This window comes from Bradyrhizobium sp. 26S5, assembly GCF_036923295.1.
Taxonomy (GTDB): domain Bacteria; phylum Pseudomonadota; class Alphaproteobacteria; order Rhizobiales; family Xanthobacteraceae; genus Bradyrhizobium; species Bradyrhizobium septentrionale.
On sequence record NZ_CP145948.1, the window covers coordinates 1,601,761 to 1,717,103 of the forward strand.

At 60.5% G+C, this 115,343-nt stretch carries 76 protein-coding genes and 36 pseudogenes (2 of these 112 only partly in view); 74 read left to right on the forward strand and 38 right to left on the reverse strand.

Annotation, left to right across the window (positions count from 1 at the left end; all coding sequences use genetic code 11):
* The 13 genes and pseudogenes from nodC to V5279_RS07605 all read left to right on the forward strand — a co-directional run.
* Positions 1-972, forward strand: the 3' portion of a protein-coding gene (gene nodC / locus V5279_RS07545) for a chitooligosaccharide synthase NodC (RefSeq protein WP_338696196.1). It extends 384 nt beyond the left edge of the window; the window shows 972 of its 1,356 coding nt (coding positions 385-1,356); the start codon falls outside the window, past its left edge; it ends in the stop codon at positions 970-972.
* Positions 973-1,002: 30 nt separating this feature from the next.
* Positions 1,003-1,152: an SAM-dependent methyltransferase gene (locus V5279_RS07550; protein WP_338696198.1), complete on the forward strand. Its 150-nt coding sequence runs from the start codon at positions 1,003-1,005 to the stop codon at positions 1,150-1,152.
* A 22-nt stretch (positions 1,153-1,174) separates the two neighbouring features.
* Positions 1,175-1,240 (forward strand): annotated as a pseudogene (locus tag V5279_RS07555) (hypothetical protein); the annotation flags it as partial.
* Between the two features lie 39 nt (positions 1,241-1,279).
* Positions 1,280-1,531, forward strand: coding sequence for an SAM-dependent methyltransferase (locus V5279_RS07560; RefSeq protein ID WP_338701036.1), 252 nt, complete (start codon positions 1,280-1,282; stop codon positions 1,529-1,531).
* Positions 1,507-3,218: pseudogene (gene nodU, locus V5279_RS07565) on the forward strand (nodulation protein NodU). The gene V5279_RS07560 and the pseudogene nodU overlap by 25 nt, the downstream one beginning before the upstream one ends.
* 1 nt (position 3,219) lies before the next feature.
* Entirely contained in the window at positions 3,220-4,140 is a 921-nt protein-coding gene (gene nodI, locus V5279_RS07570) for a nodulation factor ABC transporter ATP-binding protein NodI (RefSeq protein ID WP_338696200.1), read from the forward strand.
* Between the two features lie 3 nt (positions 4,141-4,143).
* Complete coding sequence (locus V5279_RS07575; protein ID WP_338696202.1) at positions 4,144-4,932, forward strand: ABC transporter permease; 789 nt, start codon at positions 4,144-4,146, stop codon at positions 4,930-4,932.
* 314 nt (positions 4,933-5,246) lie between these two features.
* Positions 5,247-7,325 carry a carbamoyltransferase gene (locus V5279_RS07580; RefSeq protein WP_338701038.1) on the forward strand — a complete coding sequence of 693 codons (2,079 nt, stop codon included), beginning with the start codon at positions 5,247-5,249 and terminating at the stop codon, positions 7,323-7,325.
* Positions 7,326-7,431: 106 nt separating this feature from the next.
* Complete coding sequence (locus V5279_RS07585) at positions 7,432-8,544, forward strand: nodulation protein NodZ (RefSeq protein ID WP_338696204.1); 1,113 nt, start codon at positions 7,432-7,434, stop codon at positions 8,542-8,544.
* Positions 8,545-9,086: 542 nt separating this feature from the next.
* Positions 9,087-9,550, forward strand: a pseudogene (locus tag V5279_RS07590) (IS630 family transposase); the annotation flags it as partial.
* A gap of 527 nt (positions 9,551-10,077) precedes the next feature.
* Positions 10,078-10,990, forward strand: a pseudogene (ltrA, locus tag V5279_RS07595) (group II intron reverse transcriptase/maturase); the annotation flags it as partial.
* Between the two features lie 125 nt (positions 10,991-11,115).
* Positions 11,116-12,429, forward strand: a pseudogene (locus V5279_RS07600) (IS1380 family transposase).
* 605 nt (positions 12,430-13,034) lie between these two features.
* Entirely contained in the window at positions 13,035-13,886 is an 852-nt protein-coding gene (locus V5279_RS07605) for a nodulate formation efficiency C protein (RefSeq protein ID WP_338696206.1), read from the forward strand.
* Between the two features lie 56 nt (positions 13,887-13,942).
* Here the strand turns inward: V5279_RS07605 and V5279_RS46835 are convergent.
* A pseudogene (locus tag V5279_RS46835) lies at positions 13,943-14,542 on the reverse strand (IS66 family transposase); the annotation flags it as partial.
* 20 nt (positions 14,543-14,562) lie between these two features.
* On the opposite strand from V5279_RS46835, the gene V5279_RS07615 reads away from it, so the two are divergent.
* The 4 genes and pseudogenes from V5279_RS07615 to V5279_RS07630 all read left to right on the forward strand — a co-directional run bounded on the left by V5279_RS07615 (position 14,563) and on the right by V5279_RS07630 (position 17,544).
* Positions 14,563-14,889 carry a transposase gene (locus V5279_RS07615; protein ID WP_338696208.1) on the forward strand — a complete coding sequence of 109 codons (327 nt, stop codon included), beginning with the start codon at positions 14,563-14,565 and terminating at the stop codon, positions 14,887-14,889.
* Between the two features lie 87 nt (positions 14,890-14,976).
* A complete protein-coding gene (gene tnpB, locus V5279_RS07620; protein ID WP_176533547.1) occupies positions 14,977-15,276 on the forward strand; it encodes an IS66 family insertion sequence element accessory protein TnpB in 300 nt (99 codons plus the stop codon).
* Positions 15,277-15,380: 104 nt separating this feature from the next.
* A pseudogene (gene tnpC, locus V5279_RS07625) lies at positions 15,381-16,945 on the forward strand (IS66 family transposase).
* Positions 16,942-17,544: a plasmid pRiA4b ORF-3 family protein gene (locus V5279_RS07630; protein WP_338696212.1), complete on the forward strand. Its 603-nt coding sequence runs from the start codon at positions 16,942-16,944 to the stop codon at positions 17,542-17,544. Before tnpC (V5279_RS07625) ends, V5279_RS07630 begins: the two are co-directional and overlap by 4 nt.
* A 958-nt stretch (positions 17,545-18,502) precedes the next feature.
* On the opposite strand, the pseudogene V5279_RS07635 reads toward V5279_RS07630, so the two are convergent.
* Both V5279_RS07635 and V5279_RS07640 read right to left on the reverse strand, forming a co-directional pair.
* Positions 18,503-19,669, reverse strand: a pseudogene (locus V5279_RS07635) (IS3 family transposase).
* A gap of 363 nt (positions 19,670-20,032) precedes the next feature.
* On the reverse strand, positions 20,033-20,221 hold the full coding sequence (locus V5279_RS07640) for a hypothetical protein (protein ID WP_338696214.1): 189 nt from the start codon (positions 20,219-20,221) through the stop codon (positions 20,033-20,035).
* 197 nt (positions 20,222-20,418) lie between these two features.
* Between V5279_RS07640 and V5279_RS07645 the strand changes: the two genes are divergently transcribed.
* The gene (locus V5279_RS07645; RefSeq protein ID WP_338696216.1) at positions 20,419-20,664 is read left to right on the forward strand and encodes a hypothetical protein; all 246 of its coding nucleotides are present in this window, start codon (positions 20,419-20,421) and stop codon (positions 20,662-20,664) included.
* Between the two features lie 385 nt (positions 20,665-21,049).
* Here the strand turns inward: V5279_RS07645 and V5279_RS07650 are convergent, their stop codons facing one another.
* Both V5279_RS07650 and V5279_RS07655 read right to left on the reverse strand, forming a co-directional pair.
* Positions 21,050-21,451 carry a hypothetical protein gene (locus tag V5279_RS07650; protein WP_338696218.1) on the reverse strand — a complete coding sequence of 134 codons (402 nt, stop codon included), beginning with the start codon at positions 21,449-21,451 and terminating at the stop codon, positions 21,050-21,052.
* Positions 21,452-21,536: 85 nt separating this feature from the next.
* Positions 21,537-22,004, reverse strand: a complete 468-nt coding sequence (locus tag V5279_RS07655) for a hypothetical protein (protein ID WP_338696220.1) — start codon at positions 22,002-22,004, stop codon at positions 21,537-21,539.
* A gap of 309 nt (positions 22,005-22,313) precedes the next feature.
* On the opposite strand from V5279_RS07655, the gene V5279_RS07660 reads away from it, so the two are divergent.
* Positions 22,314-23,132 (forward strand): YopT-type cysteine protease domain-containing protein, encoded by an 819-nt coding sequence (locus V5279_RS07660; protein WP_338696222.1) that lies wholly within the window; start codon positions 22,314-22,316, stop codon positions 23,130-23,132.
* Here the strand turns inward: V5279_RS07660 and V5279_RS07665 are convergent.
* Together V5279_RS07665 and V5279_RS07670 are read right to left on the reverse strand one after the other, a co-directional pair.
* Positions 23,110-23,856, reverse strand: a complete 747-nt coding sequence (locus V5279_RS07665) for a thioesterase family protein (protein ID WP_338696224.1) — start codon at positions 23,854-23,856, stop codon at positions 23,110-23,112. The genes V5279_RS07660 and V5279_RS07665 overlap by 23 nt on opposite strands.
* Before the next feature lie 480 nt (positions 23,857-24,336).
* Positions 24,337-24,576, reverse strand: a complete 240-nt coding sequence (locus V5279_RS07670; RefSeq protein ID WP_338696226.1) for a phospholipase effector Tle1 domain-containing protein — start codon at positions 24,574-24,576, stop codon at positions 24,337-24,339.
* A 376-nt stretch (positions 24,577-24,952) separates the two neighbouring features.
* Here V5279_RS07670 and V5279_RS07675 point away from each other — a divergent pair, with 376 nt between their 5' ends.
* The 16 genes and pseudogenes from V5279_RS07675 to V5279_RS07750 form a co-directional block, all read left to right on the forward strand.
* Complete coding sequence (locus V5279_RS07675; protein WP_338696228.1) at positions 24,953-25,306, forward strand: cytochrome P450; 354 nt, start codon at positions 24,953-24,955, stop codon at positions 25,304-25,306.
* Between the two features lie 16 nt (positions 25,307-25,322).
* A complete protein-coding gene (locus V5279_RS07680; protein WP_338696230.1) occupies positions 25,323-26,525 on the forward strand; it encodes a cytochrome P450 in 1,203 nt (400 codons plus the stop codon).
* 92 nt (positions 26,526-26,617) lie between these two features.
* Complete coding sequence (locus tag V5279_RS07685; protein ID WP_338696232.1) at positions 26,618-27,910, forward strand: cytochrome P450; 1,293 nt, start codon at positions 26,618-26,620, stop codon at positions 27,908-27,910.
* Position 27,911: 1 nt separating this feature from the next.
* Entirely contained in the window at positions 27,912-28,220 is a 309-nt protein-coding gene (locus tag V5279_RS07690; protein ID WP_173640810.1) for a ferredoxin, read from the forward strand.
* Between the two features lie 63 nt (positions 28,221-28,283).
* The gene (locus V5279_RS07695) at positions 28,284-29,627 is read left to right on the forward strand and encodes a cytochrome P450 (protein ID WP_176533541.1); all 1,344 of its coding nucleotides are present in this window, start codon (positions 28,284-28,286) and stop codon (positions 29,625-29,627) included.
* 137 nt (positions 29,628-29,764) lie between these two features.
* Complete coding sequence (locus V5279_RS07700; protein WP_166104103.1) at positions 29,765-30,754, forward strand: polyprenyl synthetase family protein; 990 nt, start codon at positions 29,765-29,767, stop codon at positions 30,752-30,754.
* 65 nt (positions 30,755-30,819) lie between these two features.
* Positions 30,820-31,035, forward strand: a complete 216-nt coding sequence (locus tag V5279_RS07705; protein WP_176533540.1) for a hypothetical protein — start codon at positions 30,820-30,822, stop codon at positions 31,033-31,035.
* Positions 31,032-32,561, forward strand: a complete 1,530-nt coding sequence (locus tag V5279_RS07710; RefSeq protein WP_338696236.1) for a hypothetical protein — start codon at positions 31,032-31,034, stop codon at positions 32,559-32,561. The genes V5279_RS07705 and V5279_RS07710 overlap by 4 nt, the downstream gene beginning before the upstream one ends.
* A 14-nt stretch (positions 32,562-32,575) precedes the next feature.
* Positions 32,576-33,478, forward strand: a complete 903-nt coding sequence (locus tag V5279_RS07715; protein WP_166104093.1) for a terpene synthase family protein — start codon at positions 32,576-32,578, stop codon at positions 33,476-33,478.
* 86 nt (positions 33,479-33,564) lie between these two features.
* Positions 33,565-34,584 (forward strand): annotated as a pseudogene (gene fni, locus V5279_RS07720) (type 2 isopentenyl-diphosphate Delta-isomerase).
* A 126-nt stretch (positions 34,585-34,710) separates the two neighbouring features.
* Positions 34,711-35,144: pseudogene (locus V5279_RS07725) on the forward strand (IS630 family transposase); the annotation flags it as partial.
* Between the two features lie 144 nt (positions 35,145-35,288).
* Positions 35,289-35,405, forward strand: coding sequence for a hypothetical protein (locus V5279_RS07730; protein WP_338701048.1), 117 nt, complete (start codon positions 35,289-35,291; stop codon positions 35,403-35,405).
* 48 nt (positions 35,406-35,453) lie between these two features.
* On the forward strand, positions 35,454-35,858 hold the full coding sequence (gene tnpA, locus V5279_RS07735; RefSeq protein ID WP_224496924.1) for an IS66-like element accessory protein TnpA: 405 nt from the start codon (positions 35,454-35,456) through the stop codon (positions 35,856-35,858).
* Complete coding sequence (gene tnpB / locus V5279_RS07740; protein WP_338696240.1) at positions 35,855-36,211, forward strand: IS66 family insertion sequence element accessory protein TnpB; 357 nt, start codon at positions 35,855-35,857, stop codon at positions 36,209-36,211. The genes tnpA and tnpB (V5279_RS07740) overlap by 4 nt, the downstream gene beginning before the upstream one ends.
* Before the next feature lie 122 nt (positions 36,212-36,333).
* Positions 36,334-37,773, forward strand: coding sequence for an IS66 family transposase (gene tnpC / locus V5279_RS07745; RefSeq protein ID WP_338701050.1), 1,440 nt, complete (start codon positions 36,334-36,336; stop codon positions 37,771-37,773).
* A 249-nt stretch (positions 37,774-38,022) separates the two neighbouring features.
* Positions 38,023-38,318, forward strand: a pseudogene (locus V5279_RS07750) (IS630 family transposase); the annotation flags it as partial.
* Positions 38,319-38,424: 106 nt separating this feature from the next.
* Here the strand turns inward: V5279_RS07750 and V5279_RS07755 are convergent.
* Positions 38,425-39,723: a hypothetical protein gene (locus tag V5279_RS07755; protein WP_338696242.1), complete on the reverse strand. Its 1,299-nt coding sequence runs from the start codon at positions 39,721-39,723 to the stop codon at positions 38,425-38,427.
* A 604-nt stretch (positions 39,724-40,327) separates the two neighbouring features.
* On the opposite strand from V5279_RS07755, the pseudogene V5279_RS07760 reads away from it, so the two are divergent.
* The 7 genes and pseudogenes from V5279_RS07760 to V5279_RS07790 all read left to right on the forward strand — a co-directional run.
* Positions 40,328-40,648, forward strand: a pseudogene (locus V5279_RS07760) (transposase); the annotation flags it as partial.
* 383 nt (positions 40,649-41,031) lie between these two features.
* Positions 41,032-41,868, forward strand: coding sequence for an SDR family oxidoreductase (locus V5279_RS07765; protein WP_338696244.1), 837 nt, complete (start codon positions 41,032-41,034; stop codon positions 41,866-41,868).
* 252 nt (positions 41,869-42,120) lie between these two features.
* Positions 42,121-43,875: a nif-specific transcriptional activator NifA gene (nifA, locus tag V5279_RS07770; protein WP_338696246.1), complete on the forward strand. Its 1,755-nt coding sequence runs from the start codon at positions 42,121-42,123 to the stop codon at positions 43,873-43,875.
* A 580-nt stretch (positions 43,876-44,455) separates the two neighbouring features.
* Entirely contained in the window at positions 44,456-45,298 is an 843-nt protein-coding gene (locus tag V5279_RS07775) for an electron transfer flavoprotein subunit beta/FixA family protein (RefSeq protein WP_176533534.1), read from the forward strand.
* 329 nt (positions 45,299-45,627) lie between these two features.
* Positions 45,628-46,368 carry a hypothetical protein gene (locus V5279_RS07780; protein WP_338696250.1) on the forward strand — a complete coding sequence of 247 codons (741 nt, stop codon included), beginning with the start codon at positions 45,628-45,630 and terminating at the stop codon, positions 46,366-46,368.
* 62 nt (positions 46,369-46,430) lie between these two features.
* Positions 46,431-46,646 carry a GFA family protein gene (locus V5279_RS07785; protein ID WP_234600203.1) on the forward strand — a complete coding sequence of 72 codons (216 nt, stop codon included), beginning with the start codon at positions 46,431-46,433 and terminating at the stop codon, positions 46,644-46,646.
* A 96-nt stretch (positions 46,647-46,742) separates the two neighbouring features.
* The gene (locus V5279_RS07790) at positions 46,743-47,414 is read left to right on the forward strand and encodes a 2OG-Fe(II) oxygenase (RefSeq protein WP_166072787.1); all 672 of its coding nucleotides are present in this window, start codon (positions 46,743-46,745) and stop codon (positions 47,412-47,414) included.
* 445 nt (positions 47,415-47,859) lie between these two features.
* Here the strand turns inward: V5279_RS07790 and V5279_RS07795 are convergent, their stop codons facing one another.
* Positions 47,860-48,138: a hypothetical protein gene (locus V5279_RS07795; protein WP_176533533.1), complete on the reverse strand. Its 279-nt coding sequence runs from the start codon at positions 48,136-48,138 to the stop codon at positions 47,860-47,862.
* Between the two features lie 116 nt (positions 48,139-48,254).
* On the opposite strand from V5279_RS07795, the gene V5279_RS07800 reads away from it, so the two are divergent.
* The 3 genes and pseudogenes from V5279_RS07800 to V5279_RS07810 form a co-directional block, all read left to right on the forward strand.
* A complete protein-coding gene (locus V5279_RS07800; protein ID WP_338696256.1) occupies positions 48,255-48,458 on the forward strand; it encodes a hypothetical protein in 204 nt (67 codons plus the stop codon).
* A 44-nt stretch (positions 48,459-48,502) separates the two neighbouring features.
* Positions 48,503-48,679, forward strand: coding sequence for an IS66 family insertion sequence element accessory protein TnpB (gene tnpB / locus V5279_RS07805; RefSeq protein ID WP_210284304.1), 177 nt, complete (start codon positions 48,503-48,505; stop codon positions 48,677-48,679).
* Positions 48,680-48,898: 219 nt separating this feature from the next.
* A pseudogene (locus V5279_RS07810) lies at positions 48,899-49,312 on the forward strand (IS5/IS1182 family transposase); the annotation flags it as partial.
* 121 nt (positions 49,313-49,433) lie between these two features.
* Here V5279_RS07810 and istB read toward each other — a convergent pair.
* Together istB and istA are read right to left on the reverse strand one after the other, a co-directional pair.
* Positions 49,434-50,276, reverse strand: coding sequence for an IS21-like element helper ATPase IstB (gene istB / locus V5279_RS07815; RefSeq protein ID WP_176535476.1), 843 nt, complete (start codon positions 50,274-50,276; stop codon positions 49,434-49,436).
* Complete coding sequence (gene istA, locus V5279_RS07820; RefSeq protein ID WP_422389058.1) at positions 50,273-51,805, reverse strand: IS21 family transposase; 1,533 nt, start codon at positions 51,803-51,805, stop codon at positions 50,273-50,275. The genes istB and istA overlap by 4 nt, the downstream gene beginning before the upstream one ends.
* Positions 51,806-51,988: 183 nt before the next feature.
* On the opposite strand from istA, the pseudogene V5279_RS07825 reads away from it, so the two are divergent.
* A pseudogene (locus tag V5279_RS07825) lies at positions 51,989-52,177 on the forward strand (IS5/IS1182 family transposase); the annotation flags it as partial.
* Between the two features lie 6 nt (positions 52,178-52,183).
* On the opposite strand, the pseudogene V5279_RS07830 reads toward V5279_RS07825, so the two are convergent.
* From V5279_RS07830 to V5279_RS07845, 4 genes and pseudogenes are all read right to left on the reverse strand, one after another.
* Positions 52,184-52,527 (reverse strand): annotated as a pseudogene (locus V5279_RS07830) (transposase); the annotation flags it as partial.
* 263 nt (positions 52,528-52,790) lie between these two features.
* Positions 52,791-53,937 (reverse strand): annotated as a pseudogene (locus V5279_RS07835) (IS1380 family transposase); the annotation flags it as partial.
* A 161-nt stretch (positions 53,938-54,098) separates the two neighbouring features.
* Positions 54,099-55,739: a chaperonin GroEL gene (groL, locus tag V5279_RS07840; protein ID WP_207835117.1), complete on the reverse strand. Its 1,641-nt coding sequence runs from the start codon at positions 55,737-55,739 to the stop codon at positions 54,099-54,101.
* Positions 55,740-55,817: 78 nt separating this feature from the next.
* Positions 55,818-56,132, reverse strand: coding sequence for a co-chaperone GroES (locus tag V5279_RS07845; RefSeq protein WP_166072319.1), 315 nt, complete (start codon positions 56,130-56,132; stop codon positions 55,818-55,820).
* A gap of 413 nt (positions 56,133-56,545) precedes the next feature.
* Between V5279_RS07845 and V5279_RS07850 the strand changes: the two genes are divergently transcribed.
* The 4 genes from V5279_RS07850 to V5279_RS07865 all read left to right on the forward strand — a co-directional run bounded on the left by V5279_RS07850 (position 56,546) and on the right by V5279_RS07865 (position 58,326).
* Positions 56,546-57,091 carry a hypothetical protein gene (locus V5279_RS07850; protein WP_338696267.1) on the forward strand — a complete coding sequence of 182 codons (546 nt, stop codon included), beginning with the start codon at positions 56,546-56,548 and terminating at the stop codon, positions 57,089-57,091.
* A gap of 228 nt (positions 57,092-57,319) precedes the next feature.
* The gene (locus V5279_RS07855) at positions 57,320-57,544 is read left to right on the forward strand and encodes a hypothetical protein (protein WP_338696269.1); all 225 of its coding nucleotides are present in this window, start codon (positions 57,320-57,322) and stop codon (positions 57,542-57,544) included.
* A 56-nt stretch (positions 57,545-57,600) separates the two neighbouring features.
* Entirely contained in the window at positions 57,601-57,948 is a 348-nt protein-coding gene (locus V5279_RS07860; protein ID WP_338701052.1) for a pyridoxal-dependent decarboxylase, read from the forward strand.
* Between the two features lie 63 nt (positions 57,949-58,011).
* On the forward strand, positions 58,012-58,326 hold the full coding sequence (locus V5279_RS07865) for a hypothetical protein (protein WP_224924237.1): 315 nt from the start codon (positions 58,012-58,014) through the stop codon (positions 58,324-58,326).
* Positions 58,327-58,632: 306 nt separating this feature from the next.
* On the opposite strand, the gene V5279_RS47010 is transcribed toward V5279_RS07865, so the two are convergent.
* Positions 58,633-58,917 carry a helix-turn-helix transcriptional regulator gene (locus V5279_RS47010; protein ID WP_414645696.1) on the reverse strand — a complete coding sequence of 95 codons (285 nt, stop codon included), beginning with the start codon at positions 58,915-58,917 and terminating at the stop codon, positions 58,633-58,635.
* A gap of 229 nt (positions 58,918-59,146) precedes the next feature.
* A complete protein-coding gene (locus V5279_RS07870; protein WP_166072267.1) occupies positions 59,147-59,470 on the reverse strand; it encodes a hypothetical protein in 324 nt (107 codons plus the stop codon).
* A 1,017-nt stretch (positions 59,471-60,487) separates the two neighbouring features.
* Between V5279_RS07870 and V5279_RS07875 the strand changes: the two genes are divergently transcribed.
* Entirely contained in the window at positions 60,488-60,691 is a 204-nt protein-coding gene (locus V5279_RS07875) for a hypothetical protein (RefSeq protein WP_338701054.1), read from the forward strand.
* On the opposite strand, the gene V5279_RS07880 is transcribed toward V5279_RS07875, so the two are convergent.
* Complete coding sequence (locus tag V5279_RS07880; RefSeq protein ID WP_338696272.1) at positions 60,634-61,950, reverse strand: IS256 family transposase; 1,317 nt, start codon at positions 61,948-61,950, stop codon at positions 60,634-60,636. The two genes, V5279_RS07875 and V5279_RS07880, sit on opposite strands and share 58 nt — an antisense overlap.
* Here V5279_RS07880 and V5279_RS07885 point away from each other — a divergent pair.
* Together V5279_RS07885 and V5279_RS07890 are read left to right on the forward strand one after the other, a co-directional pair.
* Positions 61,897-62,322 (forward strand): Lrp/AsnC family transcriptional regulator, encoded by a 426-nt coding sequence (locus tag V5279_RS07885; protein ID WP_338696274.1) that lies wholly within the window; start codon positions 61,897-61,899, stop codon positions 62,320-62,322. The genes V5279_RS07880 and V5279_RS07885 overlap by 54 nt on opposite strands.
* A gap of 500 nt (positions 62,323-62,822) precedes the next feature.
* Positions 62,823-63,470 (forward strand): FkbM family methyltransferase, encoded by a 648-nt coding sequence (locus V5279_RS07890; RefSeq protein WP_176535211.1) that lies wholly within the window; start codon positions 62,823-62,825, stop codon positions 63,468-63,470.
* A 210-nt stretch (positions 63,471-63,680) separates the two neighbouring features.
* On the opposite strand, the gene V5279_RS07895 is transcribed toward V5279_RS07890, so the two are convergent.
* The gene (locus tag V5279_RS07895) at positions 63,681-63,863 is read right to left on the reverse strand and encodes a hypothetical protein (protein WP_338696276.1); all 183 of its coding nucleotides are present in this window, start codon (positions 63,861-63,863) and stop codon (positions 63,681-63,683) included.
* Between the two features lie 519 nt (positions 63,864-64,382).
* Positions 64,383-65,143, reverse strand: a protein-coding gene (locus V5279_RS07900; protein WP_224944040.1) for an IS5 family transposase whose coding sequence is annotated in 2 segments (ribosomal slippage) — positions 64,383-64,814 and positions 64,817-65,143 — 759 coding nt in all. Because the reading frame shifts where the segments join, the coding sequence is not laid out codon by codon here.
* Between the two features lie 154 nt (positions 65,144-65,297).
* Here V5279_RS07900 and V5279_RS07905 point away from each other — a divergent pair.
* Both V5279_RS07905 and V5279_RS07910 read left to right on the forward strand, forming a co-directional pair.
* Positions 65,298-66,064: pseudogene (locus tag V5279_RS07905) on the forward strand (IS5 family transposase).
* A 107-nt stretch (positions 66,065-66,171) separates the two neighbouring features.
* Entirely contained in the window at positions 66,172-66,519 is a 348-nt protein-coding gene (locus tag V5279_RS07910; RefSeq protein WP_176533523.1) for a helix-turn-helix domain-containing protein, read from the forward strand.
* 141 nt (positions 66,520-66,660) lie between these two features.
* On the opposite strand, the gene V5279_RS07915 is transcribed toward V5279_RS07910, so the two are convergent.
* The 3 genes from V5279_RS07915 to V5279_RS07925 form a co-directional block, all read right to left on the reverse strand.
* The gene (locus V5279_RS07915) at positions 66,661-67,215 is read right to left on the reverse strand and encodes a hypothetical protein (RefSeq protein ID WP_176533522.1); all 555 of its coding nucleotides are present in this window, start codon (positions 67,213-67,215) and stop codon (positions 66,661-66,663) included.
* A 905-nt stretch (positions 67,216-68,120) separates the two neighbouring features.
* Entirely contained in the window at positions 68,121-68,834 is a 714-nt protein-coding gene (locus tag V5279_RS07920) for a carbonic anhydrase (protein ID WP_224924238.1), read from the reverse strand.
* A gap of 34 nt (positions 68,835-68,868) precedes the next feature.
* Positions 68,869-69,582 carry a thermonuclease family protein gene (locus V5279_RS07925; RefSeq protein ID WP_231168571.1) on the reverse strand — a complete coding sequence of 238 codons (714 nt, stop codon included), beginning with the start codon at positions 69,580-69,582 and terminating at the stop codon, positions 68,869-68,871.
* Between the two features lie 981 nt (positions 69,583-70,563).
* Here V5279_RS07925 and V5279_RS07930 point away from each other — a divergent pair.
* A pseudogene (locus tag V5279_RS07930) lies at positions 70,564-71,692 on the forward strand (IS3 family transposase).
* A gap of 639 nt (positions 71,693-72,331) precedes the next feature.
* Here the strand turns inward: V5279_RS07930 and V5279_RS47015 are convergent.
* The 3 genes and pseudogenes from V5279_RS47015 to V5279_RS07940 all read right to left on the reverse strand — a co-directional run.
* Positions 72,332-72,616: a PAN domain-containing protein gene (locus V5279_RS47015; RefSeq protein WP_173640822.1), complete on the reverse strand. Its 285-nt coding sequence runs from the start codon at positions 72,614-72,616 to the stop codon at positions 72,332-72,334.
* A 557-nt stretch (positions 72,617-73,173) separates the two neighbouring features.
* Positions 73,174-74,449, reverse strand: a pseudogene (locus V5279_RS07935) (IS256 family transposase).
* Between the two features lie 737 nt (positions 74,450-75,186).
* A pseudogene (locus V5279_RS07940) lies at positions 75,187-76,062 on the reverse strand (IS3 family transposase); the annotation flags it as partial.
* A gap of 321 nt (positions 76,063-76,383) precedes the next feature.
* Between V5279_RS07940 and V5279_RS47020 the strand changes: the two are divergent.
* A pseudogene (locus V5279_RS47020) lies at positions 76,384-76,665 on the forward strand (IS110 family transposase); the annotation flags it as partial.
* Positions 76,625-77,470, forward strand: a pseudogene (locus tag V5279_RS07945) (transposase); the annotation flags it as partial. The pseudogenes V5279_RS47020 and V5279_RS07945, both read left to right, overlap by 41 nt.
* 204 nt (positions 77,471-77,674) lie before the next feature.
* Here V5279_RS07945 and V5279_RS07950 read toward each other — a convergent pair.
* Together V5279_RS07950 and V5279_RS47025 are read right to left on the reverse strand one after the other, a co-directional pair.
* A pseudogene (locus V5279_RS07950) lies at positions 77,675-77,935 on the reverse strand (transposase); the annotation flags it as partial.
* Positions 77,936-77,988: 53 nt separating this feature from the next.
* Positions 77,989-78,372 (reverse strand): Arm DNA-binding domain-containing protein, encoded by a 384-nt coding sequence (locus V5279_RS47025; RefSeq protein WP_176533520.1) that lies wholly within the window; start codon positions 78,370-78,372, stop codon positions 77,989-77,991.
* A 151-nt stretch (positions 78,373-78,523) separates the two neighbouring features.
* On the opposite strand from V5279_RS47025, the pseudogene V5279_RS07955 reads away from it, so the two are divergent.
* Both V5279_RS07955 and V5279_RS07960 read left to right on the forward strand, forming a co-directional pair.
* Positions 78,524-78,768: pseudogene (locus V5279_RS07955) on the forward strand (IS256 family transposase); the annotation flags it as partial.
* A 239-nt stretch (positions 78,769-79,007) separates the two neighbouring features.
* Positions 79,008-80,831 (forward strand): hypothetical protein, encoded by a 1,824-nt coding sequence (locus tag V5279_RS07960; RefSeq protein ID WP_338696287.1) that lies wholly within the window; start codon positions 79,008-79,010, stop codon positions 80,829-80,831.
* A gap of 467 nt (positions 80,832-81,298) precedes the next feature.
* Here the strand turns inward: V5279_RS07960 and V5279_RS07965 are convergent.
* Together V5279_RS07965 and tnpC (V5279_RS07970) are read right to left on the reverse strand one after the other, a co-directional pair.
* Positions 81,299-82,364 (reverse strand): annotated as a pseudogene (locus V5279_RS07965) (IS1380 family transposase); the annotation flags it as partial.
* A gap of 1,202 nt (positions 82,365-83,566) precedes the next feature.
* Positions 83,567-84,412: pseudogene (gene tnpC / locus V5279_RS07970) on the reverse strand (IS66 family transposase); the annotation flags it as partial.
* 578 nt (positions 84,413-84,990) lie between these two features.
* Between tnpC (V5279_RS07970) and V5279_RS07975 the strand changes: the two are divergent.
* Positions 84,991-85,923, forward strand: coding sequence for a class I SAM-dependent methyltransferase (locus V5279_RS07975; protein ID WP_166106165.1), 933 nt, complete (start codon positions 84,991-84,993; stop codon positions 85,921-85,923).
* A gap of 326 nt (positions 85,924-86,249) precedes the next feature.
* On the opposite strand, the gene V5279_RS47030 is transcribed toward V5279_RS07975, so the two are convergent.
* Positions 86,250-86,387, reverse strand: coding sequence for a DUF2628 domain-containing protein (locus V5279_RS47030; protein ID WP_414645697.1), 138 nt, complete (start codon positions 86,385-86,387; stop codon positions 86,250-86,252).
* Positions 86,388-87,036: 649 nt separating this feature from the next.
* Here V5279_RS47030 and V5279_RS07985 point away from each other — a divergent pair.
* From V5279_RS07985 to V5279_RS08015, 7 genes and pseudogenes are all read left to right on the forward strand, one after another.
* Positions 87,037-87,255 (forward strand): annotated as a pseudogene (locus V5279_RS07985) (transposase); the annotation flags it as partial.
* Between the two features lie 525 nt (positions 87,256-87,780).
* The gene (locus V5279_RS07990; protein ID WP_338696289.1) at positions 87,781-88,011 is read left to right on the forward strand and encodes a hypothetical protein; all 231 of its coding nucleotides are present in this window, start codon (positions 87,781-87,783) and stop codon (positions 88,009-88,011) included.
* 279 nt (positions 88,012-88,290) lie between these two features.
* Positions 88,291-89,602, forward strand: a pseudogene (locus V5279_RS07995) (IS1380 family transposase).
* Positions 89,603-89,853: 251 nt separating this feature from the next.
* Positions 89,854-94,419, forward strand: a complete 4,566-nt coding sequence (locus tag V5279_RS08000; protein WP_338696292.1) for a Ulp1 family isopeptidase — start codon at positions 89,854-89,856, stop codon at positions 94,417-94,419.
* Between the two features lie 129 nt (positions 94,420-94,548).
* Positions 94,549-94,905 carry an IS4/Tn5 family transposase DNA-binding protein gene (locus tag V5279_RS08005; protein ID WP_338696294.1) on the forward strand — a complete coding sequence of 119 codons (357 nt, stop codon included), beginning with the start codon at positions 94,549-94,551 and terminating at the stop codon, positions 94,903-94,905.
* 318 nt (positions 94,906-95,223) lie between these two features.
* Positions 95,224-97,427: pseudogene (locus V5279_RS08010) on the forward strand (hypothetical protein).
* 262 nt (positions 97,428-97,689) lie between these two features.
* Complete coding sequence (locus V5279_RS08015) at positions 97,690-101,913, forward strand: Ulp1 family isopeptidase (RefSeq protein WP_338696296.1); 4,224 nt, start codon at positions 97,690-97,692, stop codon at positions 101,911-101,913.
* A 114-nt stretch (positions 101,914-102,027) separates the two neighbouring features.
* Here the strand turns inward: V5279_RS08015 and V5279_RS08020 are convergent.
* Both V5279_RS08020 and V5279_RS08025 read right to left on the reverse strand, forming a co-directional pair.
* Positions 102,028-102,273 (reverse strand): annotated as a pseudogene (locus tag V5279_RS08020) (transposase domain-containing protein); the annotation flags it as partial.
* 96 nt (positions 102,274-102,369) lie between these two features.
* Positions 102,370-103,609: pseudogene (locus tag V5279_RS08025) on the reverse strand (IS256 family transposase).
* A gap of 1,646 nt (positions 103,610-105,255) precedes the next feature.
* Between V5279_RS08025 and V5279_RS08030 the strand changes: the two are divergent.
* Positions 105,256-106,151, forward strand: a pseudogene (locus tag V5279_RS08030) (transposase).
* Positions 106,152-108,305: 2,154 nt separating this feature from the next.
* On the opposite strand, the pseudogene V5279_RS08035 reads toward V5279_RS08030, so the two are convergent.
* Positions 108,306-108,619: pseudogene (locus V5279_RS08035) on the reverse strand (integrase core domain-containing protein); the annotation flags it as partial.
* Positions 108,620-108,687: 68 nt separating this feature from the next.
* Between V5279_RS08035 and V5279_RS47035 the strand changes: the two are divergent.
* Positions 108,688-109,763 (forward strand): annotated as a pseudogene (locus tag V5279_RS47035) (IS110 family transposase).
* A gap of 419 nt (positions 109,764-110,182) precedes the next feature.
* Here V5279_RS47035 and V5279_RS08045 read toward each other — a convergent pair.
* Both V5279_RS08045 and V5279_RS08050 read right to left on the reverse strand, forming a co-directional pair.
* A complete protein-coding gene (locus V5279_RS08045; RefSeq protein ID WP_338696298.1) occupies positions 110,183-111,142 on the reverse strand; it encodes a hypothetical protein in 960 nt (319 codons plus the stop codon).
* Complete coding sequence (locus V5279_RS08050) at positions 111,111-111,827, reverse strand: ParA family protein (protein ID WP_338696300.1); 717 nt, start codon at positions 111,825-111,827, stop codon at positions 111,111-111,113. The genes V5279_RS08045 and V5279_RS08050 overlap by 32 nt, the downstream gene beginning before the upstream one ends.
* 49 nt (positions 111,828-111,876) lie before the next feature.
* On the opposite strand from V5279_RS08050, the gene V5279_RS08055 reads away from it, so the two are divergent.
* The 3 genes and pseudogenes from V5279_RS08055 to V5279_RS08065 form a co-directional block, all read left to right on the forward strand.
* Positions 111,877-112,152: a hypothetical protein gene (locus V5279_RS08055; protein WP_338696302.1), complete on the forward strand. Its 276-nt coding sequence runs from the start codon at positions 111,877-111,879 to the stop codon at positions 112,150-112,152.
* Complete coding sequence (locus tag V5279_RS08060) at positions 112,118-112,651, forward strand: outer membrane protein (RefSeq protein ID WP_338696304.1); 534 nt, start codon at positions 112,118-112,120, stop codon at positions 112,649-112,651. Before V5279_RS08055 ends, V5279_RS08060 begins: the two co-directional genes overlap by 35 nt.
* Positions 112,652-112,749: 98 nt before the next feature.
* Positions 112,750-113,281 (forward strand): annotated as a pseudogene (locus tag V5279_RS08065) (helix-turn-helix domain-containing protein); the annotation flags it as partial.
* On the opposite strand, the pseudogene V5279_RS08070 reads toward V5279_RS08065, so the two are convergent.
* Together V5279_RS08070 and V5279_RS08075 are read right to left on the reverse strand one after the other, a co-directional pair.
* Positions 113,273-113,556: pseudogene (locus V5279_RS08070) on the reverse strand (transposase); the annotation flags it as partial. The pseudogenes V5279_RS08065 and V5279_RS08070 overlap by 9 nt on opposite strands.
* A gap of 84 nt (positions 113,557-113,640) precedes the next feature.
* Entirely contained in the window at positions 113,641-113,820 is a 180-nt protein-coding gene (locus V5279_RS08075; RefSeq protein WP_338696306.1) for a hypothetical protein, read from the reverse strand.
* Between the two features lie 907 nt (positions 113,821-114,727).
* On the opposite strand from V5279_RS08075, the gene solA reads away from it, so the two are divergent.
* A protein-coding gene (gene solA / locus V5279_RS08080; RefSeq protein ID WP_166104023.1) for an N-methyl-L-tryptophan oxidase crosses the window boundary here: on the forward strand, positions 114,728-115,343 show its 5' portion. The gene runs 533 nt beyond the window's last position; only the first 616 of its 1,149 coding nucleotides appear in the window; the start codon lies at positions 114,728-114,730; the stop codon falls past the right edge of the window.

The window sequence follows — 115,343 nt, forward strand, 5'->3', positions numbered from 1 at the left end:
ATACGTAGCTCGTCCGGGAACCTGGTGCTCAACGTCGACTCGGATACGATACTAGCCGCTGACGTGGTCAAGAAGCTTGCATTGAAGATGCAGGAGCCGGAAGTCGGCGCCGCCATGGGACAGTTGATAGCGAGCAACCGCAGCCAAACCTGGCTAACCAAGCTAATCGATATGGAATACTGGCTAGCGTGCAACGAAGAGCGCGCGGCACAGGCTCGCTTCGGTGCAGTCATGTGCTGTTGCGGCCCCTGCGCGATGTATCGTCGCTCCGCCCTCGCTTTGCTGCTTGATCAATACGAAACGCAACTCTTTCGCGGAAAGCCGAGCGATTTTGGCGAGGATCGCCACCTAACTATCCTCATGCTCAAAGCGGGATTTCGAACCGAGTATGTCCCGGATGCCATCGCGGCAACAGTCGTACCCGACAGCCTTGGGCCGTATCTGCGTCAGCAACTGCGTTGGGCACGGAGTACCTTTCGGGACACGTTTCTTGCATTGCGCCTGCTGCCCGAACTCGATGGCTATCTCACGCTAGACGTTGTCGGACAAAATCTCGGCCCTTTACTTCTCGTATTGTCATCACTGGCTGCGCTTGCACAGCTCGCAATCGGCGGTTCGGTGCCCTGGTGGACGGGATTGACAATTGCTGCAATGACAATAATCCGGTGCAGTGTCGCGGCGTTTCGTGCCCGCGAATTGCGCTTTATCGGCTTCTCGCTCCATACGCCCATCAATATATTTATCCTACTTCCTTTGAAGGCTTATGCGCTTTGTACATTGAGCAATAGCGATTGGCTGTCGCGTAAGCTCGTCAATGTGCCGAGCGCAGGGGACAAGAAGGCCACTATCCCGGCTACTAACACTGGATCGAGCGCTGCAGCTACTGCAGAAATTGTTGAAGCAATTCGCAAGCGGAGGTCGCGCGGTTCCTCGGGCGAGCCGGCGACTGACAATATGTGCGGTGGCGATTGATCGAGCCAATAACAACAGGTTAATCGACCCATGAGACTGGACAAGAACTATCATCTGTTCGAGCGTGATCTTGCTGTTGGTGATCAGTGGCGCCTCGACAGTAACCCGTTGGAACAGGAGCGTTACGCGCAAATGGTTCGGATGTCGCACTTCCAATGGGGATGTTGCGCGTGCCCTTGAAGTCGGAGGTGCAGCCTTCGCATTCACGGAAATGCTGGGACCCCACTGCCAGCGAATTACCGTGCAGGATGTCATGCCGCAGGATTAAGCGCGCACGGCAAAGAACGGAGAGGCGGTCATGGTGAGCATGCTTGCGCCAAATGGCGCTCTGGTCCTCGGATTCGCGCGTGATGCTTGTCGACGCTGGGACCATGCTGCTGAGACGGCGATTGCTCTCTTGAATGAGAGTTTATCCGAATCGAGCGTCAGCATTGCCAGACTGGTTCGGTCGACCAAGATTGCCTGCTCGTTCTGTTCCGGAAGTCGAATAGCTCGTCGAAACAATCAAATTGCGGTCGTTGGGCCGAGGGGCGTATGCGCATCTGCGGCATCAAGTTGACACATGACGGGGCAATTGCTGTCGTCGAGGATGGGCGGCTTGTCTTTTGCACCGAGCAAGAGAAGCGCGGCAATAATCCTCGCTATCAATCCATCGATAATCTCGATGCAGTTGTACTTGCATTGGCGGAGCATGGCCTGGATCCGCGTGATATTGATCAGTTCGTCATCGACGGCGGGGATGGCGAGCGCGAGTCGCAATTCCTGGTCCTCAGTGGGGCCGTGCCGATCGCGCTGAAAGGGGCGCCATATGTCGAGCGCCGTGCTGAGGGCCTTCTTGATTGTGTCGACGGTTTTGGCTTGATCCTTGCCAGCAAGGTGTTTCCCTACAAGAGTTACCCGCACGTCACCGGCCACGTTGCCTCAGCATATAGCACCAGCCCCTTTGCCGTCTCGGGTAGGCCCGCGTTCTGTCTGGTATGGGACGGCTGGATCTCTCCACGTCTTTACTATGTTGAACCACAGGGGGGGCGGCTCGTTGGATGCCTGTTTCCGATGATTGGCCACGCCTATGCTGTCGCCGGCCTTCACTTCGGGCCTTACAGTCGGCCGAATCGCACCAATTCGGACTTGGGCATCGCCGGCAAATTGATGGCCTACGTCGCGCTTGGTTCTGCCAACGAAAGCATTGTGGCGGTGTTTCAGGAGCTCTACGACAGGCGCTTCGCGGCGGACACGCAGCAGGCTCGTCGCTATCGCGCGGACATCAACACATGAGGCGCAGTCTGCTCGCCTCGAAAAAGTCGTGCATAGCTGCGAGTGACGCTTCGGCATTGGCCGAGCGAGCGGAGGACGTCCTTGCGTCGTTTCATGTGTTCCTGGAACGTCTCCTTATCCGGGAAATCGCAATGGTGTTGCTGCGGCATTCGTCGCTTCCGGGAGCGCGGAATCTATGTATAGCCGGCGGCTGCGGTCTTAACATCAAGTGGAATAGTGCGCTTCGCGCGACGGGACTGTTCGATGACGTCTGGGTGCCGCCATTTCCGAATGACAGCGGCTCGGCAATCGGTGCAGCTTGCAGTGCGCTGGCGGCGCAAGATGGGTTCGTGCCACTGGAATGGTCAGTCTACAGTGGTCCTGCCCTGCAAGCCAGCGAGGTTCCGCCAGAATGGGAGGCCGCGCCGTGCAGTCTGCGCGATCTTGCGGCCATTCTCGCCGACAACGAGCCGGTGATCTTCCTTTCCGGGTGCGCGGAGCTTGGGCCGCGGGCGTTGGGCGGCAGAAGCATTCTTGCGGCCGCGACTTCGCCGGCAATGAAGGATCGTCTCAACGACATCAAGCGCCGCGAATACTTCCGACCGGTGGCGCCGATTTGCCTAGAGGATCGGGCGCCAGAGATATTCAACCCCGGTACGCCGGATCCGTACATGCTGTTCGATCATCAGACTAGGACGGAATGGCGCGACAAGGTCGCCGCCGTCGTCCATTTGGACGGCTCTGCGCGACTGCAGACAATCTCCCGCAACTCTTCACACAAGATTGCCGAGCTCCTCGTCGAATTTGAGAAACTCACCGGCATTCCGCTGCTCTGCAATACGAGCGCCAATGTTCACGGCCGTGGCGTCTTCCCGGATGTTGCCGAAGCTTGCCAATGGGGACGCGTTGAACATGTGTGGTGTGACGGCCTGCTCTGGACCAAGACGGTCGTAGAGACGCCATCGTCGGCTCAACGACTTCTGCCAACCTAAGGTGAACATGTCCACCGCAGCCATCGACATTGCCGGCGTAAAAAAGTCCTTTGGCGGCAAGATCATCGTCAATGAACTGTCGTTCTCGGTTGCACGCGGAGAGTGCTTTGGCCTGCTCGGGCCCAATGGAGCTGGCAAGAGCACCATTGCGCGTATGCTTCTCGGCATGATTGCGCCGGATGAAGGCAAGGTTACCGTCCTTGATGAGCCCGTGCCTGCACGCGCTCGAGTGGCACGTGTGCGCATCGGCGTGGTGCCGCAGTTCGACAACCTTGAACTCGGGTTTACCGTACGAGAAAACCTGGTGGTATTTGGCAGATACTTCGGCATGAGCGCTCGAAAGATCGAGGCGCTCCTGCCGTCGTTGCTAGAGTTTGCGCGGCTCGAAAGCAAGGTGGATGTGCGCGTCGCCGAGCTGTCAGGTGGCATGAAGCGGCGGCTGACGCTGGCGCGTGCATTGATCAATGACCCGCATCTGCTGGTAATGGACGAGCCGACGACGGGGCTGGATCCGCACGCCCGCCACCTGATCTGGGAACGTCTGCGAGTTTTGTTGGCCCGTGGCAAGACGATCCTACTGACCACTCACTTCATGGAAGAGGCCGAACGTCTATGCGATCGGCTGTGTGTGCTGGAGGATGGACGCAAGATCGCCGAAGGCAAACCGCAAGCGTTGATCGACGAACAGGTCGGATGCAACGTGATTGAGATCTATGGCGGTCATCCGCAAGAGCTGCGTGAGATACTCAAGCCCTATGTACGTCACCTCGAAGTGAGCGGAGAGACGCTGTTTTGCTATGCGCAATATCCCGAGCAGGTGCGCATCCAGCTGCGCGGGCGAGCGGGTCTGCGCATTCTGCAGCGTCCGGCAAATCTCGAGGACGTGTTCATGCGCCTGACCGGACGCGAGATGGAGAAATGAGTGATGAGTGAAGGTTATGCGGGGGTCCTGCCCGCTAACGCCTACAACTGGGTCGCGGTATGGCGTCGAAATTGCCTGGCATGGAGGAAAGTTGCGCTTGCGTCGGTTCTCGGCAACCTCGCAGATCCTATAACCCATCTTTTTGGCCTTGGCTTCGGCCTCGGTCTCATCGTCGGGCCCGTTGAGGGAACTTCCTACATCGCATTTTTGGCTGCGGGCATGGTTGCGACCAGCGCCATGACTGCCGCAACGTTTGAAACCATGTATGCAACCTTTGCTCGCATGGATGCCAATCGTACCTGGGAAGCAATCCTGTCCACACAGCTTACGCTTGGCGATATCGTTTTAGGCGAATTGGTTTGGGCGGCCAGCAAATCCGTTCTTGCCGGGACGGCAATCGGGCTTGTCGCTGCCACGCTTGGCTATGCGTCTTGGCTTTCCATTTTCTATGCGATGCCGACCGTCGCGCTTACTGGGCTTGCATTCGCCAGCCTGGCAATGGTCGTCATATCTCTTGCGCCAAGTTACGACTACTTCGTGTTTTACCAGACGCTTGTCCTTACCCCTATGGTGTTTCTGTGTGGCGCGGTGTTTCCGATGAGCCAACTGCCTTGCTCATTTCAGCACTTCGCCGACTTGTTGCCGCTAGCGCATTCGGTCGACCTCATTCGCCCCGCGATGCTAGAGCGCGAGGCTGGCGGCGCTTTGTTTCATGTAGGTGCGCTTTGCATATACGCGGTGTTGCCCTTCTTCGTATCGACCGCACTGTTGCGGCGCCGGCTGCTGCGTTGAGGGAAAGAACTAAGATAACCGGGAGAATCCAGCTGATGCAGTCGCACCGTGCTCTCAGGTGAGTCGGACAAGGCCCGACCTGCGATGGCAGCAGTTGCAATGCCTGTAAGAGGACGCGATCAAGCCAGGTCCACATCAGCCTGTTCAGTTGATCGATGCGGGGCTCCGGCACTTCAACGGGCTGAGCGCCGTGTCCGGGCGGCGCTGGGAGAACCTTGGGTTGTGCTACGGCCCCGCGCGGCCGACGGAGCGCGATAATACGAAGCAGCTGGAACGGCCATTGGTCGTCCCGTCATGATCAAATGGAGAACGAGATGTTGTGTCTGGGAATATGTGGCGGTCTGGACAGAATTCACGAAAGCTCGCCCGAGCTGCCGAATACCTTCTTGCACGATGGCGCTGCGGTTCTTGTACAGGATGGCCGCGTGATCGCTGCCGTCGAAGAGGAGCGCCTCAATCGAGTTAAGCACTCCAACAAGTTCCCAAGCAACGCGATGCGATACTGTCTTTCGGCTGCGGGAGTCGAGCTTCACCAGATCGATCGCATTGCGTTCTACGCGACTGAGGCGTACTGCAACACTATGCTCGAGCGCCTAGCTGTTTCTCAGCCGCTTCCGCTGGACGCCAAACTGTTGCTGCGACAGCTACTGGTACGGGAGTTCGGTACCGAGGTCGATGCGTCGCGGGTTTCATTCGTAAATCACCATGAAGCGCATGCGGTCAGCGCGTTTGCCATGTCTGGGTTCGAGCAAAGCCTCATTTTTTCGGTTGACGGCGGTGGCGATTTTCTCTCGGGCCTATTGGCGGTAGGGTCGGGCACCGGAATGACGCAACTTGCACGCTTCCCAGAAAGCAACTCTCTGGGATTGTTCTATCTCGAAACGATCCGTTACCTCGGCTACGGGTTGTTCGACGAGTACAAGGTGATGGGGCTTGCTCCCTACGGGGACCCCACTCCTTATCGCGAGCTGTTCGGACAGCTCTACGAGTTGTTGGACAATGGAGACTATCGCGTCCACCTTGACCGCATCGGTCCGGCGCTGCTCCGAAACATCCAGGTCCGACGAAAGGGAATGCCGTTTACCCAGCAACATCGGGATGTCAGCGCATCGCTGCAGGAAGCTCTGGAGCGGATCGTGTTTCACGTCCTGCTACACTATCGCGAAACGACAGGCATCACGCGTTTGTGCCTAGCTGGAGGGGTAGCCCATAACTGCACCGTCAACGGTAAGCTACTCTATTCCGGCCTTTTCGACGACATCTTCGTCCAACCCGCGGCCCACGACGCCGGATGCGCGCTTGGCGCCGCATTGATGATGTCGAGCGAGCTGGGCAGGCCAACGCCGCGCGAGCGGCTGTCAGACGTATATTGGGGGCCCGGCCTCGGAAACGAGCAAGCCGTGGAACAGGAGCTCAATGCATGGTCCGGTCATCTCGACATTCAACGATGTGACGACATAGCAGCAAGTGCGGCCGACTGGATGGCAGATGGCGCCGTGATCGGCTGGGTTCAGGGCCGCTCTGAGTTCGGGCCGCGTGCGCTCGGCAACCGGAGCATTCTTGCGGACCCGCGGCCGCCGGAAAACAAGGACCGGATCAACGCAATGGTCAAAAAACGCGAGGGCTATCGTCCGTTTGCGCCATCTGTGCTGGAGGAGAATGCGAACGAGTTCTTCGAGCTCCCTGACGGCAAGCAGGACTTTCCCTTCATGAATTTCGTGGTCCGGGTGCGCGAAGCCCAGCGTAAGGTGCTCGGCGCAATCACGCACGTCGATGGTACCGCTCGGCTGCAAACAGTATCGCGCAAGACAAACCCCGCCTATTGGGATGTTATCAATGCGTTTAAAAAGCGTACTGGCATCCCAGTGCTTCTGAATACGTCATTCAACAACAATGCCGAGCCGATCGTGGATTCGGTTGCAGACGCTATCACGACATTTTTGACGACCGACCTAGACGGACTTGTTGCGGGGCCGTTCCTCGTCAAGAAGCGAGCGGCAAGGCTGCAGGATTGGGGTGCGCTAAGCGTTTCATTGCCGCCTTATGCGTCCCTTCATCGCGTTCGCTCCTACACCGCGGCAGATCGCCAGGAAACGGTCTGCGAGATCCGTACGGGACCTTCGGGCCGCGACAGCATACGCATTTCACATGAGTTATTCGAGCTGCTGATGCGGATCGAGGGCGAGGCGCCGCTTGGCTGGCTTCTAGACACGACCATGGCCGATCACGACAAGCGTGAAGATATCGTGAAGGAACTGCGGCTCGCGTGGGAGCAGCGCTGTGTTCGGCTGCGTCCACCGCGTGCGACCTGCGACTGCAATAAAAGGAAAAGTGAAGCGCAGGCTGAGCTCACGAATGACCCTGGCAATGCATGCGTGGCGGGACCGGGATAGGGCGAAACGGTATCGGACCGAAATCGGGTACGTCGGCGCAGCGTCTCTGAATGGAAGTGCAATCGGAAAGCATTCAGAGAACATCATCCATCAGAGGCTCGCCGCCATGAAATTCTACCGACGCAGCTCGCCGGCATCACGAGTGCCGCCGATGACAACGGATGCGATCACACGAGATGCATCTATAATGACGTCTTATGTCCACCCAAGAGCCTGGAACGAGGCAATGCGTATGGTTAGCGGTATAAAGAGCGGTCGGTTCGTTGTTTCCAGGCGAAGGACCGGGTTCGGCGACTGCCTGTGGTCGCTGGCGGCAGCTTGGCGCTTTGCACAGCGGACCGATCGGACGCTGGCAATCGATTGGCGCGGATCCTGTTATCTCGATCAGCCATTCACCAATGCCTTCCCAGTCTTTTTCGAACCAGTTCACGATATTGCTGGGGTACCGATCATCTGCGACGACCAGATCAACCACCGCTCATTCCCGGGGCCGTTCTTCCCGGGATGGTGGAACAAGCCATCCATCGACTGCGTCTATCGGCCGGATCAGCAAATTTTCCGCGAGCGCGACGAGCTCGATCAACTGTTCCAAAATGAGGAAGATAGTGACGCTAACACGGTTGTGTGTGACGCCTGTCTGATGTGGCGCTGCGATCAGGAGGCCGAACGAGAGATCTTTCGCAACATTAAACCGCGATCTGAAATTCTGGCACGGATTGAGGCCATTTACCGCAAGCAGTTTGAGCCGTACAGCATCATCGGCGTTCATGTTCGACACGGCAACGGCGAGGATATTATGGGGCATGCTCCCTATTGGGCCGATCCGGAGCGCGCCCTGCGGCAGGTCTGTCGTGCCATCGAAAGGGCCAGGGGGTTGCCGTACGCCAAGCCTGCGAGGGTGTTCCTGTGTACGGACAGTGCGCTCGTTCTTGAGAAGGTTTCGGCCTTATTTCCTGATGTTTTCACGATTCCAAAACGTTTCCAGGCGCTTCAGGCTGGGCCTCTGCACAGCGCCGCGCTCGGAGCCGAGGGCGGGTTTTCAGCCCTTATCGAGATGTATCTCCTTGCGCGCTGCGACACTGTAATTCGCTTTCCCCCGACGAGCGCCTTCACGCGCTATGCGCGTCTCTTTGTGCCACGTGTGATAGAGTTCGACCTGAACGATCCGGGCCGATTGATCTTAACCGATGAAACCTCGCAAGAGCTCGTGGGTTTGTGAAAATCATAGCCCGTCTCATCGACCAGATGGCCGCGTTTTGCATCCGGCAGTACTGGCACTATTTCTCCAGACGGCAATTCATAGCCCAACCTGAGGATCCGACGCGACTTTTCATTGAAGAGGAGAAGAAAAGCGCTGGCTCGCCACCATCCGGTGAAGCGCAACTTGGATGAGAGAGCGCTTGTAGTGCTGCCACCGTGCCTACAGGTGGAACACGCCGGTGTCTTCGTCTCGCACCCGTAGAGTGGAAGCTGTCGCTGCTGCCCGATCGCAGGTCAAGCTGTCTGTCGAGCGGCGCGTTCGCCGCGGCGGTCGTCCTCTCGCTCGAGCGCGCTGGCGCACTCAGAGTCGATTATGTGGAACGTCTCGCTAGGCGTTCAGTCCCCGGCTCGCGGTCCCGACGTCAATTGACGCGCTGCTGCTGTACAGGATGGTGATCAAATCAGCGCTAGAGCATTTCATTGCTTAACTGAATCGGAGGGGATTCCGGTTTTGGGCGGTTTATGATTCAAGATGCTGACTGGATTGGAGGCCAGCATCGCATGACCCGACCTCTTTCCCTGGATCTTCGCGAGCGTGTGGTGGCGTCGGTTTTAGCGGGCGAGAGCTGCCGATCTGTGGCGGAACGGTTTGGTGTTGCGGTCTCGTCGGTTGTGAAGTGGTCACAGCGGCAGCGGGCGACCGGCTCGGTTGCGCCTGACAAGATGGGCGGTCACCGCAATCCCGTGCTTGATCCGCATCGTGCCTTCATTGTCGAGCGGATCACTCAGACGCCGCACCTGACGCTGCATGGTCTGAAGGCGGAACTGGCAGCTCGGGGGTCAAGGTCTCACACAACGCGGTCTGGCTGTTCCTGCGCCGGGAAGGACTGCGGTTCAAAAAAACACTGTTCGCCCTCGAACAAGCGCGCGCCGACGTCTCTCGTAGGCGCCAGCGTTGGCAATCCTGGCAGGCCGGACTTGATCCGGGCCGGCTGGTGTTTATCGATGAGAGTGTGCTGCAGACAGCGGAAGGAGTTCAACATGAACTAAAACCGATTGTGAAGCTGCGGGAAAGATGGGGCTGGCCCTCCGAGATCGGCTTTCAGGAGCGGGTCTCAAACCAGTCCGAGCTGCTGCGGTAAATAGCCGTGGTGGTGAGCGTCGGATCAAAAGTTCGGATCAAACCGAGCAGGTGAGTGTCCGAAAGACGAATGAAAGTGAACCCTTCGAGGACGCGTCGTTATGAATCCAAGCGTCGTCAAAACCAGGATCGTTTCGTCATCCTGGGACAAGTCCGCCAGATGCCTGATGACCGGGCGGACGGCGACCGGCGTAGAGGGGGCGTGAGTCGGACACAGGCTTTCGCGCGGAACTGCAGGAACCAGGCTCTTGATGCCAAGGGAGAAGCGCAAGCGGCGCCAACCGTGAGGCGAGAGTACCAATGCAAGAGACTGGGGCGGACCGATCCGTAGGAGCGTTGAGGGCCCTGTAATGGGGCCGGAGCAAAGGGATCGGGTCAGGTAGTCGTACTCTTGAACCAACTGGAAACAGGATGACTTCGAACGGTGCGATAAACAAGCCGTTCTCGATCGAGAAGCGGCGAGTGTACGAAGCGTACAAGGCGGTCAAATCCAATCGCGGTGCGGCCGGAGTGGACGGACAGACCTTGGAGATGTTCGAGACAGATCTGGCAGGGAATCTCTACAAGATCTGGAATCGGATGTCGTCAGGGACCTACTTTCCACTTCCAGTGCGCGCCGTCTCCATTCCAAAGAAGACGGGCGGCGAAAGGATTTTAGGTGTGCCCACTATCAGCGATCGGATCGCGCAGATGGTGGTCAAACAGATGATTGAGCCGGAACTGGAATCCATCTTCCTGCAGGACTCTTACGGATACAGGCCGGGAAAATCGGCTCTGGACGCCGTGGGCGTCACGCGTCAGCGGTGCTGGAAGTATGATTGGGGTCCTGGAGTTCGACATCAAAGGATTGTTTGACAATCTTCCGCATGATCTTCTGCTGAAGGCGGTCCGGAGACACGTGCAATGCAAATGGGCGCTGCTCTACATCGAAAGATGGCTGACGGCGTCAATGGAAAAGGACGGGAAGCTTGTTGAGCGGAGCCGCGGAACCCCGCAAGGGGGCGTGATCAGCCCAATACTGGCCAATCTGTTCCTGCATTATACGTTCGATCTATGGATGGCGCGGACACATCCCGACCTCCCTTGGTGTCGGTATGCCGACGACGGACTGGTGCACTGCCGGACCGAGCAAGAAGCAGAGGCCATTAGGGCGGAGCTTCAAGCGAGGTTGGAGGTGTGCGGACTTCAGATGCACCCGACAAAGACGCAGATCGTCTATTGCATGGACAACAGGCGTCGGCGAACGTATCAGAGGGTCAAGTTTGACTTTCTTGGATATCAGTTCAGGCCGCGGCAGGTGGCAACGTCACAGCGGAAGGAATTCTAACCCGTCTTATTCGTCAGAGGGCGCCCGAGAGGCTGGCGAGCGTGGTGTAAAGCGCTGAAGCGGCGTAGGATTCGGTTGCAAAGCCAACCCCATCACCTTTAGCCGCGAACACCACGCCCGCCATGACCGATGATACGATTCTGCCCTTCTCGTTTCCAGCCGTTCACGCCAAGAAAGTCACAGCTGCCTTCGATGGCGGTCGGCTGACCTCGAACGGGGGCGTGATGCTTCTGGCGATGGCCGAGCGGCGTCTCGGCTTGGCCGACAATTTGGCCCGCGTGTTCCCGGATCGGCGCGCGATCCGACGCGGGTCGTGCACAGCCTTGTCGATATGTTCCGCGCGCGCATGTTCGCGATCTGCTGCGGCTACGAGGACGCCGACGACCTCGATCATCTGCGGTCCGATCCCGCATTCAAGCTGGCCTGCGGTCGGCTGCCGGACACGGGTCGCGATCTGTGTTCCCAACCGACGCTGTCGCGGCTGGAGAATGCTCCGCGCCTTCGACGCATGGATGGATAGCTACCCGCGCGAGCCGGCATCCGTCACGCTCGACATCGATGATACCTGCGATGTCGTCCACGGCCATCAGCAGCTCTCGCTGTTCAACGCTCATTATGACGAACGCTGCTTCCTGCCGATCCACGTCTACGACACGGAGAAGAGCCGGCCCGTGGCGGTCGTGCTGCGGCCCGGCAAGACGCCGGGCGGCGTCGAGGTGCGTGCCCATCTGCGCCGCCTGATACGGCATATCCGGACGCGGTGGCACAACACGCGAATTACGTTCCGTGGCGACGGGCGCTATGCCCGGCCGGAGGCAATGGCGTGGTGCGAGACCAACGGCATCGACTACATCTTCGGTCTGTCCGGCACCAAGCCGCTCGCCAGAAAAGTCGACGAGGCCGCCGATGGCATCCGCACGCGACGCGCCATCGAGAACCTGCCGGTTCTGCGTGGCTATACCGAGACGCGCCACAAGGCAAAGTCCTGGGATCGCGAACGACGTACCGTCGCCCGTATTGAGGCGACGATGCTCGGCCTCAACATCCGTTTCGTCGTCACCAGCCTCGATGTCGGCTCGGCCGAGTGGATCTACGACAGCCTGTATTGCGCGCGCGGCCAAGCCGAGAATCTGATCAAGCTGCATAAGACGCAGCTCGCCTCCGATCGCACCAGCTGCCGTTCGGCGCTCGCCAATCAAGTCCGCCTCGTTCTCGACACCGCCGCTTATTGGCTGATGCTGACCGTGCGCGACGCGATTCCCAAAGCCCGGGAATTGGCCACAGCCGAGTTCGCGACGCTGCGTCTTCGTCTCTTGAAACTCGCTGCCCGTGTCGTCGAGACCACGAGCCGCATTCGCCTTGCGTTTGCCGCGGCATGTCCCGAAGCCGACCTGATCCGCGGCTTGCCAGGCGCGCTGCTGCCGCTCGGTCCTTGACCGGCGGGGCGTTCACCCCCCGTTCGCCCAACCCATCCCTCAAGCGCGTTGCAAAGTACCGGTCGTCAGGCGGTGAAAAGCCGAAGGCAATCCCGCGCGCCTCGTCAGAGCAGATGTGCGGCCACATCAATCGGACCAAAAAAAAACGCACTCTCACGAATAGGACGGGCTAGACTGTCGTCAGATACCTCGCCGCAAGTCGATCACCTGCGCCATCGGAGATTAAGCGCGTGATCAAGCGCGTGCCATGAATTCTGCAGGTCGAGGCGGACTGAAGGGACGCATTGCAACGTACGCAGGTCGGAAAGTCGACAAAGGCGACACAATTATAGTGCAAACGGCCGCCTATTAGCTGGCACGAAGAATGCAGGCACTCGGTAGCCCAGGCTTCTCCTCCTGGGTAGGTTCAGCATTGCAAGTTGAGGCTGTGGCTAGCCACCGAAGTTAGCGGCGCGTGACACAAAAGGGACTACGCCTGCTCGCGCGGGACACCAGCGGGCGCCCCCGTCACGTCGCCGCTAACTTCATGCGATCGCACATAGCGCGTTGAAGTTACCCGCCTCGGAATTGATGTGTGTGGATGAAAGCCAGACGAGCCGACAACTATGAAGCGTAAAACGGTTGGAAGACATGTGCTTTGGTTCTGGCTCATTCGATCGCTGATCTGCCACGCCGAGCTGGCCACGACGAGCAACAGTGTTCGCGCCAACGACAACGCCCTTGTCGAACGGGTCAGGTCAACATGGCGAGCGCAGGACGGCGAGACCATAGAACAAATTACCTCCAAAGTCTCGAAGGTGGCGCAGTTCGTCACTCAAACGTGGGGGGTCGCTGAAGGAGTTGACCGAACTGAATACGTGTATCTGTCGTGGACAAGGCACCACGAGCGTGCATCAGACGAAGTGTACGTTATCACCTGGAAGATCGCATCTGACGGAGGCATTGAAGTGGCGTCGACATATGCAAAGCCCATTGAACTGGGCTGGCACGCCTTTGCGCTCTCGCTGATCGCGGGTGAAATCGCAGATGGCGAAAGGACCGCTAATCTTCACTTTCTGCATGATCCGGCCAACTTCAACTTCGTGACGACGGCGCAAGGCAAGCTCGGCAATCTTCTGCGGCGCGGCCGCTGCAGCATCATAGAACCCGTTGTAGTGGATTACGTGCCGAAGCCGAATGAGAATGCGACCGATAACGGTGACATGTGGCGTGTCCTGCTTTTGGTGAACTGTAACATTCCAGGGCCGCGCTATTTTACCCGCAACGGGGTCATCACCTTCGAGAAGCGGGCGCGACGAGATTGGGAGCCACAATCCTTCTTTGCCAAGCGCATCGCGGCATTTCCTCCGGGCTCTTGGTTCGATCGCATAGAGCCAGATGAACATGACGCATTGGAGAAGGCGCGAAAGGCCTCGGCAAATGGCCCCACAAATCATGATCCCAGCATAACTCCTTGATACTGAGCGTCACGGAGCAGCCATGCGGTCTGCACTTAGCGCATTCTGTTACTCACGCGGACGTAGATGGCCTCCTGCCGGTAGAGCGGTTGGCCATCGGCATATTTGGCGACGGCGATCTGGGCTAAAAGCGCTTCGGTCGGAATGCCTCCTTCAATGACCGGGGCCGGGCCTGGATCACGCCGTCCTCCTTCTTGAAGGCACGTAGCGATCACACGGAACTTCACCGGCACCACATCCAGACGCTCTGACACGTTCTCGCCGATCAGCACCTTCTGCTTGACGGCATGCTCAGCCAGCTCTTCCGGCTCAAAGACCGTTTCGATCCGTTCCAGATAGGGCGCAAAGCCCTGGCGCCGACGCGGTACGCTTGTCATCCGCTTGCTCACGGTCCTCGTTGACCTGGGCCTTGATCGCACCGATGCTTGTCTCGATTTCCTCGAAGAGAAAGGTCTGCTGTTCATCGTCACCGTTCGCAGAGCCGAGCTTTTCCGGTTCGTCGGCCGAACCGGGCGCGGTCGAGGGACCTTCAGGATCTGCGTCAGCCGCTCGATACGCGCATCGGCATAGGCGTTGCGCGCCCTGATCGTAAGCGGGGCTGCGAGGCCCATCAGATTGTTTGTGCGTAGACCTGTGAGCGCCGTTAGAAGAGTCATCTTCTGCAAGGGTGCTCACAATGGACGACCATTCGGACGACATAAGACGACCGTTGACACCGCGCATAGAAGTGTACGCCGGCGGCGGCCGGAAACAGTGGCCAGATGATTTGAAGGCGCAGATTGTCGCGGACAGTCTCGAGCCGGGCGCGATCGTAACAGATGTCGCACGTCGCCATGGCTGCCGGCCCCAGCAGGTGCATGACTGGCGGCGCCGGGCGCGTTCAGGTCAATCTGGTGCTGCCAGTGGCGGGTGCACTGTCGTTTGTGCCGTTGGTGTCGGAATCGTCGCCATCGGCGGCTGCAGCTCCCTCCGGGTCGCCGGAAGCAGCCGTTGTGACGGTTGAGCTCCATGGGGCACGAGTTGAGGTGCGAGGGACGCCTGGCCTTGCCGTGTTGAGTGATGTGTTTGTTGCGTTGCGCCGGACACGTTCATGCTGACGGCTCCCGCTGGCCTCATGATTTACGTTGCGACCCGACCTGTAGACTTCAGGAAGGGCGCGGATGGCCTGGCGCTGTTGGCGAAGGAGACGCTGGGCCACGATCCGATGAAGGGTGTGGTGGTGGTCTTCCGTGCGAAGCGCGCTGATCGGGTGAAGATTGTCGTCTGGGATGGCAGCGGCCTTGTGATGTACTGGAAACGGCTCGATGGCGGCCGCTTCATGTCCTCCCATCGTGGCCGGCGTCATGCGGGTGAATGTCGCGCAGCTGTCCGCGCTTCTGGCCGGCATTGAGTGGACACGCATGCATGCGCCTCGAATCCCGCAGCCGAAAGCGCTTTGCGTAGGACATAAAATCTTCGCTGCATCGTGGCGCGAAGCATGGCAGACTCGGGCCAATGAGTGATTTACCTGATGGCTGCCGAGCGATCCAGGCGACTTGCGTGTCTTTGCCGCGGCTCTGCTGGATCGCTGCGCCAGGCTCGAGCGGTTGCTCAAGCTTGCAAAAGATGCGCAGTTCGGTCGATCGTCGGAAAAGCTGGACGCTGATCAGCTACAGCTTGTTTTGGAGGACATCGAAGAGGCCGTCGCGGCTCTCGAAGCAGCCGAGAATCACGCCAATCCAAGAACCTGCGAGAAGAGAACTTCCAAGCGCGGGGCCAATCGTGGCAAGCTGCCGGAGCATTTGCCACGCATCGTCGAGACCCTGATGCCCGCTGCAACCTGCTGCCCGTGCTGCGCAGGCGCCCTTTTTGAGATCGGTCACGATGAGAGCCAGATGCTGGACGTCGTACCGGCGCAGTATCGCGTCATCGTCACCCGCAGCCCCAAACTGGCCTGCCGCGTCTGTCACGGCGTCGTCCTCCAGCATGCTGCTCCCGAGCGATTGATCAGGGGAGGACTGCCGACCGAGCGGCTGGTCGCGCATGTGATCGACGCCAAGTATCATTGGCATTTGCCGCTCTACCGCCAGGCGCAGATGCTGACGACGCACGGTATCGCCATCGACCGTTCTACGCTCGCCTTCTGGGTCGGCTATGCCGCCCAGGAATTGAAGCCCTTGTGGCATCGTCTGCGCCAGCTTCTGCTCGGCTCTTCGAAGCTCTGTGTCGACGAGACCCCCGCACCGGTGTTGGATCCGGGGCGCGGCAGGACCAAAACCGGCTACTTCTGGGCGCTGTCACGCGATGACAGGCCCTGGGCCGGACCTGACCCACCTGGCGTGGTTTACGCCTATGCACCGGGCCGTGGGGCCGTTCATGGCTTGCAGCTGCCTGAGGGCTTTCGCGGCATCATCCACTGCGACGGCTATCAGGCTTACAAGACTATGACCCGAGAGACGCGTGCGGACGCCTTGTCCGGGACGCTCGCCTTCCGCTGGTCGCATCTGAGGCGCCAGTTTGTGAAGATCGAGCGCGAGGCCGCTCCGGCGCCAGCTCCGGTTGCCCGCGAGGCTCTTGAGTGCATCGCCCAACTTTACGCAGTCGAAAAAGCGCTCCGCGGCCGATCAGATGTCGAGCGCCGTGCTGGCAGGCAGGCGCATGCCCGACCTCTGGCGACAGCCTTGAAGCAGTGGTTTGAGGCCAAGCTTGATCACCTTGCACAGAAGAGCGACACGGCGAAGGCCCTGCGTTACGCGCTGCGTCATTGGGACGGCTTGACGCTCTATCTTTATGACGGGTGCATCGAGATGGACACGAATGCTGTCGAGCGTGCGATGCGGCCGATCAAGCTCAACGCCAAGAACTCCCTTTTTGCCGGTTGCGACGAGGGCGCCGAGAATTGGGCAGTTCTCGCTTCGTTAATCGAGACCTGTAAGCTCAATGGCGTCAGTGCCGAGCACTGGCTCGCTGACGTTCTCGCGAAGCTCGTCAATGGCTGGCCAGCGGCGCGACTGGACGAGCTGCTTCCCTGGGCGTCGACCTATACGATGCATGCACACGATCCGAGGCTGGCGGCATGAGCTTGAACACGACCGCGGTCCGGATCAAGGTAACTCTCAAGGATGTGAAGCCGGAGGTGATGCGTCGCCTTGTCGTACCCGTTACCCTACGCCTTGATCGATTGCATCTGACGCTTCAGGAGGCATTCGGCTGGACGAACAGTCACCTCTTCGAGTTCTTCGCTGGTGAGGCACATTGGGGGATTCCCGACCCCGACAATGCTTACGGCCACCAGCCCATTGATGCCCGTAAAGCGCGGCTTTGCGATATCGTTCGAGAGACCGGCGCCAAGACGATCCACTATCTCTATGACTTCGGCGACAGCTGGGATCACGTGATCAAGCTCGAAAAGTGGTTCGACAACACCACGACGGAGGGCATGCCCTTCCTGCTCGAGGCCGCCGGTCGTTGTCCTCCGGAAGACGTCGGCGGTGCGCCAGGCTATGCCGAATACCTCGATGCCATCGGTGACCCCACCCATCCGGAGCACGAACATATGCGCCTCTGGGGCCCGGAGCGGTTTGATCCCAACGTCGTCGACCGGAAGGCGCTTGAGGCCGCCGTCAACGCGTTGTCCGACACATGGAAACCGCGGCGACGCGCCACGCGAACAAAATAGACGTCAAGCGCCATTCAAAAGGGCCGAAGAGCTAGGGTTACGATCCAATGCCTGGCCGGCAAAGTACGTATCAGCCGCGCTCGCGCCGTCTCCGCAACCCTGACCAGCTCCGACGGCGCGAGCACTACCACCGTGCCATGGGCGAATTCAGAAATGTAAAGCTTGACAACAAACCGCAATTAAAGGGCCGAATGACAGGCAGAGCTTCTGTGTGGGCGGCTCGCTGCCACTCAAAGTCAGCTTGGCCTCACCCGCAGCTTTCTTGGCGGCGGTGGTAAGCCCAGAATCAAGTCATCTGCAGGAACCTCTTCGAGCACGCGTATGCGCCGGTCCGTGTCGTTAAGGTTGGTGAGACTCCAATCCGAGGTTGGTACGACCGTCATCGTTAGGCTGCCACGCCGGAAAAAGGCACTCGATGTCCGAACACTACCATTCGAGGCGCCCGCGAGATTGTTGAGGCGGCTCATGGCAAGTTTCAGATACTCTGGCTGTCCTCTCGCGAAGTCGGCCTTCGTCAGTTCATCGGCCGCTTACGGACGCGCCCATCCTTCCATGATGCGCCTGCGCGTCTGCCCGTCCCATGAGACCCGTCCCATCGGACACCAGGCAAAGCTTCTGCCTGTGGCGCCGCTGGTTGCTTGCTGCAGGTCCTCTTGCTGGTCCCGATCGAGATATACGCCAGGGAGCAGAGCAGCTCGCAATCTTCGAAAAGAGTGGTGTAACCATTCGACGAAAACAGATAGTCGCCGGTCCAGGATTGGAAGACATCGTGCAGATGATCGCTGAGGGGCGTCTTGCGCTTTTCAAGCCCCGGCAAGAATTTCCAGGCGTTGTTTTCGCCACCCGCACATGACGTGAGAAATGAGTGACTCACCACGGTTGTAGTGAAATGGACCCGCGGAGCGGGGCCGCTTGAGCCGGTTTGTTATGGAAACTGACCGCTCCTGATTACTTCCTATCACGCTGCCAGAGACACTGTCTGCTGCTGTTGCTGTTGTTGCTGTGGGCATGTGGTCAACGCGTCAGCGTTGTCCACCATGTCCACAGCCTTCGCGGCCTGCATCCGTTCGCGCCAGATCGCCATCGGCGTGCGATAGCCGAGCGCCTGATGAAGGCGACGATCATTGTAGAAGGCGATCCAGCTCGCGATCCCTGCCTTGGCCTCGCGGCCGTCGGCATAGCCCTTGAGATAGATGTCCTCATGCTTGAGCGACCGCCACAGCCGCTCGATGAAGACGTTGTCCATCCAACGACCGCGGCCATCCATGGAGATCTTGATCCCTGCGCCCGCCAACGCGCCGGTGAAGGCCGCGCTGGTGAACTGGCTGCCTTGGTCGGTATTGAAAATCTCCGGCCTGCCGTACTTCGCCAGCGCCTCTTCCAGAGCCGCCACGCAGAACGAGACGTCGATCGTGTTCGATAACCGCCACGCCAGAACCGCACGGCTCGCCCAGTCGATGATGGCGACGAGATAAAGAAAGCCACGGCCGATGGGCAGATACGTGATGTCGGCGGCCCACACCTGGTTCGGCCGGTCGATCGTCATGTTGCGCAACAGATAAGGATAGATCTTGTGGCCCGGCGCCGGCTTCGTCGTGTTCGGCTTCGGTCCCAGCGCCGCGATGCCCATCTTGCGCATCAACCGCTGCACGCGCTTGCGAACGGCCAGGCGATGAACAGCTCGTCGATCCGCCGCATCAGGGCAAGGTCGTTGTCGTTGGCCGGCCGGGCGGCCGGTAGACCCCGGAGCGCGCGATGCCAAGCAACAGGCATTGCCAACGGATCGACAGCGCCTTGTCGGCGCGATCGAGCATTCCTCGACGGTCCGGCGTGCTCATCTTCCGGACCTCCGCGCTAAAAAATCGCGCTCGGCCGTCAGTTGTCCAATCTTGGCGTGCAGCTTCTCGATCTCGCGTTCGCGCGTTTCCTCGCTCTCGCGCCCGACACCCGCATCAAAGGCCCGCGCCGCCTGGTCCAGCAGTTGCTTCTTCCAGGCATAGATCTGGTTCGGGTGAACCTCATAGCGCTGAGCCAGATCGGCCACCGTCGCCTGCTCCCGCACGGCTTCCAGCGCAATCTTTGCCTTCAGTGCCGCGTCGATCTTGCGTCTCGTCTTCGTCGTCATCATGCCCTCCGTCTATCAAACGGAGCGGCCCTTTTCCAACTAACCTCTGGTCCCAAAATCGGGGTCCATTTCAGTAGTGTTGTCGCGCTCGGTCACGATGGTAACGCTGAGGAATTTGAGAAGATCAGTATATCGCCGGGCAGCAAGCAATGCGAGGCCATACGCGTAAAGGAGGAGAACGGCCGGGTAGGTGCGCAGATCAAGGTGCCCAACCAGCCGATACTTTCCCTGACGCCGAATTCGATCCGCAAGTCGAGCACTTAGCGAAACTCTGATCCGGTGCCCCAACGCCCGAGAACACCCACAATGCGCGCGACCGACTCCGTTGCACTCTCTGCTCGCGCCACCTTCTGCATGATCAGGTCATTGGAGAAAGGCGCCGATCAGTGCGAAATCCGGGCCGTTTAGCGTCCTTTCCAGCTTTCGCGCTTCTTCACAAATAAGATCACCCAGCTGAATGCGGAATTCAGGCTTTGCCAAGCGCTTGTCGCTGGCCACCATCAATTCAACGCTCTGTGGGTTTTGCCTTTTGATGTCAGCCTGGCTGCTCACCAAGCGTTCCAAGCTTTCGTGTCCGCGCTATCAATGCGAATGGTCCTGCCGGCCCGCTGTCTAATCAGGTCCGTGGCGATCTTGGAAGGTTCACCTCGCGCCGCCCAGTACACTGGATATCCCCACGTCGGGGCCCGCGTGAGTGCCGCTCTCAACGCGGGGTCCCAATCGGCGGACCAGCCGCTCACGATCAGCCCGTGCTCATCGATGATGCGGTCGAGAACTTTGTTCAGATGCGTCACGTCACCCCCCGACAGCGTGACGACACGCACACCGCCGAAAGCCATATGCTTGAACAGTCCAGCGATATCATCCTGATCGCGGCTCAGGCGATCCATCGCCTCTGCGAGCACGGCGACGAATTTGCCGCGCGTCGCATCGCCGATCAGTTCCTGATGCCGCGACGCAACAGCGACGCACCGGAGTTTGCGCGATCGGTATAGCTGTCGACGACTGTCCAGCCTTGTTTCTCGGCGTGCAGAGCCGCAACTGATCCTCGATTGAAACGTCTCGCTGATTGTCTGATGAGTAGCGGGCGTAGGCGCGACCTTCAGGAGGCGACTCCTTACATCGCAAGGCAGTCTCGTATCCCCCTATCTGTTTCGGCTCGAACGAAGTCCCGTGCGGCCTGTCGCGCCAGCAGTCGGACCAGATTGACGAGGCGTGGATTTGAAAATCCATGGCTTGCCTCGGGTGCCGACGTGGTGGCGAGGCAGGGGCGAGCGTCGTCGCAGCAATAATTTTGTTGTGATCGCTCCTCTTGGAAGACGGGCGTCTTGTCATCGGCACACGTCCGATCGACGACGAGCTGGACGAGCGCACCGTCATTCAATGCGTCAATCGTGGCAAGCGAAGGCGGAGAGGGGTTCTGGCCGCGGCGGGGAACGCGGTGATCGGCAAACCTGGCGCCTTCAAGTTCGTATGCCGCGGCAGTGTCTCGGCCCAACGTCGCGACCAGGTTCGATCGGCCGCCGTGAAACGGGGCGTCCCTACCGTGGTGATCTGGTCCGGCGCGGGTTCGAGGAGCATCTCCGGCTTCGGGCCGAATTTCTGCTGCGGAGCCTCGTCGACAGAGTTCCGTTCCCCGACAGTGAAGTCGAGCTGCGCAATTTCGTCGATACGTTTCAGGACGTTGATGAGGGGCAGGCCCTTGCAATGTTCGCCCGGGCATTCGATGGCCCAGCGCTTCGGACGCCATTTCAGCAGGAGAGCAATCTCCACGCGTTCCAACAGGCCATCGACGACACTATCAGAGTGCTCAGCACAGGCATATCTCGCAACGCGAGAAGGTGTCGAAATCCACCGACTTCCCTCGTTACGCCACATCCGCGATGCGAGCATCCGCAGCGCTCTGGAGCTGACGGACGTGAATTGGATCAGCTTCGCCGCCGATTGCGCTGCTGTCCTCCGGAGAAATCAGGCCCTGCGGCTGCGGCAATCCGACTTGGCCCGCCTTCTTGCTTTCCGACGCGGCGGCTCGCGAGATGGACCTAGCGCGCGATCGAGAGCTTGCTGCTTTCCGACGACCGTTCCTTCCTTCAATGTCGTCCTGGAATGACGCCGCCCAGCGCAAAGATAGCACGTCGTTTGGCGACCAGATAACAACCTCGCGGAGGCGATCGCGGAACAGATTGCCGAGCAGCGCCAGGCCGTCACGAAACAGGGAATACCGATGGTCGCCCGCTTCGCAGCTCACTGTGAGGCCCTCACTGACGGACAGCCGAACCCGATCGGTTAAAGGTCGGTAGTTGAAGCGTTGGCGGTATTGCCCGCTCACCGCCACGAATGATTCCGGTGAGCGCACTCAGGAATTCGGCGCCAGCCTCACCGCTACTATCCTGGCAAACAGCGTTGCGGAGGAATTGTCCGTCCCCACGATAGCGCTGCTCAAGGCCACCTACCGGATGATGCGCGGGAGGATCTGACACAGCGCTACGCCGCACCGTATCAGACATTGTCAGAAGTTCGCCAAAGGAACGATTCTAAGCTGGACAACAGCTGCCCGTCAGCTTGGCTGGGTATCCTCGCAGCAGGGCCTAAGCATCCCGAATCGATCCGTGGAGACTAGCGCAGCACAGAAAGGTGAATCGTCATGTACGATCGAATCAGTAGCTCATCGACACGCACTAGCCAAGCTGACGAACTGAGTCAGTCGGTGGATAGCGGCAGCTTTACGGAAACACTAGCACATCTCTCGCCTCAGTGGAACTCACAACCGGGGGAGTTGCCCGACAAGAGGGGGGCCTGCTGCAGCAAGCCACATACCTCGGATGAAAACGACGTTCGAACTTCCAGTGCCTCCGACCCCAGTACATCCGCTCCAGAGAGTCCGGCCACCTCCTTGTTTGATTACAGAACGGCCGATCTGCGTGATGCGAATGTGGACGGCATCTGCGTTGGGCTGACTGCGGAGTGGTTCCGCAATCTTAACAACAGCCCACCAACCCGAATGCGTGCGCTCACACCTGGGTCGCAAACGCACGCCTCAGCGGCTGAACGGCAGCAGCAATATCAAAATCTCAAGGATCAGTTGCGAAGCAGGGGAGCAGACTCGTCTCACGCCGACCTTCGGGCACAGAATGCCATTTTGGAGGAAGCTGGCTTGGAACCGACTGGAGAGGAGAAGAGATTCGCATTCGGCAAGTCTTCGAACGTCGAGCGCATGGTGAACGAAATCAACAAAGACCGATCGAACCATTTGCTCAGCTTGTATTTCGCCGAAGGCGGCGCACACACAGTGGCGACGTCGGCCTCCAATGGAACGACCACGCTTTTCGACCCTAACTTTGGAGAATTTACTGTTCGATCAGATCCGAAACAGATGGCTTCATTGTTACAGAGCCTCGCCGATCGTTACAGGAATCCCAACGGGCAACATTTGTCGACAATCACGACGCAAAGGATGCAGTGAGTTGGGCCTGCAGGCCGGTGGTGATTGACGCCTTCTGTGAAGGCGCGGATGCGTCGGCCAGCGCTTGCGTCGGCCGCGGCGTCGGGAGCCAGCTCTGCGGCAGATGGAGGAATTTTCTTCCAAGAGCTTGGCAGCGGTGAATGAGGCCGCAATGGCAATGATCGTCGCGTATAAGAGCGCCACGACGAGAACAGTCACCCAGTTGGATTGTGAACCTTGAGCAACGTGTCGCTCCGGCGAACTCTGACTTGACGATGTCGCAGCAGAAGGCCAATGCATTGATTTCATCGGGGCGCTGGAGCGTTAAGGCGTGAACGAAAGGCAGATTTATCTGTGCTCTTCCATAGCAAGCCTCAGACCTTGGGATGCGCTGCGCTTTTCCGCCTGAGATAAACGCGACCCGTACCCGCGCCGAGACCAAGAGATCGTCCCCGCGCCTGCACTCCTGCGGCAAGCCAACCGAAGTGCCTCTCACCTCTTGCGGGACCGTGACAATGTCAAGAAGGCCGTCCAAGAACGCCGGTTTTAGAGAATCGATTGTCGTCGAACGGACAACGAAGGCGAAGCCCGGGGCATCGTTCCGCGTTTCCTCGAGCCGCGCTTGCTGATTGGTGCCGAGCGGGCGCAAGTAATTCGTTCTGCCGCGCTCTATGAAACGGAGAAAATTCGTGTGATAAACAATCTGGCAGGGCGTCGATATCTTAAAGTAGACTCGCACCTGCATGTAGCGCCGTCCGTCTCGAATTTCGCCGTCAAGAGAGACTGTCACAGCGCGGTTCCCCTTATTGCGCGTATAGGGACCAATTGTCTTGCACCGAGGGGGCTGGGCGAGCGCTAGAATCCTTTGCTAGGCTCCTCCTGACGCCGGCGGCATCGACGCGGTCGTCGATTGGAAAAGCGACGTGGCTCCGGATGCCTCGAGCACCCGCCACTACGGGCAGCAGATCGCCGGCTTAGAAGCAGAGCAACGCCAATCCACCGGTCAGGTCGGCGAACTCGCTTAGCAAGCAACGCTGCTGATGGTGAGGCGCTTCGAAGCGACGACAGAGCTTAGTCGCGGCTGAGACTTAATCTCGAAGCCAGCCTTAGCGCGGCGAAGCGCTCAAGCACCGCCGGATGAAGGACTGCCTAGCTCTGCACTTGACGTAACCCTTCGGTCCACTTGACTTGCCCCCGCAAGTGACCCGGGTTCGCGCTCGTCGTGCTACGGACCAAGCGGATCCGGATTCAGCTTCAGGACTCTATCGTCTACCTTGATGCCGGAGCCGTCGGGCGTCTTGCCGTCGGGAAGGTCTCGGCCGCATGCGCCATTCAACCCAGCGAGGGAGAGGCGGCCTTCGTTTTCCGGATAGCTACCGCCGACATCGGAGTGGCTTCCGGCGAACCACACCTGCTGCAGCCAATTCGAATGCTTAAAATATCGCGCAAGGGCTGCCGCGCACATTCAGCGCGAGAGCAGGCCTTTGTCGGGCACTTGCCGCGCCGGTTGTCGGCATTGAGACTCAATGCCGACAACCTGACACTACGCGCCGCTACGAAGTGCCTGTTGAGCCTGCGAATTCAGTTCGGCACGCGATTTGCTCTGTTCGCGGCATCATCACCAACCGCAGTGCGATGGTCTTCGGGGCGGACACGGCGCGCGTCGCTGTTCGCGTCTGGTTCGTTCCGACGGTTTGCTGTGGCAATGACTTGGCGTTGGATTGCGGACCGAGAAAATGCAGGAAAGGGGAGTGTTGGATGCGATCTAGAGTTCTTCTTTTGGGAGCCACAACAATTGCGCTCGTCGCGAGAAGCGGCAGACCTTGAGCCAGGAGTCAAGCTTGCCGCCGGCGGTGTGGGACTGGGCCGGAGGCTATATTGGCGGACACGTCGGTGGCGGGTGCGGTCGAGCCTCCTTCACCAATCCCTGCGGTCAGTCGATCTTTGGCGATGCGGACAGGTTCGATGTCACCCGGCGGGACAACCCGCGCCTGTCGGCCCGGGGGGGGGGGGGGCATTTCTGCCTGGGCGCTGCGCTGGTGCACCTGGAATTGCGATGCGCCTTCCCCGGGTTGTTCGTGCGGCTGGGGGATCTGCCGCTGACCGTCGCCGCGGAGGAGGTCGTCGACGTGCCATCTTACGTCATTCGCTGCCCGCAGCGCCTGCCGGTCACCTTCCGCCCTTCCATCGCTTAGAGAGTGAAGTGCCACCATGTCCGAACACCCCTTGCCGACGCTACCGATGTGGCGCGTCGATCACATCGAGCCCTCGCCCGAGATGTTGGCGCTACGCGCCAACGGTCCGATCCACCGCGTGCGCTTCCCGTCCGGGCACGAAGGCTGGTGGGTGACGGGCTACGACGAAGCCAAGGCGGTGATGTCCGACACGGCGTTCCGGCCTGCGGGAATGCCGCCGGCGGCATTCACCCCGGATTCGGTGATTCTCGGTTCGCCGGGGTGGCTGGTCTCGCACGAGGGGGCCGAACATGCCCGGTTACGCACGATCGTGGCGCCGGCGTTCAGTGACCACAGGGTGAAGCTGCTCGCGCAGCGGGTAGAGGCGATCGCCGCGCAGTTGTTCGAGACGCTGGCGGCCCAGCCCCAGCCCGCTGACCTGCGGCGCCACCTCTCCTTTCCGCTTCCGGCTATGGTCATCAGCGCGCTGATGGGTGTGCTCTACGAGGATCACGCCTTTTTCGCCGAGCTGTCCGACGAGGTGATGACGCACCAGCATGAAAGCGGCCCGCGCACCGCGTCGCGCCTGGCCTGGGAAGAGCTGCGCGCCTACATTCGCGGCAAGATGCGGGACAAGCGCCAGGATCCGGGCGACAACCTGCTGACGGATCTGCTTGCGGCGGTCGACCTGGGCAAGGCGACCGAGGAAGAGGCGATGGGCCTGGCGGCGGGCATGCTGGTGGCCGGGCACGAGAGCACCGTCGCGCAGATCGAATTCGGCCTGCTGGCCATGCTCCGCCATCCGCAGCAGCGCGAACGCCTGGTCGGCGATCCATCCCTGGTGGACAAGGCGGTGGAGGAAATCCTGCGCATGTACCCGCCGGGCGCGGGGTGGGACGGCATCATGCGCTATCCGAGGACCGACGTGACCATCGCGGGCGTTCATATTCCCGCGGAGAGCAAGGTGTTGGTCGGCCTGCCGGCGACGTCGTTCGATCCGCGCCATTTCGACGAACCGGAAATCTTCGACGTCGGGCGCGACGGAAAGCCGCACGTGGCGTTCTCCTTCGGGCCGCACTACTGCATTGGCGTGGCGCTGGCCAGGCTGGAACTCAAGGTGGTGTTCGGTTCGATCTTCCAGCGCTTTCCCGCGCTGCGCCTGGCCGTGGCGCCGGAAGAACTGAAGTTGCGCAAGGAGATCATCACTGGCGGGTTCGAGGAGTTCCCGGTGCTCTGGTGATGCGCGGACGCCGCCGGGGATCGGGATCTTCTCCGCAATTTGCCGGCGCGCCTCGCGCGCCGGTCAGATCAGGTAGCCAACAGGTAGCCAAGATGGACATGCAAGAAACCACGGCAGCATGCCGGGACGCCTTCGCCGAACTAGCGTCGGCGGCGTGCACCCACGACCCGTATCCGTTCATGCGGTGGTTGCGCGAGCACGATCCGGTGCATCGCGCGGCGTCGGGGCTCTTTCTGTTGAGCCGCCACGCCGACATCTACTGGGCGTTCAAGGCCACGGGCGATGCGTTTCGGGCGCCGGCGCCGGGCGAACTGGCGCGCTATTTCCCGCGTGTGGCGACCAGCCTATCGCTCAATCTGCTGGCGTCCACGCTAGCGATGAAGGACCCACCGACGCATACGCGTCTGCGCCGGCTGATCTCGCGCGATTTCACCATGCGCCAGATCGACAACCTGCGGCCGAGCATCGCGCGCATCGTCGCTGCGCGCCTGGACGGCATGGCGCCCGCGCTGGAGCGCGGGGAGGCGGTGGACCTGCATCGGGAATTCGCGCTGGCCTTGCCCGTGTTGGTCTCCGCTGAACTGTTCGGCATGCCCCCGGACGACATGTTCGGGCTCGCCGCCGGTATCGGCGCCATTCTGGAAGGCCTGCGCCCGCACGCCAGCGATCCCCAGCTCGCCGCGGCGGACGCGGCCAGCGCCAGGGTGCTGGCCTACTTCGGCGACCTCATACCGCGCAAGCGCGCCGATCCCCGCCACGACATCGTGTCGATGCTGGTCGGCGCACAAGACGACGATGCCGACACGCTGTCGGATGCGGAGTTGATCAGCATGTTGTGGGGCATGCTGCTGGGCGGCTTCGCCACCACTGCTGCGGCCATCGACCATGCGGTCCTGGCGATGCTGGCGTATCCCAAACAGCGGCACTGGCTGCAGGGAGACGCCGTGGGGGTGAAGGCATTCGTCGAAGAAGTCCTGCGCTGTGACGCGCCCGTTATGTTCAGCTCCATTCCGCGTATCGCCCAGCGCGACATCGAACTGGGCGGCGCGGTGATCCCGAAGAACGCGGACGTGCGCGTGCTGGTCGCGGCCGGCAATCGCGACCCGGACGCCTTCGCCGATCCCGACCGCTTCGATCCCGCGCGGTTCTACGGCACCAGTCCTGGCATGTCGACCGACGGGAAGATCATGCTGAGCTTCGGCCACGGCATCCACTTCTGCCTCGGTGCGCAACTGGCCCGGGTGCAGTTGGCCGAGAGCCTGCCGCGGATCCAGGCGCGCTTCCCCACACTGGCATTGGCCGAGCAGCCGACCCGGGAGCCGTCCGCGTTCCTTAGGACGTTCCGCGCGCTGTCGGTGCGGCTGCAAGCGCGGGGGGGGGGCTGAGATGCGCGTCGTGGTCGACCAGGATCTGTGCGGAACCACCGGGCAGTGCGTGCTGACGCTGCCGGGCACCTTTCGCCAGCGCGACCCGGACGGCGTGGCCGAAGTGTGCGTAGCGACGGTCCCGCAGGCGCTGCACGCCGCCGTGCGGCGCGCGGCCAGCCAGTGCCCGGTCGCCGCCATTCGGGTCATCGAAAGCGACGCTGGCGATGACCAGCGACCCTGCGCCGACCCTGCGCCTTCTCCGGCGGAGGCCGAGCGGCATGCCGCGAAAGACCAACGCAATCCAGGAGGACACGATGGGGCGGTTTGAAGGCAAGGTGGCCGTGGGCGGCAGAGTGGTGGTACCTGCCGCCGAAGCGGCGCCGCGCTGCTGATGGACATGCTGCTCAACCCGCTGGACCGTCGGCACCGGCTGCGGTACGATATCCCGGTCGTGCCCGGCGCTTTCCCCTTGGTCGGGCATCTTCCCGCCATCGTCTGCGACTTGCCGCGCCTGCTGCTGCGCGCGGAACGGACGCTGGGCAGCTGCTTCTGGCTGGATTTCGGCCCTGCCGGACACCAGATGACCTGCGTGGATCCGGATGCGTTCGCATTGCTCCGGCACAAGGACGTGTCCTCGGCGCTGATCGAAGAGATCGCGCCCGAATTGCTTGGCGGAACGTTGGTCGCCCAGGACGGCGGCGCGCACCGGCAGGCGCGCGATGCGATCAAAGCGGCGTTCCTGCCCAAGGGGCTGACCGAGGCCGGCATCGGCGACCTGTTCGCGCCCGTCATCCGGGCGCGGGTGCAGGCGTGGCGCGACCGCGGCGACGTAACCATCCTGCGCGAAACCAGCGACCTGTCACTCACGCTCATCTTCAGACTCATGGGAATCCCCGCGCAGGACCTGCCGGGATGGCATCGCAAGTACCGGCAACTGCTGCAGTTGATCGTCGCGCCCCGGGTCGACCTGCCCGGACTGCCCTTGCGGCGCGGCCGCGCCGCCCGCGACTGGATCGACGCGCAGCTGCGCCAGTTCGTCCGCGACGCGCGCGCGCATACCGCGCGCACCGGGTTGATCAACGACATGGTGAGCGCCTTCGATCGCAGCGACGATGCGCTCTCCGATGACGTGCTGGTCGCCAATATCCGCTTGCTGCTGCTTGGCGGTCACGACACCACCGCCTCGACGATGGCCTGGATGGTGATCGAGTTGGCGCGGCAGCCTGTGCTGTGGAACGCCCTGGTCGAGGAGGCGAAACGCGTGGGCGCGGTGCCGACCCGGCACGCGGACCTGGCGCAGTGTCCGGTCGCCGAGGCGCTGTTCCGCGAGACGCTGCGCGTGCATCCGGCGACCACGCTCCTGCCGCGTCGCGCGCTGCAGGAATTGCAACTCGGCCAACGGCGCATTCCCGCGGGCACCCATCTGTGCATCCCGCTGCTGCATTTCTCGACATCGGCGCTGCTGCACGAGGCGCCTGATCAGTTCCGCCTGGCGCGGTGGCTGCAACGCACGGAGCCGATCCGGCCGGTGGACATGCTGCAGTTCGGTACCGGCCCACACGTCTGCATCGGCTATCACTTGGTATGGCTGGAACTGGTGCAGTTCTGCATCGCCTTGGCGCTGACCATGCACAAGGCCGGGGTGCGGCCGCGGTTGCTGAGCGGCGTCGAAAAAGGCCGGCGCTATTACCCGACCGCACATCCGTCCATGACAATCCGCATCGGATTCTCATGAGCTGGGATCGCATGCCCCGTGTGGCGAGGCAGCGGCGCCGGCGACGCGCGGCATTGCTGCACTCGGTGCGACGCCGGCAACACCGCGGCGGCTTGGGGCTCGCCGTGGCCGTTTCAGGTACCAAGGAGATGAACAACATGCAGACTGGTTCCACGCTGCACGACGACCGAACTGGCGTTTCCGCGCTCGGCGGATTGGGCGCGCATGCACCCGGCAGGCTGCTGCCGGAGATCTGGATGCAGGACGGCGCAAAGCGGGTCGAACAGGCGATGGCGCGTCTTCTCTGCGCCGAACACGACGGTGAGACCGAGCTGATGGCGGCGATGCGCTACGCCACCTTGCATGGCGGGAAGCGCACCCGCGCCTTGCTCTGTCTGGCTGCCGGCGCACTGGCCGACACGCCGGTGCACATGCTCGACGACGTCGGCGCCGCCATCGAAATGATGCACGCCTGTACCCTGGTCCACGACGACCTGCCCGCGATGGACGACGACGTGCTTCGCCGCGACCTTCCGACCGTGCACGTCAAGTTCGGCGAAGCCACTGCGATCCTGGTCGGCGATGCGCTGCAGGCGCACGCCTTCCTGACCCTGGCGAGCCTGGATGCGCCGGGCGACAACCGTATCGCGCTCGTGCGCGAACTGGCGCAGGCGGTGTCCGCCGAGGGTGCCGCAGGCGGGCAGGCCATGGATCTGTCGCTGGTCGGAAAGCACGTCGAGCTGGACAGGATCGTGGCGATGCACCGGATGAAGAGCGGAGCGCTAGTGCGCGCGTCCGTTCGCATGGGCGCGCTATGCGCCATCGCGGAGGATGCCGCGCACGCTGCGCTGTACTGTGCGCTCGATCGCTACACCGCCTGTTTCGGCCTGGCGTTGCAGGTGGTCGACGACATTCTCGACGCGACAGCGGATACCGCGACGCTGGGCAAGACCCCCGGCAAGGACGCGGCGGCGCAGAAGCCGACCTGCGCGTCGATCATGGGGCTGCAGGCAGCTCGCCACTTCGCGCTGGATTTGTTGCGCGACGCCGGGGAGGCCATCGCCCCGTTGGGGCCGCGTGCGGAACGGTTGGCGCAGATGCTGCAGCGGGCCAACGCGTATCTGTTCAAGCACGCGCCATGCGCGTGAGCGCGCCCGTCCGCATGGAGTCGCGCCTGTGCCGCTGCGATCGGCCGGCGGCTGCATGCTGCACTGTGTCCGAGTCCGCGGCGCCGATCGCAGCGGTTGCCCAGCACGGCCGTGGCGCGCTGCGCGCAAGCCTATGCGGCGGACCGACATCGGGGCGCGTCGCCGCGCCGGAGCAGGGCGGCCGTCCGGCGCTGCCCATGCGCCGGGCCTGCGGTGACGTGCGCGGCGTCTGCCCGATCCTGGTTCTCGTCAACCGTCTGCAGAAGGAACATCCCGCGTGAACTCGCTGTCCGAACAGATCCTTTCCGAATTGCGCCACCTGCTGAGCGAGATGAGCGACGGCGGCAGCGTCGGTCCGTCCGTTTACGACACGGCGCGAGCTCTGCAGTTCCACGGCAACGCCGCTGGTCGGCAGGACGCATACGCGTGGCTTATCGCACAGCAACAGGCCGATGGCGGATGGGGAAGCGCGGACTTCCCGCTGTTCCGCCATGCGCCCACGTGGGCGGCGTTGCTGGCATTGCAGTGTGCCGATCCTCTTCCCGGCGCTGCCGACGCAGTCCAGGCTGCAATCCGGTTCCTCGAGCGCCAGCCCGATCCCTACGCGCATGCGGTGCCGGAAGACGCGCCGATCGGCGCGGAGTTGATCCTCCCGCAGTTGTGCGGCGAGGCCGCATCCTTGCTGGGCGGCGTGGCGTTTCCGCGCCACCCGGCGCTCTTGCCGTTGCGGCAAGCGTGCCTGGTCAAGCTGAGGGCGGTGGCGACGTTCCCGAGCGGCCATCCGTTGCTGCACTCCTGGGAAGCCTGGGGGACGTCGCCGACCACCGCATGCCCGGATGATGACGGCAGCATCGGCATCAGTCCGGCGGCCACCGCCGCGTGGCGTGCGCACGCCGTGACACAGGGGAGCACGCCGCAGGTCGGGCGTGCCGACGCGTATCTGCAGGCGGCATCGCGGGCGACGCGCAGCGGCATCGAAGGTGTCGTTCCCAACGTCTGGCCGATCAATGTGTTCGAGCTATGCTGGTCGCTGTACACCCTGCATCTGGCTGGACTGTTCGCGCATCCCGCGCTCGCCGAGGCGGTGCGCGTGATCGTCGCGCAGCTCGACGCTCGCCTGGGCGTGCGCGGTCTAGGCCCGGCCTTGCACTTCGCGGCAGATGCGGACGACACCGCCGTTGCGTTGTGCGTCCTGCGCCTTGCAGGCCGCGACCCGGCGGTCGATGCGTTGCGCCATTTCGAAATCGGCGAGCTGTTCGTCACCTTCCCCGGCGAGCGCAATGCCTCGGTGTCGACCAACATCCACGCCCTGCATGCGTTGCGACTGTTGGGAAAGCCCGCCACCGGCACCAGCGCCTACGTCGAGGCCAATCGCAACGCGCACGGTTTATGGGACAACGAAAAATGGCACGTTTCGTGGCTGTATCCCACCGCGCATGCGGTCGCTGCGCTGGCGCAAGGCAAGCCCCAGTGGCGCGACGACCGCGCGCTGGCGGCGCTGCTGCAGGCGCAGCGCGACGACGGTGGCTGGGGCGCCGGTCGCGCGTCTACATTCGAGGAAACCGCCTATGCGCTGTTCGCGTTGTACGTGATGGACGGGAGCGAAGAGCCGACAGGGCGCAGGCGCATCGCGCAGGCGGTGGCGCATGCGCTGGAGTGGATGCTCGCCCGCCATGCGCATGCATTGCCGCAGACGCCGCTGTGGATCGGCAAGGAACTGTATTGCCCCACCCGGGTCGTGCGCGTGGCCGAACTCGCCGGATTGTGGCTGGCGCTCCGTTGGGGGCGGCGCGTCCTGGCCGAGTGAGCAGGAGCGGCGCCATGATCCAGACCGAACGCGCGCTGCAGCAGGTGCTGGAGTGGGGGCATTCCCTGACCGGGTTCGCCGACGAGCATGCCGTGGAAGCGGTCAGGGGCGGCCAGTACATCCTGCAGCGCATCCACACGAGCCTGCGCGACACCAGCGCCCGCATCGGCCGCGATCCGCAGGACGAAACGCTGATCGTGGCGTTCTATCGCGAACTGGCGCTGCTGTTCTGGCTCGACGATTGCAACGACCTTGGCCTGATCGCGCCGGAACAGCTCGCCGCGGTGGAGCAGGCGCTGGGGCAGGGCGAGCCCTGCGCGCTCCCCGGATTCGAGGGCTGCGCTGTGCTGCGCGCTTCGCTGGCCGCGCTCGCCTACGATCGCCGCGACTATGCTCAGCTTCTCGACGATACCCGGTGCTACTGCGCGGCGCTGCGCGCCGGACACGCGCAGGCGGCAGGGGCGGAACGCTGGTCCTACGCCGAGTACCTGCACAACGGCATCAATTCAATCGCCTACACGAACGTATTCTGTTGCCTGTCGTTGCTGTGGGGGCTGGACATGGCGACCTTGCGTGCGCGTCCGGCGTTTCGCCAGGTCCTGCGGCTCATCTCCGCGATAGGGCGCCTGCAGAACGATCTGCATGGACGCGACAAGGACAGGTCGGCCGGCGAGGCCGACAACGCGGTAATCCTGCTGCTGCAGCGCTATCCGGCTATGCCTGTGGTGGAGTTCCTCAACGACGAGCTGACCGGCCATACGCGCATGCTGCATCGGGTGATGGCGGAAGAACGCTTTCCCGCGCCGTGGGGACCGTTGATCGAGACCATGGCGGCCATCCGCGCGCAGTACTACCAGACCTCGACCAGCCGCTACCGCAGCGACGCTGCGGGGGGAGGCCAGCGTGCGCCGGCCTGAACGCGCGGGAGGGCGGCGGCGTGCGCGCGCTGCCGTCGGTCCGCTCCGACGCAACGCCGTCGCCCGATGCGACGGATGGAGCGAGCATGAGCGACGCCGCCCTGAGCCAGCGCAAGGACGACCATCTGGACATCGTGCTGGATCGGCGAACGGCGCCGGCCACGGTCGCCGCCGGCTGGGAGTACATCCGTTTCGAACCTGCGCATTGCGCGGGTTGGACCTGACGCAGATCGACCTGCGCGCCTCGCTTCTGGGCAAGACCATGCGCGCGCCGCTGCTGATCAGCTCCATGACCGGCGGCATGCCACGCGTCGAGGCCATCAACCGGCATCTGGGCGAGACAGCGCAAGCCTTGGGGATCGCCATGTGCGTCGGTTCGCAGCGCGTGAGCCTGCAATCCCGCAACTCCCAGGGGTTAACGCGCGCGCTGCGCCGCCTGGCCCCAGACGTCCCCCTTGCTGGCCAATAACGGCGCCGCGCAACTGCGCGAGGCCGACAGCCTGGACCTGGCGCGCCGGGCGGTGGATGCCGATGGACTCATCGTCCATCTCAATCCGCTGCAGGAAGCCGTACAGCCGGAGGGCGACCGCGACTGGCGCGGCGTCCTGGCGCAGATCGCTCGCGCAGCGTGGGCGTGCCGATCGTGGCCAAGGAAGTGGGGTCGGGCCTCTCCGCCTCGGTGGCCTGAGCGCTCGTCGAGGCGGGCGTGGCGGTGATCGATGTCGCCGGCGCCGGCGGCACCAGTTGGGCCGTGGTGGAGGGCCCAGCGCGCCCGCGATGCCGCCGACGGTGGCGATGGCGTTCGCCGATTGGGGGATTCCGACCCCGGCCAGCGTGCAGGCGGTACGTCGGGCCAACGGTGAAGCTGATCGCCGGCGGGATCCGCGGCGGCGTCGACGTGGCCAAGGCCATCCGCCTGCGCGGACATCGCCGGGCAGGCGGCCGGCGTGCTGCGCGCGGCTACGGTTTCCACTGAGGCGGTTGTCGCGCATTTCGAGATCGTCATCCGCCAGTTGGCCGTCGCCTGCTTCTGCACCGGCTCGGCTGATCTGGCGGCGTTGCGTCAGGCGCGCTTGTTGCCAGCGGTGCATCTGCCCGCCGGTTGATGCCGGCGTCGCCCGCACGTGGCGGCGGGCGCCTAAAGCATTTCATTGCTTAACTGAATCGGAGGGGATTCCGGTTTTGGGCGGTTTATGATTCAAGATGCTGACTGGATTGGAGGCCAGCATCGCATGACCCGACCTCTTTCCCTGGATCTTCGCGAGCGTGTGGTGGCGTCGGTTTTAGCGGGCGAGAGCTGCCGATCTGTGGCGGAACGGTTTGGTGTTGCGGTCTCGTCGGTTGTGAAGTGGTCACAGCGGCAGCGGGCGACCGGCTCGGTTGCGCCTGGCAAGATGGGCGGTCACCGCAAGCCCGTGCTTGATCCGCATCGTGCCTTCATTGTCGAGCGGATCACTCAGACGCCGCACCTGACGCTGCATGGTCTGAAGGCGGAACTGGCAGCTCGGGGGGCAAGGTCTCACACAACGCGGTCTGGCTGTTCCTGCGCCGGGAAGGACTGCGGTTCAAAAAAACACTGTTCGCCCTCGAACAAGCGCGCGCCGACGTCTCTCGTAGGCGCCAGCGTTGGCAAGCCTGGCAGGCCGGACTTGATCCGGGCCGGCTGGAAGGCCATGCGAGCAACCATCCGAAGTTTGCACATTCCCCGGCAAACGCCGGGGACGCTGGCTGAGCTTGCCCAACAGATCAATCCGCTCCTCCGGGGGGGATAGGTTATTATGGTCAGTTCAGCCGTTCAGCGCTGTTCTCTCTGGTCGACTACGTCAATCAGAAGCTGAAGGCGTGGATCATGCGAAAGTACAGTAAGCGCTGTTCAGCGGCCACCTACCGGTTGACGGGGCGATCTGCGAGTCTGCGGTTTGTTTGAACCGTTAGGCTTAGAATGGACACAGTGCATAGTGCTATCACGGAGCCGGTGAGGCGGCTTGAGGTCTTCACTGGAGCCGGCCGTCGGCGGAAGTGGAGCGACGAGGACAAGGCGCGGATTGTTGCGGAGATCGTTGCGAGCGGCGACTCGGTCTGTTCGGTAGCGCGACGGCATGGATTGTCGCCGCAGCAGTTGTTTGGCTGGCGCCGTCAGTTGCGAGAAGCTGCGGGCGGTCATTCCGAAGTGGAAGAAGTACAGTTTGTGCCGGCGGTGGTGGATGCCGTAGTGCCGGCGCCCGCTCTTGGCCGTGAGCGCAAAGCGGTGCGCTGCAAGGCCAAGACGGATTCCGGGATCATCGAGATCGAAGTTGACGGCATCACGATCCGGGCCGGTCGTGGCGCGGACCCGACGATGATTGCGTCGATCGTCCAGACACTGAAGGCGAGCCGGTGATTGGTCCGTCGGGTGCGGTCCGGGTGATGGTGGCGACCAAACCGGTAGACTTCCGCAAGGGGATGGAAGGGCTTGCGACCCTGGTGCGCGAGAGCATGCGGGCAGACCCATTCTCGGGCGCTGTCTATGTGTTCCGGGCCAAGCGGGCGGATCGGATCAAGCTGGTGTTCTGGGACGGAACGGGTCTGTGTCTGTTCACCAAGAGGCTCGAGGATGGGATCTTCCGCTGGCCGAAGGTCGAGGACGGCGTGATGCGTCTGTCGGCGGCGCAATTGTCGGCGCTGCTGGAAGGACTCGACTGGCGCCTTGTGCATGAGGCGCGGGAGACGCCGGCGTCAACGCGAGCGGGATAGTTGTTGGCGGCACTGCGGCGAAGTGAATCAAGAGCGTGGGATGTGTCGCCAGATGGCGGCGAATATGCTCTGAATTGGGTGTGAGCGACGCCCTGCCTGACGATCCCGAGACGCTGAAAGCGATGCTGCTTGCGGAGCGGTGCGAGAGCGAACGACTGCGTCAGATCATCAAGGAATTGCAGCGACATCGGTTTGGCCGACGGGCAGAGACGCTGCCTGAAGATCAGATGCTGCTGGGCCTAGAAGACGTCGAGCAGGTGGCAGCGTACGGCGAGACGGCGCAGGACGTCAGCGCACCTGAAGGCCGTGAGGTGCAAGCCGGTAGGCGCCGCGTCAACCGTGGCGCCTTGCCGGCGCACCTGCCGCGGATCGAAGTCGTCGTCGACATCGAGGACAAGACCTGTCCCTGCTGCCAGGGCGAGTTACATCGGATCGGCGAGGATAGAAGCGAGCGGCTGGACCTGGTCCCGGCGCAGTTCCGGATCCTCGTTACCCGGCGTCCCAAATACGCCTGCCGCGCTTGCGAGGACGGTGTCATGCAGGCGCCGGCCCCGGCCCGGTTGATCGAGGGCGGACTGCCGACCGAAGCAACCGTCGCCCAGGTTCTGGTGTCCAAATATGCCGATCACCTGCCGCTCTATCGGCAGGCTCAGATTTACGCCCGCCAGGGCATTGAGCTCGATCGTTCGACGCTGGCGGACTGGGTGGGACAAGCAGCCTTCCACCTGCGTCCGTTGCATGAGCGTCTCCTCGGCAAGCTCAGGCGACGGCCAAAGCTGTTCGCCGACGAGACGACGATGCCGGTGCTCGATCCCGGCCGAGGGCGCACCAAGACCGGTCAGCTCTGGGCCTATGCAGCGGACGACCAGCCATGGGGCGGCGCCGATCCGCCGGGCGTCGCCTATGTCTATGCTCCCGATCGCAAAGCCGACCGACCAATCGCCCATCTGGCAGGCTTCAAGGGGATCCTGCAGGTCGATGGCTATGCTGGCTATGGCAAGCTGGCCGAGCGTGGCGACGTTCAGCTTGCATTCTGCTGGTCCCACATGCGGCGTAACTTCTACGAACTCGCCGCCCCCGGTCCCGCGCCCATTGCGGGCGAGGCGCTCAAGCATATCGCCGAGTTCTATGCCATCGAGAAGGACATCCGTGGCCGTAGCGCCGAGGAGCGCTGTCTCGTTCGGCAACAGAAAAGCCGACCGCTGGCGGAAGCCTTCGAGCAGTGGCTCCGCGCAAAGCTCGCGTTGATCAGCCAAAAGGGCAAGCTGGCCGACGCCATTCGCTATGCGCTCTCACGCTGGGAGGGCCTGACGCGCTTCATCGACGACGGTCATATCGAGCTCGACAACAACACTGTCGAACGATCGATCCGTCCGATCACGCTCAACCGGAAAAATGCGTTCGCAGGCTCCGACGGTGGTGCCGAGCACTGGGCTATCATCGCCTCCCTGGTCGAAACCTGTAAGCTGAACGATGTCGATCCGCTTGCCTACTTGACCGACGCGCTCACCAGGATCGTCAACGGTCATCCGAATAACGAGATCGATCACCTGCTGCCGTAGGCCTATTGCCGTCACGACCTCAAAGCTGTGGCCTGAAAACAGCGCTTACAAAGTACAAGCGCTTCCGTACCCACAAAACCGGTGCTTCGCTGTTCTTGCGAAAGCTGGCTCGGAATAACGCGGAGCTGCTCGTACACTGGCAGTTCTTCGGAACGACCACGTTCACCTGACGGGAGCGGTGTGAACCGAGAGGTTCACGCACCGTTCTGCGAGAGGCCGGGGGTGAAAATCCCCCGGCCTACTCACCCCAGCGCCAACACCAAAATGGCGCGGCGTTACGGGCGCTCGCCACGCGGCGAGCTATGTCGTGCAGCTATCCCACACGGACATTGGAAGACGACGACATTCACCGCTGGATTGCGCTCCGACGGTCTGATCGCGCCGCTTGTTCTGGACGGTCCTTCTCCAAACTGAAAGCGCTGTTGCGGGCCGCCGCAGCGCGCACCATGCCCGATCTCTGGCAAGCAATCGCCAACGCTCTCAAACGCTTCTCACCCGAGGAATGTCAAAATTATCTCGTCGCAGCTGGCTACGACGCAACGTGATCGGAAAAAGCTCCAGGTGTTTTCAAAGTATTCCGGCCGCGCTTAAGGAACCCTCGATCGACCTATCCGGCAAACTTCGTGCTTACGCAGAATCGCCTCAAACCGCTCAAATCGCAGAGAGCGTGCCCGCACCATCGCGATTTGCAATCTTGATCCCCGCAACGGCAAGCGCACGCGCAAACGTTTCGTGGGGATAGTGATAATGTTTGAACTGCTCAATTCCATCAAGACGCTTCAGAAGCGCGTTTGCGCTAATGCGTTCTTCGCCAAACTCTCGATGAAGCTTTTCTATTATAGTTTGGCGTACTCTGGGGTCTGCATTCCGCAACGCGTCAACCAAATAGCCCCCTGGGCCTGTTTTTACTTCCGTGGACGTATAAGCGCCTGCAACTCTTACCGCCTCAATATGAGCCGTCATCGAAACGCGACATGTAGGGAACACCCATATATTTAGATCCGATAAGGCCAGGAGATAAAGTGCAGCGAAGAACGAAAAACATTTCTCTATATCTAAGATTTGCTCGGGGCGTCTGTCTGTCTCAGGGGTCGTTATTTCGTTCCATGTTGGCATGCCTATAATCAAGGGGCTCACGGGGGCATACGTCGTGCAAAGATACCTCGCGTGGTGGATGGTCGCCAACACGTCAAAGGCAACGTCTTTGTTTAGCCCAAGCATTGATCCCACCGAAAGATTTAGGCCTGCTTGGGCTGCTCGATCCTGACTCTGTAGCCTGAACAAGAAGCCATTACCATTCTTCACAATGCGGAACTCTTCGTCGATTCCGCAAGCTTTGGGCCCACTCGAGATATGATGATTATACACACTCTCATCATATGTCTCTTGCCACATTATCACTCCATCAGCGCCGCAGGCAGCTAGCGTCTGATACTGCCGCTCCGTGAGTGCCATCGTGCTAAACAACAGGTGACTAGCACCAGTTGGAAGACGAGATTTCAGCCTCCTTAGGAGAACTGGAAGAGCGCGGACAAATCGAATGTCATCGCCGCCGACCAGTTCGATATCCTGAACACCTTTCTCAAGCAAATATTGAGTTTGAATATCGGCGAGTTCTTCATCGATAGTTACGCGCCCCATCTGCGTGTTGTCGGCGCGCCATCCGCAAAAATCACAGTTAGACGCACATCGGTTAGTAACCTCCACGGGGGACATCGTGACAACGGAGCGACCATATTTCCGCACTCTAATTTTGGAGGAACAGTCAAGGACCATCGCCTTAATCTTCTCAAAATCAGGCGTGTTGATCGTCCCAATGAACTCGCCAACTTCCCTAGGGGACAGAGGGCGATGTTGCGTTTCCTCGAGGATGTAAGCTGCGTCCTTGAGAGTTGCTCCGACAGCCGCCGCGGACGTTGCGCGTAATTCATCAACTGGCACTTGGTACATTTATCTGGCCCTAATCGTTGCAGAATCGAATTCGACGGCAACAGAGCTGGTCCCGGTTGTTTGGACAGCGCCTCGCGAAAATTAAGTGGATTCCTGCCGGGTTATGCTGAAGGCGGGGCTTTACGATCTTGCTGTGGCGTTTTGCGGAGCCAGCTCTAACCTTCAATTTTCTTTCAGCCGTCCACTGTTGGCCTCCCGGGACCAAGTTCCTTGGCCACCGATCTGATCGAGCGGCCACCCGATGCAACCAGATCAACCGCTCGCAAGTTGGCAGTCTTTTTAGACATCGTCAGATCTTGATGCTGCACGGAGTCCAGCCCGAAAGGCTAGCGACATTTGACGGTACAACATCAGCATTGGATCGGGCTCCTACCTATTCTGGGCGCGACCGGATCAAGTCAGAGGGACAGGCGAGGGCTCTATCGCGCCGAGCAGGATGACAACCGACGCGACGGCTCACGCCGTTCAAGGAGCAATCTGTTGCGTGGTTTGAGCCTTGGCGATGTCGTCCGCCAACGTCGTCGCCCAGGCTCTCACGGCTGATCCTCGCCTCATTTTTTCTGGGACAGATCCAGAGTCCGGCCGGGGGTCCTTCATCTCCCGCGCTTATGTGAAGCACCTTCCCCTGCCAACCCTGCGCGAAGGCGACATCGTCATTCTCGACAACCTCGGAAGTCACAAGTCGAAAGCTGTCAGGCAGATGATCCAGGCTGCTCGCGCCAGGCTCTGGTGCCTGCCGCGATACTCGCCCGACCTCAACCCGATCGAATAGGCCTTCTCCAAGATCAAACACTGGATGCGGCAGGCTCAGAGGCGCACCGTCGAAGACACTTGGCGCCACATCGGTCACCTCGTTCAGGACATCCAGCCTCGCGAATGCGCAAACTACTTCGCAAACGCCGGTTATGCTTCAGTCAAGATGTGACACGCTCTAGTGACGGGCGAACCTAACGTATGAAGCCGGTTACCTCATGTTCTGTACAAGTTGATGCGGCTGTACATTGCAAAAGCGATCCTGACCGATAGTTGCTCGGACGAGAGACGCTGTCCATCCACTCGCTGGTCAGGCTACGAGCCAGCAAGGCGGGGCGTGCTTTACGCCCTGATCGCGTAGCGCGGGCGAGTGCGCGCGGCATTTTGTAGGTGATAAGCCGTCGCTGTCGCAATGCATACGCGCCTTGTCGCCAAGCCTCCAGCTGTTACGCGAGCGCGACATTAGGACGCAAAAGCGGGGCGCGTTTGCGTGCATAGCGATGGCCCAAATCCTGCTACGTGTCCGCCAACGGTGCTACAGGATGGGAGGCTGGCGTGAGTCTCGATCTGCCAAATGACGATATGGTCGGAGGTCTGTTGTCTGCAACACAGTCGGGTTGTCCCGTGCATGCCTGCCACGCCGGCGTCCACCGGGGAGAAAAGAAGGCGATGTTGCTGACCGGCGCCTCACGCGGGATCGGTCACGCCACTGCCAAGCTGTTTTCGCAGGCGGGCTGGCGGATCATTTCTTGCGCGCGCCAACCGTTCGATCGCGAGCGGTGCCCGTGGGAGTCAGGGAACGAGGATCATGTCCAAGTCGATCTTGGCAATCATCGAATGCTGCCGCGCGTGATCACCGAGGTCAAGAAACGGTTGGCGGGCGCACCGTTGCACGCGCTGGTGAACAATGCCGGCGTCTCGCCGAAATCGTCCAATGGTGGCCGGCTGACGTCGTTGACGACCTCACCCGAAACCTGGATGAGGGTGTTCCATCTCAATCTGGTGGCTCCGATAATGCTGGCGCAAGGGTTGTTTGAGGAGCTGAGAGCTGCGTCAGGATCGATCGTCAACGTGACGTCCATCGCGGGCTCGCGTGTGCACCCATTTGCCGGCAGTGCGTATGCGACGTCGAAAGCTGCGCTTGCAAGTCTGACACGAGAAATGGCCCACGATTATGCGCCGCATGGCATTCGCGTGAATGCGATCGCACCCGGCGAAATACAGACGAGTATGTTGTCGCTCGACACGGAAGCGCGTCTCGTGCCAAGCATTCCGTTGCGCAGAGTGGGAACACCCGATGAAGTGGCCAAGGTCATCTTCTTCCTATGTTCGGATGCTGCAAGTTATGTCACCGGCGCCGAGGTGCCGATCAATGGTGGGCAACATCTTTGAAACGGCGAGGCCCAGCAAGGTAGCTGACTTGAACCGAAGTCGTGGAACTTGCGTTCACGCCGACGTTACGCACCCATTCCGCAAAAGCCGAGATCGAGGCCCTGTGAGTTACCCTCGTGCCGTGAAAAGGTGTGACCCTTCTATGTCATCTCGTCAACACTTGGCGCTAGATCGAGCATGACATGCAAAGAAACGCTCGCAAACCCGAACAAGGTGCCAGGGGAGGCCGATCAGAACAACGGAGACCTCGTTATGCTGCATATCGCATCCACACGCGAAAGACCTAACTCACAGTCAGAGACGGAGCGCGAGGTCTCGGTCGAACCGCTGTGCGAGAGCGCCCTGACCGGCATCTTCGAAATATCAAGGGTGCTCACTGCACCTTGCCGGCTCGAAGTGACATTGGCCAAAGTGGTCGATCTTCTGCAATCGTTTGTGCAGATGCGACACGGCATCGTTTCACTCTTCGACGATGAAGGGATGCCGGACATCGCCGTGGGGGCCGGCTGGAGCGAGGGTAGTGACGAGCGCTACCGGATGCACTTGCCGCGGAAGGCGATCGATCAGATCGTCGCGACGGACACACCCCTGATCGCCGAGAATGTGGCAGTCGAGCCGGCGTTCAGCGCTGCGGACCTGCAGGTGCTCGGCGCCACAGACAGTATGCTGGTGTCATTCATCGGGGTTCCAATTCGTATTGATCCGAAAGTCGTGGGTACGCTGACGGTTGATCGTATTCGGGACGACAGGTCGAGCCAACTACTTGACTACGACGCGCGGCTGCTCGGCATGATCGCCAACCTGGTCGGGCAGACAGTTAAGCTGCATCGCCTGTTCGCCTGTGACCGCGAACGACTGATGGTGGAGAAAGACCGGCTGCATAAGCAACTGTCAGAGCTTAGACAGCCCGCAAGGGAGCGCAAGAAGGTGCCGATCCACGGGATCATCGGCGACAGCCCGGCGCTGCGCGGGCTGCTCGAGAAGATCGCGGTCGTCGCTAAATCGAACAGCACCGTTTTGCTTCGCGGTGAATCCGGTACTGGGAAGGAACTCGTAGCCAAGGCCATTCACGAGTTGTCGTTGCGTGCCAAGCGGCCCTTCATCAAGCTGAATTGCGCGGCGCTCCCTGAGACAGTTCTGGAGTCCGAATTGTTCGGTCACGAGAAGGGTGCCTTTACCGGCGCGTTCAGCGCGCGCAAAGGGCGCTTCGAGCTTGCCGACAAGGGCACGCTGTTTCTTGACGAGATCGGTGAAATTTCGGCCCCGTTCCAGGCGAAGTTGCTGCGCGTTCTGCAAGAGCAGGAGTTCGAGCGCGTCGGCAGTAACCAGACCATCAAGGTGGATGTTCGTGTCATAGCTGCGACCAATAGGAATCTTGAAGAGGCTGTGGCGAGGAGCGAGTTCCGCGCAGACCTATATTATCGCATCAGCGTAGTTCCCTTGATGCTGCCAGCGCTGCGCGAAAGGCGAAGTGATATTCCGTTGCTTGCCAGCGAGTTTCTGAAAAATTTCAACAGCGAGAACTGCCGTACGCTGAGCTTTGAGGCGAGTGCGATCGATGTGCTGATGAACTGCGGATTTCCAGGAAATGTCCGCGAACTCGAAAATTGCATCCAGCGAACAGCGACCCTGGCCGCCGGGCCCTCGATCATGAGAAATGACTTTGCATGTTGCCATGGCCAGTGCCTTTCCGCGATGCTCTGGAAAAGTACATCGGATGAGATGACAGTCCAGCCTGCACCAACCATGCCAATGCCGGCGAGTCCTGTCACACCCGTGACTAAGGCGGACGCGCCGCTGCCGCCTGTTGGCAGCGAGTTGGCCTCACTGGGGCCTCCCGGCACAGTCCTCGTGAGCGGCGCGAAGATTGCCGATCGCGAACGGGTCATTGCCGCCATGGAAAAATCCGGTTGGGTTCAAGCAAAGGCAGCGCGCTTGCTCGGACTTACTCCGCGCCAGATCGGCTACGCGTTGAGGAAATACGGAATCGAGATCAAGCGATTTTGAGAAGGACACAGGAGCGGGAGCTGCGATCATAACATTGAGGCAAATAGCCGTGGCAGGTTAATCGTCGATGGTTTCGGGGGGGGCTGGTCTACCCCTCCTCTGAGGACGGTCCTATCCACCGCAGGTTTTCATGATGGATAGAGACCCGGACCGGACTCGAGAGCTGTGAGGAGCATGAGCTCGCTCGACCGGGATAGAGGTCGGCTTGCGCTCGACGTGCAGAACACCACCGAGCGTCGATACGTTCGGTCGTCGTGGCGAGCGGCTTGGTTGATCCATAGTTCAACCGAGATATCAAGCCAACGCCGGCTCGGACGAATTGGATCCGCATCTTGATCGTCTGGAGCAAAACCCACCTCGTTGAGGAGGAACTCTCGCGGGCCGGCTCAATTGCCGATCACGTCGCTCGAACAGCCCTGTCGCAGTCGCGACGAGTGTCGACATTGCTTCGTCGGGAGCGTCGGGCGATATCGCCTGGCTCGCCTAAGCTTTTGTATTGTTGAGCTGATTCCGAAATCATGCGCGCTGGTACAACACTTGCTGTTCTTCTTCGCAGCTTGGCAATTTATGGAGCTGAACTGTGCACAATGTCGTCTGCATTAAACAAGTTCCCGATTCTGCACAGATCCGCGTGCACCCGGTCACCAATACGATCATGCGCCAGGGCGTGCCGACGATCATCAACCCATATGACCTTTTCGCGCTCGAGGCCGCACTGGAGCTGCGCGATCGGTTCGGCGGCAAAATAACCGTGCTTACAATGGGGCCGCCGTCGGCGGAAGACTCGCTCCGAAAAGCACTGACCTTTGGCGCCGATCGCGCGATACTGCTAACCGATCGTTGCTTTGCGGGCTCCGATACCCTGGCCACAACGTACGCACTGGCAACAGCCATTCGAAAGATCGACAAGGAATATGGCCGGCCAGATCTTATCTTTACCGGCAAGCAAACCATCGACGGCGATACTGCGCAGGTCGGGCCCGGCATCGCAAAGCGGCTAGGCGTGCTTCAGCTAACCTACGTCGCCAAGGTCAGGTCGCTTGATCTCGCCGCACGCACAATTGAGGCAGAGCGGCGCTCCGAAGGTGGGGTCCAGGTTCTGCACACCAGGCTGCCGTGCCTGATCACCATGCTGGAGGCGACCAACCAGATTCGTCGTGGCGCCATGGCGGATGCCTTGCGCGCTGCGCGCGCCCCGATCGTGAAATGGAGCGCCCAGGATGTCGGCGTCGAGGACGTCTCAAAATGCGGTCTTAGGGGCTCGCCGACTGTCGTCAAGCGGGTGTTCGCTCCGTCCGCCCGCGCTGAGAAGGCGGCACTGGTTGAAGCGGCCGAGCAACCAGCGCAAGCGCTGATCGACGCCATCTTCAAGCATCAACCGAAGCTAGAAGCCGAACTCGCGGCGTTAGCCCGCAATGCTTGATCTCAACTGCGTTACTGCCTTCGAGTGACGCGTCGAGTCTGCCGGGCGCATCGTCGCCGCCATCATCAAATGGACATGTTTCCATCGATGCGATCATCAATAGGACCGAGCTCGTCATGCCGCAGTCTGTTGCCGTGAAGGTGCCGGCCCAGGGGAGTTTCACATGCATGGTCAACGCCATCATAGACCGCCTTCCCAACGAAATCGTTGATCAGTTGCGTCACCTTAATAGCTAGAGATCAAATGACGTCTTCTCGCGCATCTGAATTTGCACTGGATCAGCCTCCTCAGATCTCGGTCCATGAGTATTTGACACAGAAAGCGCGGGCGTGTTCGGCCCCCATCCGTTCGCTGCGGCGATGTCAAAGGACCAGATTGTCAGCCTGATTCCTGAATACTTGGCGATGTCACAGGCATTCCCATATCTGCGGGCAGGGTCCCAAAAGGACCTTGTATTCGCTGCGATGCATACCAATCGCGACCTTCCGAGGCATGTTGAACTGACCAGCGTGGTCGCAAATTTCATCTGTTGGGATGAGACGGGTGGTCATAGCCGAGTTCTCCGGGCCGGCAACGCGGCGTTACCCGATATTCTGGCCACCGAACAGTTCCACTCGAACCTATTTAGAAAAGATGCATCGCGACTACTCGGTGGGGCAGTAAAACCAAACTATAGCCCCACAACAAAGCGATATCTGCATTCTCTGTATGCCGGGCTGTCATCGAAAGACCCCGTGGTGCGTTGCGCCTACATGGTCGCATTCGAACTGCATGCTGCGGAGATGATCCAGTCGCTATCGGCCACTGTGGTCGAGACCTTTGATGTGGAGGCAGACGATCTTGAGTACTTTCGGGTCCATGTCGGCGGCGAGGATCCAGCGGAAAAATATCACGAGGAGATGACAAGCCGCCTCGTTGGCGAAATTGTCCCGGCTGACAGCAGTAGCCGTTTTTTCGATGAGTTTGGCGGCACAGCTTCGAGTGGTGCCGGGATCTGCTCGCAGGGTTTTCCCTCGAAGGCGATGGTGCCGAGATCCGCCACCATGGCCGCTGTCATTGTGGTTCTGTGAAATTCTGCGTTCGAGCGCCGCGAGTGCTTTCCGCAGTGGGATGCAACTGCTCAATTTGCCAAATGTCGAAATTTTTACATTTGCTCGTGCCTGGCGACAAAGTGGGCATTGAGTGCGGCGAAGAATTTCTCACTTCGTACCAGTTTAATAAGAACGTCGCTCGGCACACGTTTTGCCGGATCTGCGGCGTAAAGCCATTCTACAGGCCTCGATCCAGTCCTTCAGGATTCAGCGTAAATATTGTATGCTTGGATAAACGAACGATCGAAAGCGTATGAATAAAGGATTTTGATGGCGAGCGTTGGGAGCAGGCCATCCACTCGATGCAAGGCGATAGCGAAGGATCCTTAAGTCCGAACTTGGAGTAAACGCGAATGGCACGCGCAGTAAATGATAAATCCCGTCTGCTTGCAGAAGAGGCTCTCACAAAATACCGCATAGAGCTGTTGGTTAAGGGGACGGTCTTGATCGCCCCCCAGACCTTGTTCACCGATGATGACTTGGCAAGGGTCGATCAGCTGCAGACCGAGATTCCCGAAGAGGAGGTGCGGGAAGGGGATGCCGGCGATTCACACAGTGTCTTTGTGAAACGCGTCAGGGTAGATCTGCCCGGCCGCCCTCCTAGCAATGCGCATGGTACAGCTCCAGCTCAAATCATCGAGTTACTCGAAAGGAAACACCGTCGCCTCACGTTGAAAAAGATCTTAGGAGGATGGTCTGATTATGTGATTCGCCGCTGCCAAATACATCGTATGCCGACCGGATCCTTTGTTGGCATCCATTTGGATGCTGAGAGCGACCCTGATTTCGAGTACGCCGTGATTGTTCAACTCACTAGAGAATTTGAGGGGGGTGAGTTTGTGATATATCCTAGTGCGTACGAACAATACGTGTTTCGACCACCATTTGGAAGCGTACTTGTTACTACATGCAGGAACCGGCATGAGGTGAAGCCTGTGCACGCTGGGGAGCGTCGTTCACTGGTTTATTTCTGTTCAAAACGCAGCGGCGCGAACCGCCGGATCATCGAGAGCTCTACTAGTTAGCCGATGACAAGAGGTAGCTGGAGGGATCTGTGGATGCATTGAGTAACGGGCAGCTTGCCGGACGAGATCGGCAGAGCATCTCTTCGGGCAGATGTCCGTGAGCTCGTCATTGCTGTGCGCTACAGTGGAAGTGGCCAGATGGAGCCGGAAACCATGACGTTGGCGCCGTTCGCGAGTCGATACGCGTGGACTGAGAATCGTCCAATCGCCGGTCGGCCTAAATCAGGCTCAAGGCAATCGTGGTTCGGGACGAGCTCAATGGAACGGCCCTCGCTCACAGCGGCGCCCCGTGCGGTAGGCTGGACAGCCGATAGCGCCGATGACATTCTCCGCTTGGATCCGCGAATATGGTCTTCACAACCAATCTCCCACCAGAAGCCGCGCGTCTTAAAGAGCTGTATCACCTCGTGGGGCGTCCTGAAGACCTAGCAGGCTGTTGAAGAACTCAGCCGCGTTCGCAAACGAAGGCTAAATCGTCGCCTTTGTGTATGTAGAAGTGACCGACGGGCCTGCCCGCAGTGCCGATCATAGCCCATCTGCGACCGCAGGCGGGGTCATTCTCGTCGTGCCCTTCCCATGAGAACTCCGCACAGGCCGAACCGTCTCGCGCGCCGTAGCGGACATCGAGGAAGCCCTTCAGCGCACCGAAGGCAATTTCACCGTCGGACTTGCCCGTGAAGGTGAGATGCGCCTGTTCGACGAGGTCGAGGAAGGTATCCTCCATTGAAGGCCGCCTTTGTTTGACGAACGGGATCGCTGCAGGTCCTAGGGGTAATCCTAGGAGAAGCGCTATGACGATTTCGAGGACGGAAGGAGCTCTGCAAGCACGGCGAAGCGAGCATGGCTCCGTTTGTTCCAGTCGAGATTGGGCCGCCTGCGTCACCGCGGGAGCTGGCCGAAGTGCCGTTGACGACGACGGCGCGGCGACGCAAGAGCGATGGCATCATCGAGATCGATCTTGATAGCGGGCATCGCATCCGGGTCGATGGCGACGTTGATGGAGACGCGCTACGTCGCGTTCTCGATGCTTTGGCCCACCGATGATCCCGGTTCCGACAGGCGCGCGAGTGTGGCTCGCGACAGGCCACATGGATATGCGCCGGGGCTTTCCGTCGTTGGCACTCCAGGAGCAAGAGGTGCTGCGCAAGGATCCGCTCAGCGGTCATTTGTTCGTCTTCCGGGGGCGCATTGCACGAACTGCTGCCCTGGGAATGGAAGCTTCTGCGCCACAAGCCGGCAAATCCGACGATCAGCAAGCCGCCTGACCTTCACCCAACGCCATCACATATAGCTCGCCGTGCCCGCGCGCGCACACGGCGATCAGGCGGCCTTCGTCGTAGGCGTACCGAGGAAGTCGCCGTCCCAGTTGTCCATTTCGACGATGCGCCAACGGCCAGCAAAGGCCTTGGCGAAGCCGGGCACCTTGGCCATCAGCGGCCTCCGCGATCAGCTTGGGCAGCCGCACCAGATTGTAGGCGGCGGCGCTGATCGAGGCCTGGGCCTCGATGAAGAGCGTGAAGCCGAAGGATGGCTCTGGCGCGCCGCCGGCGCAAGGCGGCGGGCGCAACGCCGAAGCGGACTTCCATGGCCAGAAGCGCTCGAACGGCACCCATGCTTCGACCACCGATCGGGATGCCAGGCTTTACCGCAAGGGAAAGGGCAACGAAACGAAGCTGTGCTTCATCGGGCATGGGCTGATGGAGAACCGCCACGGCCTGCTGGTCGACGCCTGCCTGACGCGGGCCGACGGGCATGCCGAACGGGTGGCCGCGCTGCACCTGATCGAACCGCGTGCCGACCGGCCGACAGCGATCACGCTTGGCGCCGACAAAGCCTACGACGCAGAAGACTTCGTCAACGAGCTGCGCTCGATGAACGTGACGCCGCATGTCGCGCAGATATAGCGCGACAATCAGGATGAGAGCGGCGCGTCAATCAAGATGAGACGAGGCGGCCGAGTCAGGAGATAATTGACGCTGGCCGCCTACTTGGCAAGCGTTGATTGACGCTGCGCGACAATCAAGCGGCGCTGCCAGCGTCAATCACAGTCTTGTCGAGTTCGTTGGGGGTCGTGTGAACAGGTGGCCGGCCTGGACCGCGCTTGCGATCGAGGGCAACTTTTCGACGGTAACTTTCGACGTTCATCTCGAGGATCGTGGCGTGGTGGACCAAACGATCGATGGCAGCCAACGTCATTGCCTGGTCCGGGAAGATACGCCCCCATTCGCCAAATGGCTGATTGGCCGTGATCAGCAGCGAGCGTCGTTCGTAGCGGGCGGCGATCAACTCGAACAGCACACTGGTTTCCGCCTGATCCTTGCTCACATATGTGATGTCGTCGAGGATCAGGAGGTCATAGCGATCGAGTTTGGCGATCGCGGACTCCAGCGCCAGCTCGCGCCGCGCGACCTGCAGCCGTTGCACCAGATCAGTGGTGCGCGCGAAGAGAACGCGCCAACCGTTCTCGACGAGAGCCAGGCCGATCGCCGTGCCGAGATGGGTCTTGCCGCCGCCCGGTGGACCGAACAAGAGCAAATTGGCGCCGGCCTTCAACCAGGCGTCGCCAGCGGCGAGCGCCATCGCCTGTGCCTTTGATAGCATCGGCACGCTTTCGAAGTCGAAGGTGGCGAGCGTCTTGCCGGCGGGCAAACGCGCTTCCACCATGTGTCGCTCGATCCGACGGCGGGTGCGATCGGCCGCCTCGTGCTCGGCAAGGGCGGCGAGGAAGCGGGCGGCAGGCCACCCTTCCTTGTCCGACTGTGCGGCGAGCTTCGGCCAGATCGCCTTGACGCCCGGCAGGCGGAGCTCATTGAGAAGCAGCTCGACACGGGCAGCATCGACGGAGGTAGCGATACCGGTCATGCTGCCTCTCCCAGGTTCGAGCGGCCCGACATGACGCTGACGGAGGCGAGTTCATCGTAGACGTCGAGCGGCGCCAGCTTGACGGCGACACGCGGGATCGAGGCCGCCTCGGGTCGGAAGCGGTCGCGCAGCGCGGCAAGATCGGGTAACTGTCCGGCGTCCAGATCCATCGCGATCACCTCGGCGAGTTCTGCTTCGCAGGCGCGCTCGTGAGCCAGCGCCAGAAGCTCGACCGTCACCTTGCAGGCGCGCCGGTCATCACCATGCTCCCGCAAGGTCTCGAACAGACGTTTGTAAGCTGCACGCGGGAAGAGTTGGTCGCGATAAACGAGATTGAGGAGCGCCATCGGCTTGCGCCGCAGGGCATGGATGACGTGCCGGTAATCCACAACATGACCGCCCTGGCTCTCGGACACAGGCCGACCGCGCCGCAGCGTCACGACCGGCGTGACGCCAAGGAAGCATTCGAGCCGGTCGTCGAAGATGCGCACACGCAGGCGATGGCCGATCAATCTTGAAGGCACGGTGTAGAATACGCGCCGCAGGATGAAGCCGCCTGACGACGTCACCGGGATCACTTTCTCCTCGAAGTCGGTCGTGCGGCCTTTTGGCAGCGGCGCCAAGGCCTCCTTCTCGAGCGCGATCGGCTTGGCGAGGTTGGCGTTGCGCCGGCCGACAATCTCGTCGACAAAAGCCCGGTACGCATCGAGACTGGCGAACTCGCGCGTCCCCCGCAGCAACAGCGCATCTTCCAGTGCCCGCTTGAGATGGCCGTGCGCGCTCTCGATCGAGCCGTTCTCATGTGCGATGCCCGCATTGTTGCGCGTTGGCGCCATGCCATAGTGGCCCATCAGCCCGGCGTAGCGCTGCGTCAGATCCCCCCGTGCGTCGGCGGCCAGATTGCGGAATGCTGCCGACAGGCTGTCGCTGCGATGCTCCCGCGGCACGCCGCCAAGCGCCCACAGCGCGTTCTGCAAGCCCTCCGCCAGGGCGACGAAGCTTTCGCCGCCGAGCACGACATGGACATGCTCGAAGCCGGAGAACGCCAACCGGAAGTGATAGAGCCGGTGATCGAGCGGCTCACCCGCGATGGTAATACCGAGCGCGCTCACGTCGGTGAAGTCGGACAGACCCAGGCGGCCGGGCTCGTGCTGCTGGCGGAAGATCACGTCCTGTTCGGGGCCGTTGAGCGCCCGCCAGGCGTTGATGCGCCGCTCCAGCGTGCGGCGGATGTTCGGGTTCAAGTCATGATGCCGTCGGCGCAGCTCGTCCAGCACGCCGATCACGCGGATGCCGGGCGCAGCCTTCAGGATCGGAACGATCTCGGCGTCCCAATACTGCCCGAGCGGATCGGACCGGCGCCGGCCCCTCGGCGTCTTCTTCTGCGATGGCGGGCGACAATCGCCCTCGATTCGATACGCGCTTGCCTTCGAGAACCCCGCCTTGGCCGCGGCGGCCTCGGGGGACAGTGTCAGTCGGTACGTCATGTACAGCCTCATCTGGTGGTCGGTGATGTGGAGGCCAGGCAAGGCATCGATTCCCTCTTGTCGAGACGAACCAACAGCTTGCACCAGCCGCACCCGGCCGCCAGACGGGTCCAAAAACGCGCGACGCCGATGGGGACGGTCCTCCGGTCGGGCTGCGCCCTCCCTTCGGTCCGTCCCCATCGGCGCAGTCTCACCTTGATTGTCGCTGGAGTCTCACCCTGATCGCCGCCGCGCACGCAGAACACCAGCGGCCGCAGCTCTGCGATCGACGGGCGAACGACCCGGCACGGGGGCTATGCCGCCAGCCAGCGCATCCGCAAGCGGATCGAGGAGGCATTCGGCTGGATCAAGACGGTCGCCGGGCAAGAGAAGACCCGCTTCCCTGGCCATGAACGCGTCGGATGGGCCTTTACCTCCGCTGATCAGCGTGCCATCGACCGAGAAGTGATCGCTCGACAGCAGCTTCTTCACCTTGGGCTGCGCCAGCACCGCCGCGAGGAACTTGGCCGCGATGTCGCCTTCCGGCAACCGGTCGCGGTTTTTCGAGAACACCGAATGGTCCCAGGCTCCGTCGTCGACGCCAATTCCGACGAACCAGCGGAACAGCAGGTCGTATTCCAGCCGTTCGATCAAAAGCCGCTCCGAGCGGATCGAATAAACGCTTGCAACAGCATCGCCCGCAGCAACTTCTCCGGCTGGATCGACGGCCGCCAAATCGGCGAAGAGAGCGCGGCAAACTCGCGCTCCAGCGTCGACAGCGCCTCTGTCGCCGCCGCGCACGCACCATCTCCGAATCTCGTCGGAGCCAATGAATCACGGTCGCTGGTCGGCGGCGAGCACCTTTTTCAACAGCCTGCTAGCCCGTCCTATTCGTGAGAGTGCGTTTTTTTTGGTCCGATTGATGTGGCCGCACATCTGCTCTGACGAGGCGCGCGGGATTGCCTTCGGCCTTTCACCGCCTGACGACCGGTACTTTGCAACGCGCTTGAGGGATGGGTTGGGCGAACGGGGGCGGACGCCCCGCCGGTCAAGGACCGAGCGGCAGCAGCGCGCCTGGCAAGCCGCGGATCAGGTCGGCTTCGGGACATGCCGCGGCAAACGCAAGGCGAATGCGGCTCGTGGTCTCGACGACACGGGCAGCGAGTTTCAAGAGACGAAGACGCAGCGTCGCGAACTCGGCTGTGGCCAATTCCCGGGCTTTGGGAATCGCGTCGCGCACGGTCAGCATCAGCCAATAAGCGGCGGTGTGGAGAACGAGGCGGACTTGATTGGCGAGCGCCGAACGGCAGCTGGTGCGATCGGAGGCGAGCTGCGTCTTATGCAGCTTGATCAGATTCTCGGCTTGGCCGCGCGCGCAATACAGGCTGTCGTAGATCCACTCGGCCGAGCCGACATCGAGGCTGGTGACGACGAAACGGATGTCGAGGCCGAGCATCGTCGCCTCAGTACGGGCGACGGTACGTCGTTCGCGATCCCAGGACTTTGCCTTGTGGCGCGTCTCGGTATAGCCACGCAGAACCGGCAGGTTCTCGATGGCGCGTCGCGTGCGGATGCCGTCGGCGGCCTCGTCGACTTTTCTGGCGAGCGGCTTGGTGCCGGACAGACCGAAGATGTAGTCGATGCCGTTGGTCTCGCACCACGCCATTGCCTCCGGCCGGGCATAGCGCCCGTCGCCACGGAACGTAATTCGCGTGTTGTGCCACCGCGTCCGGATATGCCGTATCAGGCGGCGCAGATGGGCACGCACCTCGACGCCGCCCGGCGTCTTGCCGGGCCGCAGCACGACCGCCACGGGCCGGCTCTTCTCCGTGTCGTAGACGTGGATCGGCAGGAAGCAGCGTTCGTCATAATGAGCGTTGAACAGCGAGAGCTGCTGATGGCCGTGGACGACATCGCAGGTATCATCGATGTCGAGCGTGACGGATGCCGGCTCGCGCGGGTAGCTATCCATCCATGCGTCGAAGGCGCGGAGCATTCTCCAGCCGCGACAGCGTCGGTTGGGAACACAGATCGCGACCCGTGTCCGGCAGCCGTCCGCAGGCCAGCTTGAATGCGGGATCGGACCGCAGATGATCGAGGTCGTCGGCGTCCTCGTAGCCGCAGCAGATCGCGAACATGCGCGCGCGGAACATATCGACAAGGCTGTGCACGACCCGCGTCGGATCGCGCAGCGACTCAAAAGCGTCCCCAATTGATCTTGAGTATCTCGGCGCAAGCTGCCGATCCAGTTCGAAGCTCGCAAGGGCTGAGGATCATTGCAAGCCCGACCGAAGGCGCAAGAACCCCGGCATTGCTGCCAGGGTTCTGCCAGTCATGGCTGCCGAGAGAGGCTGGATCAGAAGTCCATGCCGCCCATGCCCCCGCCCGGGGGCATTGCGGGCCCGGCCGCAGCCTTCTTCGGCAGCTCGGCGACCATCGCTTCCGTGGTAATCAGGAGTGCAGCAACCGAGGCGGCGTTCTGAACTGCGATGCGCACGACCTTGGTCGGGTCGATGATGCCCTTGGAGACAAGATTGCTGTATTCGCCGGTCTGCGCATCGAAGCCGAAAGAATATTGATCCTTCTCAAGCACTTTGCCGACCACGACCGAGCCGTCTTCGCCAGCATTGATCGCGATCTGGCGGGCAGGCCAGGACAGCGCCTTGCGCACGATCTCGACGCCGGTCTTCTGGTCGTCGTTCTTGGTGCTCAGGCCCTTGAGTTGCCCGGACGCTCGGAGCAGGGCGACGCCCCCGCCAGGCAAAATACCTTCCTCGACGGCCGCGCGCGTGGCGTGCATCGCGTCATCAACGCGATCCTTGCGCTCCTTCACTTCGACTTCGGTCGCGCCGCCGACGCGGATTACCGCTACGCCGCCCGCAAGCTTGGCCAGACGCTCCTGCAGCTTCTCACGGTCATAGTCCGAGGTGGTCTCCTCGATCTGCGCTTTGATCTGGGCAATCCGGGCGTCGATGTCGGCCTTCTTGCCGGCGCCGTTGACGATCGTGGTGTTCTCCTTCTCGATCATCACCTTCTTGGCGCGGCCGAGCATCTGCAGCGTGACATTCTCGAGCTTGATGCCGAGGTCTTCCGAGATGGCCTGGCCGCCGGTCAGGATCGCGATGTCCTGCAGCATGGCCTTGCGACGATCGCCGAAGCCCGGAGCCTTGACGGCCGCGACCTTCAGGCCGCCACGCAGGCGGTTGACGACGAGGGTGGCGAGCGCTTCGCCTTCGACGTCTTCAGCGACGATCACCAGCGGCTTGCCGGTCTGCACCACGGCCTCGAGCAGCGGCAGCAGCTCGTTCAGCGAGGAGAGCTTCTTCTCGTTGATGAGGATGTAGGCGTCGTCCATCTCAACGCGCATCTTGTCGGCGTTGGTGACGAAGTAGGGCGAGATGTAGCCGCGGTCGAACTGCATGCCCTCGACGACGTCGAGTTCGGTCTCGAGCGACTTGGCTTCCTCGACCGTGATCACGCCCTCGTTGCCGACCTTCTTCATGGCGTCGGCGAGGAACTTGCCGATCTCGGCATCGCCGTTGGCCGAAATGGTGCCGACCTGGGCGATCTCCTCGTTCGAGGTGACCTTCTTCGAGTTCTTCTGGAGGTCCGCAACGACGGCTTCGACCGCGAGGTCGATACCGCGCTTCAGGTCCATCGGGTTCATGCCGGCCGCAACCGACTTGGCGCCTTCACGCACGATGGCAGCCGCAAGCACGGTCGCGGTCGTGGTGCCATCTCCGGCCGCGTCAGCGGCTTTGGCGGCGACTTCGCGCACCATCTGGGCGCCCATATTCTCGAACTTGTCCTCCAGCTCCACCTCCTTGACGACCGCGACCCCATCCTTGGTGATGCGCGGAGCGCCGAACGATTTGTCGAGCACCACGTTGCGGCCCTTCGGACCGAGCGTGACTTGAACGGCGTTCGCGAGGATATCGATACCCCGAAGCATGCGATCGCGCGCTTCTACGCCGAATTTGACCTCTTTGGCTGACATAATGATTCCTTCAGTTGTATTTCGACCTTCGGGGCGCCCGGCCGGCACTCTTCGGGGATAAGCAGTGTGAACGACGAACTAGGCGGCCTTCTTTCTTGAGAACACGTCGGTAAGAACGCCCATGACATCGCTTTCCTTCATGATCAATAGCTCTTGGCTGTCGATCTTGACCTCGGTGCCCGACCACTTGCCGAACAGCACGCGGTCGCCGACCTGCACGTCGATCGGGATCAGCTTGCCGGTCTCGTCACGGCCACCCGGGCCAACGGCGATAACTTCGCCTTGCGAGGGCTTTTCCTTGGCTGTGTCGGGAATGATGATACCGCCAGCGGTCTTCTCTTCTGCGTCGATGCGTTTGACCACGACGCGATCGTGAAGCGGACGGAAATTCATGCGGGCCTCCTGAGCATTTGAACGGGTTGGAGATAGGCACATTGCGAACAGCGCCTTTATAGCAAGAGGCAGGCCAAAGATGAGCTGATTGATCCTGCCTGCAGTTCTGCTAAATCGTACACTTGCGCGTATGTTCGTCCGGAAGCAAACGCGCTGGCGTACTCAGCCCGTCAAGCTGTCGTGAAAGTGACATTGCATCTCGTCAAAGCACCAGCATCGATCGTCACGCCTTGGCCTAAATCATGCAGGCTTGGGTCGCGGCAAGTCAGGCTGGTCAGAGGAGTCCGATGCATGCAGGCTCACGATTGGCAGTGCACTCGAGTGCCAACCCTCGTGATCCGCGGCTTCTCCGCGGCTCTGCGCTGTTGGGCTTTGGCATCGAAGCCGCTTGGACGGATTTGGAAGGAGCAATCATGCAGTCCGCGTCAAAAGAGAACGGGTCTATCAAGATCGTCGGCCCTGCCGACCGTCCGAAGGTCATTGCCGTTCTGACGACAGCCTTTACGACCTGCCTGCTGCTAAGATGGCTATATCCAGAACCGGAGCGCTACTTACGCCATTTCGCCGGCTTCCTGGAATACTACGCCGGCGATCCCTACTTCGATGGAAGTGGCGCGTATCTCGAAGACGGCCAGAAAGGTGCGTTGTTGTGGTTAACCGACAAAGCGCACCGTAATGACAAGCGCATGATGGAATATTTGCTCGGCAGTGTCCAGAGGACCGACGAACGGAAACCGAAAGGCTATTCGAGGAGTTCGGCAAGTATCACCCCGAGGAGCCACACTGGTATTTCACCATGCTGGGCATCGATCCCATGCATCAAGGATCGGGCCGGGGCGGCCGTCTTTTCCAATACGGCCTTGCAATCCTGGACGAGGCGAAAGGCTTGGCATTCAACGAGGCCACCAGTCTCGGGCCGGCACGTCTATATGAGCGGCTGGGATGGAAGATCGGGGTGAGGTTCAGGTCGGCAGTTCGCCGCCCATTTTCCCGATGGTGCGCCGTCAGTCTTGATGGACCGTACGCGCGGGCCGGGCCGGGCAGGAGCTTTGTTCTACCCATGAATCAGGATCCGAATAGATCGCAGGGCCGCCGAGTTCGGCCCCTGCAAGACGCGCTCGTCATGTTGCAATCCCAGTAAATCAAAAAAGTGGACGAACTGTTCTCCTCGAGCAGGAGGCAAATGAATGCTTTCTGAGATACCCGTTCGCGAGGGGATCGACTATGAACCCTTATGGCGCTTCTTGAAGTTCACAGGCAACAACCTTGGAGCCCCGTTCGAACCAGGAACCTATCGCGTCAACTCGCATACCCTGGAACGGCAAGTTATCGAATTCTTCGCCGAGCTGTTTCGAGCACCGCGGGAATTTCGGGGCTACATCACCAACGGAGGGACGGAAGGTAACACGTGAGCTCTATCCGGATGCTGTGACGTATTTCTCGTCTGATACTCATTACAGCGTGAGCTCTGCTCGGGGTTGAGCACCGCGTGGTTCGTTCGCAGCCAAATGGAGAGATTAGCTATGACCATCTGGCGCAGGAAGCGGCTCGTGATCGCAAAAGGCCCGCCGTCGTGGTGGCAAACAGAGGCACCACCATGAAGGAAGGCAGGGACGATACGCTCAAGATACGCGCCGTGCTTCGCGATGTCGGTATTGACGCTATCTACGTTCACTCCGACGCGGCACTATGCGGGGCATACGCGGCTCTCTTGAGCCCGAGGCCCGCATTCGATTTCGCGGATGGAGCGGACTCGATTACGGTCAGCGGACATAAGTGCCTTGGCGCGCCAAGGCCCTGCGGTATCGTTCTCTAGCGTAAAATTCATGCTCAGCGTATCGAGCGTTCTATCGATTACATCGGGAGCTTCGACGCAACCTTGAGTGGCTCGCGTAATGCCTATACACCGATCATCCTTTGGTATGCGATCCGTCGTCTGGGTGTCGAGGGCATCAAACAAATGTTTGTTGAATGTGAACAGCTCGCCGCCTATGCAGCCAGGGAACTCAATGCCCGAGGCGTCAGCGCCTGGCGTAATCCTAATGCGCTTACGGTCGTCTTTCCTGCTGTCGAGGAGTGTATCAAGGCTAAATGGCAAATTGCGGCTCAGGACGTAGGCCATTTAGTCGTTGCGTCAGGGACGACCAAGAGTCAAATCGACGCGCTTATTGAGGCAGTGAGCAACAGCGGCTGATAATCGTCCTCGAGCTGACACCGCTGTGCTGCTTTGCACGCGGGATTTTGGTGCCCTCGGGCGAATGCGTGTTCTGCGTTGCACGGTTGCAATCTGCGGCGATGCCAACGCAGCTGAGGGTCGGCCCGCATTGGCCCGATCCGTCGTCGACGCTCGCTCCACCCACGCCGATTCAACTGTGCTGCGGGAGTTCCTCCCTCGTGTATGGTGAAAGATGGCAACGCCTTGGCAATACGCGCCCTGGAGCAGCGTGTTCTCGCGTGTATTTGTGGGCTGAGAGAGCCATAAGCAACTTCAGTCGGCCCCCTATTTGCAAGCGGGCGATGCAGTCGGCAAAATGCGTTTCAGGCGCGCTCGATCTGACGATCGGTCCGTGCGCGGCGAGACGAACAGCTGCTGTGCGATTTGCGGGTTTGACGCGCCGGTTGCAACCAGATGCAACACTTGGATCTCTATGAGCGAGAGATCGTATGGCCACGAATCTGCTCCTCGGTGACCACGACCATGGTATGCTGGCAAGGTTGAGACGTGATGGCATTGGCCGCTGTCATCGCTCCACAGGAAGCGTCGCGGGGTCCAGGGCCTAAGCATTTCCGCGAGCAGTTTGCACCCCCGTCGCCCAGCTGTCGACCCGCTGCACGTGCCAGCAAGTTGAAAGCGGCGCCACTTGAAGAAATCACCAACGCAAACGAGTTAGGAGCCACGCCTTCTGCGAGTAGAGGGGGCGTTCTCAGCCGGTCGCAGACCTCGACCAGAATGGGACGAAATCGCTGAGTGATGTCCTTGGGCTCATCCGTTGCCCCCGCTGACGTAGTCCACTTCATTGGAAAGCACCGACGTAGCGGCAGTCCGACAACCGCAAGCACATCGTCGAGCCCTCGTGGAGGCCCGATGGAATGAGAAATTCGCGCGCCGTCAGAGTCTCGGGAAACCAAAGGGTCCAGTCTCGCTCACAATCGCGCCACCTGAGCGAGCGCGGATCATCCTGATGCGCAATGGTGAAGGCAGGATTGTCTTTGACGAAATCATCATTGATGTGATCGAGCAGCTTCTCGGAGTAACCGTCACTTGCGAGCGTCTGATGCAGATGAGTCTGCGATAGCGGATCCCAAGCACTCAAAGTAAAAGCGGAACACTGCACCAAGGTCCTATCAATCAGTTACGCCCGTGGATCGACGGATGCCGCATCCCACGGAACGATCACCGAGCTCTCTACAAGTGCTCTCACCGATTCCCCCCTTAAGATATCATTGCGGAAGAAGCCCGCCGGTCACGCTCGGTCGATGTTACGTTGCGTTTTGGGCGGCTGTCGCGCCGCCTTGTTGCTCTCAGCGCTCCTAGCGGCTCGTTGTTTTAGCCAGCTTACGACAGTTAATATTCGTTCGCGCCGGCTATTGGACTGCTCGGGGCCGTCAAAGGTTAGGTCGGTTGTCCGAGATGGGCTTTTCCACTAGCCCACCAGCTGTTCGACGACGTCCTCGCCAGGCGAATAGAGCGGGCGTTACACGCGCGCATTGGGCGAGACAAGCTGTTCGCTAGCGCAGTCCGTCTGTGCGGCGCTGCTACTGGCTTCGCAAAATCGGTCAACTGATGTATTGAAGCAAGGTGCGGCGCGTCCGAAGCTTGGTCATCGCAGCATTTTGGTCTCGCGATGTCTAAACCGGCGCTGCGGTGAAAAGGTCTGCGATAGAGCGCATCGTGTACGCAATGGGTGTGAAGGGAGATCAGCCGGGCAAGGCACGAAGAGACAACAATGCGCTACTGCTCTGAAACTCTCGGAATTAGCATCGTCAAACGATGCGCCGTCTGTAATGGTCAGTTCGGACTGGTCCGGTACTACTCATGGCGGACCTCTCTTTGTCCAAGGAAGTGCCTCGATCGCCTGCGCGCCCGCCGGCAAGCCGACCGTAGCTGGCTGAGCAAGCTCGTCGCTCGAGAATCAACAAAGCGATCGGGCGTGCGAGCCGAGCTGGTCTGACGCCCTACCGCTCCCCGCTTGAACGATCTGATTACGTATTGGAAGGGCAGGGCTCAAGCGAGGGGCCGGGTTTGGTCGTGGAAAAACCTGCTCGCCCGTTGATCCCGCCAGAACCATGAAACTTGACAGAACGGATGCCGCCTTCTTGACTTACTGCAAAGAAACAACCGTCTGAGCAGTGAAATACTCGGCGCGAAGGTCGGGTTGTCGGCCTCTGGCGTTCAGCGCCGACTGAAGCGCCTGCGAGCACTGCGCGTAATCGAAGCGGACGTCTCAATCATTTCTCCGAAAGCAATCGGACGAAACGTGACCCTGCTGGTTCTCGTGAGCTATCGCCAAATTTTGGTGACGGCGCGGCCGGTCAGGCGGCGGCGGGTTATGGGCTGACGGTCAGTCGGTTTGGCGATGACCTCGATCCCGTCGTTGAATGTCACACCGAGAACGAGTTTTGGCAACTGGTTGTGGCCATCGAGACGACGCCAGCTTTTCTGCGCGGCCTCAAGCAGTTTGAAGACCATCGCGAGCGCCGTTCTGTTGGACAGGCAGCCCTTCGATCGGATCGTGCGGTGGCGCACGGTAGCGAAGGTGCTTTCAATGGGGTTGGTGGTCCGCAGGTGTTTCCAGTGTTCGGCCGGGAAGTCGTAGAACGCCAGTAGCGTGTCCCGATCCTTGCTCAGGCAGTCGGCCGCCTTCTCGTATTTGGGCGTATAGCTCTCGATGAAGGCGTCGAACGCCAGCTCGGCGGCGGCCTTGGTTTCGGCCATCCAGATCTCCTGCAACGCGCGTTTGGCTTTAGGCTGCTGGCTCTTCGGCAACTTGGCGATCACGTTGGCGGTCTTGTGTACCCAGCAGCGCTGCTCGCGCGTTTTCGGCCAGACCTCGCCGGCGGCCTTCCAGAACCCGAGCGCGCCGTCGGCGATGGTGAGCCGCGGCGGCACGCCGAGCCCGCGCCGCTTCAGGTCGAGCAGCAGATCGCGCCAGTCCTGCGCGCTCTCGCGGGCGCCATCGGTGAAGCCGACCAGTTCCTTGCGGCCTTCCGGCGTCGCGCCGATCAGCACCAGGATGCAATGCTTTTCGTCTTCGAGGCGTGCTTGGAGATGGATGCCATCGGCCCAGATGTAGACGTAGCGCTTCGCCGACGGATCGCGCCTCTGCCACGCGGTGTGTTCGTCAAGCCAACCGTCCTTCAGACGGCCGCTGGCGGATGCCGACAACCCGGCAGCATCCTTGCCGAGCAGCGCCGCCAGAGCCTCGGAGAAGTCGCCGGTGGAGATACCCTTCAGGTAAAGGATCGGCAGCAGCGTCTCGATCGATTTCGAGCGGCGCATGTAGGGCGGCAGGATCGACGGAGAGAACCGGATGCGGTCGGGATCGGTAGCCTCCGCCTCGCGATCGCGTACACGCGGCTGGCGGACGCCGACCGGACCGATACCATCCATCACCTCGCGTTCCGGCAGGTGACCGTGGCGCACGACGCGCTGGTGGCCGTCCGCAGTCTTCAAATCGGCATGCTTGCCGAGAAAGTCCGCGACCTCGGCCTCGACCGCCTGGGCCAACAGAGCACTCGCCCCATTGCGCAAGATTTCGGTGAGTTGATCGTCGACGTTTCCTGGCTGAATCAACTTGATGATGTTATCTTTGGACACGGCATATCGCTCCTTCGGTGGAGAAGTGGAGGCGTCAAGCACCCCCACGATATGCCGCCTTCCCGATTCCCGCCGTCACCAACTTTCAGCGATAGCTCGGTTCTCGTCTCACTTCACCGGAATCGAGCCGACATCGTTGATCGCTTCAAGCGCACAATCTGCAAAATGACTGAGGTGATGAGCGGATTCTATGTCACCGGTCAGCCCCACTTCGTCCTGCTCGTTACCGCAGATAATCTGGAGGAGTACGAGAAATTTACCCGCCGCCTCTCTCATGAAGATCCGGACATAGAGCGCTTCGAAACCATGGTGGTTATGGATAGGGTCAAGGCAGGCTTTACCTTGCCAATTTCTTCGATCGCATGCTGGTGATCGCCCGATACCGTTCGAACGGAGGCCGGCGCTCGTTCAGTTCATCACAATTATCATCTATGCGGAGTGAACGTCGATCAGTAGCCTTTCCTGGAGCGGGCGCAGTCGCCCGTGGCCGCTCCCGGTACCTGGTGCCCGAAGGTGGTACCAAGACTGGTGACAATCAGACCACAATCCGTTCGGCGCGGGTCTTTATCGCCTTGCGAAGCCAGATCGCGATGCAGTGGTCAAAGGGCCACTCGCAAATCACCTATGTTACCGCGAAGATCGCATTCCAGATGGCGCCCTCGAGAGCACGCCGCGGCCCGCTTCGCAAGACAAGCCGGCAGTGGCGGCAGCATCATCCCTCGCCACGCTCGAGCGAAAGAGAGCGCCATCCGCGACCGCTCGCGCGCCGGCATATGAATTATATACGTTGATATACGTTGTGCTGGCATGTCTGACGTGTGATTGCGCGTCTAGGACAAAGTGTCAACGGAGTTCCAATGGAAAAACAACCCGTGTCTTGTGTGGACGTACATCAGCATATTCTGTCACTTCTTGGGATGTCCAATCCAGTGATCTTGGATATCGGCTGCAATGACGGAACCGATACGGCACATTTTCTCACCCTGTGCCCACAAGCTCAGCTTTACTGCTTTGAGCCGGACCCCCGAGCGATCGCGCGTTTCAAGAAGAAGCTCGGTCCAAATCTCGATAAGGTGAAGCTGCTTGAAATTGCGATCAGCGAACGAAACGGGACGATCGACTTCCATCCAAGCAATGCAGATGGAGATGCAAAGGAATGGGACCTCTCTGGCTCAATACGCCGCCCGAAGAACCATCTTACCGAGTATGATTGGGTTCGCTTCGACCGTCCCTTCTCGGTTGAAACTCGACGGCTCGACGATTGGTGCAGCGAAGCTGGACTGAACACGGTCGATTTCATCTGGATGGACGTTCAAGGAGCCGAGGCCGATGTCATCGCCGGTGGCGTGCAGACGTTAAGCAACACGCGCTTCATCTACACGGAATATAGCGATCGCGAGCTCTACGAGGGGCAGCTGTCCCTGCAAGCCATTCTCGACCTATTACCATCATTCGAAGTGGCGGCTCATTATCCCCGCGAAGTGGAGGGTGACGTATTGCTGAAAAATACGCAATTCTAGCTGCCATATCCGGCAGCCCCGTTCGTCGGTGAAAGAGCTTGCCCCAGATTTATGTAGCACATTGTTGTGTAACAGCGATGGATCGGGCAAGCGGGCTCGTTGCCTCGCTCGCGGCATGTCCTTTGACGTTCTCGGTTGTTGCCGTTGCACGGGCTTACGGACGGGAGATGCATAAGACTCCCGTGATAATTGCTGAGTTGCTGATAATCGCTATTTTGATATATCGGCGCGGTGAGTGACGTCCCGGATAGCCGCGCGAGCCGTTTCAGATGCTTGAATCAGCTCCATCAGCCGGCGCTCATACTGTTTAAGCGTCTGAACGGTTGCTGCATGCTCTGGGCCTCTAGGAAGCTGCTGCGCTGATTCGAACAACTGCCAAAGCAGCTGCATCATGTCGCGTAGTTCCTTGAGCCTCGCCAGTTTTGTCACCCGGTCAACCTTGCTCTAATTGCTCCAATGCGAAGACGGGCTGAAGCATCGGCGTTCGATCCGATCAACACCGCAGATAGGAAGACGTGAGATCGGTAAAAAGGGTCGTTTTTCCCCGCCGGATGCAGTTGGTCGCACGATTGTCTCCGTTGGTTAGCTTCTTTCTCGCGGTTTTTTCAGTCCTGCCGTCTCGCTCATGATCCTGGCGGGAACCATTCAGTCTGCTGTACAGAGGCAAATGTTGCGTGAGGGTTTTGCAACGACCGTGCCATCAGCTCGATCTAGCCTACGGATCTGAGAATACTAGGTTCGTGGTTGTTGCGGATCCGACATCGCCTCGGCGCCCGGCCTGTCAGTGTCCATACAGCATCAATGAATTCCAAGCACCGGCTTTGGCTCTGAGCGTTGTGTTGCGACGCGTGCAATACGCGCTGTGGTCCTTGGCGCCGGAAAGCTCGCTTACAGCTGCTCTAGGATCCGGACTCAATTGATCCACCAAGTGATCGCGGCGGCCAGCAGGATTGCAGACAGGAAGATGTCTGCGCGCTTGTCGTATCTGGTTGCGATCCGGCGGAAGTCCTTGAGACGGCAGAACATCCGCTCGATGACGTTGCGGCCTTTGTAGGCGACCTTATCGTAGAGATGCGGATGCTTGCGGGTCGGATTTGGCGGGATCACGGCCTTGATGCGGCGTGCGGCTAGTTCGTTGCGTAGGCTCCTGGCGTCGTAGGCTCGATCAGCCAGCAGACGGCGCGGGGTACGAACCATGCCGATCAAGCCGCGTGCACCGACCAGGTCGTGGGTGTTGCCAGGGGTGATCAGGAAGGCAAGCGGACGGCCGATATCGTCGGTCAGCGCGTGGATTTTGGTGGTCTGCCCGCCGCGCGAGCGGCCGATCGCGTTGTTGAAGGCCCCCCTTTTGCGCCGGCCGCGGAGCGATGGGCTTTGATGTAACTGGAATCCACCGACATCGATCCGTACATGCCGGTCGATCCGGTCAGGGCGTAAAAAATATCCGTCCAAATCCCCTGTCGGCTCCAGCGGTTGAAGCGGTTGTAGACCGTTGTGTAGGGGCCGTAGACTTCCGGGCAATCGCGCCAGCGCGAACCAGATTTCAGCATGTGCACAATGCCGCTGATCACGCGTCTATCATCGACCCGATGCGCTCCCTTGCGCCCTCGTGGCAACAACGGCTCAATCCGCCGCCATTCCGCATCGCTGAGCCAGTAGACCTGCTTTGCCATTCAAGCCTCCCTTGCGCTGAGAAGCTTGAATCACAGTCCAATTCCAGATGGAATCCCTATTGAGTACAAACCCTAGGTGGTGTGGACTCTAAGGATTCCCTTTTAGGAGCAAATCAGATTCAAGGCTGCTTTTGGGGAGGCCGCCTTGGGTGTGATGGACCGTTTGGTATTGAGCGACGCGGCGTGGGAGCGGATAGCGCCGCTGATCATAGGGCGCCCCGATCAGAAGGGCTCCACCGGGCGCGACAACCGGATGTTCGTGGAAGGTGTGCTGTGGATCGTGCGTACGGGGTCTCCCTGGCGCGATCTTCCGGAGGTGTTTGGGGACTGGAACAGCGTGTTCCGGCGCTTCAGTCGATGGAGCATCAAGGGTGTTTGGTGGCGGATCTTCGAGGCGATGTCCGATGATCCGGACTTCGAATATCTGATCGTCGATTCCACCATCGTTCGGGCGCATCAGCACGCCGCCGGCGCCAAAAAGGGGGGTCTGAAGATCAAGCGGAAGATCAAGCGATCGGCCGCTCGCGCGGCGGCCTGAGCACCAAGATACATATGGCCGTTCGAGGCTTGGGATGTCCGGTGCGGTTCAAGCTCACCGCAGGTCAGAAGGGCGATGCACCGCAAGCCGCCGCATTGATCGAAGGCTTATCCGCCGAGGTCGTCATGGCCGATACGGCCTATGACGCCGATCACTTGCGCCAAGCCATCGCCGCCAAAGGCGCGCTCGCCGTGATCCCCAACAACCCGTCACGTGCGCTCAAATATCCACTCGACAAGCATTTCTATGCCCAGCGTCATCTCGTCGAATGCTGCTTCTCAAAGCTCAAGCAGTTCCGCCGCGTTGCAACCCGCTTCGAAAAGACCGCCCGAAATTACCTGGCCGTCGTCACTCTCGCAGCCATCGTCTTATGGATGCGATAAGTGTCCACACCACCTAGAGCGGGGTGGGTCAAGCTTGAATCGATTTGGGATTCCCAAATCGGAAGGCTTCTGATTCAACATGCTGGCTGGGAAGGAGGCCAGCATGGATGGGACGAGCCTATTCGGACGACCTTCGTGAGCGGGTGGTGAGAGCTGTCATCAAAGGTGGCCTGTCGCGGCATCAGGCAGCGGCTCAATTTGGGGTGGCCATCAGCACGGCGATCAACTGGGTACAGCGCTTCCACGAGACCGGTAGCGTCAAGCCAGACCAGATCGGGGGCTATCGGCCAAAGAAGATTGCGGGGCCGCACCGCGAAATGGCTGGCAAGCAATCCGATCGGGCGCCCCCTCGGATTGTCCATACAGGACACCATGAAACGGTCGCGAAGTGCGAGGCCGAGCAGATCGAAGGCCTTCCTCCCGAACAAAAGACGGACGCGCGCGTCGGCCGCTAGCTGACAGGGGCGGGAACACACCGTCAGCCGACCCGGTTGCCGATCAAGATCGCCAAATTCTCTGATGTGATGCGCCGGTCCGTCGTGTCGGTTACACACGCAAGCTGCGCGTGCGGCGCAGCGGGGAGCGCCAAATCCAAACTATCGAGGCGGCGCCAAGCAGGCTGCTCGCAAGCGACGTAATGCGTAAGCCTGTTGCCGCAGCGACTGCGCCACCGGCCAGCGCACCCAATGACGCCAGTCCCCACACCACGCTGCGGATGCTCGCATTGGCCCGGCCTTGCAAGCGTTGCGCGACCAACGCGTATCGAAGGGGAACCTGCTGCACATTGTAGATACCTTGGCCGACAGAATGAATTGGGAGAGCGAAACGCATGCCACCGCGGCCCACCGGGGTTCGGTGATCAGGGTGGCCAAACTCATGCCCACGGTGCTCACGGCCAAACCGACCATTAACACCGGGCCGATGCCGATTGCCCGGCCGGCCGAGGGCGAGCTAGCCGCGCCGACCACACCACCAAGCGCGCCGATTCCGAGCACCACGCTGACGATCCGGCTGTCGAACTCGAGATCCTTGGTCAGATGCAACAGAAAGGCTGCAGAATATGCGCTATGGCAAAAGATGAACGTGGCGGTGGCTAAAGTGACCGCCCTCAAGATCGGATTGCCGAACACGCCCGCCAGCCCCTCAGCCACTTGGCAGAGTACCGCGCACGAGGCGGCTGTTGAGCGCCCAGCGGACCGCGTCGGCAACGGAATCGTCGCCAGTGTTGCCGCCACCGGCTCCGAGCCAAGCGCAAGAGCGGCCTCATCAAGCCGCCCGCCGCTGACGGCCCTCCGGTCGGCTCCGCCTCCCCCGTCCCGTCAGCAGCGGAGCCAACCTTCAACCGAGATCATAATCCCGATGGTGGGGGCAGTTCTTTATGACGCAAAGGGGGCAGTTCCGGATGGCGACACATGGTGACGTTGGAGCCCAGCAGCGAAATGGTCTGGCCGACCAGCAGCGCAAGATAGCTGCGCGGCAACCCGCCAATCGCGGCGGAACAGTTCCGGCGACTCACGCGTCGCCAGACGGGCTTGCAAGCGGTAAATAGCCGAGGCGGACCAGCTCACTTCCGGCGATCTGCTCGAACAACGGGATCACTCTGCCAAGCGCATAGACGAACTGCTGGCTTGGGAGTGGCAGCCTCAAAGCATCGCTCAGGCCGCTTAAGCACGATCAACGGAGAATTTGGATCGATGGCATAGCGGATCGCCAGCGTCGAGAAAATTCTGCTGGGCTCGCTGGTGCGGAGGCTGAGCTCAAATCCCAGCGCGATCTTCCGCTCGAGCCAACTCTGTGAGCCAGGACGAACTAACGAGACATCCAGGTTGTCGGCCGGGCCAAGAATCTCTCTTGGTGCTGGCCGCGTGTCGCCAGAATAAGTACAAGGATTACAACGAGAATTAAGAGCCCGCGCATACCTGAGCTATCCGAAGCTGTACTAGAATTGTTGACGATATCCAGGGCACTTGCGGCGGCGGATGAATGAGCGAATGTCGTCCGAGGTCGCTGTTGAGCCAGTTAGGACGAGGCCGCCGCGCATGGCGGCCGCCATCCATTAGCTCAGCAGATCGACTCTGCCCGTATCAAGCCTGTAAAGGCCCCCGACAACCATCAGTCTGTTCTGCTCAACTGCCCGGTTTAGAACCGGTCCCGCCAATCTGAGTTTATTGACGTTATCGATTACATTTTGCCGGGTCGCATTGGCGAACGTGTCGCCGCCTTGCTGCCGAGATTCCTTAACCACAGGTGCAAGTGCGGCGACGAGCGATGGAATATGTCCCAGCGGCGGCTTGTCGTCGTTGAGCGCCTTGATCGTGGCGTCTACTGCGCCGCAATGATCGTGACCAAGTACCACAATTAATGGCGTGTTCAGCACGGCCACGGCATACTCCATGCTGGCGAGCGTGTCCTCGTTGACGAAATTTCCGGCGAGTCGGCAGACGAACAGATCACCAAGTCCGCTGTCGAAGGCCAGTTCTGGCGCAATACGAGAATCAGCGCAGCCCAGAACCGCGGCATATGGATTTTGCCCACCGACCAAAACCCGGCGCTCGCGTTTGAAATCGTGGCCTTGGGAAGCGCCCTGGACGTAGCGATCATTGCCTTCCATTAGCCGCTTCAGCGCAGCACCTGGAGAGAGCAGATTATCCGGCTTCGGCCGCAGTTTTGATTCCTTCGCCTCGACGATATGGTCGGCAAGCAGCATGCCGACAGCCGACATAGTGAACAGCAACAGAGAACGGCGCGAAGGTTCGATCGAATGGCTCATGCTCGAAGAATCTGCTTGCATGTGTGGTGGCACCCTATCGCGCGGCTTTACGCCATCCCAAGGCGGTCGCTTCCGATTCGCTGCAAAGCCAACGTTCACCTAAGTTCTTCGTCATATCGATTTGTTCGTAACTGTTTTGCCCGGGCAAGTGGTAAATGCGCTCGCCCTTACGGCCCACGGTGCCCTTTATCAGACACTCCTGTGAGGGAGGGTCGGTCAGCAAAGCGGATCCGAGCAGGAGTTCTTGAACGTCTGAGGGCACCGAGCTTGCGCCAATAATGATCGTCGACTGGTTGCGATGGCGCCAATCCCAAGGTGCAATGAACGCCCCGGACCAGATGCCCGCATAGGCATTGCTCGCAACAACCTCATAGATGGCATAGCTTGCTGCGGAGCGTGCCGATAATAGCGCCCATCCCGAGCGTACCATCCACGCGTTCACATCCTCGCCTGCGATGAAGCAGTTGCCAAGCGACCTCCTGTACACATCTACCCCTGTGGTATGGCAATCCCAGGTTCGCCCGTTCGAATGCTTGATGAGCTCATCGCGAGCAGCTATGCCACAAGCCCATTTCTGGCCATGGGCGTCGAGGCAGATCTGATCAGTCTCTGGCGCCTCGATGCCCGAGAGCCGGATTTTGGTCTGCTCGATTTCGATCGTGTTGCCGTCGAGAATGCGGGGAGCGCCGCTGAGTGTCGCCGCGCAAACCGGAGATGCGATGATAGCGAGCAATGCGGCCATCATCATGCGTTGTTTCATATCTGACAACCTTTCGTTCTTGGTCCATGGGCCCAGACACACGTACAATCGGTCACCGCTACATTCGACCGCTTGATCACACATCTTTGCCATCTGGCCTGTGCATCGTCCGAGGTTTGCTTTGTCGTTCGTGATTCTCACCCTACGTCCTGACGCAACGTGAGGTTCAAGCAATTTCGTCTGGTGTGGGCGTTGCTGCTGTGACCTGGCTCACCCCGTCCAGCCTCGGCCGTAACGGTGATGCTCGGGCTTCAAACGTCTCGTTGGATATTCAACAGCTGATCCAGCCTCTGCTCAGGCCGATCAGATCAGCTGCCAAAATTGCAGCGGGAACGGCGGCTTCCTGCCGTGCGGCATACTGCTGATCGCGAATAGCGCCATTGCGGGGTCTGCGACTTAGTCCCGATTTGACCAGCGCGTTGGGAGGCCACTGGATAACCTCCAGTTCGAGCGGCGCGCTGCCTGGTTCATTCGAGCGCCGTTATCGATGCGAGCCAAAGGCGCTCGGTTGGGAGTCAGGAAAGCGCCCTGGAGTATTAATGCGATCTGGAGTTCGTTTTTTGGGAGCCTCGGCAGTTGCGCTTGTCCCAAGTGGTAAGACGATTCGGCAGAACTTGAGCCGGCGGTGCAGCGGTGCTGGTCCGGAGGGTGCATTGGCGAACACGTCGGCGGTAATTGCTGCGGACATGCTGAAATAATTCCTACAGTCCGTCGATCCGGCGACGCCGTCATATCCCTGTGTTCGCGGCGGTTTGCCACATCGGCTACTCATCACGGCAGGTCCGGCGTGTTGTCCTACTAAAGGACAGCGACTTGACACGCACAGGCCGTGGTGGCCGGGGAAGCAACGTTTTCGAAGCATGAAACCCTGGCGGGCGGTTAGAGCTGGCTCCGCAAATTCGGACAGTAGCTTGAGTGGATTTTCTGCCTGAGAGCGGCGAGGATTCTTGCCGCGAAACAGGAGCGAAGATGACGAAGAGGAGTCGCCGGACGCATTCTCCGGCATTCAAGGCAAAGGTGGCTTTGGTGGCCGTGAAGGGGGAGAAGACATTGGCCGAGCTGGCGCAACTGTTTGATGTCCATCCGAACCAGATCACGACCTGGAAGTCCCAACTCCTGGCAGGCGCCGCCGGAGTGTTTGGGCAGGACAACGGACCGGCCGAGGCGCCGGTCGATTTGAAGCGTTACATGCCAAGATCGGCGAGCTTGCGTTGGAGAACGATTTTTTGTCCGGCGCGCTCACCAAGGCGGGCCTGCTGAGCGCAAAGCGATGATCGACCGCGACCATGATCTGTCTGTCGTGCGCCAGGCGAAGGTCCTGAACCTTGCCCGCAGTACGGTTTACTATGAACCTCGGCCGGTTTCGGCCGAGGACTTGTCTTGATGCGCCGGCTCGATGAGCTGTTACCTCGATTATCCCTTCGCAGGGGGGCGCATGCTGCGATCGCTGTTGCAGCGTGAGGGCATGCAGGTTGGCGGCCGCCACGTCGCGACGCTGATGAAGCGCATGGGGATCGAGGCGATCTATCGCCGTCCGAACACGAGCAAGCCCGCACCGGGCCACAAGATCTACCCGTACCTATTGCGCGGATTGAAGATCGAGCGGCCGAACCAGGTCTGGGCAATGGGCATCAGCTACATTCCGATGCGACGTGGATTCGTTTACCTCGCGGCGGTCGTCGATGTGTTCAGCCGAAGGGTATTGGTCCATCGCGTATCGATCACGATGGAGACGATATTCTGCGTCGAAGCGCTCCAGGAGGCGTTGGCGAAGCACGGCAGGCCCGAGATCTTCAACACGGATCAGGGTAGCCAGTTCACCAGCCTCGACTTCACCGGCGTGCTGCTGGACGCGAACATCGCCATCAGCATGGACGGCAAGGGTGCCTGGCGCGACAACGTGTTCGTCGAGCGGCTGTGGCGCACTGTCAAATACGAGGAAGTCTATCTGCGTGCTTACGACAGCGTGCTCGAGGCGCGAGCATCGATTTCCAAATATCTGGCGTTCTACAATCGAGGACGTCCTCACTCGAGACTTGACGAACGCACGCCCGACGAGGCTTACTTCGGCACGCAAACGATGGTGACGGCCGCATGATCGTCGCCAACGATTTTGCTGCGGATCTGGTCGAGCTTACGCCCTCCCGGCAGGAATCCACTTAATTTTCGCGGGGCCCTGTCCAAACAACCGGGACCAGCTCTAACCTCCACGATTCGAAATCCCTGTCCCATGCCTTCCTGAATGGCGTGACGATCGGGAACTCGGCGTTTCTGGATGCCGATCTTGATCAATGTGAATTCGGCGATACCATCACGCTCGAACAGGTCTGCCTAGTAAGTGGCGCGCGTCCCACGCGGGTATTCGATCTCGTGCGCGCGATCGAAGTAGAATGCGCAAATTTCAGCGGTTGGTTGAAAAAAACTGCGACTCGAATTCATTTCCAACATTGTGCGTTTGATGGCATCGGAGCGAACCATAGCACCAAGCTCCCTTGTCTACATTGAGGGTGTTCTTTCAGCGCTGGGCTCAACGCTCCTCGAGGACGGTGACCCGCAGGCAATCCTTTCGGCTTTTATTACCGTGCGCAACGCCCTGTTCGACCGGGTGAACGAGATATTGCTGGCCAAGTCCAGCTCGGTCGGCGCCACCGAGAAGATTGTGCTTGATAAGGCGACAGACCAGCCATCTCAACCTTGCAATGTTCCGCTCGCCAATTCATGCAAGCTGCTACGGGGCTTACCTGTGGCCGGACACGCAGCAGAAATTGTCCGTTGGTGCCGGCGCCGCGTTCTTCAACCAACAGCGCGGAGTTTCACCTTGCCAGCCACTGCGGGCGAAGGTCCACGCCGCGCAGCCCGAATTGGCCCAGCACGCACCCTGGCAGTTCTCAGGAACGCTGTTCGGCGGCAGAGAGAAGCTGCTGATATCGGAGCCTAACCGGTCCTTCCCATACTCGATGGACTGGGCGAGGGCCGTAGCGCTAAGGAGAGCTAGCGCCAAAGCGACGAGGGGAGCTTTCATCTCATTAATCCTCCTAGCAGATCGTCATGATGGCGACATAAGCAATCGGTAGCCGCATATGCTCACTCTCCCTCATAGTCCGGGATATCTTGGATCTGGCCATTGTGGCGGTTCAGTCCCTGCCACGCGCCGCTAACTTCAGCGGTCGGTCCTGCAAGCAAAACTAACCGGTTGGCTCCGGAAAGCCCGAGATAATGGAGAATTATATCTCGAAAGGTCCCACGCCCGCACCTACCAAGACTGGTTGGCTTCATGGACGCGTGGATCAGTCGCCTCAGCCTTGGCCGCAAAGCAGCTAGCCCTCGCAGGCCGAACGCGACCGGCGCGATCTACACTGGGGCAGCCTGCGCGGACGCGACTCGGCGCCGGGAAACATGCGAACCGACGCTGTCCCTATCACGCGCAGTTAACTTCAGTGACCAGCTTTACTGTCATGAGTGTTGGCTGCTCTTTAAAAATTGGCATCGCTTTATTCGGGAGAAAGGCCAACCGTATGGAACGAGGGGATGTCCCGATCGGTGTTGAACTACGTCGGGCCGACGTTGCCGGAATGAATGTTACGCGGCCCTCGAGACGTGGGCAACGGGCTTGATCGTCATGCGATCGTGGCGAGCTTGAAGGGCCGCACGCAGAACCGACAATTGCTTATGCGCCTTCAATCGTCGGAAGCCCTTGTTGGCTTCGCTCATGCCGGCCGCGACCCATCGCAAGGCCATACCGGCATCCCGCCAGCGTTTGACGTTGCGCGTGACGCGGCGAATGGTGCCCATCATGTTCTCGGCGATGTTGGTCCAGGCGAGCGATCGACGAAGCTCCTTCGGCAGCTTCAGCCGGACGACAGTCAGGATTTCGTCGAGGCCTTCGAGGATGCTGGCCGCTACGCCGGGCCATTGCTGGTCGAGTCGACGCGCAAGATTGCGGATCAATTTTTCAGCCTTGTCGGCGTCATTGAGCTCCCAGGCCTGGCGCAGCACCCGACGGGTGGCCGCATGATGCTCTTTCGGCAGGCGTTCCATGATGTTGCGTGCCTTGTGGATCTGGCAGCGCTGGATCGCAGCGGCCGAACCGAAGGTGCGGCGGATCGCCTTCGACAACGGTTTCGCGCCGTCGGCGATGAACAGTCCTGGCACCGTCGGGTCGAGCCCGCGCGAGACCAGGTTGTCCAGCAGGGCCTGAACCGTTGCGGCATTCTCGGTCGCCCCTTCCACCAGCGCCAGCGGATGCTTGTTGCCTTCGCCGTCAACTCCGATTGCGGCGACCAGCACGAGATCGTCGCCGAGATGCAGCCCGTCGATTTGGACCACCAGAAGGTCGAGCGTGGACAGATCGGCAGCCATGAAGTCAGCCAGCCGCGTCGCCGACAGCGCTACGAACCTCCGCGAGGCCGCCGACTTCGAAACCCCCGATCCGGGCGGTGCCGGCACGTCACCCTCGGGCAGTCGGACAGCACGGCCGAACCGGAGCGTCGACACATTGATCAGCATCAGGTTCATCGCCCCGCGACCGAGCCAATCCTCCTGACGCCGCCGTTTCCCAGCTCGGGATCGTGACCTCGCCGCCATCCACGCCCCGGACCCGCGGGCGCTCGACCTCGATCTTGCCGCCGTGGAAACCTATCCGTCCCCGCGTTCGACCCCAACGGTGCGCCCGCCGCGCCGCGTCGCGACCGTGGCGCGGCCCGCAGGCCGCCACAACATCCGCCTCCATCGTCGTGCCGAGCGCCTCCATCCCTGCCGCAAGGCAGAACCGATCGAAGCTCGCCCGCACTTCTGCAAACGCTTCGTCCACCGCCCCGGTCGCCGACGAACCAGCCGGTTTGATATCTCTCGTCATGGCGTTGCTCTCCTTTATGGAATCAGCACCCCGAGCCTACCGGCTCAAGGTGGGCAACGCCGACCTCTTCAGAAATTCAACAGAACCCGGGACATCCCCCGGAACGACCCGAAAGCCGTTAATTCCAGAATGCCGGCGGGTTAACGTAGCCGTTAAGGGAACGTTCAGCGCGCGCGGCGTCCGCGAAGTGCTCGGCGCCTGTCCATCGTCGGCGCGTGCGCGTGGGAACTGAGGCCGAAACCTTTCGGCCAAAACGAAACCGCGCCGGCCGGAGCACTGAAGCGGATAACGTGGGGCATTAGCGTTCCTTTCGCGTTGCGCACAATCGCGCGTGTTCAGAAATCGAGCGGCGACGAGCGAAAATGCCCAATTGCAACCCTTCTCCACTGTAGCAGGTGTTCTGACGCGTGATCGTTTATGATGGCGCAATCAACAGAGTTGTCGAACGGAACGTTCCGCCCATAAAAAGCGAGCCAAGGTGCTTGTTGCGGACAATTCATGTGTTGTGATCACCCTGTTCAAGAGCGCCCTGACAGCCTTTTGCGAAACCAAGCCGAAGTCGGCCAAGGCGCAAGAAGCAGGCTGTGATGAAATTATGTCCGCACGAGCCGCAATCGCCTTTGGCAGTACAAGCGCGAGTCTCCTTTGCGTAACCGTGTGGAAATACGTCAGAGCCTGAGCTGGCTCCGGTTGTCTGAACAGATTTTCCGCGTCGATAAGTGGAGTCTCTGCCATGGTTAGGCTGCCAAGCGGAGTGGCAGCGGGTTGAAGTAGGCTTGATCGGGGGTGACGCCGTCAAGGCTCGAATGCGGGCGCCGACCGTTGTAGAAGTCGAGGTATCGGCCGATCGACGCGAGGGCCTCGCTGACGCTGTCATAGGCCCGCAGATACACCTCCTCGTATTTGACGCTGCGCCATAGCCGTTCGACAAACACGTTGTCTCGCCAGGCTCCCTTGCCGTCCATGCTGATCGCAATGCCGTTGTCGGCGAGCACGCCGGTAAAAGCCTGTCCGGTGAACTGCGAGCCCTGATCCGTATTGAAGACGTCCGGCTTGCCGTGACGAGCCAGGGCATCCTGAAGCGTCTCGACACAGGACGTCGCCTCCATGGTGATCGATACGCGCCACGACAGCACGCGGCGGCTGAACCAGTCGAGCACAACCGCCAGATAAACGAAGCCGCGGGCCATCGGGATGTAGGTGATGTCCATCGCCCACACCTGGTTCGGCCGCGTGATCTCCATTCCGCGCAGCAGGTACGGGTAGATCTTGTGGCCCGGCTCGGGCTTTGTCGTGCGTGGACGGCGACAGAGCGCTTCTATCCCCATCCGCCGCATCAACGTCTTCACATGCCGACGGCCGATCTTGCACCCATCGGCAGCCAGCAGCCCTCGCAACATGCGAGAGCCGGCAAAAGGGAACTCCAGATGCAGCCGGTCGAGGCGCTGCATGATCGCAAGGTCGGCGTCCGGCACCGGCCGCGGCAGGTAGTACACGCTGCCGCGGCCGATGTTCAAAGCCTCCGCTTGCCTGGTGATCGACAGCTCGTGCTCACGGTCGATCATCGCTTTGCGCTCAGCAATCCCGCCTTGGTGAGCGCTCCTTCTAAAAAACTATGCGCGGCGCTGCGCTCCCCCTGTGGGATAGAAACGGACCGGCGCTAGATTGCCGACCGGGAGGGAGCGGCCGATACGATTTTGGTGGCACGTGACCCCGTCAAAAAACCTGGTCCATGGGTTGTCGCGCACTTGAGAGTGGTGACGCCATCCGGCGATCCCGTTTAGGAATCTGACGGATAGCGCAGCCCAGCCCTTCCGCCGCCGTCAGCAGGAGGATTAGAGATGAACCCCAAAAGATCGAAGTCGAGGAACGGAGGTAAGATGCAGATGGTGCACCCGGACGCGGCTGCCATCGACGTCGGAGCGACTATGCACATGGCTGCCGTGAGGGCAGATCGCGCACCGGAGCCAGTCCGCAGCTTCGGTACCTTCACGGCTGATCTGCATCGGCTAGTCGACTGGTTTACTGAATGCGGCGTCGAGACTGTCGTCATGGAATCGACCAGCGTCTACTGGATTCCGATCTTCGAGCTTCTCGATGCCCGGGGATTTAACGTGTTTCTTGTCAACGCGCGCGATGCCAAGCACGTGCCGGGGCGCAAGACCGATGTCAGCGATGCGCAATGGCTGCAGCGGCTCCATTCATTCGGGTTTGCGGGCCAGCTTTCGGCCCAAAGGGCAGATTGCCGAGCTGAGAGCCTACGTGCGTCAGCGCGAGCGTCTGCTGGAGTACGCGGCCTCACACATCCAGCATATGCAGAAGGCCTTGACGGAGATGAATCTTCAGCTGCACCACGTCGTCACCGACATCACCGGCGTGACCGGCCTGCGTATCATACGAGCGATCCTTGCCGGCGAGCGCGATCCTGAGGCGCTGGCGTGCTTGCGCCATTATAGTTGCCGCTCCAGCGCCGAGACGATCGCGAAGGTGCTCACCGGAAGCTACCGCGCCGAGCATCTGTTTGCGCTCGAGCAGGCACTTGCGCTTTACGACGCCTACCACGAGAAGGCATCTGCCTGCGACGCCCGAATTGAAGCCGTGTTGAAGGAACTGAGCTTCCATCGCGGTCATGGCCACGGATCAGCGCCGCAGGTCTCGCGGCGTCGGAATCGAACCGATCAGGCGAACGCTCCAGCTTTCGACGTCCGCGAGGCGCTGTTCGCGTTGCTCGGAAAGGACCTCACCGCGATCGACGGCCTCGGTCCTTACCTCTCGCTGAAGCTGATCGCTGAATGCGGCGACGACCTCTCCTCGTGGCCAAGTGCAAAGCATTTTACCTCCTGGCTGGGACTGGCGCCGAGCAACAAGGTCTCCGGCGGCAAAATGCTCTCGTCCCGAACGCGCCGATCCGGCGGCCGAGCGGCGGCACTTCTGCGCCTTGCTGCCGTGACCGTGGGGCGTACAGACACTGCGCTCGGCGCCTTTTATAGACGGCTCTCAGCACGCATCGGCAAGGCCAAGGCCGTGACCGCCACGGCCCGGAAGATCGCAGTTCTGTTCTACAATGCTGTGCGATACGGAATGGACTATGTCGATCCCAAGGCCTCGTCCTACGAGACGCGTTACCGGACGCGAGTGGTCAACAATTTGCATCGGCGTGCCAAGCCATTCGGCTTTGTTCTCCATCCCTTGGAGCCGAAAAGTAGATGCTGCCGTTTCTTAGGAATCGTTCTCCAGCGTCAGTTCGCCGATCTTGGCGTGCAGCGACTTCACATCGATGGCTGCTTGTTCCGCTCCGGAGCCGCCGCCGGGACCGAACGCATCGGCGGCCTTGCTTTCAAGCTGAGCCTTCCACGCCGTGATCTGATTGGGGTGGACGTCGAACTGCTCGGCAAGCTGAGCCAGCGTTCGATCGCCCTTCACGGCGGCGAGCGCCACCTTCGCCTTGAAGGCCGGCGTGTGGTTCCGGCGTGTTCTTCTGCTCATTGTCGCTCCTGATTCGCAGGCACGGCGTGCCCGCTGTCAGGCAGAAACTCCACTTATCGCCCTGTGCAGAATTCCGGGGCCGGCTCTGTTGAGCAGGCCCTTATAGCCAGAGACGGTGCTCTACGCCGCGCCTTGGCGTTCTCCTCCAGGAGCAGCGTGACGGCCTCTGAGTACGTGATCGACTGCGGGCGCACCTTCCCAAGCGTGAACTCTGCAAGCAGCCGCTTGGCTTCCGTCCGAGCTTGGGAGAGGGAAATCGTGGGGAAACGGCCGATCGTAATGAGCGAGTTCTTGCGGTTGAGGACGAATGTCTTGGAGCCGCCCTGCGACACACGAAAGCCAAAGCTCGGAAGCTTATCGTCCCAATAGCAAATCTGGCCCTTGGGAGGCGGCGATATGCTCCGGAGGCCAACATCAGAAAACGCCATCTTAGCCATCGGCTAGCCATTACCAACGAGGGGAGTGGAGCGGCGATCTATGATGCACCAAGGCGGTAATTCTTCAATAGAATTAAAAAAGGTAGCGGTCGCTATGGCGCAGTATGTTTTAGGATGTAGATGCGAAAATTAGGAATCATAATCCTGGGGTCGGGGGACCAATCCCATTGAAAGCACCTTCGCCACCGTGCGCCACCACACGATCCGATCGAAGGGCTGCCTGTCCAACACGACCGCGCTAGCTTCTTCAAATTGCTTGAGGGCGCACAGAAAAGCTGGCGACGGCTCGACGGACACAACCAGTTGCCAAAACTCGTTCTCGGTGTGACATTCAACGACGGGATCGAGGTCATCGCCAAGCCGACCGACCGTCAGCCCGCAACCGCCGCCGCCTGACCGGCCCGGTCGTCACCAAAAATTGGCGATAGCTCATTGCGGGCTTCTGCTAGCGTGGCGCCCGAAACCCTCAGAACTTACTGAACATCAAGGCTGCGGTGAGATATTTCCTCACCAACGACGCGCACGCGGCAGATAACTGCATTGTCCGGCTCGGCTACGGCCCCTTGGCCATGTCAGGTTCTCGAAAGCTTGCTCGAGTAGGAGGCCTGCTCAAGGTGATCAGACATGAGGTTAGCGTGGACCGTCAAAATTTTGACCCATTTAATGTACCGGCTTGGTTACAGGTGCAGCACGCTGTCTCGGAAGAGCCCCAGACGGACCAGGCCGGGCAAGACGGCTTTGAGCAACACTTGGCCGAGGCAAACCAGACCGATTCTGCTCCCGTCGCCAGTGAGGGACGAGACAACCAGTTTTACCCCCATCTGTCTGAAGAAGACCGGGACATTATCGATAGGGCGATTACTCAGTATGCGACTCAGAAAAATCCACAACCGAGCACGATTAAGTTTTATACTCAGGCACTTCGTCGATTGGGGAATGATCTCCGCGCTCGTGGCCAAACGACTGATCTAAGGGACCACCGGTCCCTGCTCGATCACGTAAATACCTACTTTCCGAGAGACGTAAACATGAAGACAGGGGTGGGCGTCCTTCGCGCGTATCACGATTCCGGCCATATCGTTTCTCGCGGGCGGCCGCGCACGATCCCCTCAGCGAAAGACGCGTCTAGCGAAGGCCAGCCGTTCTGGGACGAGCCGATGGGTGCACTCGCCAGGAGCAACGTCCTGCCAAGCGAGGAGGTCCTCATCAACTTTGAGCAGGAGACAGCTCAGTCGAGAGCAGTGAAGAGGCCGAGGAAGCTAAATAACTCGCAAACGGTTGTAATTGAGCGGCAGCCGACCGAGATCGCGACTTCAGGAGAGGGGGGTGGAGCAATGCCAGCGGCCTCGGCGCTGCAGCCGGCTGAGTCAACGGGAATTGTCGGGCAGAGGGACGAGCAGCCTCTTTATCCGGAGGATGCTCCAGATATCTTGAGGCTTAAGGACGCCCTCATCGAAGGCGGGATGACCTCCGCCGCGGCGAAGCAATATGTAAGCTGTCTTCTTGGCTTTAGCCGTTGGCTGTTCGCAAAAAACAGACCGAGCATCGTTGCTCGGATGGACAGCAAGTCGCTGAGCGACGGCGGTGACATACACGAGTTCGCCGGAGAGGGTACGAAGAAGAAACTCCTTGCAGCATTAGGGCATCTCCGCACCCTTCGGTCAACTGGTGCGCCGATCGTACGCCCAGGGCGCGCTCGCGCCAACCACAATCCTCCTCCCCCGAACGTGGTCCTCACTAATCCCGAAAGCACGGCACTGGTTGGTCCGAGGCGCCTCGACGATGCCGCCGCGCAGCGCAACGCGCCGCACGAAGCTGATGGTCGGCTAGAAGAGCTTCAGGAACAACAGGATGATCAACCCGCGCCGTCGGTTTTCGGCCAAGAGCTCGCCGCGTTTGATCCAGAGCAGCTTCCTCAGGAGCAGCTTCGGCGAGTGCTGGATCATCTGGATGATAAACGCATTCCTTCGCCACTCTCCGTCGTTCCAGAGGAGCTTCAGCGACTGGAAAAGGACCTCCATGAGGAGCTTCACGGACGACGGGACAACCATCCCGCGCCTTCGTTCTCAGTTGATCCTGAAGAGTTCACTTTCAATCCAGAGCTGTTCGCCCCAGGGGAGCTTCGGCGACTGCTTGGTGATGAATCCGCCTCGGAGCTTGAGGGAGGGCGTGATGATCAATCGGCTCACCCGTCGGTTTCCGTCCAGAGGCAGGTCGCGTTCGATCCAGAGCAGCTTACTCCGGAGCAGCTTCGGCGAGTGCTGGATCATCTGGATGATCAACCCATTCCTTCGCCAGTCTCCGTCGCTCCAGAGGAGCTTCAGCGACTGGAAAAGGACCTCCATGAGGAGCTTCACGGACGACGGGACAACCACCCCGCGCCTTCGTTCTCAATTGATCCAGAAGAGTTTACTTTCAATCCAGAGCTATTCTCTTCAGGGGAGCTTTGGCGACGATGAATCCGCAGAGCAGGAAGGGTGAGATGATCACCCCGCCCCGTCCGCTTTGGTCCAGGGGGATGTCGCATTCGATGCAGAGCAGAGCTCTCAGGAGGGAGCTAGGGCAAGTGCTGGATCATCTGGATGACCATCCCCCTCGCCAGTCTCCGTCCTCTCAAAGCGGCTTCCCGGTCGCATCGTTCCCGGGGAACCAAAGGCGGCGTCCCGTTTCGGGATCACTTCCAGTCGGCGCGCCGTCAAATCCGACGCGAGCGTGGTATCGCTCCAGCGTAGGCCGCCTTGCGCGGTGTGGTGCTTAGCCCGTCCTATTCGTGAGAGTGCGTTTCTTTTAGTCCGATTGATGTGGCCGCACATCTGCTCTGACGAGGCGCGCGGGATTGCCTTCGGCCTTTCACCGCCTGACGACCGGTACTTTGCAACGCGCTTGAGGGATGGGGTGGGCGAACGGGGGGTGGACGCCCCGCCGGTCAAGGACCGAGCGGCAGCAGCGCGCCTGGCAAGCCGCGGATCAGGTCGGCTTCGGGACATGCCGCGGCAAACGCAAGGCGAATGCGGCTCGTGGTCTCGACGACACGGGCAGCGAGTTTCAAGAGACGAAGACGCAGCGTCGCGAACTCGGCTGTGGCCAATTCCCGGGCTTTGGGAATCGCGTCGCGCACGGTCAGCATCAGCCAATAAGCGGCGGTGTGGAGAACGAGGCGGACTTGATTGGCGAGCGCCGAACGGCAGCTGGTGCGATCGGAGGCGAGCTGCGTCTTATGCAGCTTGATCAGATTCTCGGCTTGGCCGCGCGCGCAATACAGGCTGTCGTAGATCCACTCGGCCGAGCCGACATCGAGGCTGGTGACGACGAAACGGATGTCGAGGCCGAGCATCGTCGCCTCAGTACGGGCGACGGTACGTCGTTCGCGATCCCAGGACTTTGCCTTGTGGCGCGTCTCGGTATAGCCACGCAGAACCGGCAGGTTCTCGATGGCGCGTCGCGTGCGGATGCCGTCGGCGGCCTCGTCGACTTTTCTGGCGAGCGGCTTGGTGCCGGACAGACCGAAGATGTAGTCGATGCCGTTGGTCTCGCACCACGCCATTGCCTCCGGCCGGGCATAGCGCCCGTCGCCACGGAACGTAATTCGCGTGTTGTGCCACCGCGTCCGGATATGCCGTATCAGGCGGCGCAGATGGGCACGCACCTCGACGCCGCCCGGCGTCTTGCCGGGCCGCAGCACGACCGCCACGGGCCGGCGCTTCTCCGTGTCGTAGACGTGGATCGGCAGGAAGCAGCGTTCGTCATAATGAGCGTTGAACAGCGAGAGCTGCTGATGGCCGTGGACGACATCGCAGGTATCATCGATGTCGAGCGTGACGGATGCCGGCTCGCGCGGGTAGCTATCCATCCATGCGTCGAAGGCGCGGAGCATTCTCCAGCCGCGACAGCGTCGGTTGGGAACACAGATCGCGACCCGTGTCCGGCAGCCGTCCGCAGGCCAGCTTGAATGCGGGATCGGACCGCAGATGATCGAGGTCGTCGGCGTCCTCGCCCACATCGCCGACCTTCCGCATCGCGTCTGCACGAACTGCTGCCCTAGGAATGGAAGCTCCTGCACCAAGCCGACAAGCCCGGCGATCAGCAGGCTGCCTGACCTTCACACGCTATCATAGAGCTCGCCGTGCCCGCGCGCATGCGTTAATCAGGCGGCCTTCGTCGTTTTACGATTGCCCACATCTTTTGCGGTGCACTGAGCCGAAAACTTGAGTCGCCAGAATCGCTAGTGATTCTTTGATGTACCAACCGCTGGTACATGCCGATTCCGAGGCCCAGAAAATTGGAACTATGCCTCATGATATTTGGATTCATGGCATGATAATTGGAACCATGTCGGCAGCGCCTTTGAGGTAGGCGATCGAGGGGTAGGCCTTTCCCTTAACCGGCGCTCCAGTCACCGGCACGCCCCTTCTGCGGGGGCATCCCACAACGCTCCGAGAGTGTGGGCGCGGATGGGCCTTTTCGTGACGGGTTGAAGGCTGGGAGAAAGCCTCCCGGCGCCGTCGCGGAGCCCCCTGCGATGTCCAGCGAAACCATACGGCCTTGCCAACGCCAACCGGACGAGCCTTTAGCCTGCCCTGTTCTCCCTCTCTTCGAGGCATCTGAGAGCCCGTTGGTATTCAAATTCGCACCATGCAAGCTCGAAAGGTTCCATCAGTGTCTCTACCCACGCCTCGGCAAAGGCTGCCATTCCGACGAAAAACAGAATCCGCGACCTCCTGACTGACTATCGTTGACGTCGCCGGCGAAGTCGAATGAGATGTCCGCCACGGCCAGCTACATATGCAGCTAAGAGGATCGCCATCAGCGCTTCAATTGGACCTTGGTAAGCGTTAGGCAACTCAAGGAAGGCTCGGAACGATACGAAGGTTTATGGCGATCCGTTCGCCTGGCACGCCTAACAACTTCCACGTATCCAACGGCTGGCCGAGCAGCGAAATCGACCGCGCTTATGCGAGGAACCACCCGCCTGACGGCCTCAGCTTGCCGCTTAGGGGGAACAGGTTGCATTCGGGGCGAGGATAGCGAAAACTGTAGCGCTGATAAGAAGGCGGTGGCGCAGCATAATGCGGAATTGCCCGGCTAGGTGGTTGCGGCGTAAGCGCGACTTTCTCGTCACATTGAATCTCGCATAGAATCAGTCGGCCCCTACGAGAGCCAGTGGATTCGCTGCTGGATGAGAGATTATGTTATATCAGGCCGGGTTTTCGGCGCTGCGGCTTTTGGGGAAGTTGAGAGGGAGTAGATCTTCAATATCGTCGTCGTCGCGGCGCTGGGGCAATTCGGTGAGGACATGTCGCAACCATGCGAAGGGCTCAACGCTACAGGCGCGACAGGTCAGCACCAGGCTATAGACAACGGCACTGGCGCTGGCTCCATCAACGGTATCGCTGAAGAGCCAATTTTTCCTGCCACAGGCGAAGATTCTGATGTCGCGCTCAAGAAGGTTGTTGTGGATCGGCATCTCGCCGTCCTCGGTGTAGCGCGTCAGATATTCCCACTGATTGAGCGTATAGGAGACAGCATCGCCGAGCTTGGTGTCGGGCACGACCTTTGGGGCGATTGCTTCGAGCCATGCCTTGAGAGCGTTCAGGACAGGAATGCTGTGTTGCTGGCGGAAGCGGCGCCTGTAATTGGCCCGCGTTTCGCCGTCATCCGGTTTTTCTTCGCGCACCTGTCTTTCAATCCGGTAGAGTTGGTCGAAGAACTTGAGGGCTTGCGCCGGCGGCCCGCCGGGTTTCTTCCTCGCTTTGAGGGCGTCGACAAAGCGCCGCCTGGCGTGGGCCACGCATCCGATATGCGTGGCGCCTTTCAACGTGCGCCAGGCCGAGTAACCGTGACTCATCAAGATGCCGCGGTAGTCGCCAAGGAAGGTCTGCGGGTGTTCCTGCCCACGACCAGGCTGATAATCGAACAGCACAATCGGCTGCTCACTGTCCTCGCCGCTGCAATAGGCCCACATGTACGAGGTGCTGGAGGCTTCCTTGTCCTTTTCGTTCAATACCTGAACCGTTGTTTCGTCGCCGTGGATGAGGGCCTGGCACGCTCGGGTGCACAACCGTCACCCGCAGCTTCTGTCCTTCTTCCATCACGTAGTGTCCACCTCACATTTGGTGGCCACCTCATGCATCAGCTCTCTCAACATAAAAAGGTACGCGAATGAGGAAGCTAAAGTCCTCGCATTTTAAATCGCCGTCCAAGGAAACGGTAGTGAAGCGATCGATTACGATGTGATGGCTGCCGCCTATCGGGCTGACAATGAGCACGGCGCTTGGAACACGCTATACGAAATGTGCGCCATTCTCACCTTATTCGGCGCTTGCCTATACCCAACGATCGAGACGATGGCAATCGACAGGATCGAACGACGGAGCGCATCGCTCTGTGCTCACTCCGGCCATCATCGTGCCATCAACGTGTGGTCATTGCGATCGCTGCCGATCGACAGCGTTGCTCCATCGTCTCATACGTACTCTCAGCCCCTCTACTTCATGAAGCGCGATTGGAAAAAAACGATGGGGTTTATGCGTCGGCCAATCTCTGCGACAAGGCACCGAGTCGCCTGAAGGCACAGCCGTCGACTGGTTTGCAAAATGAATAGGAGGCATCGGGTTGCTAATAGATTTTCCGCGCATCAATCGGTCTAAGGCTGTCTTCGATGATATTTATGCTTCGGATGATCCCAGGGCATATTTCACCGTGCTGGGAGACCTGGATTATATGATCCCGGACGTGGCTGAGCCGGTTGTGCGCCAGATTCTCGCGGCGAACGCATCGGCAACTGGCGTTAAGCCGACCGTGCTTGACATTGGCTGTTCATACGGCATCAACGCTGCTGTGCATCGGTTTCCACTGACGTTCGGGGGCTTGCGTCATCGCTACGCTCGGCGCGAGATGAGGGCAATCAGCTCTGATACACTGGTGCGTCTTGATCGCAGTTTCTATGCGTCTTGGCCGGATGTCGGACTGGCACGATTTATCGGTCTCGATGTATCGGCACCGGCGATCAGCTATGCAACAGGTGTCGGTCTCCTTGAGCAGGGTATTGTCGCTGATCTTGAAAAGGAGACGCTATCGACGGACAGCGCGCACATCATCCGCCCCACTGACGTTATCATGTCGACGGGGTGCATCGGCTACGTTACCGAGAAGACGTTCAGCAAAATTCTCGATGCGACAGAGAAGCGTCCATGGATTATCTCATTCGTGCTACGAATGTTCCCATTTGATTCTCTGGCTGCAACGCTCGCGAAGCGTGGCCTTGTAACGGAACGTCTTACCGGCGCGACATTTATCCAGCGTCGCTTTCGCGATGCTGAAGAGTTTGAAAGTTGTTTGGCCACCTTGGCGGCTCTTGGCGTCGATACTACCGGTCTTGAGTCGGAAGGGCTGTTTCACGCCGATTTGCTCTTGTCCCGCCCTGAGATGGATGCGCGCGCCACCCCTCTCGAAAACATTGTCACCGTCGCCAGCGGCAGGGGTCGGCCTATCGGGCCCCGTTATGTGCATATTGGAGGCAACGCGGGCTTGCAGGTTGCGTTGGAGCCGTGACGGGTTCCTTTTCCGAGGATAGTTGTGGGTATGCCCCAAGGAACTGTACACCGAAGTGGATCATACCCTGACTTCCTGAATGATTACTTTCTATCAGGTCGGTAGTCTTACAGAGAAGCCTTGGTTATGACTACTTCGCCGATTGCGAATCCATGTGTTGCCGTGCCGTATGATCGAGGTCGCCGCTGCGTCAGATTTCTACGATCGAGTGCGGCGTTGCCGTTTCCAACGTATCGTTCGAAGTGCGGCAAGCGAAGAAGGTCGCACTGCGGCCGACGCCAAGGCTAGGGCGAAATCGATAGCAAGGGTCAGCACGAGCCAGCCGATTAGCGCGCCAGCCAGAGCCTGTTCCAGGCCAGCCAGATCACGCCCGCAATCGCGGCCCAGAAATGGAAGCCGTCGCGTACGAAGACGAATTTGTCGGCCGCCGCAAGAGCCGCGCCGTTGGCCGCGGGGGTATGCACTGTATAGACCGGCTTCGAACGCTCCGCCGAGGATGGACTCTTACTTACAGCATGATCTTCCGGAAACCGGCACGACCTTTTCCGGATCATGCACCCGGAGATCAGCCGCCGAGCTGCCCCTTGGTTGAGACGCCAGCATGCATTCGCTGTGGTCTTCCATGCGAGCCTGCAGGAAGACGCCGTCTTGAGGTCTGAGGTCGCATACCCGAGCTGGTCTCGCATCGGACCCGCCTGACGACAGGAGGGGGGCGCTCCGATTCTGTCGGCACCTCTTCACCGGCCTTCGGTTTGAGCCGACGAAATTCATCGACCGACATCATAATCGATCTGGTTTGCCGTGGTTCATGATTGCGACGCGGCCGGATACGGCAGCCCGCTGCATCTCCCCGGATTGCTGCTGCAAATCCTGAGAGGAGAAGGTTCGAATAAGCGCTCAATGATCTTCACGTATTTATGTATTTTTCTCGAGTAGGTGCGCGGCGCCATTCGAGCGCAGCAATCGACATCATCCTTGAGCTGACGATTGGCGCTCGAGCCAGAGGCTGAGGTCTCTCGCGTAAGCGAGGATGATGCGACGGAGAGAGTGGCTGATGATCTGCGGCAGGCGGCGGCCAATCCGAGATTGCGCGAGCAGTTTTTTGCACAGGCTTCCGAAACCAAGGCCGCCGCCGAGCTGGCGTTCGACGCCTTCATCGAGAGCTACACGCCCAAATACGAGAGGGCGGCCGACTGCCTGAGCAAGGATCGGGACACGCTACTGGCGTTCTACGACTTCCCGGCCGAACACTGGAAACACCTGCGGACCACCAATCCCATTGAAAGCACCTTCGCTACCGTGCGCCACCGCACGATCCGATCGAAGGGCGCGCGCGGAGGCCGGGGTCCGATATCCCGGAGGACCGTCAACGTGGCAGCGTTCTGCCCTTAGCAGGCCCACCTGTCGATCAGCTGACGAGTGTCGCTGCAGAACCCCGGGTCGCTCGGTTGCCAGCGGTGACAGAAGTAAGCCCAGTTTGAGGTTGAACCGGTCAAGATTCGCAAAGACCAGCTTGGCTGTGAATAAGCACCGAAGCGGGACCCCAACTCAGATGAACGCAACGCTCTGATGTCGCACGAGGAAATTCGTTCACGATGAGGTCCGGATCGGCGCCGATCGGCCTCCCGCTGTCTTCCAAAGTCACGAACCAGATCAATAGGTTGGCCTCACGTCGCCCCGGAGCGCATTCTGGGGCTTATTTACAGCCGCGTCCCGCGGGCCCATGATGGAACGATCATGACAAGCCGCTCCAATGAGCGCTGGTGTTCAGACGCGATCGAGTTCACCTGCTGGAATGGCGAGATCGCGCGCGGTTGCCTTTGCTCTGGACCGCCATGACTGCGAGGTCATCGCTGAGTGACCACGACGGCCGGGATTTCCGGCGAGATGATCAGGGGCATGATGATCCACTGTGTCGAGCAGCGGTTCGAGGACATCCAGGCTCCTCGCAAGGTGCGATGGCTGACCAACAATGGCTCCATCTTCGCCGCCTACCTTACCCTCGAGATTGCCGCGACCCTGAACCTCGAGCTTGCTTCACGCCGGTCGAAAGCCCCGAGAGCAACGGCATGGCCGCGGCATTCGTGAAACTTTCAAGCGCGACTACGTTTGTGTGAACCCGTTTCTGATGCGCGCACCGCGCTGCTCCGGATCGACCACTGGATGGCGGATAATTAACTCAGAATACCCGCATTCCCGGCTGGGCTACGCTCACCGCGGGAGCACATTGCATCACTCAAACTAGCCCGTCTTATTCGTCAGAGGGCGCCCGAGAGGCTGGCGAGCGTGGTGTAAAGCGCTGAAGCGGCGTAGGATTCGGTTGCAAAGCCAACCCCATCACCTTCAGCCGCGAACAGCACGCCCGCCATGACCGATGATACGATTCTGCCCTTCTCGTTTCCAGCCGTTCACGCCAAGAAAGTCACAGCTGCCTTCGATGGCGGTCGGCTGACCTCGAACGGGGGCGTGATGCTTCTGGCGATGGCCGAGCGGCGTCTCGGCTTGGCCGACAATTTGGCCCGCGTGTTCCCGGATCGGCGCGATCCGACGCGGGTCGTGCACAGCCTTGTCGATATGTTCCGCGCGCGCATGTTCGCGATCTGCTGCGGCTACGAGGACGCCGACGACCTCGATCATCTGCGGTCCGATCCCGCATTCAAGCTGGCCTGCGGACGGCTGCCGGACACGGGTCGCGATCTGTGTTCCCAACCGACGCTGTCGCGGCTGGAGAATGCTCCGCGCCTTCGACGCATGGATGGATAGCTACCCGCGCGAGCCGGCATCCGTCACGCTCGACATCGATGATACCTGCGATGTCGTCCACGGCCATCAGCAGCTCTCGCTGTTCAACGCTCATTATGACGAACGCTGCTTCCTGCCGATCCACGTCTACGACACGGAGAAGCGCCGGCCCGTGGCGGTCGTGCTGCGGCCCGGCAAGACGCCGGGCGGCGTCGAGGTGCGTGCCCATCTGCGCCGCCTGATACGGCATATCCGGACGCGGTGGCACAACACGCGAATTACGTTCCGTGGCGACGGGCGCTATGCCCGGCCGGAGGCAATGGCGTGGTGCGAGACCAACGGCATCGACTACATCTTCGGTCTGTCCGGCACCAAGCCGCTCGCCAGAAAAGTCGACGAGGCCGCCGACGGCATCCGCACGCGACGCGCCATCGAGAACCTGCCGGTTCTGCGTGGCTATACCGAGACGCGCCACAAGGCAAAGTCCTGGGATCGCGAACGACGTACCGTCGCCCGTACTGAGGCGACGATGCTCGGCCTCGACATCCGTTTCGTCGTCACCAGCCTCGATGTCGGCTCGGCCGAGTGGATCTACGACAGCCTGTATTGCGCGCGCGGCCAAGCCGAGAATCTGATCAAGCTGCATAAGACGCAGCTCGCCTCCGATCGCACCAGCTGCCGTTCGGCGCTCGCCAATCAAGTCCGCCTCGTTCTCCACACCGCCGCTTATTGGCTGATGCTGACCGTGCGCGACGCGATTCCCAAAGCCCGGGAATTGGCCACAGCCGAGTTCGCGACGCTGCGTCTTCGTCTCTTGAAACTCGCTGCCCGTGTCGTCGAGACCACGAGCCGCATTCGCCTTGCGTTTGCCGCGGCATGTCCCGAAGCCGACCTGATCCGCGGCTTGCCAGGCGCGCTGCTGCCGCTCGGTCCTTGACCGGCGGGGCGTTCACCCCCCGTTCGCCCAACCCATCCCTCAAGCGCGTTGCAAAGTACCGGTCGTCAGGCGGTGAAAAGCCGAAGGCAATCCCGCGCGCCTCGTCAGAGCAGATGTGCGGCCACATCAATCGGACCAAAAAAAACGCACTCTCACGAATAGGACGGGCTAAAGGGTAGTTTGTTGCTGATTCCCAGCGTGTCAAATTCGAGCCCGGCTTCGAAGGCCTATATTTTTGAAAGTGAGAACGGATGGATTTCCCCTCGACGAAGTGGGTGAGCACGGACCCGCAAGAGAGTTCGCCCGCGGCGCCGTCCGCAGATACGGCGACCTTTGAGCGGCAGCTGAGCGAGATCGCCAATTCAGGTGGAGGTGGTGGAGCAATGCCGGCCGCCTCGGCGCTGCAGCCGGCTCAGTCAGCTGGGGTTTTGAAAGGGCACAGCAAGCAGCCTCTTTATTCCGAGGATGCTCGCCTTATTTCGGGGCTTGAGGAGGCCCTCCGCAACGGCAACGTCGCCAACCACACCGCCAGGGATTATGCAGGTTCTCTTCTCAGCCTTGGCCGCTGGCTCTTCGCAAATAACAAAGATCCGATCGCTGCTCGGCTCGACGACCAGTCGCTAACCAATGATGCGCGCGAGGCCATCAAAAAGGGTCTTAACAGGAGGCGACTCCTTCTGGCAATAGACCATCTCCGGACCTTCCAGTCGACGGGCGTCGTGCCGATCACAGGCCGGGCTGAGCTAAATCCTCACCCTCAGGACGTAGCTCTCATCAAAGAGTACAAAAACGAAGCAGCGACAGGGACCGGCAGGGGGTATGCAACTGTTCTTCGCAGTTTCAGTGACTACCTGCGTGAAAACAACAAGAAGGGCATTGCTGCTCGGCTTTCCGGCAAGGCGTTGGATGGAGATGTCGAGAGCTATAGGAAAGACGCCGGGGGTAATCGGAATATCGGTGCCGCACTGGCTGATCTCCGAAAATCGCAGGCCGGCGCTAAAGCGATGGAGCTCGAGCGCCATATTTCCCCCGGTCCTGATCCCGAAGACGCGGTACTGATGGAGCCGATGCCCGCCGGCGGCGCCGCTGCGCAGCACAGCGCGTCGCAGGACGCGGGCAGTTGGCCAAAGGAGCTGCTTCCTGTAGAAGGCTACGATCAGGATTTGCTTTGGGAGCTGATGGACGAACCCGGCCCGTCGTCATCTCTTCTTGAGCCAGCCGCGCGCCATGACCAGTCATCGGATCCCGGAGAGTCCATTCGTCCCTTGAACTGGGGCTACGACCGCCAGCAGTTCCCGGACGAGCCGATCGGTGCACTTGCCAGGAGCAACCTCCTGCCAAGCGAGGAGGTCCTCATCAACGATGAGCATGACACAGCTGAATTGAGGCCAGCGAAGAGGCCGAGGACCCTAGACAATCTGCACGGCGTTGCCAGCGAGCGGCAGCTGAGCGAGCGTGGTGGAGCAATGCCGGCCGTCTCGGCGCTGCAGCCTGCTCAGTCAGCTGGGGTTTTGATAGGGCGGAGCAAGCAGCCTCTTTATTCCGAGGACGCTCGCCTTATTTCGGGGCTTGAGGAGGCCCTCCGCAATGGCAACGCCGCCAATCACACCGCCAGGGATTATGCAGGTTCTCTTCTCAGCCTTGGCCGCTGGCTCTTCGCAAATAACAAAGATCCGATCGCTGCTCGGCTCGACGACCAGTCGCTAACCGATGATGCGCGCGAGGCCATCGAAAAGGGTCATCACAGGAGACTCCGTCCGGCAATAGACCATCTCCGGACCTTCCAGTCGACGGGCGGAGTCGTGCCGATCACAGGCCGCGCTGAGCTAAATCCTCATCCCCAGGACGTGGCTCTGATCAAAGAGTACAAAAACGAAGCAGCGACAGGGACCGGCAGGGGGTATGCAGCTGTTCTTCGCAGTTTTAGTGACTATCTGCGTGAAAACAACAAGCCGAGCATTGCTGCTCGGCTTTCAGGCAAGTTCCTGGATGGAGATGTCGAGAGCTATAGGAAAGACGCCGGGGGTAAGAATATCGGTGCCGCGCTGGCTGATCTCCGAAAATCGCAGGCCGGCGCTAAAGCGATGGAGCTCGAGCGCCATATTCTCCCCGGTCCTGATCCCGAAAACGCGGTACTGATGGAGCCGATGCCCGGCGGCGGCGCCGCTGCGCAGCACAGTGCGTCGCAGGACGCGGGCAGTTGGCCAAAGGGGTTGCTTCGTCCCTTGAACTGGGACTACGACCGCCAGCAGTTCCCGGACGAGTCGATCGGTGCACTTGCGAGGAGCAACCTCCTGCCAAGCGAGGAGGTCGTCATCAACGATGAGCATGACACAGCTGAGTTGAGGCCCGCGAAAAGGCCGAGGACCCTAGACAATTTGCACGGCCTTGCCATTGAGCGGCAGCTGAGCGAGATCGCCAATTCAGGTGGAGGTGGTGGAGCAATGCCGGCCGCCTCGGCGCTGCAGCCGGCTCAGTCAGCTGGGGTTTTGAAAGGGCACAGCAAGCAGCCTCTTTATTCCGAGGATGCTCGCCTTATTTCGGGGCTTGAGGAGGCCCTCCGCAACGGCAACGCCGCCAACCACACCGCCAGGGATTATGCAGGTTCTCTTCTCAGCCTTGGCCGCTGGCTCTTCGCAAATAACAAAGATCCGATCGCTGCTCGGCTCGACGACCAGTCGCTAACCAATGATGCGCGCGAGGCCATCAAAAAGGGTCTTAACAGGAGACGACTCCTTCTGGCAATAGACCATCTCCGGACCTTCCAGTCGACGGGCGTCGTGCCGATCACAGGCCGGGCTGAGCTAAATCCTCACCCTCAGGACGTAGCTCTCATCAAAGAGTACAAAAACGAAGCAGCGACAGGTACCGTACGTACCTATGCAGTTGTTCTTAACAGTTTCAGTGACTACCTGCGTGAAAATAACAAGAAGGGCATTGCTGCTCGGCTTTCCGGCAAGGCGTTGGATGGAGATGTCGAGAGCTATAGGAAGGACGCCGGGGGTAATCGGAATATCGGTGCCGCACTGGCTGATCTCCGGAAATCGCAGGCCGGCGCTAAAGCGATGGAGCGCGAGCGCCATATTTCCCCTGTTCCTGATCCCGAAGACGCGGCACTGATGGAGCCGATGCCCGTCGGCGGCGCCGCTGCGCAGCACAGCGCGTCGCAGGACGCGGGCAGTTGGCCAAAGGAGCTGCTTCCTGTAGAAGGCTGCGATCAGGATTTGCTTTGGGAGCTGATGGACGAACCCGGCCCGTCGTCATCTCTTCTTGAGCCAGCCGCGCGCCATGACCAGTCATCGGATCCCGGAGAGTCCATTCGTCCCTTGAACTGGGGCTACGACCGCCAGCAGTTCCCGGACGAGCCGATCGGTGCACTTGCCAGGAGCAACCTCCTGCCAAGCGAGGAGGTCCTCATCAACGATGAGCATGACACAGCTGAATTGAGGCCAGCGAAGAGGCCGAGGACCCTAGACAATCTGCACGGCGTTGCCAGCGAGCGGCAACTGAGCGAGATCGTCGCTTCAGGCGGTCGCCTGCTGACGTCGGCCCCCACCCATCAACTGGGTGCATCGCCATGGCAGGCGCAGCCGACGATGCAGGGGAGCGGGTACCAAGATGCCACGACGCCGCAGCGAGCTGTCAGTCGGCCATTGGTCCTCCCGGAAGGTTATGATCAGGATCTGCGTTTGATGGTGGAAGACGGCCCACCGTGGCCCGGGGTTCCCCCGGAGCAGGCGCAGGACATAGTCCAAGCTGGACAGCAGGAACCTGCCTGGTCCGCCTCAACCTGGTCGCCGCAGATGCCGCTCAACTTTGATTGGAGTATGTGGCCGATGCTGGAAGCATCGCCAGCGCAGGCTGCCAGGGCTCGTTCAAGCACCTACGCTGGTCTTGAGCCATTTCTTGCTCTGAATGCGCCGACACCGTCCGAGTTGCGCGACGACGCTCACTTTGCGCCAGCGCACTCTACCAGGGCTCCCTCAGACATCTACGCTGGTCTTGAGCCATTTCTTGCTCTGAATGCGCCGACACCGTCCGAGTTGCGCGACGATGCTCACTTTGCGCCAGCGCCGGCTGCCAGGGCTCGCTCAAGCACCTACGGCGGTCCTCCATTGGTTGATCTGACTGCGGCCACGCCGTCTGAATCACGCGACGATGTTAATTCTGTGCCGGCGTTTCCGAGCACCTCCTACGATGCTCAGATCGGGGCTTTAGGTCCGACAGCCTCGTCTCACGGCCGCGGGCTGGTGCTCGAGGACACGGAATGGCTGGGCGACGAGCATGTCCTGAGAGATTACCAGCTCCTGGCGCAAGAGTTGGGGGGGGACAATCCGAATCTCGCCGCCCGGACGCGGTTCGTGGATCCTCTCATAACCCTTGTTAGCCTGCGCTTGGGCACCGAGAGCGAAATGCTACGCGCATTCCAGCGCATCGTCCATGATCAGAATGGTGACGACACAGCCGACTTCCTGTTCCTGCCAGTGAACAATGCCCGTGCTACGAATCTCCCCGGCACCCATTGGTCGTTGCTGTTTGTTGATCGCCGCGACCGCGAAAGGCCGGTTGCCTATCGCTACGACTCCATGGGGGAATACAACAACACGCCCGCAGCAGAGCTCGCAGCAAGGCTGGGCGCCCGCCTGGAGTCACGCGGCATGACCCAGCAGCTGAACACTTATGATTGCGGCGTCTTCGTGGTGGACGGCACGCGGGCGCTGGTTAGGCAATTGGAGCAAGGACGAGCACCACACCTGCTGAACCTCAGCAGCCTCGTTGCCAATCGGCAGGCGCTGCAGAACCGACTCAGGGGCTGATGTCGTACGCATACGACGAAGCTTTCAATTACCCATAATTTCGCCGACTCACGCTGATCCGCGAAATCTTGAATCGAAAGTATCACTTGTGATTCCTTGCTGAGCACTTGATTCGCGAGGGGGCGCTCTATGGGGCTGACATTAAGGGATCAATCCGCAAAAGGCTGTTTGCGGTCCTTCCGCAAACTGCTCACGCAGATTGGAAGCGCCATGGGACAAAGCATCCAGCTCGTCTGCCAGGATTGGGCGAATACCAAGGCAGCCTACCGCTTCTTCTCCAATGACCGGGTCAGCGAAGCGGACATTCTGACCGGCCATTTCCAATCGACACGTGATCGTGTCGTCGCCGCTGAAGGTTTGGTTCTTGTGCTGCACGGTACAACCGAGTTCAGCTATCAACGCGAGAAGTCAGAAGTGATCGGCATCACCAAGAGCATAAACAGTGGACGGGATAAGGCGGGAATTGCGTCAAATTCCGCTTACTAAGCTTCTCGCCGAGACCGTTGACGAGCTTCGCGAGGACGTCGGAGAGCCGGTGCTCGGCGCTGACGCTATTGAGCTTACAGGTCTCGATCAACGAAGCTAACTAATCTCAAACCTTTGAGAAGCGCTCCTTCGGCTCCCGGTCGATTAAGTTGACGATGCCCCGCTACCTCCAGCAGCACCCCAGACGCCATAGAATTGCAACCCATGGTGAGCTGGGTTTTCCTGTGCATCCGGGGAAAACGCTCTTGGTCAGCTTCTCGTCAGCCGAGCTGTCTATCCAAACAGGCTGCGCATTATGGACCTGATTGGAGGTGGAAGATGGCGGGCATTGTTGGGCCTTCAGGAGCCGACAGCGCATGGGGATCGAGCAGTTCGAGCCCGGAGCCCGATCCCGCCCCTGGGGAAGGCGGGCAATCTTTCGACAGGGAATTGGAGCGGATGCGCTCCGGAGGAACCGCGCTCATGAGTGAGCCACCCGCGTCCGGTGTGGCAGTCCGGATGCCCTCGAGTGTCGACGGAATCAAGGCAGCGAAGCAAAAAATGCGCAGCCTGCTTGAGGGCCTTGATAGTTCTCGAAATGCAGCCACACAAGCCCGGAATCCGTCGGAGACGCAAGAGCTGATCGATCAAATCGTCAAGGCAGGCTCGGAAGTTCTGAAGTATTACGCGAGCCTCCCCCCGGACATGGCGCGCAGGCTTCTTTCCGATGGTCAGGCTCGTCAAGTCCGCGCCGAAACTATCGCTGCGGGAGACGAATGCAACATCGCGGCCACCTGGATTGTCAACAACCTGGAGGCGAACAGGAGCAAAGCAGCAGCCGTGCTCGGCCGGATGCGAGATGCCGGCGCTCCGTCCGACCAGCTGGACCGGGCGGTATCCAGCGTGGCGAAGCATTACGAAGCCTGCTTGGATTGGTGGGGAAAGAAGGTATTGCGCTCGGAGCGGATGCGGTCCGTTTATACGGACACCGCCAACTTGCCCAGCACCACGTCCAAGATGCGGGAGGAGGAAGAGGCCGCGCTACGCCAGCATACCGGCTGGGCGCTGTATACGAAGTGCATGTACCTGGAATCGCGCATCGCTCTCGCGCGACTCTTGATCGAGTCGAAGGCGGCCACGTTCGGCCCAGCCGTGAACGACGCCCTCATGGGTGAGGATGGGCGGGTGCGACTGCTTGGGACCTTTATCGCGGATTTTTTTCCGGCATTCAACTCGACTTCCCACGCCGTTCTGGAGGGAGCGGCGCTCGACGCAGACCACTGCACCGTTCTGGAAGGAGTCATGGAACGGCTTTCGGAATTTGCCTCAGGGGTGCACGGCATCGTTACCCGACTAAGGGGCGCCGGAACGGATGCCGACCTTCCGTTGGAACTGTTGGGCCAGATCGCGGAAGGTGCATGGGTCACCGCGGACGACGTCACGCGTCTTTTGGTCGTGCAGCCAAAGACGCCCGCCATGATTGAGCCGCTGGCCCGGACTGCCGTAGTGGTTGAAGGGGGCGCGGCGCGGAGGAAGGGGAAAGGCAAGCGCGCCCCGGCCGCAGGCGAGCGAAGTTCGGCGGGCGGGCTGCGCGAGCCGCAGCTCGCCACGCCCGACGCTGCCACGGCCCCAACAGGCAAGGTGATCGTACTCTCGGATTTGGGTACAAAGAAACTCGCGAGCGCGGAGGAGGCAGACGCGAGGGTGTCATCGTCGGCGACTGGGCACCTGGAGATATTGCAGGCTCCGCCCTCCAGGAAAGCACTGACCGGATTAATCGAGCGATTGGACGAACTTTTGCAGTTCGATCTGCCCGCTCAGCAAAGCACCGTCTCGCAAGCGCGCCAGATGAAGCCCGAGGACGCCGATCACGTCGTGGATCTCGTCGTTAAGCGACTGCAGACGCAGGCCTCCGAGATTGAGGCCAGTGTAGTCGCGCTGGAGGAGCCTCGCCGACGTGTCCTACTCACGCCTGCGCAAGTGCCGGAAGTGCATGACAAAATAACCCGGCTCAAGGCGATGTTGTCCGAGGTGCAGGACAGGCGAACTCTTTGAAGGCGCGAAAGGCGGCGATCACGATCGATTGCATGAAGACCTACGCGTTTCCGTCCCAGAAGTATCTTGAACAGTTGCGGGCGGCCGGGGAGCTGGCGTCTGTGAATCCACCGCGCGCCTTGAAGGATGATCCGGGGACACTGTTCGAGATCAAGCTGCAGCCCAAGGCCCTGCGCAATGGCGCGATGCCAAGCCCGATGTGGGTGCACATCCATACCAAGCGGCCGGTACATGCCTGGCAGTTGGCAACGCTGAGCGATGCCGAGTTCGCCGCTTGCCACGTGAAGTCCAATGACCAACGCGGCTACAATCAGGACTGGCAGAGCGCTCAAGCTGCGACGGGGCGCGAGAACGTCGTGATCCACCGCGGGAAGCTCACGCCGGCGTTCTGTAGGTCCTTGATGAGCACCGCAGTTGGTGGCCATCCGTGGTATCCCCTTCCCGAGACGGAGCACATGTCGACCCAGATGGCGCGCCTGGGGATGTAGCTACAGGTGGTTTGTCTCGCGCCGGAGCGCCGCTGTGGTGACACGATCAAGTGGCCGTTATCACCGAGAGGAAATCCTCGATGAGCTCGAAGCCGACACGAACTCCTCGAACAGATCGACAGCGGGTCCGATTGAAATTCGATCGGGAGCGTCGTGACCACGACTTCCTTTCGCTTGGCGGCTGAACCGTCAAATGCCGGCGCTCAAGTCCAGACGCATACGATCAGCGCTCCTGGCCCTTCATCTTCGAAAGTGAGTACAGATGAACTTCGTCTTAATGAATCGCGTGCGTCAACAAACGGATAGCGTGGACGCGCAAGATGCCTCTCCGGCCGACTCGTCGGCAGAGGCGGCGGCCTTTCACAGGCAGCTGAGCGAGGTCGCTGTCCCGTCCTCTCCCGTGCTCATGCAGGCCCGCGCCCATCAAGCGGATGCATCGCGATCTGAGGCGCGGCCCATCATGCGGGCGAGCGGGCAACCATATACGCCGGCTACGCACGGTGAATGCGGTGGAACGATGCTGAATGCGTCGGCGCTGCCGCTCGGCCATGCAAATTTGGCTTTCGCAGGTAGCAGCATGGATCCTGTTTATTCCGAAGATGCGTCTCTTATTGAGGGGCTCGGGCCGGCACTCTTCAAGGCTGGGGCCTCCGAGCGCACCGTCAGGCGCAATGTACGTTGTCTTCTCGGATTGGGGCATTGGCTCGTAAAGAACGGAAAGCCGGGCATTGCTGCCCGGCTTTCCGAAGAGTCGCTGGACAAGGATGCCCAGGAGTTCGGCAAGCAGGAGGGGCAGGCCATCGCTACGCCACTGGATCATCTTCGAGCCGCCCAATCGCCGGGCGGCATCGCGCCGATTGCAAGCCGGGTTGAGCTGAATCCCTATCCCCAAGATGCGGATCTCATCAAAAGGTACAAGGAAGATGCAGCGTCAGGCACCGCCAACACCGTCAGGACCTATGCAGCTCTTCTTATCGATTTCAGTGATTACCTCCGTGAAAACGATAAGCCCGGCATTGCTGCTCGACTTGGCGACGGCTCGCTGGATAATGATGTCAGCCAGTATAAGGAGGCGGACCCCCGTGGCCGCAGAAAAGCCGGGGCCGCACTGGCTCATCTCCTGAGGTCGCCGGCGGGTGCTAGAGCGATCGAGCTCCGGCCTCATATTCGCCCCGTTCCTGATCTCGAAGACGCGGTTCGCGCCGAGCCGAGGCGGACCCGGGCCGCGACTGCACAGCACAGCGGCTCGAATGGAGCTATCAGCTGGCCGGAGACTCTGCCTGCGAACCAGCAGGATCTGCTTTTGGAGACGATGGACGGACCCAGCTCCTCGCCGCCTCTCGAGACAATCGCGCACCATCAACAAGCAGCGGATGCAGGAGGGTCTTTTCGTGACTTGAACTTGCCCCGCGACGACCATGGGGTTCCACCGCGGCATAGCCTGGCATTGGATCCTGCAGAATCCCTTCGCCCCTTGAACTGGTGCCATCATGATCACGAACTGTCGGATGAACGTCACAGGAACACCCTCGTGCCAGGCGAGCAGGTTCTCATCAGCGATGAGCATGATACAGGGGAGTTGAGATCAGCGAAGAGGCAGAAGACGCTAAGCAACCCCCAGGGCGTCGCCGTTGAGCGTCAGCTGGTGCAGACCCCATCCCATCAACTGGGGGCGTCACCATCGCAGAGGCAAGCTCCGATGCCGTCGCGTGCGCACGAATACGCCCCAGCGGCACATTCAGTAGCGAGGCATGTCCGAGACACCGCTAGGCGGCACGACGCATCGCGTGACGCCGTCAGGAATCAGCTTTCGGTGATGGTGGAAGGCGGCCCATCATGGTCCGTCTTGGTCCCGCCTGAGCGGCTCCAGGGGGCAGAACAAGCCGGACCGCAGGAACCCGCCGGGTCCACCTCAACTTGGTCACCGCAGATGCCGCTCGACTTTGATTGGAGCATGTGGCCGAGCTCGGAAACTGCGTCATCCTTGCCTGTCCCAGCTCAGCTTCCATCCAGATCGTACCAGTTGCGTGATGATGCTACCTTTCGGAACACGCTGAACACGTTTGCGCCCGAAAGCCTGCGGTCGCCGGACGGACTAATCGGCGAGCAGCTCCCGGGCGAAGACGAGGAGCTCTTGGCGAAGTTTCGTTTAGACGCCGAGCGGCGCAAGCTCACCCCAGGAGCCATCAAGAACAGTGTTTCCGGGCTTGGGATATTTGTTCGCTGGGTCAACGCAAGTCATAGGGGGCCCGTAGCTTCTCGGCTGCGAGGCGGTTCATCGCTGGATGAGGAAATTGCGGCGTACAGGAGCTTGGGGCGGGACCGTCAGAACAGCATCAAATCGAATCTGAATGTTCTCCGGCGGCTCTTGCGTGGGAGTGAAGAAGCCGAAGCCCCCGAACCCCGAGTCCTTGGTCGCCCCCGTCGCGTGGTTCCTCATCCCGAAGACGCCACCTTCATCGAGGGAGCGCTCGGCCAAGCCTTGAACGATCTTAGAACCACGATTGCGGCGCAGAGGCAGTCTGCGCAGAAGCGGGCTACACGTCTTCGTGCGCTGAGTGCGTGGCTTAAAGAAAACGGCAGGGGGAGCATAACTGGGCGACTTAACGGCTCTAGCAAGGAGCAGTTAACGCTGGATAACGATGTGCTAGCGTTCCAACGGACTGGAAGCAGAATACACGGTCCCGATTTGTCGCATCTTCGCAGCTACTTAAAACTCATCGAGGCGAACCGAGGGCTGGGGTTGCCAGGCCCTGAGCAGCCGAGCTCGCCGGCCGCGCAGTGCGATCGGCATTCCGGCTCGGCGCAGGATCTTCCCTCAACGCCAGCCAGCGCGGGAGCTTGGGCTTGGTTGGGTGAACAGCTGCAAGAATCAGCATCACCATCCAGGCCCCCGTCACATGCTAAGGGCAGGCTTGAGCCATCTGTTGATCTGAATGCGCCGACGCCGTCCGAGTTGCGCGACGATGCTCACCTTGAGCCAGCGCAGGCTGCCAGGGCTCGTTCAAGCACCTACGCTGGTCTTGAGCCATTTCTTGCTCTGAATGCGCCGACACCGTCCGAGTTGCGCGACGACGCTCACTTTGCGCCAGCGCACTCTACCAGGGCTCCCTCAGACATCTACGCTGGTCTTGAGCCATTTCTTGCTCTGAATGCGCCGACACCGTCCGAGTTGCGCGACGACGCTCACTTTGCGCCAGCGCACTCTACCAGGGCTCCCTCAGACATCTACGCTGGTCTTGAGCCATTTCTTGCTCTGAATGCGCCGACACCGTCCGAGTTGCGCGACGACGCTCACTTTGCGCCAGCGCACTCTACCAGGGCTCCCTCAGACATCTACGCTGGTCTTGAGCCATTTCTTGCTCTGAATGCGCCGACACCGTCCGAGTTGCGCGACGACGCTCACTTTGCGCCAGCGCACTCTACCAGGGCTCCCTCAGACATCTACGCTGGTCTTGAGCCATTTCTTGCTCTGAATGCGCCGACACCGTCCGAGTTGCGCGACGACGCTCACTTTGCGCCAGCGCACTCTACCAGGGCTCCCTCAGACATCTACGCTGGTCTTGAGCCATTTCTTGCTCTGAATGCGCCGACACCGTCCGAGTTGCGCGACGATGCTCACTTTGCGCCAGCGCACTCTACCAGGGCTCCCTCAGACATCTACGCTGGTCTTGAGCCATTTCTTGCTCTGAATGCGCCGACACCGTCCGAGTTGCGCGACGATGCTCACTTTGCGCCAGCGCCGGCTGCCAGGGCTCGCTCAAGCACCTACGGCGGTCCTCCATTGGTTGATCTGACTGCGGCCACGCCGTCTGAATCACGCGACGATGTTAATTCTGTGCCGGCGTTTCCGAGCACCTCCTACGATGCTCAGATCGGGGCTTTAGATCCGACAGCTTCGTCTCACGGCCGCGGGCTGGTGCTCGAGGACACGGAATGGCTGGGCGACGAGCATGTCCTGAGAGATTACCAGCTCCTGGCGCAAGAGTTGGGGGGGGACAATCCGAATCTCGCCGCCCGGACGCGGTTCGTGGATCCTCTCATAACCCTTGTTAGCCTGCGCTTGGGCACCGAGAGCGAAATGCTACGCGCATTCCAGCGCATCGTCCATGATCAGAATGGTGACGACACAGCCGACTTCCTGTTCCTGCCAGTGAACAATGCCCGTGCTACGAATCTCCCCGGCACCCATTGGTCGTTGCTGTTTGTTGATCGCCGCGACCGCGAAAGGCCGGTTGCCTATCGCTACGACTCCATGGGGGAATACAACAACACGCCCGCAGCAGAGCTCGCAGCAAGGCTGGGCGCCCGCCTGGAGTCACGCGGCATGACCCAGCAGCTGAACACTTATGATTGCGGCGTCTTCGTGGTGGACGGCACGCGGGCGCTGGTTAGGCAATTGGAGCAAGGACGAGCACCACACCTGCTGAACCTCAGCAGCCTCGTTGCCAATCGGCAGGCGCTGCAGAACCGACTCAGGGGCTGATGTCGTACGCATACGACGAAGACCGCCTGATTGAAGCGTGCGCGCGGGCACGACGAACTCTATGATGGTTTGCGTGAAGGTCAGGCGGCTTGCTGACCGGCGGGCTCGGCGCAGGAGCTTCCATTCCCAGGGCTGCAGTTCGTGCAGATGCGATGCGGGAAGATCGGCGATACGGGCGAGGACGTCGGCGAGTCAGGCCTTGGGATCGACTTTGTTGAGGCGACAGGTCGCGATCATCGTCAGCATGATGGCGGCACGGTCGGCGCCACGCTGGCTGCCGGCGAAGGTCCAGTTGCGCCTTCCCAAGGCGATGCCTCTCAATGCGCGCTCAGCACAATTGTTGGTCAAGCAGATCCTGCCTGTCATTCGGCCCAAACAGGGCTCTGCGTCGAGGGTAGAGGGGGGATGTCCCGATCGGTGTTGAACTACGTCGGGCCGACGTTGCCGGAATGAATGTTACGCTGCCCTCGTGACGTGGGCAACGGGCTTGGTCGTCATGCGATCGCGGTGAGCTTGAAGGGCCGCACGCAGAACCGACAATTGCTTATGCGCCTTCAATCGTCGGAAGCCCTTGTTGGCCTCGATCATGCCGGCCGCGACCCATCGCAAGGCCATACCGGCATCGCGCCAGCGTTTGACGTTGCGCGTGACGCCGCGAATGGTGCCCATCATGTTCTCGGCGATGTTGGTACAGGCGAGCGATCGACGAAGCTCCTTCGGCAGCTTCAGCCGGACGACAGTCAGGATTTCGTCGAGGCCTTCGAGGATGCTCGCCGCTACACTGGGCCATTGCTGGTCGAGTCGACGGGCGAGATTGCGGATCAATTTTTCAGCCTTGTCGGCGTCATTGAGCTCCCAGGCCTGGCGCAGCACCCGACGGGTGGCCGCATGATGCTCTTTCGGCAGGCGTTCCATGATGTTGCGCGAATCGAGGGTGCGGCGGATCGCCTTCGACAACGCCTTTCGTGCGGTCGGCGATGAACAGTCCTGGCACCGTCGGGTCGAGCCCGCGCGAGACCAGGTTGTCCAGCAGGGCCTGAACCGTTACGGCATTCTCGGTCGCCCCTTCCACCAGCGCCAGCGGATGCTTGTTGCCTTCGCCGTCAACTTCGATTGCGGCGACCAGCACGAGATCGTCGCCGAGATGCAGCCCGTCGATTTGGACCACCAGAAGGTCGAGCGTGGACAGATCGGCGGCCATGAAGTCAGCCAGCCGCGCCGCCGACAGCGCTACGAACCTCCGCGAGGCCGCCGACTTCGAAACCCCCGATCCGGGCGGTGCCGGCACGTCACCCTCGGGCAGTCGGACAGCACGGCCGAACCGGAGCGTCGACACATTGATCAGCATCAGGTTCATCGCCCCGCGACCGAGCCAATCCTCCTGCGCCGCCGTTTCCCAGCTCGGGATCGTGACCTCGCCGCCATCCACGCCCCGGACCCGCGGGCGCTCGACCTCGATCTTGCCGCCGTGGAAACCTATCCGTCCCCGCGTTCGACCCCAACGGTGCGCCCGCCGCGCCGCGTCGCGACCGTGGCGCGGCCCGCAGGCCGCCACAACATCCGCCTCCATCGTCGTGCCGAGCGCCTCCATCCCTGCCGCAAGGCAGAACCGATCGAAGCTCGCCCGCACTTCTGCAAACGCTTCGTCCACCGCCCCGGTCGCCGACGAACCAGCCGGTTTGATATCTCTCGTCATGGCGTTGCTCTCCTTTATGGAATCAGCACCCCGAGCCTACCGGCTCAAGGTGGGCAACGCCGACCTCTTCAGAAATTCAACAGAACCCGGGACATCCCCCCGAACTCTCCCCGCGCAGAGCTTTGTGCGGATCGGCACGTAGGCCCACAGCATCGTCCGATATTACGGGAGTGGATGTCTGCGTATGCGAGTTGTTCGGTGCCCGTGACATCCTGGAAGCGATGTAGAACCGACCAGCTTGCGCAAGAAGCGACTTAGAATGGAGGACAATTTTGAGGTGAGTCCTGAATTGAGGGCAGAGGCGTTCAGTGATGGTAGCGGCCGGTCAGGAGACATGGTTCGCAAACTGACCCTTTATTCGTTCGGCCTCTTCCCTCGACAGTTTCTCGGCCCAGTCGCCGTTTGTTAAAAGAGCCGGCCCCTTGCGTTCTCGATCGTAAACCATCCAACCTTTGATGCCCTGACGAACGATGAACCGTTGTGCTGCCAATTCCCAGACGGCCTCCAGTTGTACCTAGAAAAGAAGCTTCGACACGGGCAAAATGCCTAGGGCGAGGCGTTGGGCTGCCGAGAGCCAGAAATCAACTCAAGACCCGATCATGACGTGTGCAAAGCTGCAGTGGAGCTGGCGGCTTTATGAGGATATCGAGCGTGGCGCGCTTCTCCGGTAAATGCGACGATCGCGGGGATGCTGCTGATCAGATCCGCGCTTAATTCCTTGGGGGTGCCGGGTCGGCGAGCTCTAGTCGAAGCCTATCCGCGCGCTTCCGCCGTGCTCGGTTCCGGCGCGGTACGAAGTATTCGAGGCGCCAAAGATTGGAGGCATCGGAAATCGTTCGTCCCGTCGTTAACGGCCGAGCAGACGCCGTTGAGGCAGTGGTGTTCCGACTCAGCGACGAGTCGTCTTACATTGCATTACCGGTTCAGAGATGGTCGTGGATGGTGGTCTCACGATCGGCGTCCCACAGAAATCTGAAGCGCCCGAGACAATTTTCTGATTGCTATCGACTGAATGACGCGAACACACCGTTTTCGTGCGCGGTTGTCAATTATGTCAGTTGCGGCCACGTATCCAAAGTATTATGTCGCTCGATCCAATTACGCGCCTTGGATAATGTGGGTTTATCGTGCCAGCCAGCATGGTAGTCGAATTCGCGGATGGACTGTTCAGCAGTTCGTCCGCGAATCTCTTCGCGTCAGCCTCGCTTGGAAAGGTTCTGGTTTCTCGAATGGGGTATCGATTTGGCCCCTTCGACTGGTTGAAGGAAACATACCAAGTGTGTTGTAGCCATATCCTTTTCGTGCTCATCGGCCGATGATGGTGGTCATGCCTCCATCAGCAGTCAATTGCGAGTATTGGTAGTTGATCGTTTGCGGCAATTGTCGTCGATGAAGGGGCTTGACTATTTGGCAGGTCGTCGGATCCACCCAGCGCAGAAGAAGGGCGGCAAGAAGATCAGGTTACACCGGCAGACTTGACCACGCCTCGCGCCGCGGAAGCCTGAACAGGTTCAGGCCACGCCTGCTGATGTCCTCAAGCTGAAATGTGCCCACCAGGATGCGACGCAGCCGGCGGCAGCGAAGGAGGGTGTCATAAGGAATGTGTAAGCAGGTTTCTGTGAGTTTACCCTACCGAGGAGACTCACATGACGACGATAACACCTGAACTGCTTGATCAACTGCTTGCTAACTATGAGAAGCCCGAGGACCTGACCGGAGACAACGGGCTGTTCAAGCAGCTGAAGAAGGCGTTGATCGAGCGCGCGCTCGCCGCCGAGTTGAGCGAACATCTCGGCTATGAGAAGGGCGATCCGGGCGGTCGAGGGACGGGCAACAGCCGCAATGGCACCAGCAGCAAGACGATCCTGACCGAGGACGGCGAGATCGAGATTGCCATACCGCGCGACCGCGCCGGCAGTTTCGAACCGCAGCTCGTCGCCAAGGGCCAGGACGCGGTTCGATGGCTTCGACGACAAGATTCTGGGCCTATATGCCGGCGGCATGACGGTGCGCGAGATCCAGGGCCACCTGGCCGAGCTCTACGGGGCCGAGGTCTCACCCGATCTCATCAGCCGGGTCACCGATGCCGTCCTCGATGAGGTGCGGGAGTGGCAAAATGGCCTTCGTGTCCCGGAAGGACCGCAAGGCGATCCTGCCCGCGATCAAGGCGATCTACCGGGCCGAGCACGCCGATATTGCGCTTGTCCGCCTCGAGGAGTTCGAGGCCGAGTGGGGCAAGCGCTATCCAGCGATCGGAGCGGCCTAGCGGAGCGCCTGGGATTACGTCGTGCCATTCTTCGCCTTCGCACCGGGCACCCGCAAGATGATCTACACCACCAACGCTGTGGAGGCGCTGCATCGCTCGTTGCGCAAAATCATCAAAACGCGCGGCAGCTTTCCAAACGATGACGCGGCGTCGAAGCTGCTCTATCTCGCAATCAAGAATGCCGGCCTGCGCTGGCGACGCCCGGTCGAATGGACCTCCGCGATGGGCCAGTTTGCCATCCGGTTCGGCGAGCGCTTTCCGGGAACGACGCGATGACGAACGGCATCACGGCAACGGCCATGATGGCTCGGCACGCCCCTTCGCCGTCAAGTTCCTCGCCTGCGGCGCGCCGCTCCGCGGCTTCGGGACTTGAACGCTCGGTGCGGCCAAGCAAACTCATCCACCATGCCGCTGATGCCTTGTTCTTGATGCCGGGAGACAAATTCACCCTTCACAGAAACCCCTGACACAAAAGTTCTGACAATCCCAGCGCCAGCGCGGCCCTGGCTCGTCTGCTGCTTTAAAAGTACGGCTTCTTGCTTCTTCTCTTCATACCGCAACTCGTGCGGGCGGTCGTCAGCAGCCGCTCGCACGCTTTTCCGAGGGCGCGACTAGTCAACCGCGCGCGTCCTGTTCTTCCCTCTCTCTTTTCGTCGTGCCCGTTTGGTACGCGAGTTGCTGAAAAACGTGCGGGCTTGGCTTCTCAAACATTCACACTCGCGACCCCATGAGATGGCCAAATCTGCTCAGCCCAGACTTGCGCTTGGGCGGTTTCTCCAAGGCAGCGCCCGCGTCATTTGTAGCCACCGCAGCAACGCGCTTTTATTGATATGGATCGGTGAACTGCGACGTTTGTTTGTAGAAAGCACAACGCCGCCCGCTCAAAATGCATGCGGGCGGCGTTGGCTCTAGCCCCAGGAAGGAAATGCAAAATCCTGGCTTGCATAGAATATGGAGGAGGGCGCACGCCGTCGCTATCCGTAGGACTCCGGTATCCTCCAATGAATAGGGGAACTGTGCGGCGCGGGGTCTCGGATCAAGCAACTAAGTTGCTCAGGCTCCAGCGTGTGCCGGGCGGGGGGCAAATTTCGTCGTGTCTGCAAAGGACAAGAAAAGGTGGGACTTTTCCGATATTGAGCCGCCGATTCCTTCCATCTTACCGCGCTCCTCTACTCGCTTCTCGTTGAGCATAGGACACGGCGAGAAGCGCCTTGAGGCTCAAATCCCAAGCGCGCTTTTGGATCGGCCCGAACTCTGTTGCGACGCGCATATAGTTTCGCGCAGCCTGATCCGTCATCCTAACTCAGACTAAATCCACAGCAAGAAATTGCCATGGGCAAGCACCATCTTCTCGAGCAACTCGCGGCCGACCTGGATTATAGACTCGACCACGAGTTGTGTGCGAACCGGGGTGCCTCTGCTGCCGCGGGAGCAGCCGCTTAGTTCCCGCGAGATTGGATGCTCACTCCGGCAGTGATGCGCCAAAGCAGGCGAGGCCAAGAATTAGCAGTGCGCCAGCGCATGCCTCCAAGATCTTCGATCGATGCCGACGTGCGTACAAGGCTAGGGCGGATCCCGAGATCATACTCAGGAGGCCAAATTCCCCGATCATTCTCGATCCAAATTGCTGAGCTTGAAAGTTGGCTTTGGGCGAAAAGAAGCGCCTGGACGAACCCATCCAGTCGTCGCTTGAACAGAAATATCTCCGGACGTCCTTGGTCGGCGCGCAAGCGGCGAGTTTCCATGTCTGGCCTTAAACCTTATCGTGTATCGGCCGACTTAGGTGTCTGGCTCACGTTGCGATCCTAGGATAGCCGGCGTCATTACCCTGCTGGTTGGGCTGTTGATCTTAGCACGTTGGCCGCTCAACAGCGTCTATATTCTTGGACTGTTTCTCAGCCTCGATCTAATCATGTCAGGTACGAGCTGGATCGGAATTAGCTTCGGCCTGCGCCGCAGTTCGATCATGTCGCAGGCACGATCGCCGGCTTGATTACCACCCATCGGTTTCGAAGGAGAAAAGCACGCAGGACAACCGGAATTTGTCGCCCCACCTGCTGAGATTGCATCTCTTGCCAGCCTTATCGCCTGTAAGCGGGCCTCACAACCTTTAATTGTTGGCCTGCGCAACGGCGCGCGTCGCCTCGGCGCACTACCAGCGCGGCTGCGCAACGCGCCGTCTCCGGGCTGGCGTATCCTTGCAGGCGTTGCCTCGAGGGTCGGCGTCGCGTCTCGCGTCGCAAGCGCACAGGCAGGAAGCTTCAGTGCTTCGCATCACGCAAATTCACTCGCACGTAGGCCTGCTCGTTGCAGATTGATTGCGCGCTTACGCGCGACTGCAACCCTGACACACTGCAAAACTCGAATCGGAATTTAAGTTGTGCATCTATCGAACCACAATGTCGGCTTCTAACCAATCTGGAGGAGCGATCATGGATTCACGAATTGACCTGCCACTGAACTTTCATCCAGCGGCATTAGAGTGTCGGGATCTTGGACGCCAAGTGGCGCGGTTGGAGCAACGAACGATCGGCGAAGCTGGTCGGGGTTGCGTAGCCGATCGTCCGTTGCGGTGAGGTGGGCTGCATAGGCCGGGGGGGGGTAACATATTACAGCGACGAGTGAGGCTGCCGGAGATTGTCATCGTCGACCCAGTTGGCGATCTTGGCGCGGGCGCCGTCAAGATCGAAGAACAGGGTCTCGTTGAGCAGCTCATCGCGCATCCGGCCATTGATGGGGAAGACGGCCCCGCTCCCTCGGCGCCGGCGATATGCTGGCGATGGACGAACCCGCTAACAGCAACAGTTCACCAATGGAAGTCGCGACAATTGGGTTGGACGTTTCGAAGCACGTATTTTTCATCCATGCCGTTGATGGCCAAGGCCAAGTGGCCTGTCGCCAACGCCTCCGGCCAGGCGAGATCGTGTCGTTCTTCTCCTCGCTCGTACCTTGCCTAGTCGGCATTGAGGCCTGCGCGACTGCTCACAACCGGGCGCGGGAGATTCGGCAGTTGGACACGATGTGAGATTGATCCCGCCAGCCTATGTTAAACCCTACCTACGAAGAGGAGCCAAGAATGACGCCGTTGACGCGGCTGCAATCTGCGAAGCGGTCACGCGTCCCAATATGCGGTTCGTTCCAATCAAGAGCGTCGAGAACCAGGGCTTCTTGATGCTTCATCGTGCAAGAGGCTTTGTTGGTCCGCCAACGGGCCACGACAGCCTGCGCCACTCGGGCTCATTTTGCTGAGTTCGGAATCATTGCCGGGCAAGGCCGGCAACGGGCGGACGGTCTGGTGGACTTGTTGGATGACGAGGAACTGATGCTACCGGCCCACGCCCGAATTGCACTAGCCGTCCTTGTGAACCAACTGAAGGAATTGGACCGGCAGGTCGAGGCCATCGAGCGCGAGCTAGCTCAGATCCAGCGAATAAATCCGATGGCGAAGTTGCTGTCCTCGATTCCAGGGATCGGTCACATAACGGCCACGGCTCTCGCCGCGACCGTGCCGGACGCGACAATGTTCCGCTCCGGGCGCGAGTTCGCGGCCTGGCTTGGCCTGACGCCTAAGCAGAATTCCACCGGCGGGAAGGATCGGCTCGGCCGGATTACGAACAGGGCGATTCCTATCTCAGGCACTTGCTTGTCATCGGAGCACGTAACGTCGTTCGGTGCCCAAAGGCACGCTCCCGGGTTGGAGGCTGGATCAAAGTCCTGCTTGAACGGCGTCGGACATGGTCGTCGTCGCCATCGCCGTTACCAACAAGTTTGGCCCGGATCGTCTGGGCGATGACTCTCTCTGGAGGAAATAATCAGTGGCAGGCAGCGAACTTGATTGCACAACATTCGACCGATCTTGATCTGAGACTGACAACATGCATGAATTAGATTCCCGTGTTAATAGAAGCACGTCCGCTGCACAACCTTCGCCAATAGGGACTTTCGATGGAAGCTCGTCCCGTCCAATAATTGAACTCTTCAAAGGCATCGAACAGATGTTGGCGCCTCTATTTCAACGTTCTTACGAATGGGGCCCGAAGGAGTGGAAAGTCCTATGGGATGCAATCTTGGAGCAGTACGAGCACAATCAAGATGCGGTACTGGCTTCGATTTCACAGGCGCAATTGTCACGGCGCCCAGCACGATCAGCCGGCTTCGCTCCGGGCCCTTATCAGCGCAATTATGGGCCATGCAGGAGCGGCCCCAACGTCAGCGTCTTCTTCGTCCAGAGCTCGGACGAAGTTGCCGGGCAGTCCTCTCAGGGGGCCTCAGTTAAATCGGACGCCAAATGCCCACGCTGCTTTGCTTTACATTTCTGGATCTGAAATGCGGGTCAGCATCTTCACGTGCGGTCCCGCCCGCTTGAAGATCGGCTCCCAAAAGGCATAGGCCGTCTCGGCGAAACTCGCGCTTATGCTGAACTTCGTGAGCGCAGCCCGATATGCGGCCTGCCGCCCGCAGCCTTGCCTCTCGACAAGGTGCCAGATGAATTGACCGACCTGGCGCGCATACGTGCTCGGACGAGCTCGGTGGTTGGGTACGATCTCAAGCCGCATGGTCCCGGTGTCGCGCGTCTCCGGTTCGATGAGATTGGCAAGCCAAATGAAGATTGATGGATCAATGCTCGCGGCATAGCCGTCGCGCTTGAGCTGCTGATTGATCATAGAGAACGCGCTAGCGGCTTCTCTGAAGCATTCGCTCAGGATGAAGTTCGCCTGATTCTCCAGCTTGCCGCTCTGAAGATCGTCCAGCAATCTGACCGCCTCGTCAGTGAGCCGCCGCATGTATCGCAGTTGCGGCTGCCCCGCGCCGTCGGCAGGTTCCTTCTGCACGATCAACTCGGCCGCATCCGCGCGGAACTCTGTTGCGGCTTCTTTGAGAGCGGTCAAAAAGTCGCCTTCAAGACCGGAGCCGATGTCTTTCGGTGCCGCTTCCCTCCCCACCCGTGTCTCTACGAGATTGGCAATCTTCACCATCATCTCAGTCGTAGCGTCGGAATCTAGAAGTTCGTCCTTGCGCGGCGCCGCCGCATTCCGAGATTCAAGCACCGCAACGGCACCGGGAGCCGTCGCTTGCCTCGCAAGCATTGTTTGATCATGCGTCTTCTCTCCGGTGTGCTCCGATCGCGGATTGGAAGCGGCAATCCCGCTGGACAACACAAACAGGCCATCGTCAACGGCTCGGCTCGCCGCCGCGGTAAGCTCCACCAGCGAGCGTCGCGCACAGCGCGTATGGCTAGCACGACGCCTTTTTTTCGTGTGGCTCATGATCTAACGACCCCTCGACAAGCGTTTTCAAGACCCAGCGCCAAAGCTCATGAACTTCCTCCGAGGCTCTTCCCTCTTGTGCAAACTCGGTTACGCCTAATCCGGCCCCAAGCGCGTCCTGGTGGACATTGCGCTGTCCGACATAGGGATGCGCAAGCACCCCGAGCGAATTGAGCGACGTTGCAGCTTCACTCAAGCGGCAGCCCCGCGGTGGCGTCTGATTGAGGACGAAAGCGAATCGGCGGTTGAGCCTACGAATAGCAATTAGTGTCGGTATAGCAGCTTCGATGTCGGCCAGACTCGGACGCACTGGGATCAGGCAAAGATCGCCCCTCGCGATGGCGAGCACGGCCAGTGCATTGTTCGTGGCGGCGGTATCGATGACCGTAAGCCAGATTCCCTCAGCTTCAAGGCTGACGAGAGCCACTTCTAGTTCGGCGGGATCGGAGATCCGAACGACCCGCGGATAGGGATGGCCACGCCGCTCTTTCCATTTTGAAATCGTGCCTTGTGGATCCGCCTCGACAATTGCGACGCGCTCCCCGTTCCCCATCGCCGCGACCGCAATGCCAACCGCCAGCGTGCTTTTGCCGCTTCCGCCTTTTTGGGTAACCAGAACAAGGACATGCATATCCTGCGCTTCCCGGATGACAACGATATGAGACGCATGAGTCGTCGGCTGCATGGGCGTCAGTCAACTACCAACCTTGGGAATTGATGGAGAGGACGGGCACATGGCAATCTTCGTCCTATACCCGTCAGGGACGGTCGATACGAAGCTGGGTTTAGAGGGCACGGTAGCCCTGATCGCGCTGGTTGCCCCTTCCTCTGCCGCTGATCTGGCCGCGGGGCCCTACGTCAAAGCGCTCCCAGCGGTCATTCCAATCTATGATTGGAGCGGCTTCTACGTCGGCATAAATGGCGGCGGCGGCTCCGCGCATCAATGCTGGGACGTGGTCAACGCCGGCGGCGCGGTTGTCGCTCCGCCCGTCGGCATGGGGTTGCCATAATGCGACGGGAGGCACGGTCGGCGGTCAAATCGACTATCGCTGGCAAATAGCCAACTCGCTGTTTGGCCTGGAGGCGCAGGGCGACTGGGCCGATTTCAAGGGCTCCAACGCCAACCTCGCTTTTGCAGGCGTCCAGGATGAATCCAAGCTTGATGCATTCGGCCTGTTCACGGGCCAAGTCGGCTATGCCTGGAATAACATGCTGCTCTATGTGAAGGGTGGCGCTGCGGTTGTCCGCGACAAATACCGGGTCTTCGATTTTGCGACTGGGCTGACGATCGACAACGGCAGCGAAACTTGTTGGGGCGGCACGGTAGGGGCGGGCCTTGAATTTGGCTTCGCTCCGAACTGGTCCATCGGCGTTGAGTACGACTACCTGTTCATGGGTCATCGGGACGTGGACTTCTTTTTTCACCGGGACTCGTGGGTGGTCCGGCGGGCGCTTTCGCGGGGACTGCCCGTATCAGTCAGGACGTCGATATCGGTCTGGTCCGCCTGAATTACCGCTGGGGTGGCGCGGTCGCCACGACATATTGATCTTCGCCGGAACGGAAGCGTTCGATCACACGGAGCGCTAGAGACAATCCTTGACGCGCGTTGGTGCTAAGTCAGCAGGAGCGGACGTACTTTGAGAGGCAAGTTCGTCGTCACCACGCTGCCCGCTCGCTATCTGAGCGGTACCGCGCGATCCTGTGGTGTGCGGACGGCTTGCCTTAGCAAGTCCGTGGCTGCCAAACTCGGCCTCCATGAACACACCGTTGCCAAATAGCGCCATCGCGTTTTGAAGGATCGCTGTGATGGTCTGCTTGAAGAGGCGCGCCATGGCTGACCTCGCACCATCAACGCCGATCAGGTTGCCGCGGTGATCGAACGAACGTTGCGGCTGACGCCAGCCGACGCGACGCCCAGTCGATCCGCTCGATGGCGGCGGAAACTGTTTTTTCCACACCACGATCCGCCGCATGTGGGCGGCGTTCGGCTTGCCGCACCGTAGCCAGACATTCAAGCTGTCGAGCGATCCGCTGTTCGTCGTCAAGGTGGGCAATATCATCGGCCTTTACCTATCCCAAACCGAGCCCTTGTCCTCTGCATCGATGAGAAAAGCCACATTCAGGCACTCGATCACGAGCATGGACGGCTTGCGGGCAAGCAAGCGCGCAAGCCAAGGATTTGCGGTCGAGCCTTTACGCATTGCCCAGCGCACGGCTGCGCTCGCACCGATGATTAATAGTCGGCGCAGAGTTCGTTCGCCCATGCGGGATGTCTCGCCGAGCTTCTGCTTTCCGCCCGTGGAGCGCTGCAGCGGGGTGAGCCCCAGCCAGGCCGCAAAGTCGCGTCCTCTCCTATATGCCCGAGTCGTCGGCGCCAGGGCCAACGAGCGACCGTCGCTGTGATGGGCCCGATTCATGCCGCTTGGTCGCGATCCAGGTCAACATGGTTACTTTTGTAGATTGACCTCGATCCTGGCAGCCGTTTGGCGTTGCTCCTTCAGCGAAGCCTCTTGGCCGGCTCGGTCAGCGTCCATGCCAGGCGCCGGACAGCGGCCAGTGGCAACTTGTAGGCGATGGTCTCGAAGCGCCCGAATGTATTGATCTTGATGAACTCGTTTTCCCCTGTCGAATGAACATAGCTATCGCGTTTGCCGCAAGCAGGCTTAATGCCTTCCAAGCTAGAAACCTTCTCGCTGCAGCTCCCCAATACTGTTATGCGTTTGCATTTGCTCGTTCGTCTGTTCGAGGTGGGCGCCGTTCGCTTTGAAATCCGGATCATTTTCCAACCGCTTACCTAACATGTTCGGGCGCCTGCGTCTCAATTGCAAGCGGCTCTCAAGCGGAGAACGAACTGTATACCGAGACAGCCGTGCCATTCCTCCTCCACCGGTTCGATGTCTAAACGGCGATCCGACTCAAAACTTGGCCTGAAGAGGGTCGCGGGTAACGCTGGCAGCCCTTTCTGGCTGCGGTGGTGCTCAAAATGAGGAGATGTTTGGTTCCTCACGAATGTTGTCAGCTTTGACCCAACATCAACAAGCGCCGCGATGTCCAACAGAGAATGTAGTGCTTGCAGAAGGACTTTCAGTTCGGCACGTCGCTTGCTTTGCTCAGAACACCATCACACCGCGACGAGAGGACGATGCGGAGAATGCTGTGCTGCGATAGTGCGCGACTGCCGCCTGCTGCTTCCGGTCTTCGCGCCGTTCTCCGCCGCAGCGCTTCTCACAGCCCCACGCGCTCGCGACCTTTCTGCTGCTCGAGCAGTTATTCGCGGCGTGGTCTTCGCGGAAGCACCGTTGGCGCTCTATGGCACTGCGATGGCGGCGGTGCTCGCCCGCGATTGCGGGAGCGAGGCGGCATTTCGCCGTTCGGCGCAGGCGGGTCGAGCGCCGCTCACTCTCCGACTATGGTAACGACTCTGGTCGATGGCGCGGCGCTCCCTTATCGATGGCTGCGGCACGGCGGATGATTCTTGTGCTCCTGCTGCGGCTGCAGCGTGTTCACAAAGGGCGGAGCCCTCAAAAGTGCGGTGGCGCGGCAGATTAATAGCGCGCGTTGGACAGCGGAAGACGGAGTGAGGAATGCGTGTTTGCGAAGTCGCCGTCGTCGGCCTCGGCCTGATAGGAAGCTCTGCGTTCCATTCGCTGCTGCGTCGTGGGACAGACGTGCTCGGATTCGACCCTCTTGTCTTGGGCGAGGCTCGCGGCTCGTCGCATGGCTCATGCCGAGTGTACCGACGCTTCAATTTCGAGAGCGCGGCCTACACGGAGCTAAGCGATGCTGCCTTCAAGGGATGGCGGATGCTGGAGGCCGCCAGTGGACGGACAATCCTGATGCCGACTCGTGTACTCGAAGCAGGACCTCCCGGATCGAAGATGGTGGCCGACTCCCGCGCTGCCGCGCTGAAGGACGCCGTCCCCGGTCCAGCCACGGGAGCGGAAGCAAACGCCGCATTTCCCGCCTTCCGGCTTCCCGAACACTGGGATGTGGTCGTCCAGGAAAGCGGCGGGATCCTATTGGCCGAAGCTGCGATCCGCGCATTTCGCGAAGGAGCCGAGCACCGCATCATTCTGGCTCCGGCCCGAATACGGCCGGTGGCCGCCGGCATCCGTATTTCAATGCCCCAAGAGGTAATCTTGGCCGAGAGGGCCATCATCGCGGCTGGACCGTGGATTGCCGGGCTAGTCCCGGGACTTG

Excerpts from the sequence above, each read along its gene's own strand:
- V5279_RS07550 (WP_338696198.1), top strand. The coding sequence starts at position 1,003 with ATGAGACTGGACAAGAACTATCATCTGTTCGAGCGTGATCTTGCTGTT.
- V5279_RS07560 (WP_338701036.1), top strand. The coding sequence starts at position 1,280 with ATGCTTGCGCCAAATGGCGCTCTGGTCCTCGGATTCGCGCGTGATGCT.
- V5279_RS07575 (WP_338696202.1), top strand. The coding sequence starts at position 4,144 with ATGAGTGAAGGTTATGCGGGGGTCCTGCCCGCTAACGCCTACAACTGG.
- V5279_RS07580 (WP_338701038.1), top strand. The coding sequence starts at position 5,247 with ATGTTGTGTCTGGGAATATGTGGCGGTCTGGACAGAATTCACGAAAGC.
- V5279_RS07585 (WP_338696204.1), top strand. The coding sequence starts at position 7,432 with ATGAAATTCTACCGACGCAGCTCGCCGGCATCACGAGTGCCGCCGATG.
- V5279_RS07605 (WP_338696206.1), top strand. The coding sequence starts at position 13,035 with ATGAAGCGTAAAACGGTTGGAAGACATGTGCTTTGGTTCTGGCTCATT.
- V5279_RS07615 (WP_338696208.1), top strand. The coding sequence starts at position 14,563 with ATGGACGACCATTCGGACGACATAAGACGACCGTTGACACCGCGCATA.
- tnpB (WP_176533547.1), top strand. The coding sequence starts at position 14,977 with ATGCTGACGGCTCCCGCTGGCCTCATGATTTACGTTGCGACCCGACCT.
- V5279_RS07630 (WP_338696212.1), top strand. The coding sequence starts at position 16,942 with ATGAGCTTGAACACGACCGCGGTCCGGATCAAGGTAACTCTCAAGGAT.
- V5279_RS07660 (WP_338696222.1), top strand. The coding sequence starts at position 22,314 with ATGTACGATCGAATCAGTAGCTCATCGACACGCACTAGCCAAGCTGAC.
- V5279_RS07665 (WP_338696224.1), bottom strand. The coding sequence starts at position 23,856 with ATGCAGGTGCGAGTCTACTTTAAGATATCGACGCCCTGCCAGATTGTT.
- V5279_RS07670 (WP_338696226.1), bottom strand. The coding sequence starts at position 24,576 with ATGTGCGCGGCAGCCCTTGCGCGATATTTTAAGCATTCGAATTGGCTG.
- V5279_RS07680 (WP_338696230.1), top strand. The coding sequence starts at position 25,323 with ATGTCCGAACACCCCTTGCCGACGCTACCGATGTGGCGCGTCGATCAC.
- V5279_RS07685 (WP_338696232.1), top strand. The coding sequence starts at position 26,618 with ATGGACATGCAAGAAACCACGGCAGCATGCCGGGACGCCTTCGCCGAA.
- V5279_RS07690 (WP_173640810.1), top strand. The coding sequence starts at position 27,912 with ATGCGCGTCGTGGTCGACCAGGATCTGTGCGGAACCACCGGGCAGTGC.
- V5279_RS07695 (WP_176533541.1), top strand. The coding sequence starts at position 28,284 with ATGGACATGCTGCTCAACCCGCTGGACCGTCGGCACCGGCTGCGGTAC.
- V5279_RS07700 (WP_166104103.1), top strand. The coding sequence starts at position 29,765 with ATGCAGACTGGTTCCACGCTGCACGACGACCGAACTGGCGTTTCCGCG.
- V5279_RS07715 (WP_166104093.1), top strand. The coding sequence starts at position 32,576 with ATGATCCAGACCGAACGCGCGCTGCAGCAGGTGCTGGAGTGGGGGCAT.
- tnpC (WP_338701050.1), top strand. The coding sequence starts at position 36,334 with ATGCTGCTTGCGGAGCGGTGCGAGAGCGAACGACTGCGTCAGATCATC.
- V5279_RS07755 (WP_338696242.1), bottom strand. The coding sequence starts at position 39,723 with ATGTACCAAGTGCCAGTTGATGAATTACGCGCAACGTCCGCGGCGGCT.
- nifA (WP_338696246.1), top strand. The coding sequence starts at position 42,121 with ATGCTGCATATCGCATCCACACGCGAAAGACCTAACTCACAGTCAGAG.
- V5279_RS07785 (WP_234600203.1), top strand. The coding sequence starts at position 46,431 with ATGTCGAAATTTTTACATTTGCTCGTGCCTGGCGACAAAGTGGGCATT.
- V5279_RS07790 (WP_166072787.1), top strand. The coding sequence starts at position 46,743 with ATGGCACGCGCAGTAAATGATAAATCCCGTCTGCTTGCAGAAGAGGCT.
- V5279_RS07795 (WP_176533533.1), bottom strand. The coding sequence starts at position 48,138 with ATGGAGGATACCTTCCTCGACCTCGTCGAACAGGCGCATCTCACCTTC.
- V5279_RS07800 (WP_338696256.1), top strand. The coding sequence starts at position 48,255 with ATGGCTCCGTTTGTTCCAGTCGAGATTGGGCCGCCTGCGTCACCGCGG.
- tnpB (WP_210284304.1), top strand. The coding sequence starts at position 48,503 with ATGGATATGCGCCGGGGCTTTCCGTCGTTGGCACTCCAGGAGCAAGAG.
- istB (WP_176535476.1), bottom strand. The coding sequence starts at position 50,276 with ATGACCGGTATCGCTACCTCCGTCGATGCTGCCCGTGTCGAGCTGCTT.
- groL (WP_207835117.1), bottom strand. The coding sequence starts at position 55,739 with ATGTCAGCCAAAGAGGTCAAATTCGGCGTAGAAGCGCGCGATCGCATG.
- V5279_RS07845 (WP_166072319.1), bottom strand. The coding sequence starts at position 56,132 with ATGAATTTCCGTCCGCTTCACGATCGCGTCGTGGTCAAACGCATCGAC.
- V5279_RS07850 (WP_338696267.1), top strand. The coding sequence starts at position 56,546 with ATGCAGTCCGCGTCAAAAGAGAACGGGTCTATCAAGATCGTCGGCCCT.
- V5279_RS07855 (WP_338696269.1), top strand. The coding sequence starts at position 57,320 with ATGCTTTCTGAGATACCCGTTCGCGAGGGGATCGACTATGAACCCTTA.
- V5279_RS47010 (WP_414645696.1), bottom strand. The coding sequence starts at position 58,917 with ATGCTTAGGCCCTGGACCCCGCGACGCTTCCTGTGGAGCGATGACAGC.
- V5279_RS07895 (WP_338696276.1), bottom strand. The coding sequence starts at position 63,863 with ATGATGCAGCTGCTTTGGCAGTTGTTCGAATCAGCGCAGCAGCTTCCT.
- V5279_RS07910 (WP_176533523.1), top strand. The coding sequence starts at position 66,172 with ATGGGACGAGCCTATTCGGACGACCTTCGTGAGCGGGTGGTGAGAGCT.
- V5279_RS07920 (WP_224924238.1), bottom strand. The coding sequence starts at position 68,834 with ATGAGCCATTCGATCGAACCTTCGCGCCGTTCTCTGTTGCTGTTCACT.
- V5279_RS07925 (WP_231168571.1), bottom strand. The coding sequence starts at position 69,582 with ATGATGATGGCCGCATTGCTCGCTATCATCGCATCTCCGGTTTGCGCG.
- V5279_RS47015 (WP_173640822.1), bottom strand. The coding sequence starts at position 72,616 with ATGAAAGCTCCCCTCGTCGCTTTGGCGCTAGCTCTCCTTAGCGCTACG.
- V5279_RS47025 (WP_176533520.1), bottom strand. The coding sequence starts at position 78,372 with ATGGCTAAGATGGCGTTTTCTGATGTTGGCCTCCGGAGCATATCGCCG.
- V5279_RS08000 (WP_338696292.1), top strand. The coding sequence starts at position 89,854 with ATGGATTTCCCCTCGACGAAGTGGGTGAGCACGGACCCGCAAGAGAGT.
- V5279_RS08005 (WP_338696294.1), top strand. The coding sequence starts at position 94,549 with ATGGGGCTGACATTAAGGGATCAATCCGCAAAAGGCTGTTTGCGGTCC.
- V5279_RS08015 (WP_338696296.1), top strand. The coding sequence starts at position 97,690 with ATGAACTTCGTCTTAATGAATCGCGTGCGTCAACAAACGGATAGCGTG.
- V5279_RS08045 (WP_338696298.1), bottom strand. The coding sequence starts at position 111,142 with ATGAGCCACACGAAAAAAAGGCGTCGTGCTAGCCATACGCGCTGTGCG.
- V5279_RS08050 (WP_338696300.1), bottom strand. The coding sequence starts at position 111,827 with ATGCAGCCGACGACTCATGCGTCTCATATCGTTGTCATCCGGGAAGCG.
- V5279_RS08055 (WP_338696302.1), top strand. The coding sequence starts at position 111,877 with ATGGCAATCTTCGTCCTATACCCGTCAGGGACGGTCGATACGAAGCTG.